The organism is Paraburkholderia sp. BR13444, assembly GCF_040948755.1.
Classification (GTDB): domain Bacteria; phylum Pseudomonadota; class Gammaproteobacteria; order Burkholderiales; family Burkholderiaceae; genus Paraburkholderia; species Paraburkholderia youngii.
The window spans coordinates 566,139-680,025 of sequence record NZ_JBFPKM010000003.1; the positions used below are offsets into that span (position 1 = coordinate 566,139).

The 113,887-nt window shown below is 60.7% G+C and carries 107 protein-coding genes and 4 pseudogenes (1 of these 111 running past the window's edge); 56 read left to right on the plus strand and 55 right to left on the minus strand.

Annotated elements, in window-relative coordinates; genetic code table 11:
- Window positions 1-343: 343 nt before the first annotated feature.
- Window positions 344-2,494 (plus strand): hypothetical protein, encoded by a 2,151-nt coding sequence (locus tag AB3X95_RS11605; protein WP_368621384.1) that lies wholly within the window; start codon window positions 344-346, stop codon window positions 2,492-2,494.
- A gap of 310 nt (window positions 2,495-2,804) precedes the next feature.
- On the opposite strand, the gene AB3X95_RS11610 is transcribed toward AB3X95_RS11605, so the two are convergent.
- Entirely contained in the window at window positions 2,805-2,966 is a 162-nt protein-coding gene (locus tag AB3X95_RS11610) for a hypothetical protein (protein WP_176365429.1), read from the minus strand.
- A 200-nt stretch (window positions 2,967-3,166) separates the two neighbouring features.
- Window positions 3,167-3,901: an SDR family oxidoreductase gene (locus AB3X95_RS11615; RefSeq protein WP_368621385.1), complete on the minus strand. Its 735-nt coding sequence runs from the start codon at window positions 3,899-3,901 to the stop codon at window positions 3,167-3,169.
- Between the two features lie 110 nt (window positions 3,902-4,011).
- Here AB3X95_RS11615 and AB3X95_RS11620 point away from each other — a divergent pair, with 110 nt between their 5' ends.
- Together AB3X95_RS11620 and AB3X95_RS11625 are read left to right on the plus strand one after the other, a co-directional pair.
- The gene (locus tag AB3X95_RS11620; protein WP_176121639.1) at window positions 4,012-4,761 is read left to right on the plus strand and encodes a LysR family transcriptional regulator; all 750 of its coding nucleotides are present in this window, start codon (window positions 4,012-4,014) and stop codon (window positions 4,759-4,761) included.
- A 417-nt stretch (window positions 4,762-5,178) separates the two neighbouring features.
- Window positions 5,179-5,871 (plus strand): alpha/beta family hydrolase, encoded by a 693-nt coding sequence (locus tag AB3X95_RS11625; RefSeq protein WP_176365426.1) that lies wholly within the window; start codon window positions 5,179-5,181, stop codon window positions 5,869-5,871.
- A gap of 530 nt (window positions 5,872-6,401) precedes the next feature.
- Here AB3X95_RS11625 and AB3X95_RS11630 read toward each other — a convergent pair.
- Window positions 6,402-7,172 carry an aminoglycoside phosphotransferase family protein gene (locus AB3X95_RS11630; protein WP_176121637.1) on the minus strand — a complete coding sequence of 257 codons (771 nt, stop codon included), beginning with the start codon at window positions 7,170-7,172 and terminating at the stop codon, window positions 6,402-6,404.
- A gap of 129 nt (window positions 7,173-7,301) precedes the next feature.
- Here AB3X95_RS11630 and AB3X95_RS11635 point away from each other — a divergent pair, with 129 nt between their 5' ends.
- The 3 genes from AB3X95_RS11635 (at window position 7,302) to AB3X95_RS11645 (ending at window position 8,564) form a co-directional block, all read left to right on the plus strand.
- Entirely contained in the window at window positions 7,302-7,811 is a 510-nt protein-coding gene (locus tag AB3X95_RS11635; RefSeq protein WP_368621386.1) for a hypothetical protein, read from the plus strand.
- A gap of 112 nt (window positions 7,812-7,923) precedes the next feature.
- Window positions 7,924-8,208 carry a reverse transcriptase domain-containing protein gene (locus AB3X95_RS11640; protein ID WP_368621387.1) on the plus strand — a complete coding sequence of 95 codons (285 nt, stop codon included), beginning with the start codon at window positions 7,924-7,926 and terminating at the stop codon, window positions 8,206-8,208.
- Window positions 8,202-8,564, plus strand: coding sequence for a group II intron maturase-specific domain-containing protein (locus AB3X95_RS11645; RefSeq protein ID WP_368621388.1), 363 nt, complete (start codon window positions 8,202-8,204; stop codon window positions 8,562-8,564). The genes AB3X95_RS11640 and AB3X95_RS11645 overlap by 7 nt, the downstream gene beginning before the upstream one ends.
- Window positions 8,565-9,253: 689 nt before the next feature.
- Here AB3X95_RS11645 and AB3X95_RS11650 read toward each other — a convergent pair.
- Entirely contained in the window at window positions 9,254-9,466 is a 213-nt protein-coding gene (locus tag AB3X95_RS11650) for a hypothetical protein (protein WP_176365424.1), read from the minus strand.
- Between the two features lie 525 nt (window positions 9,467-9,991).
- Between AB3X95_RS11650 and atzF the strand changes: the two genes are divergently transcribed.
- From atzF to AB3X95_RS11695, 9 genes are all read left to right on the plus strand, one after another.
- Entirely contained in the window at window positions 9,992-11,842 is a 1,851-nt protein-coding gene (atzF, locus tag AB3X95_RS11655) for an allophanate hydrolase (RefSeq protein WP_176121634.1), read from the plus strand.
- Window positions 11,843-11,874: 32 nt separating this feature from the next.
- Window positions 11,875-12,972: a BMP family ABC transporter substrate-binding protein gene (locus AB3X95_RS11660; RefSeq protein ID WP_368621389.1), complete on the plus strand. Its 1,098-nt coding sequence runs from the start codon at window positions 11,875-11,877 to the stop codon at window positions 12,970-12,972.
- A gap of 30 nt (window positions 12,973-13,002) precedes the next feature.
- The gene (locus AB3X95_RS11665; protein WP_184226945.1) at window positions 13,003-14,157 is read left to right on the plus strand and encodes an ABC transporter permease; all 1,155 of its coding nucleotides are present in this window, start codon (window positions 13,003-13,005) and stop codon (window positions 14,155-14,157) included.
- Window positions 14,150-15,076 carry an ABC transporter permease gene (locus AB3X95_RS11670; protein WP_176121631.1) on the plus strand — a complete coding sequence of 309 codons (927 nt, stop codon included), beginning with the start codon at window positions 14,150-14,152 and terminating at the stop codon, window positions 15,074-15,076. Before AB3X95_RS11665 ends, AB3X95_RS11670 begins: the two co-directional genes overlap by 8 nt.
- Window positions 15,077-15,146: 70 nt before the next feature.
- Window positions 15,147-15,839 carry a cysteine hydrolase family protein gene (locus AB3X95_RS11675; RefSeq protein ID WP_176121630.1) on the plus strand — a complete coding sequence of 231 codons (693 nt, stop codon included), beginning with the start codon at window positions 15,147-15,149 and terminating at the stop codon, window positions 15,837-15,839.
- 2 nt (window positions 15,840-15,841) lie between these two features.
- Window positions 15,842-17,455: an ABC transporter ATP-binding protein gene (locus tag AB3X95_RS11680; protein WP_368621390.1), complete on the plus strand. Its 1,614-nt coding sequence runs from the start codon at window positions 15,842-15,844 to the stop codon at window positions 17,453-17,455.
- Window positions 17,456-17,498: 43 nt separating this feature from the next.
- Window positions 17,499-18,161, plus strand: coding sequence for a cysteine hydrolase family protein (locus AB3X95_RS11685; RefSeq protein ID WP_184226948.1), 663 nt, complete (start codon window positions 17,499-17,501; stop codon window positions 18,159-18,161).
- A gap of 5 nt (window positions 18,162-18,166) precedes the next feature.
- On the plus strand, window positions 18,167-18,565 hold the full coding sequence (gene hpxZ, locus AB3X95_RS11690; RefSeq protein WP_368621490.1) for an oxalurate catabolism protein HpxZ: 399 nt from the start codon (window positions 18,167-18,169) through the stop codon (window positions 18,563-18,565).
- A gap of 83 nt (window positions 18,566-18,648) precedes the next feature.
- Window positions 18,649-19,374, plus strand: coding sequence for a GntR family transcriptional regulator (locus tag AB3X95_RS11695; RefSeq protein ID WP_176121627.1), 726 nt, complete (start codon window positions 18,649-18,651; stop codon window positions 19,372-19,374).
- A 209-nt stretch (window positions 19,375-19,583) separates the two neighbouring features.
- Here AB3X95_RS11695 and AB3X95_RS11700 read toward each other — a convergent pair whose 3' ends face one another.
- The 12 genes and pseudogenes from AB3X95_RS11700 to AB3X95_RS11755 all read right to left on the minus strand — a co-directional run bounded on the left by AB3X95_RS11700 (window position 19,584) and on the right by AB3X95_RS11755 (window position 31,889).
- The gene (locus AB3X95_RS11700) at window positions 19,584-20,099 is read right to left on the minus strand and encodes a DUF2867 domain-containing protein (protein ID WP_184226949.1); all 516 of its coding nucleotides are present in this window, start codon (window positions 20,097-20,099) and stop codon (window positions 19,584-19,586) included.
- Between the two features lie 217 nt (window positions 20,100-20,316).
- Window positions 20,317-20,587: pseudogene (locus tag AB3X95_RS11705) on the minus strand (SDR family NAD(P)-dependent oxidoreductase); the annotation flags it as partial.
- Window positions 20,588-20,648: 61 nt separating this feature from the next.
- Window positions 20,649-23,150 carry a response regulator gene (locus tag AB3X95_RS11710; protein ID WP_368621391.1) on the minus strand — a complete coding sequence of 834 codons (2,502 nt, stop codon included), beginning with the start codon at window positions 23,148-23,150 and terminating at the stop codon, window positions 20,649-20,651.
- 104 nt (window positions 23,151-23,254) lie between these two features.
- Window positions 23,255-23,911, minus strand: coding sequence for an iron-containing redox enzyme family protein (locus AB3X95_RS11715; protein WP_368621392.1), 657 nt, complete (start codon window positions 23,909-23,911; stop codon window positions 23,255-23,257).
- A gap of 35 nt (window positions 23,912-23,946) precedes the next feature.
- Window positions 23,947-24,372 carry an N-acetyltransferase gene (locus tag AB3X95_RS11720; RefSeq protein WP_255214944.1) on the minus strand — a complete coding sequence of 142 codons (426 nt, stop codon included), beginning with the start codon at window positions 24,370-24,372 and terminating at the stop codon, window positions 23,947-23,949.
- Between the two features lie 852 nt (window positions 24,373-25,224).
- On the minus strand, window positions 25,225-25,992 hold the full coding sequence (locus AB3X95_RS11725; protein WP_368621393.1) for an ABC transporter ATP-binding protein: 768 nt from the start codon (window positions 25,990-25,992) through the stop codon (window positions 25,225-25,227).
- Complete coding sequence (locus AB3X95_RS11730) at window positions 25,989-26,870, minus strand: ABC transporter ATP-binding protein (RefSeq protein WP_176365415.1); 882 nt, start codon at window positions 26,868-26,870, stop codon at window positions 25,989-25,991. Before AB3X95_RS11730 ends, AB3X95_RS11725 begins: the two co-directional genes overlap by 4 nt.
- 1 nt (window position 26,871) lies before the next feature.
- A complete protein-coding gene (gene nikC / locus AB3X95_RS11735) occupies window positions 26,872-27,786 on the minus strand; it encodes a nickel transporter permease (RefSeq protein ID WP_368621394.1) in 915 nt (304 codons plus the stop codon).
- A 58-nt stretch (window positions 27,787-27,844) separates the two neighbouring features.
- Complete coding sequence (locus AB3X95_RS11740; RefSeq protein ID WP_368621395.1) at window positions 27,845-28,915, minus strand: ABC transporter permease; 1,071 nt, start codon at window positions 28,913-28,915, stop codon at window positions 27,845-27,847.
- An 11-nt stretch (window positions 28,916-28,926) separates the two neighbouring features.
- Window positions 28,927-30,534: an ABC transporter substrate-binding protein gene (locus tag AB3X95_RS11745; protein ID WP_368621396.1), complete on the minus strand. Its 1,608-nt coding sequence runs from the start codon at window positions 30,532-30,534 to the stop codon at window positions 28,927-28,929.
- Between the two features lie 69 nt (window positions 30,535-30,603).
- A complete protein-coding gene (gene ddpX, locus AB3X95_RS11750) occupies window positions 30,604-31,170 on the minus strand; it encodes a D-alanyl-D-alanine dipeptidase (protein ID WP_176121618.1) in 567 nt (188 codons plus the stop codon).
- 5 nt (window positions 31,171-31,175) lie between these two features.
- Window positions 31,176-31,889 (minus strand): annotated as a pseudogene (locus AB3X95_RS11755) (MurR/RpiR family transcriptional regulator).
- A 316-nt stretch (window positions 31,890-32,205) separates the two neighbouring features.
- Between AB3X95_RS11755 and AB3X95_RS11760 the strand changes: the two are divergent.
- Window positions 32,206-33,228 (plus strand): oxidoreductase, encoded by a 1,023-nt coding sequence (locus AB3X95_RS11760; RefSeq protein ID WP_368621397.1) that lies wholly within the window; start codon window positions 32,206-32,208, stop codon window positions 33,226-33,228.
- A 213-nt stretch (window positions 33,229-33,441) separates the two neighbouring features.
- On the opposite strand, the gene hydA is transcribed toward AB3X95_RS11760, so the two are convergent.
- The 5 genes from hydA to AB3X95_RS11785 form a co-directional block, all read right to left on the minus strand.
- Window positions 33,442-34,899, minus strand: a complete 1,458-nt coding sequence (gene hydA / locus AB3X95_RS11765; protein WP_152852838.1) for a dihydropyrimidinase — start codon at window positions 34,897-34,899, stop codon at window positions 33,442-33,444.
- A 42-nt stretch (window positions 34,900-34,941) separates the two neighbouring features.
- Entirely contained in the window at window positions 34,942-36,444 is a 1,503-nt protein-coding gene (locus AB3X95_RS11770) for an NCS1 family nucleobase:cation symporter-1 (RefSeq protein WP_368621398.1), read from the minus strand.
- A 54-nt stretch (window positions 36,445-36,498) separates the two neighbouring features.
- Window positions 36,499-37,779 (minus strand): NAD-dependent dihydropyrimidine dehydrogenase subunit PreA, encoded by a 1,281-nt coding sequence (gene preA / locus AB3X95_RS11775; protein ID WP_368621399.1) that lies wholly within the window; start codon window positions 37,777-37,779, stop codon window positions 36,499-36,501.
- A gap of 48 nt (window positions 37,780-37,827) precedes the next feature.
- Entirely contained in the window at window positions 37,828-39,210 is a 1,383-nt protein-coding gene (locus AB3X95_RS11780) for an NAD(P)-dependent oxidoreductase (RefSeq protein WP_184226956.1), read from the minus strand.
- A 126-nt stretch (window positions 39,211-39,336) separates the two neighbouring features.
- Window positions 39,337-40,602: a Zn-dependent hydrolase gene (locus tag AB3X95_RS11785; protein ID WP_368621400.1), complete on the minus strand. Its 1,266-nt coding sequence runs from the start codon at window positions 40,600-40,602 to the stop codon at window positions 39,337-39,339.
- Between the two features lie 344 nt (window positions 40,603-40,946).
- Here AB3X95_RS11785 and AB3X95_RS11790 point away from each other — a divergent pair, with 344 nt between their 5' ends.
- The 5 genes from AB3X95_RS11790 to AB3X95_RS11810 all read left to right on the plus strand — a co-directional run bounded on the left by AB3X95_RS11790 (window position 40,947) and on the right by AB3X95_RS11810 (window position 46,338).
- A complete protein-coding gene (locus AB3X95_RS11790) occupies window positions 40,947-41,666 on the plus strand; it encodes a TetR/AcrR family transcriptional regulator (RefSeq protein ID WP_152852841.1) in 720 nt (239 codons plus the stop codon).
- A 193-nt stretch (window positions 41,667-41,859) separates the two neighbouring features.
- The gene (gene rbsK / locus AB3X95_RS11795) at window positions 41,860-42,774 is read left to right on the plus strand and encodes a ribokinase (RefSeq protein ID WP_368621401.1); all 915 of its coding nucleotides are present in this window, start codon (window positions 41,860-41,862) and stop codon (window positions 42,772-42,774) included.
- Between the two features lie 53 nt (window positions 42,775-42,827).
- Complete coding sequence (locus AB3X95_RS11800; RefSeq protein ID WP_368621402.1) at window positions 42,828-44,147, plus strand: MFS transporter; 1,320 nt, start codon at window positions 42,828-42,830, stop codon at window positions 44,145-44,147.
- Between the two features lie 38 nt (window positions 44,148-44,185).
- A complete protein-coding gene (locus tag AB3X95_RS11805; RefSeq protein ID WP_368621403.1) occupies window positions 44,186-45,145 on the plus strand; it encodes a dihydrodipicolinate synthase family protein in 960 nt (319 codons plus the stop codon).
- Between the two features lie 65 nt (window positions 45,146-45,210).
- A complete protein-coding gene (locus AB3X95_RS11810) occupies window positions 45,211-46,338 on the plus strand; it encodes a LacI family DNA-binding transcriptional regulator (protein ID WP_368621404.1) in 1,128 nt (375 codons plus the stop codon).
- A 356-nt stretch (window positions 46,339-46,694) separates the two neighbouring features.
- Here the strand turns inward: AB3X95_RS11810 and AB3X95_RS11815 are convergent, their stop codons facing one another.
- Window positions 46,695-47,273, minus strand: coding sequence for a cysteine hydrolase family protein (locus tag AB3X95_RS11815; protein WP_368621405.1), 579 nt, complete (start codon window positions 47,271-47,273; stop codon window positions 46,695-46,697).
- 116 nt (window positions 47,274-47,389) lie between these two features.
- Window positions 47,390-48,433: a sigma-70 family RNA polymerase sigma factor gene (locus AB3X95_RS11820; RefSeq protein ID WP_368621406.1), complete on the minus strand. Its 1,044-nt coding sequence runs from the start codon at window positions 48,431-48,433 to the stop codon at window positions 47,390-47,392.
- Here AB3X95_RS11820 and AB3X95_RS11825 point away from each other — a divergent pair.
- From AB3X95_RS11825 to AB3X95_RS11845, 5 genes are all read left to right on the plus strand, one after another.
- Complete coding sequence (locus tag AB3X95_RS11825; protein WP_368621407.1) at window positions 48,428-48,751, plus strand: hypothetical protein; 324 nt, start codon at window positions 48,428-48,430, stop codon at window positions 48,749-48,751. The genes AB3X95_RS11820 and AB3X95_RS11825 overlap by 6 nt on opposite strands.
- A gap of 608 nt (window positions 48,752-49,359) precedes the next feature.
- Window positions 49,360-49,695 carry a helix-turn-helix transcriptional regulator gene (locus AB3X95_RS11830; RefSeq protein WP_176111653.1) on the plus strand — a complete coding sequence of 112 codons (336 nt, stop codon included), beginning with the start codon at window positions 49,360-49,362 and terminating at the stop codon, window positions 49,693-49,695.
- The gene (locus AB3X95_RS11835; protein ID WP_184226961.1) at window positions 49,688-50,167 is read left to right on the plus strand and encodes an SRPBCC family protein; all 480 of its coding nucleotides are present in this window, start codon (window positions 49,688-49,690) and stop codon (window positions 50,165-50,167) included. The genes AB3X95_RS11830 and AB3X95_RS11835 overlap by 8 nt, the downstream gene beginning before the upstream one ends.
- A 118-nt stretch (window positions 50,168-50,285) precedes the next feature.
- Window positions 50,286-50,714 (plus strand): VOC family protein, encoded by a 429-nt coding sequence (locus AB3X95_RS11840; RefSeq protein WP_176121608.1) that lies wholly within the window; start codon window positions 50,286-50,288, stop codon window positions 50,712-50,714.
- Window positions 50,715-50,784: 70 nt separating this feature from the next.
- Window positions 50,785-51,033, plus strand: coding sequence for a hypothetical protein (locus tag AB3X95_RS11845; protein ID WP_184226962.1), 249 nt, complete (start codon window positions 50,785-50,787; stop codon window positions 51,031-51,033).
- Window positions 51,034-51,062: 29 nt separating this feature from the next.
- On the opposite strand, the gene AB3X95_RS11850 is transcribed toward AB3X95_RS11845, so the two are convergent.
- The 7 genes and pseudogenes from AB3X95_RS11850 to AB3X95_RS11880 all read right to left on the minus strand — a co-directional run bounded on the left by AB3X95_RS11850 (window position 51,063) and on the right by AB3X95_RS11880 (window position 54,758).
- Entirely contained in the window at window positions 51,063-51,347 is a 285-nt protein-coding gene (locus AB3X95_RS11850; RefSeq protein WP_184226963.1) for a hypothetical protein, read from the minus strand.
- A gap of 143 nt (window positions 51,348-51,490) precedes the next feature.
- Window positions 51,491-51,817, minus strand: a complete 327-nt coding sequence (locus tag AB3X95_RS11855; RefSeq protein ID WP_018433711.1) for a DUF190 domain-containing protein — start codon at window positions 51,815-51,817, stop codon at window positions 51,491-51,493.
- 90 nt (window positions 51,818-51,907) lie between these two features.
- Window positions 51,908-52,114: pseudogene (locus AB3X95_RS11860) on the minus strand (transporter substrate-binding domain-containing protein); the annotation flags it as partial.
- Between the two features lie 141 nt (window positions 52,115-52,255).
- Window positions 52,256-52,927, minus strand: coding sequence for a 4-carboxy-4-hydroxy-2-oxoadipate aldolase/oxaloacetate decarboxylase (locus AB3X95_RS11865; RefSeq protein WP_368621408.1), 672 nt, complete (start codon window positions 52,925-52,927; stop codon window positions 52,256-52,258).
- On the minus strand, window positions 52,924-53,601 hold the full coding sequence (locus tag AB3X95_RS11870) for an RraA family protein (protein ID WP_176121603.1): 678 nt from the start codon (window positions 53,599-53,601) through the stop codon (window positions 52,924-52,926). The genes AB3X95_RS11865 and AB3X95_RS11870 overlap by 4 nt, the downstream gene beginning before the upstream one ends.
- Before the next feature lie 2 nt (window positions 53,602-53,603).
- The gene (locus AB3X95_RS11875) at window positions 53,604-54,287 is read right to left on the minus strand and encodes an RraA family protein (RefSeq protein WP_176121602.1); all 684 of its coding nucleotides are present in this window, start codon (window positions 54,285-54,287) and stop codon (window positions 53,604-53,606) included.
- Between the two features lie 27 nt (window positions 54,288-54,314).
- Complete coding sequence (locus AB3X95_RS11880; protein WP_176111646.1) at window positions 54,315-54,758, minus strand: MarR family winged helix-turn-helix transcriptional regulator; 444 nt, start codon at window positions 54,756-54,758, stop codon at window positions 54,315-54,317.
- Between the two features lie 268 nt (window positions 54,759-55,026).
- Here AB3X95_RS11880 and AB3X95_RS11885 point away from each other — a divergent pair, with 268 nt between their 5' ends.
- Genes AB3X95_RS11885 through AB3X95_RS11895 form a run of 3 tightly spaced genes read left to right on the plus strand, consistent with a single transcriptional unit; the run spans window position 55,027 to window position 58,038 of the window.
- Window positions 55,027-55,923, plus strand: a complete 897-nt coding sequence (locus AB3X95_RS11885) for a VOC family protein (protein ID WP_184226965.1) — start codon at window positions 55,027-55,029, stop codon at window positions 55,921-55,923.
- A gap of 29 nt (window positions 55,924-55,952) precedes the next feature.
- Window positions 55,953-57,134, plus strand: coding sequence for an acyl-CoA dehydrogenase family protein (locus AB3X95_RS11890; RefSeq protein WP_176365398.1), 1,182 nt, complete (start codon window positions 55,953-55,955; stop codon window positions 57,132-57,134).
- Between the two features lie 46 nt (window positions 57,135-57,180).
- Window positions 57,181-58,038, plus strand: a complete 858-nt coding sequence (locus AB3X95_RS11895) for an alpha/beta fold hydrolase (protein WP_368621409.1) — start codon at window positions 57,181-57,183, stop codon at window positions 58,036-58,038.
- A gap of 156 nt (window positions 58,039-58,194) precedes the next feature.
- Here AB3X95_RS11895 and dmpG read toward each other — a convergent pair whose 3' ends face one another.
- Genes dmpG through AB3X95_RS11910 form a run of 3 tightly spaced genes read right to left on the minus strand, consistent with a single transcriptional unit; the run spans window position 58,195 to window position 61,079 of the window.
- Complete coding sequence (gene dmpG / locus AB3X95_RS11900) at window positions 58,195-59,259, minus strand: 4-hydroxy-2-oxovalerate aldolase (protein ID WP_368621410.1); 1,065 nt, start codon at window positions 59,257-59,259, stop codon at window positions 58,195-58,197.
- Between the two features lie 13 nt (window positions 59,260-59,272).
- Entirely contained in the window at window positions 59,273-60,214 is a 942-nt protein-coding gene (locus tag AB3X95_RS11905; RefSeq protein WP_176121597.1) for an acetaldehyde dehydrogenase (acetylating), read from the minus strand.
- 52 nt (window positions 60,215-60,266) lie between these two features.
- The gene (locus AB3X95_RS11910; protein WP_368621411.1) at window positions 60,267-61,079 is read right to left on the minus strand and encodes a 2-keto-4-pentenoate hydratase; all 813 of its coding nucleotides are present in this window, start codon (window positions 61,077-61,079) and stop codon (window positions 60,267-60,269) included.
- 99 nt (window positions 61,080-61,178) lie between these two features.
- Here AB3X95_RS11910 and AB3X95_RS11915 point away from each other — a divergent pair.
- Window positions 61,179-61,298 (plus strand): annotated as a pseudogene (locus AB3X95_RS11915) (IS6 family transposase); the annotation flags it as partial.
- 139 nt (window positions 61,299-61,437) lie between these two features.
- On the opposite strand, the gene AB3X95_RS11920 reads toward AB3X95_RS11915, so the two are convergent.
- The 8 genes from AB3X95_RS11920 to AB3X95_RS11955 form a co-directional block, all read right to left on the minus strand.
- Window positions 61,438-62,787, minus strand: a complete 1,350-nt coding sequence (locus tag AB3X95_RS11920) for an MFS transporter (RefSeq protein WP_176121595.1) — start codon at window positions 62,785-62,787, stop codon at window positions 61,438-61,440.
- A 70-nt stretch (window positions 62,788-62,857) separates the two neighbouring features.
- Complete coding sequence (locus AB3X95_RS11925) at window positions 62,858-63,850, minus strand: extradiol ring-cleavage dioxygenase (protein WP_176365392.1); 993 nt, start codon at window positions 63,848-63,850, stop codon at window positions 62,858-62,860.
- A gap of 77 nt (window positions 63,851-63,927) precedes the next feature.
- On the minus strand, window positions 63,928-64,929 hold the full coding sequence (locus tag AB3X95_RS11930; RefSeq protein ID WP_176121593.1) for an amidohydrolase family protein: 1,002 nt from the start codon (window positions 64,927-64,929) through the stop codon (window positions 63,928-63,930).
- Between the two features lie 33 nt (window positions 64,930-64,962).
- Entirely contained in the window at window positions 64,963-66,171 is a 1,209-nt protein-coding gene (locus tag AB3X95_RS11935; RefSeq protein WP_176365390.1) for an aromatic ring-hydroxylating dioxygenase subunit alpha, read from the minus strand.
- 32 nt (window positions 66,172-66,203) lie between these two features.
- Entirely contained in the window at window positions 66,204-66,599 is a 396-nt protein-coding gene (locus AB3X95_RS11940; RefSeq protein ID WP_176111635.1) for a RidA family protein, read from the minus strand.
- Between the two features lie 523 nt (window positions 66,600-67,122).
- Window positions 67,123-68,988, minus strand: a complete 1,866-nt coding sequence (locus AB3X95_RS11945) for an AMP-binding protein (protein WP_368621412.1) — start codon at window positions 68,986-68,988, stop codon at window positions 67,123-67,125.
- 90 nt (window positions 68,989-69,078) lie between these two features.
- Window positions 69,079-70,296, minus strand: coding sequence for a Rieske 2Fe-2S domain-containing protein (locus tag AB3X95_RS11950; RefSeq protein ID WP_176365387.1), 1,218 nt, complete (start codon window positions 70,294-70,296; stop codon window positions 69,079-69,081).
- A gap of 16 nt (window positions 70,297-70,312) precedes the next feature.
- Window positions 70,313-71,101, minus strand: coding sequence for a crotonase/enoyl-CoA hydratase family protein (locus tag AB3X95_RS11955; RefSeq protein ID WP_176111632.1), 789 nt, complete (start codon window positions 71,099-71,101; stop codon window positions 70,313-70,315).
- Window positions 71,102-71,268: 167 nt separating this feature from the next.
- Between AB3X95_RS11955 and AB3X95_RS11960 the strand changes: the two genes are divergently transcribed.
- The 4 genes from AB3X95_RS11960 to AB3X95_RS11975 all read left to right on the plus strand — a co-directional run bounded on the left by AB3X95_RS11960 (window position 71,269) and on the right by AB3X95_RS11975 (window position 76,986).
- A complete protein-coding gene (locus AB3X95_RS11960; protein WP_176121587.1) occupies window positions 71,269-72,438 on the plus strand; it encodes a thiolase domain-containing protein in 1,170 nt (389 codons plus the stop codon).
- Window positions 72,439-72,442: 4 nt separating this feature from the next.
- Window positions 72,443-74,116 carry a 3-hydroxyacyl-CoA dehydrogenase NAD-binding domain-containing protein gene (locus tag AB3X95_RS11965; protein WP_368621413.1) on the plus strand — a complete coding sequence of 558 codons (1,674 nt, stop codon included), beginning with the start codon at window positions 72,443-72,445 and terminating at the stop codon, window positions 74,114-74,116.
- A 3-nt stretch (window positions 74,117-74,119) separates the two neighbouring features.
- On the plus strand, window positions 74,120-75,940 hold the full coding sequence (locus AB3X95_RS11970) for an acyl-CoA dehydrogenase family protein (protein ID WP_368621414.1): 1,821 nt from the start codon (window positions 74,120-74,122) through the stop codon (window positions 75,938-75,940).
- Window positions 75,941-76,011: 71 nt separating this feature from the next.
- Window positions 76,012-76,986, plus strand: a complete 975-nt coding sequence (locus AB3X95_RS11975) for a 2Fe-2S iron-sulfur cluster-binding protein (protein ID WP_368621415.1) — start codon at window positions 76,012-76,014, stop codon at window positions 76,984-76,986.
- 193 nt (window positions 76,987-77,179) lie between these two features.
- On the opposite strand, the gene AB3X95_RS11980 is transcribed toward AB3X95_RS11975, so the two are convergent.
- The 6 genes from AB3X95_RS11980 to AB3X95_RS12005 form a co-directional block, all read right to left on the minus strand.
- Window positions 77,180-78,439: an aromatic ring-hydroxylating dioxygenase subunit alpha gene (locus AB3X95_RS11980; RefSeq protein WP_176121584.1), complete on the minus strand. Its 1,260-nt coding sequence runs from the start codon at window positions 78,437-78,439 to the stop codon at window positions 77,180-77,182.
- A 43-nt stretch (window positions 78,440-78,482) separates the two neighbouring features.
- A complete protein-coding gene (locus tag AB3X95_RS11985; protein WP_176121583.1) occupies window positions 78,483-78,998 on the minus strand; it encodes a flavin reductase family protein in 516 nt (171 codons plus the stop codon).
- A gap of 185 nt (window positions 78,999-79,183) precedes the next feature.
- Window positions 79,184-79,495 carry a hypothetical protein gene (locus AB3X95_RS11990; RefSeq protein ID WP_176121582.1) on the minus strand — a complete coding sequence of 104 codons (312 nt, stop codon included), beginning with the start codon at window positions 79,493-79,495 and terminating at the stop codon, window positions 79,184-79,186.
- 106 nt (window positions 79,496-79,601) lie between these two features.
- Window positions 79,602-80,759 (minus strand): porin, encoded by a 1,158-nt coding sequence (locus AB3X95_RS11995; protein ID WP_368621416.1) that lies wholly within the window; start codon window positions 80,757-80,759, stop codon window positions 79,602-79,604.
- A 501-nt stretch (window positions 80,760-81,260) separates the two neighbouring features.
- The gene (locus AB3X95_RS12000) at window positions 81,261-81,461 is read right to left on the minus strand and encodes a hypothetical protein (protein WP_260332247.1); all 201 of its coding nucleotides are present in this window, start codon (window positions 81,459-81,461) and stop codon (window positions 81,261-81,263) included.
- A 27-nt stretch (window positions 81,462-81,488) separates the two neighbouring features.
- Complete coding sequence (locus tag AB3X95_RS12005; RefSeq protein ID WP_368621491.1) at window positions 81,489-83,336, minus strand: AMP-binding protein; 1,848 nt, start codon at window positions 83,334-83,336, stop codon at window positions 81,489-81,491.
- Between the two features lie 654 nt (window positions 83,337-83,990).
- On the opposite strand from AB3X95_RS12005, the gene AB3X95_RS12010 reads away from it, so the two are divergent.
- Both AB3X95_RS12010 and AB3X95_RS12015 read left to right on the plus strand, forming a co-directional pair.
- The gene (locus AB3X95_RS12010) at window positions 83,991-86,492 is read left to right on the plus strand and encodes a filamentous hemagglutinin N-terminal domain-containing protein (protein WP_368621417.1); all 2,502 of its coding nucleotides are present in this window, start codon (window positions 83,991-83,993) and stop codon (window positions 86,490-86,492) included.
- Window positions 86,493-86,923: 431 nt separating this feature from the next.
- On the plus strand, window positions 86,924-87,187 hold the full coding sequence (locus AB3X95_RS12015; RefSeq protein WP_184226981.1) for a hypothetical protein: 264 nt from the start codon (window positions 86,924-86,926) through the stop codon (window positions 87,185-87,187).
- A 50-nt stretch (window positions 87,188-87,237) separates the two neighbouring features.
- Here AB3X95_RS12015 and AB3X95_RS12020 read toward each other — a convergent pair whose 3' ends face one another.
- The 4 genes from AB3X95_RS12020 to AB3X95_RS12035 form a co-directional block, all read right to left on the minus strand.
- Window positions 87,238-88,203 carry an alpha/beta fold hydrolase gene (locus AB3X95_RS12020; protein WP_184226982.1) on the minus strand — a complete coding sequence of 322 codons (966 nt, stop codon included), beginning with the start codon at window positions 88,201-88,203 and terminating at the stop codon, window positions 87,238-87,240.
- An 81-nt stretch (window positions 88,204-88,284) separates the two neighbouring features.
- A complete protein-coding gene (locus tag AB3X95_RS12025; RefSeq protein WP_254905837.1) occupies window positions 88,285-88,785 on the minus strand; it encodes a hypothetical protein in 501 nt (166 codons plus the stop codon).
- Window positions 88,782-89,045, minus strand: coding sequence for a hypothetical protein (locus AB3X95_RS12030; protein ID WP_368621418.1), 264 nt, complete (start codon window positions 89,043-89,045; stop codon window positions 88,782-88,784). The genes AB3X95_RS12025 and AB3X95_RS12030 overlap by 4 nt, the downstream gene beginning before the upstream one ends.
- A 225-nt stretch (window positions 89,046-89,270) precedes the next feature.
- Entirely contained in the window at window positions 89,271-89,420 is a 150-nt protein-coding gene (locus tag AB3X95_RS12035) for a hypothetical protein (RefSeq protein WP_368621419.1), read from the minus strand.
- Window positions 89,421-89,525: 105 nt separating this feature from the next.
- On the opposite strand from AB3X95_RS12035, the gene AB3X95_RS12040 reads away from it, so the two are divergent.
- Together AB3X95_RS12040 and AB3X95_RS12045 are read left to right on the plus strand one after the other, a co-directional pair.
- Complete coding sequence (locus AB3X95_RS12040; RefSeq protein WP_368621420.1) at window positions 89,526-90,560, plus strand: GlxA family transcriptional regulator; 1,035 nt, start codon at window positions 89,526-89,528, stop codon at window positions 90,558-90,560.
- A 264-nt stretch (window positions 90,561-90,824) separates the two neighbouring features.
- On the plus strand, window positions 90,825-92,183 hold the full coding sequence (locus tag AB3X95_RS12045) for an alpha/beta fold hydrolase (protein ID WP_368621421.1): 1,359 nt from the start codon (window positions 90,825-90,827) through the stop codon (window positions 92,181-92,183).
- A 145-nt stretch (window positions 92,184-92,328) separates the two neighbouring features.
- Here the strand turns inward: AB3X95_RS12045 and AB3X95_RS12050 are convergent, their stop codons facing one another.
- Window positions 92,329-94,194 (minus strand): alkaline phosphatase family protein, encoded by a 1,866-nt coding sequence (locus AB3X95_RS12050; protein ID WP_176365375.1) that lies wholly within the window; start codon window positions 94,192-94,194, stop codon window positions 92,329-92,331.
- Window positions 94,195-94,625: 431 nt separating this feature from the next.
- Here AB3X95_RS12050 and phnF point away from each other — a divergent pair, with 431 nt between their 5' ends.
- From phnF to AB3X95_RS12140, 18 genes are all read left to right on the plus strand, one after another.
- Window positions 94,626-95,357: a phosphonate metabolism transcriptional regulator PhnF gene (gene phnF, locus AB3X95_RS12055; RefSeq protein ID WP_368621422.1), complete on the plus strand. Its 732-nt coding sequence runs from the start codon at window positions 94,626-94,628 to the stop codon at window positions 95,355-95,357.
- Between the two features lie 118 nt (window positions 95,358-95,475).
- Complete coding sequence (gene phnG / locus AB3X95_RS12060) at window positions 95,476-95,952, plus strand: phosphonate C-P lyase system protein PhnG (protein ID WP_368621423.1); 477 nt, start codon at window positions 95,476-95,478, stop codon at window positions 95,950-95,952.
- A complete protein-coding gene (gene phnH / locus AB3X95_RS12065) occupies window positions 95,942-96,520 on the plus strand; it encodes a phosphonate C-P lyase system protein PhnH (RefSeq protein ID WP_368621424.1) in 579 nt (192 codons plus the stop codon). Before phnG ends, phnH begins: the two co-directional genes overlap by 11 nt.
- Window positions 96,520-97,650, plus strand: coding sequence for a carbon-phosphorus lyase complex subunit PhnI (locus AB3X95_RS12070; protein WP_176121571.1), 1,131 nt, complete (start codon window positions 96,520-96,522; stop codon window positions 97,648-97,650). The genes phnH and AB3X95_RS12070 overlap by 1 nt, the downstream gene beginning before the upstream one ends.
- A complete protein-coding gene (locus tag AB3X95_RS12075) occupies window positions 97,647-98,567 on the plus strand; it encodes an alpha-D-ribose 1-methylphosphonate 5-phosphate C-P-lyase PhnJ (protein WP_368621425.1) in 921 nt (306 codons plus the stop codon). The genes AB3X95_RS12070 and AB3X95_RS12075 overlap by 4 nt, the downstream gene beginning before the upstream one ends.
- Complete coding sequence (locus AB3X95_RS12080) at window positions 98,564-99,394, plus strand: ATP-binding cassette domain-containing protein (protein ID WP_176121569.1); 831 nt, start codon at window positions 98,564-98,566, stop codon at window positions 99,392-99,394. Before AB3X95_RS12075 ends, AB3X95_RS12080 begins: the two co-directional genes overlap by 4 nt.
- A gap of 9 nt (window positions 99,395-99,403) precedes the next feature.
- Window positions 99,404-100,126, plus strand: coding sequence for a phosphonate C-P lyase system protein PhnL (gene phnL, locus AB3X95_RS12085; RefSeq protein ID WP_368621426.1), 723 nt, complete (start codon window positions 99,404-99,406; stop codon window positions 100,124-100,126).
- Window positions 100,123-101,277, plus strand: coding sequence for an alpha-D-ribose 1-methylphosphonate 5-triphosphate diphosphatase (locus tag AB3X95_RS12090; protein WP_176121567.1), 1,155 nt, complete (start codon window positions 100,123-100,125; stop codon window positions 101,275-101,277). The genes phnL and AB3X95_RS12090 overlap by 4 nt, the downstream gene beginning before the upstream one ends.
- A gap of 10 nt (window positions 101,278-101,287) precedes the next feature.
- Window positions 101,288-101,845 (plus strand): phosphonate metabolism protein/1,5-bisphosphokinase (PRPP-forming) PhnN, encoded by a 558-nt coding sequence (gene phnN, locus AB3X95_RS12095; RefSeq protein WP_176121566.1) that lies wholly within the window; start codon window positions 101,288-101,290, stop codon window positions 101,843-101,845.
- On the plus strand, window positions 101,845-102,651 hold the full coding sequence (gene phnP, locus AB3X95_RS12100) for a phosphonate metabolism protein PhnP (RefSeq protein ID WP_254905850.1): 807 nt from the start codon (window positions 101,845-101,847) through the stop codon (window positions 102,649-102,651). The genes phnN and phnP overlap by 1 nt, the downstream gene beginning before the upstream one ends.
- Window positions 102,652-102,741: 90 nt before the next feature.
- The gene (locus AB3X95_RS12105) at window positions 102,742-104,187 is read left to right on the plus strand and encodes an MFS transporter (RefSeq protein WP_368621427.1); all 1,446 of its coding nucleotides are present in this window, start codon (window positions 102,742-102,744) and stop codon (window positions 104,185-104,187) included.
- Window positions 104,188-104,561: 374 nt separating this feature from the next.
- Window positions 104,562-105,089 (plus strand): Na+/H+ antiporter subunit E, encoded by a 528-nt coding sequence (locus tag AB3X95_RS12110; protein WP_368621428.1) that lies wholly within the window; start codon window positions 104,562-104,564, stop codon window positions 105,087-105,089.
- Complete coding sequence (locus AB3X95_RS12115; protein ID WP_368621429.1) at window positions 105,082-105,342, plus strand: monovalent cation/H+ antiporter complex subunit F; 261 nt, start codon at window positions 105,082-105,084, stop codon at window positions 105,340-105,342. Before AB3X95_RS12110 ends, AB3X95_RS12115 begins: the two co-directional genes overlap by 8 nt.
- 3 nt (window positions 105,343-105,345) lie before the next feature.
- Window positions 105,346-105,588 (plus strand): hydrogenase subunit MbhD domain-containing protein, encoded by a 243-nt coding sequence (locus tag AB3X95_RS12120; protein ID WP_018433708.1) that lies wholly within the window; start codon window positions 105,346-105,348, stop codon window positions 105,586-105,588.
- A 3-nt stretch (window positions 105,589-105,591) separates the two neighbouring features.
- A complete protein-coding gene (gene mnhG, locus AB3X95_RS12125; protein ID WP_368621430.1) occupies window positions 105,592-105,936 on the plus strand; it encodes a monovalent cation/H(+) antiporter subunit G in 345 nt (114 codons plus the stop codon).
- Window positions 105,933-106,634, plus strand: a complete 702-nt coding sequence (locus AB3X95_RS12130) for a Na(+)/H(+) antiporter subunit B (RefSeq protein ID WP_368621431.1) — start codon at window positions 105,933-105,935, stop codon at window positions 106,632-106,634. Before mnhG ends, AB3X95_RS12130 begins: the two co-directional genes overlap by 4 nt.
- A gap of 16 nt (window positions 106,635-106,650) precedes the next feature.
- Window positions 106,651-107,025, plus strand: coding sequence for a sodium:proton antiporter (locus AB3X95_RS12135; RefSeq protein ID WP_368621432.1), 375 nt, complete (start codon window positions 106,651-106,653; stop codon window positions 107,023-107,025).
- Window positions 107,019-110,114 (plus strand): complex I subunit 5 family protein, encoded by a 3,096-nt coding sequence (locus AB3X95_RS12140; protein WP_368621433.1) that lies wholly within the window; start codon window positions 107,019-107,021, stop codon window positions 110,112-110,114. The genes AB3X95_RS12135 and AB3X95_RS12140 overlap by 7 nt, the downstream gene beginning before the upstream one ends.
- A 94-nt stretch (window positions 110,115-110,208) precedes the next feature.
- Here AB3X95_RS12140 and AB3X95_RS12145 read toward each other — a convergent pair whose 3' ends face one another.
- The 3 genes from AB3X95_RS12145 to AB3X95_RS12155 all read right to left on the minus strand — a co-directional run.
- Window positions 110,209-110,778, minus strand: coding sequence for a hypothetical protein (locus tag AB3X95_RS12145; protein ID WP_368621434.1), 570 nt, complete (start codon window positions 110,776-110,778; stop codon window positions 110,209-110,211).
- A 140-nt stretch (window positions 110,779-110,918) separates the two neighbouring features.
- A complete protein-coding gene (locus tag AB3X95_RS12150) occupies window positions 110,919-112,349 on the minus strand; it encodes a cytochrome-c peroxidase (RefSeq protein ID WP_368621435.1) in 1,431 nt (476 codons plus the stop codon).
- A gap of 106 nt (window positions 112,350-112,455) precedes the next feature.
- Window positions 112,456-113,887: the 3' portion of an alkaline phosphatase family protein gene (locus AB3X95_RS12155; RefSeq protein WP_368621436.1), read on the minus strand. 962 nt of this gene lie beyond the right edge of the window; 1,432 of the gene's 2,394 nt are visible here — the last part of the coding sequence; its start codon lies off the right edge, out of view; its stop codon occupies window positions 112,456-112,458.

Below are 113,887 nucleotides of genomic sequence, written 5' to 3' on the forward strand. Positions count from 1 at the left end.
ACGCTTTTACTAGCCCCGTGGTTTACCTAGTCTTGCGCTTTGGGTGGCAACGGTGTGACCATCCTGTCCTGATGCTTAGTTAAACGTTTTCGTTGGCGTGCGCAGCAGCCTGAGTCAAGCCGAGATGGTGCGACGTCGATGGCGATCGAGGGGACGCGGCGGGCGGAATATGGGTCGTTCATGTGTCGGCGCGAACAGAGTGAAACGACGTGAGCGGATTTTCGAGGGTTTTCTGACTTCCGTCGAACTGGTGCTCAATTGCAAACCCAAGAGAATGAATAACCAGATACGTTGGTGAGATTGCTAATTTCGGCGTCGATCCACTTTCAATCAGGAGACAAAAATGCGTCCATCGCGAAAATCATCCGTTATCTTTGCGTTCAGTGCACTGACGCTTCTTCTCGTCAGTGCCTGCGGAGGCGGCGGGATTGACGCTGTGAAAGATCCGGTTTCTTCCGCACCTACAGTTTCTCTTCATGGAATTGTCTATGGAGCGACGGATACGAGCGTCCCTTCAGGCGCAGGGGTGCCCATCACCATGATGGGACAGATGAGAGCGCTTTTTGACCTCATCAGGAAGGCACCTGATTTCACGCAAGTGGTCATGGACTTGGGCGACGGCAGCCCGGTGCACGTGCTCGATACCAACACGGGCGATAAATTCCTGCCTGGCAAACTGGCGCTCGGTCTGTCGTACATATTGATCGATATGAAGGCGAAAGGGGATCCGAAATACGCGGATTACCTCGCGACGTATCAAAAGATAACGACCGCGATGATGGCGCAGACGAGCGGCGCCAGTTACACGTACGCAAATACGTCATGGGGCGAGTACTACTACCTCGTTGCGCTCAATAATTTCAAGGCGCACGGTATGCTCAACGAAGTCTTCAGCGACGCCATGCTCGCTACGCTGCAGAATCGCCTGACCTTCTGCGATATGTTCGGCGCGGATGCAAGCGGCACGAAAAATACGTGCCCCGCCGCAGGTGTGCCGATCGACGTTGCATCGCTTAATACCGCACAGAATTACTATGCGGTTTCTTACGGTATTGCGGGGCTGAGACAGAAACTTGGATGGACCAATCCGACTTTCTTTTCCGCCACCGACCCGGCTGTGGCATCGATGGGCGCGCGGGACGCGCTGCTGTACACACTCACGAATCACATTAGAAGAGACTCGTCCGGCGGTTTTTCCGACGAGGCCTCGAATACACATACGACCTATTTTGATCAGGCACGCTTCGATCGATACAGCACGCTGCTCATTGGAGAAGTCGTTGAGCGAACGTTCGAAATGGGCAATGAGGCCAATCTAACACCTGAATTGAAATCCTATCTGCGCAAGTCAGTCGATCTGATTCTTCCCCAGGTCAACGCAGACGGGCAGGGTTTCAATTATGGCCGCTCCATCGGCCCATACGGCGATACAGCCTTCATGGAAATCCTGACCGCGGCGGCCAATGCAGGCGTGTTGACCGCGCAGGAAATGCAGGTCGCCTATTCGTTCATCTATAAGGCGGCTTACCGCTTTGACACTTTCTGGTACGACCCGACCCTGCCGACGCCGTCGGTGAATATGTGGGTCAAAGGACGCGGAACTGATGCGTATCGCGGCAAACCTCGAGTTATGGGTGAGAATTTCAGTCTTTTACACCAGTACATGTATGTGAATGCCTGGTGGAACAAACTGGGTTTTGGCGGCAATGCACCCATGGCTGATTCCGACCTGCAAGCCTGGCTGGATGCGAGGCCGCATTACACGCTCACCTGGTACAACCTGCCCACGGATACGGCTCACCCATACAGCGCAGCGCTCATCACGGTGCGCGACGGCAAGCGCATCATCAATCTCAACCTGAACCAGGCACCCGACTACAATTCGTACACGCCCTATTACCCGACGCCGTTCTCCGACAACTTGATTTATGGCACAACGGATCAGGGTTATGCGTTGCTGATTCCGCAAGTTTCCTATAACGGGAAAACTTACATTCCGGTCACGTATTATAGGAACCTGAACGTTCAGGAAAACAACGGCCAGGTGGTCGTCTCTTTCGACACGACCAAGTTCCGGCAGGCCGTTAAGAATGCAACCTATGCCACGGATATCGACCTGCAGGTCCACACGGTCCTAACGTTTGGCCAAGGCACACTGACGCGAGCCGATACGCTGAATTCTGGAACGTTGACCGGCAACATCGCGGTCGAGACGGACTTCACGTCTTTTGCAGATGTCCAGCACGCCACAGCGGGTAGCGATGGTTACTCGGTTCGCTACTCCAATAGTAATGCGACCAGCTATGACACTACGGGTTTTGACAGTTGTGTCCTGTCTAACTTCGAGATGGCGGGCGGGGTCACCAATCCGCTGTCGACAACGCCGATTGGGCAACTGCATTCGAATTTCGCGTGTACGACGCGCCCCTTCGCACTCAACGCGGGCAGTAGTCGTACGTTCACCTGGACTCTGAAGTACTCCGGTTTGAATTGATCCTGCGAAGTGAGCCGGCCCTTATAAGGGCCGGCGTTGCCCTGCAAGGAAGTTTATTAGCTGAAAAGCCTGCTATGGTCGAATTTTCCTGATTTGTAATTTGATGTTCAACTTTCCTCTCACACAAAAAGGGAGTGCTGTGCCAGTTAGTGAGTCATTCGCGGACGACTCATCGGGATCTGCCTGAAATATTGATGTCGTCCAGCCCACTTCCAGATGCAGTTCGGGCAGCCCAAAGCCCGACGAAGGACTGTTCGTTACTCGAAAGCGGTCAATGGTCCGAGCGGTTCGACGGGCTGCAGTGGGTCGACTACGGAAACCCAGCGTCGGCGGTATCGGCGGTCACCGTGCGCATCCCGCGAATTTCCGCATACGGCCACTTTCCGCCGCTCGCCTGGGCCATGCAGAGTTCACTCGAACGGCTGGTCCACTCCGGAACCCGCCCGATGCGGGACGCGCGCTTGTCGGCCATACCCGACCTTCAGGTATCGCGTCCGTCAGGCGGCAGTGAGTCGTCGCTTTGCCGACACTCGCAGTTCGGCGGTGGCGAACGTCAGCGTTCATTGTTAGCGAATGCGCACTTGCGACCCACTGCCGACGATCGACGAAGCGTGACGTCGTTGGCAGCTTTCAGGGTGCAGCGGTCTTCGTTTTCTTCGAGCCCGTTGCTAATCAGACCAGCACGCCACCGCCGTCCACAACTATGTTCTGTCCCGTAGCATAGCGATTGGTCACCAGATAGACGTAAGCTTGCGCGAGGTCCTCCGCCTCGCCGACACGACCGACTGGCAGGGCCGCGGCACTCGCGGCGTAAAGCGCTTCGCGCTCGAATTCGGGTAAGTCATTCCACAGCGGCGTGCGCACCAAGCCGGGACTCACGAGGTTGACTCGAACGGGGGCCAACTCCACCGCGAGTGCCCGTGTAAGACCTTCCATCGCGCTGCAGACGCTGGCCAGCGCCGCCCAACCCTTTTGCGGCCGCAAGCTCGCAATGCCGCTTGTCAGTACCACGGAGCCGCCGGGACGAAGATACGGCGCCGCATGTTTGACGGCGGCAATGGCGCCGAAGACTCGCACTTCGAAAAGCTGACGAACCGTAGCGAGGTCCATGTCAGCGAGCGCCCCAGTTCGCAACGAATCCCCCGCGCTGTAAACCAGATGGTCGATAGCGCCGACTTGCCCGAACAGCGCGCGTACGGCGGACGCATTACTCAGATCGACCGTGTATCCGTTGACCCGGTCGCCAAGTCTCGCGACGGCTCCGGCGACTCGCTCACTGCGCGATGAGACAACGCTCACTGAGGCGCCGGCTGCCAGCGCGGCTTCGGCCGTGGCAAGGCCGATTCCCGACGTGCCGCCCAGCAGGACGACGTGCTGATGCTGAAGGTTCGTGCTTCCAATAGTCATGGTTGAGTCCCCGCTGTGGATTGTGAGTGAAGGCGTGACCCGCGTATTATTCTTTAGCCTGACTTGATAAACCCACAATCGTTTCGAACACTCCTAAATAGAACTTGCGAATGGATCGATTCAGCAGCATGGCTATATTCGCCCGCGTGGTCGAATACGGCAGCTTTACCGCCGCGGCCGAGGGTAGCGGTATGACGCCCACAATGGTCGGCAACCATATTCGTGAGTTGGAGCGGCGGGTGAGTTGCCCGGTTATTTATGGCACGCGTGTGCTCGTACCGGCGCTTGCCGCGTACCTCGACCGCTATCCCGACGTTCAGGTCGAGCTGTCCCTTAGCGATCGCTATGTAGATCTGGCGGAAGAAGGTTTCGACGCCGCCATCCGCGCCGGTGTACTGCGGGACTCCGGCTTGATTGCGCGGCCGTTGACCCGTTCGCCGCGTATCGCCTGCGCGTCACCGGCCTATCTGGCGCGCTGCGGGCACCCGAAGGTGCCAGCCGATCTGGTGCAGCATAACTGCTTGGCTTTTATGGTCTCAAATGGACCCGAACGTGAATGGCGTTTCCTACGTCCCGACAGTAATGTCGTGGAGCGCATCGCGGTGCGTGGTCGTCTCGATGTAAATGGCGGCCTCGCGCTTCGCGAAGCCGCGCTCGCCGGACTGGGGGTGATTTTTCAACCCCAGGTAATGTTGCAGGAAGATCTGGATGCGGGTCGGCTCATTCGTCTTTTTCCCGACTGGCCGGCGCAGACCTGGCCCGTCCATGTGGTGCATCTGCCCGATGCGCACATGCCACCGAAGCTGGCGAGTTTTATCGCCTTCCTTCAGGAAACGTTGGGGCACGACAGCCAACCGTAGACCCGCGGAGCAGCCGCTCGGATGACCGTGTTGCGGCGACGGCGAACGGCGGCTCATGGCCGAACCCAGACCCTTTTGCAGCCGAACATGCTCCCCTAGAGAGCCAGATAAACCAACTGCCACTCGAGAACTTCCTTTGACGCTTATTGCAGTGTCGTAACAGCTCGCTGACAATGATGCAGGCGTGCTATTACGCAGTCGTCTCAAAGCGCGGATCACGTGCGGCGCACAGGTCGGGCTTGCGGTCGTCAACCGACACATCGCGACTGCGGCGCCGTTCACGATGGGCACGCGCGCCATGGATCGGCCCGCAAACTCCGCTTTTGCAATGTCTTGCCGGAGGCCGCCACAAACCCTTCCCGATGCCTCATTGATGCAGAATCGGCGCAAAGGCCACAACGACACGACCTGAATACGATGGACGACCCAGAATCGCTTTCCCTCGCACTGCCCGACGGCACCAAGGTCTCTGCGCTCCTCCGAGCGCCGGAGGACGCGCGGGCCCTGTATGTCTTCGCGCACGGTGCCGGGGCGGGCATGCAGCACGCCGGCATGTCGTCATTGGCCGACGCGCTTGCGGCGGCAAACGTCGCCACGTTGCGCTACCAGTTTCCGTACATGGAGCGGGGCTCCAGGCGGGTGGACTCGCCGGCCGTGGCACATGCTGCCGTGCGGGCAGCCGTCGCAGAGGCCCGCCGGCGGCTGCCAGCCCTGCCGCTCTTCGCCGGCGGCAGGTCGTACGGCGGCCGCATGACGTCCCAGGCCCAAGCCATCTCCCCGCTCGACGGTGTGCGTGGCCTCGCTTTCGTCGCGTTCCCGCTGCACCCGGCGGGCGCGCCCGGCGTGGAGCGGGCACAGCACCTGGCGGACGTCACGGTGCCGATGCTCTTCCTGCAGGGTACGCGCGACAAGCTGGCCGAGTTTCACCTGCTGAAGTCGGTCGTCGAGACGCTGGGGTCACGCGCCGCGCTGCATGTGGTGGACGACGCAGATCATTCGTTCCACGTGCGCGCGTCCTCCGGTCGCACCGACGCGGAGGTCGTGCTCGAACTGGCACGGACGATGGCGGCGTGGTTCTTCGCCGATGGAGAGTTCGTGCCCGTTACCTGAGCAAGCGCAGGAATGCTTGTAGCAGAGTCGGGACGGCGAACGGCGAACTCGTCGCGCTAACTCGCCCGCTCAATTCCTTCGCTATCCGCAGATAGCCTGTCGCATACTACGATAAGCGACGCCTGTCGCGTCAGCGATTTGTTCCCAGTGCCGAGTGAGTGAATTTGTCAGATCCACTTGCGGTGATCCACCCCGGAAATCGCGGAGGGCGGCGACGCCGAACAGGTCCGGGTAGGAATAGAGCGTCGGCATGGGGCTCTCGCGTGTTGGAGACATGATGCGGCCGGCGTCGAGGGTGTCCGGGGCCGGGCGCAGTGCGTGGTGGTGACACATGGATGGCCGATTCGACTGTGACCCAGCGAACGCAGCCAATCTGAATGAATGCGATGAGCGCCGACAGCGGCCGACCTCTTCGCGATGCGATCGACTCAGAACGACCCGTAAGTACGCGTTCGCGGATGTGAGAGTCGACGCTCCGGCTCTACAGGTAGACCCGAAAGCGAAACGATTCGGGGTACAGCTGCGCGCCATCACGAACCCGCGATGAACCGTTCTATAATCGGTGTAAATTTTTCAGGCACTTGTCCCAACAGCGTTCCAGCATACACCCTGAGCCACTGCCGAACGCTTTTCTCGGAAATCCCTGATTCACCGCAATACCTGTTCAAATAGTATTCGGCGATTTCCGTACCGGTAAAACTCCACGCTACATACGAGCAAGCGGCATCCGCCGCCGGATCGCCCCTGCTGACCTGGAGCAGATCGATAACCGTGTACTTCGCGCCGTCAAAAAAAACGTTGCCCGCATGAAAATCGCAGTGACATAACGCCTGACCGTCCGGCAGACCGCCGAGAATCCCCAAGAGGTTTTTCTTGAGATCAGCGGAAAGCCTGTCGTTAATCACCAAGTCGTCGTGAAAACGCTGTTTGAGATCCGGCATCCACCCAGTCTTGTCATACTTTTGCAAGCGGCACTGGAGAGCCACAAGAACATCCAGCGTGTCTTTACATCGCACCGGATCGCGGCGCGCCGGATCGCGGAACTCCTCCGACATCACTTCGCCTTTTACCCGGTCCATGCGTAAACCATATCGCCCGTTTACGAGGAGTATTTCGTAAATCATCGGCCCGGGGAAATTCACGAGCTCCAGGTTCGCCATGATGTACGCTTCGCTGAAGACGTTCCTCTTTGGATAACCTTCGCGATACAGTTTTACCGCGTGCTCTCCCTTCGCATACACCGTGGCTTGCGCTCCCCTCCCCACTATCTCGCCAAACAATGCTTCAAAGTCGCAACTCATGTTCAGCATTCCTCTGCCGCGAATTTGGGAGCAGTATACTCCCGACCGCTAGCATGGAAAACGGCCTGGACCAGGCAGCTCGATTCGGCTCAGCTCAGCGCCAAGGACGGCTTTAACCTGCGTGGAAAGATGATGCAGCCTGTCCAATCCTATATCCGCGCACAAGGCGCGGCCTGCGCCGTCATTAATGCCGTGCTCAACCCGGCTATTACGTGGCTCGGCAATCGGCGGATGGCATTCGTGCCGCTCTTCGGAGACAGTGGCATCATCATCGATATCGCAGTGACGTCCATCGTGCTGTCGCTGCTGGTATCCCTGTTTGTCACACCGCCGGCGCGCGGGGAGTTTCGCGCCGGTCGGCTCACAGGGAGCGACACAGTCTTCGCGGAGAGCGGCGTGCTCGCGCATTTGCCAAGCAAAGCCTGGTCTTTCGGGCTGGTGATCGGTGTTGTTGCCGCCGCCGTGATCACCGCACTCATGTCCGCGACGTTCCTTTTGCTAGGGTCCGCCGGGCTTTCTTTTGCCGGATTCGTTATTCTGAAAGCCGTGTACACCGCGGCGCTCGGGTTCGTCGTCACGCGCTGGGTCATCCTCCGGCAACTGCTTTACTGTCGCGCAAATTCGGCGCATAACGGCTGAGTGGGGCGATAGCTGCTGCGAAACGAACATTTCGGCGCGATCAGTTTCGCAGTCTTTCCGGATAATAGAGAACGTCCGTAATGGGTATTGTTCAGTGCAAAGACCCGCGTCATTGATCTTGATTTTGCGCGCCTACTTCGACACAGTTCGGCATCATCTACTGCTTGAAAAAGTGGCGCGTCGGATCAAGGACGACGACGTCATGCATCTGCTGAAGCTGATGCTGACGGCATCGGGCAAACAGGGCGTTCCGCAAGGCGGGGTAATTTCGCCCCTGCTCAGTAACATCTACCTCACGGAGGTAGTCCGGATGCTGGAGCGGATGAAAGGCTCAACGCGCAGCGGGAAGTACACCTACGTTGAGTATGGCCGATTCGCTGACGATTTGTCGTGCTGATCGATGCTCACCCGCGCAATGCGTGGTTGTTGCGGATGGTGAGACGGCGCCTTCGGGAAGAATTTCCCAAACTACAGGTCGAGGTTAATGAAGAGAAGAGTCGCACCGTGGATCTGGACCGCGCGGAAAGCTTCGGCCTCCTGGGGGTTGACTTCCGACGCCTGCGCAGTATCGGGCGACAGGTGTGGCGAGCGCACTATACGCCCAAGTTGAAGAAACGTACGGGGTTATTGCGCAAGCTCAAGGAGGTGTTCCGGCGATACCAGTGGCAGCCGGTGGATGGGGTAATGCAACTGATCAACCGGGTGCTGCGCGGCTGGGCGAATTACTTCGCTGTTGGACACTCCAGCGAGTGATTAAGCTTCATCAAGGACTGGGTCGAGAAGAAGATTCGACGGCACATTGGTCGATCCCGGAATCGTCGGGGCTTCGGCTGGAAGACGTGGAGTAGACACTGGCTATATGACGAACAGAAGCTGTTCAACGGCTATCAGGTTCGCCGTACCACCACCCTGAAGGCGTCCCCGGCATGATAGGTCCCATAAATCTTGACGTGAATCGGACAGGAAAGCGTAGTGCGGGGAAACCGCATGCTGCGTTTGACGTGGCGGGAGCTGGAAACGTGGCCATGGCAACCGGATTAAGGCCCACCGAGAAAGCGAGGGAGAAGCCACCGGGGGCCTACTGTGCGCGCGCCAGTTCTCGACCCTACCGATGAGCCGGTCTCGGCTCCACCGCAAGTGCGCATTCGCTAACAACGCAATACTGATGTTCTCCGCCGCCGAGCTGCGAATGTCGGCAAAGTGACTCATTGCGGCCTTACGGAATGCGATACCTGAAGGTCAGGTATGGCCGAATTGTGTGCATAGATCGACCGTCAGGTTTCTGATCTGTACGCGACGCGAGCCAGCAGGCACACGTCAAAGCACTCCTCCGGAGCACGACTCTTAGAACCTGTGCCGCATTCCCAACCGGAGCAACAGCTGCTGATGGTTGGAGAATCGCCTAGGTTATCGATATTGGCTACCGCCGGCGTTCCGAGCGACTACGCAATCGCCGTGGTAAAGGCAGGGGTGACCTGATATTGGAAGCCAACGTCGACGTTGTTGAATATTGCCTTATCGTTGTGAAATGCTGCCCCCAGGTTTGCATACTGCACATTCGAGAACGATGCTGCGAAAGTCGCGGCCCCCACTGCATAGATTGCAGCGACGATCACCACCTGGTGAGCCTGCGCTTGCACATAGGCGTTATTCAACGAATATGCGAGTGGCGATGCGCCGTTGGCATATGCCGTGGAGAATCCATTACCCGGCGTCGCTGTTGGATTCTTGAGATATTCAAATGCCGCCCGATCTTCAGCGTCCCGCCAGAATAGCCGGCTCCAATCGAATAACCGCTGGCCAAATCCGGAAGCTCGCAGTCAGCGGCAACTGACCCGGAACTGCATCTCTACTGCACGCTAATCCAGATGTCCCGGCATCGGTGTGATGTTGCCGGATTAACCGTCCTCCGGCCCAGCGCCACAATCCGGTGGGTGCCCACCATGGCGCGATAGCCGGGCCGGACCACTGCGCGCGCCCTTCTCCTTGGGTAGTGCACGATGAGCGGGACACATGCACCAACCCGAACCAATCGCGACCCACGCTGGATCACAGGTAGGCAAGTACCAGCGTTCACGCCAATGTGAAAATCGTTGCCCGGCAAGGACTTTCTGGCAAGTTACCCTGCCTGGCACATTTGCTGCGAGCATGAGCCCAAACTTGTATTCAAGATTGAACGCATGCTTCCCGACGCCTTCTTCAAGGTTCGAGCACTGCTCGAATCCTACGCCACCAAACGCACGACGCCTCGCGACATCGTCGACACGCTGATCGCCCGGATCGAAGCCTTCTGTCGCCCTGAAATCTGGATATCGCGCGTGAGTGCCGCCGATCTCGCCAGCCGGGCTGCCGCGCTCGAAGATGCGCGCGGTCGCCTGGGCGCCGCGATCTTTGAGCGGATGCCGCTGTTCGGCGTACCGTTCGCGGTGAAGGACAACATCGACGTCGCCGGCATGCCAACCACCGCGGCCTGCGACGCCTTTGCTTACACGCCCGCAGCCTCGGCATTCGCCGTCGATCGTCTGCTCGACGCCGGCGCCATCCTCATCGGCAAGACGAATCTCGACCAGTTCGCCACAGGCCTTGTCGGCACACGCTCGCCCTATGGCGCCGTGCGACAGTTCGAATCCGATGCGCACATCTCCGGCGGATCGAGCTCTGGCTCGGCGATCGTTGTTGCGGCTGGACTCGCTGCATTCTCGCTCGGCACGGATACCGCTGGCTCGGGGCGTGTTCCGGCAGGCTTCAACGAGCTCGTGGGCCTCAAGCCAACGCCTGGTCTCGTAAGCAAGCGCGGCGTGGTACCGGCGTGCCGGAGCCTGGACTGCGTGTCGATCTTCGCGCATGACGTGGGCGACGCCTGGGAGGTCCTGCTGCAGATGGCGAAGTACGATGGAGACGATGGATATGCGCGCCGAGTGCCGCCACTCGGACTGCCCCATGCACCGCTGCGCCTCGCCGTACCGGAGCAGTTGACCTTCCACGGCGACGGGCAGGCTCGTCAGGCCTTTGCCGCCACGCTCGACACGATCGCCTCGCGGCTTGCGCTTTCGCCAACAAGCGTGCCGTTCGAACCGATGCAGCGAACTGCCGCGCTGCTTTACGACGGCCCATGGGTAGCGGAGCGTCGTGCCGCGCTCGGTTCCTTCTTCGAGACGAATCGCGCCGACATCGATCCGGTTGTCGCCGAGGTGATTGCGAAAGCGGACGGCTACAGCGCCGTCGACGCGTTCAACGGGCAGTACGCACTCGCCGCCCTGCGGCGCGAAGTGGAAACGCTGTTCGAGGCGATCGACGTCCTCATCGTGCCGACCACGCCCACGCATCCAACCTTCGACGAAGTGCGTGCGGACCCGATCGGGGCGAACAGCCAGCTCGGCGTCTATACCAACTTCGTGAATCTGCTTGATCTGTGCGCTCTGGCGGTGCCGGGCATTCGCCGTGCGGACGGCCTGCCGGCGGGCGTGACGCTGATCGCCCCAGCGGGCGCCGACCAGCGCCTCGCAGTGCTGGGCGCACGCATCCAGGCGCTCTTCATGGCGAACGTTACACCCGACGACGCTGCCAGCATTGCCGCGCGACCGCTGCCCTTCGAAGAGCCGACGGTGAAGCTCGCCGTGGTCGGCGCTCATCTGCGCGGGCAGCCCCTCTGCTGGCAACTGCTCGAGGCTGGCGCGCGTTTCGTCGAGACCACCACCACGTCTTCGCACTACCGCCTTTACGCGCTCGCCGGCACGAAACCGGCCAAGCCCGCTCTGGTGCATACGCCGCACGAGGCCGGCCAGCCCATCGAAATCGAGCTCTGGGAAGTGCCGCTGCGCAGCTTCGGCGCATTCGTTGCCCACGTGCCAGCGCCGCTCGGCATCGGCAGCGTAGAGACAGCCGATGGACTCATCGTTAAGGGCTTTATCAGCGAGCCCTTAGCGGTCGCACCAGGCAGCGGCGCACACGACATCACCGCATTCGGCGGCTGGCGTGCATGGCTTGCAACGGCGGCTGGAACGCAAGCCCGATCCGATCTGCAATCCTGACTTTATGCATTGAACTCACGAGGAGTCCAACCATGACAGACCGTCGCGATTTTCTCAAGGGCGCTGGCGCCCTCGTCCTAAGCAGCACATTCCCGTTCGACCTCGCTTTCAGTGCCGAGCCGCTTACGCTCGGCGTCCTCTACGTCGGTTCGCGCGGCGACTACGGTTACAACCAGGCACAAGCGCAGGCTGCGGCCGTCATCAAGAAGCTGCCGAACGTAAAGGTCGTCGAGGAGGAGAACGTGCCCGAGACCGTCGCCGCCCAAAAGACCATGGAGGCGATGATCGAGCAGGACGGTGCGACGCTCATTTTCGCGACCTCGTTCGGCTACTTCGATCCCCATGTGCTGAAGATGGCCGCCAAATATCCGAAGGTTCGCTTCGCCCACTGCGGCGGTCTCTGGAAGAGCGGCAATCCGGCCAATATCTCCAGCTACTTCGGCTATATCGACGAATGCCAGTATCTGAACGGCGTCGCGGCAGGCCATGCGAGCAAGACGAAGAAGCTGGGCTTCGTCGCGGCCAAGCCTATTCCGCAGGTGCTGCGCAACATCAATTCGTTCACGCTGGGCGCGCAGTCGGTGGATCCGTCGATCACCACGCACGTGATCTTCACGGGCGACTGGTCGATGCCGGTGAAGGAGGCGGAGGCCGCGAACAGCCTCGTCGATCAAGGCTGCGACGTGCTCACGTGTCACGTGGACGGACCCAAGGTCGTGATCGAGACAGCCGAGAAACGCGGCGCGATGAGTTGCGGTTACCACGCAAGCCAGGCCGCACTGGCGCCGAAGGGCTATCTGACGGGCGCCGAATGGGACTGGGCGACGCCCTACAAGCTGCTCGTCACAAACGCGCAGACGGGCAAGCCGCAGCCAAACATTCTTCGCGGCGGCCTGCGCGAAGGCTTCGTGAAGATGTCGCCGTATGGCGCAATGGTGACACCCGATGCCCGCACGCAAGCCGAAGCCGTGAAGGCGAAGATGGTCGCCGGCGACTACATCATCTTCAAGGGGCCGATGAAGGACAACAAGGGCGGCAGCGCCATTGCGACCGGCACGAGCTACGCACAGACCGATATTGCGCTTGAAAGCATGAATTATCTGGTTGCCGGTGTGGTTGGCCAGATCTGAGGACCGCAAACGCCTTCGCCAGGAGTCGTGATGTCCGCTTCCCTTTCTCCCGCTCACGGGCCGTCACGAAGACTGCCCGCAAGTCTCGCGCGCCTGCTGCTTGCACTGTTGCCCGCGTTGCCGACCGTATGTGCAATCGTGGCAACTCTGGCGATCTTCGGCATCTTCCTGCTCGTGCAGGGGCAGCCGGCCATCGAGGCGCTTGGTCTCATTGGCAAAGGTGCGTTCGGCTCGTCGTTCGCATGGCAGAACACCTTGCTGCGTGCCGCACCGCTCATGCTCACGGCTCTGTGCGTCGCGCTGCCTGCCCAGGTCGGCCTGATCGTGATTGGCGGCGAAGGCGCGCTCGCGCTGGGCGGGCTCGCGGCCGCCGTCGTGCCGCAGTGCCTGCCGCAGGTTACGCCGTGGATCGTCGCGACGCCGCTGATGGCGATTGCAGGCATGCTCGCGGGCGGCCTGTGGATCAGCGCGGTGGGCGCGATGCGTCAATGGCGTGGCGTCAACGAGACCATCAGCAGCCTGCTGATGTCGTATATCGCCATCGCCGTTTTCAAGTTTTTCGTCGAAGGACCGTTGCGCGATCCCGCCAGTCTCAACAAACCTTCGACGCTGCCCCTCCCCGACGCCATGAGCATCGGCTCGCTGCCGGGACTCGACGTGCACTGGGGCCTCTTCTGGGGCGTGCTCGCGTGTCTCGCTGCCTGGGTGCTCGTGCGTCACAGCACGCTCGGCTTCGCCATGCGCGTAACGGGTGGCAATGTGCGCACGGCGCGCCTTGTCGGCTTGCCTGTGGGCGGGCTCGCGCTCACCGCCTGCGCGATAGGCGGTGCATCAGCGGGCCTTGCCGGAATGTTCGAAGTCGCGGCCGTGCAAGGCAGCGCGAACGCATCGCTGCTCTCGGGCTACGGCTATGCGGGCATCCTTGTCGCGTTCGCGGCACGCCAGAATCCGTTCGCCGTGATCGTGTGCGCACTGATGGTCGGCGGCATCGAGGCGAGCGGCAGTCTGCTGCAACGCCGCCTCGGCCTGCCCGACGCCGCCACGCTCGTGCTGCAAGGCCTGCTTTTCGCAAACCTGCTGGCCTGGGAGGCACTGGCTCCCCGGCTTGCCGGCTTGCGCATGAAACTTCAGGCCGCCGCGCTCGACGCCTCGTCTGCTTCACTGGAGCGTACCCGCCATGTCTGACCTTCATTCGCCCGCTGCGGTGCTGCTGATTTCGCTCTTCGCGGGAGCCATTCGCGTGAGTACGCCGTATCTGTTCGTGAGCCTCGGCGAGTGCCTGACCGAGAAAGGAGGCCGCGTGAATCTCGGTCTCGAAGGCATTCTCGTCTCCGGCGCCATGTGCGGCTATGCGGGCTCGTATCTCTCGGGTTCGCCGTGGATCGGCGTGCTCGCGGCGGCTGCGGCCGGTCTGATGCTCGGCTGCCTGCATGGGCTGGTGTGCTCGCTGCCGCGTGTTTCCGATATCGCGTTCGGTATCGCGCTCATGCTGTTCGGCACCGGCTTGGCGTTCTATCTCGGCAAGCCGTTCATCGAGCCGCAGGCAGCGATGCTCCCGTCGATCGATCTCGGCGCGTGGGCCGCCTCGCAGCAAGTGCACAACGCGCTGCATATCAATCTGCTCTTCGTGATTGGGGTCGTGCTTGCCGTCGCCTTGCAGTGGGGACTGCGCTCGATGCGCTGGGGCATGACGCTGCGGCTCGTCGGCGAGAACGCCGAGAGCGCGCGTGCAATGGGCTACCCCGTCACGCGGGTACGTGTCATCGCGACGGCGGCGGGCGGGTTCTTCGCGGGTGTGGGGGGCGCCTATCTCTCGCTCGTCTATCCCGGTAGCTGGAACGAGGGGCTTTCGAGCGGCCAAGGCCTGATGGCCGTCGCGCTCGTGATCTTCGCCCGCTGGCAGCCGTTGCGCTGTCTTTGGGCTGCGCTGCTGTTCGGCGCAGCCGGAGCGCTTGGCCCCGCCCTGCAAGCAATCGGTGTGACCAGCGGCTATTACCTCTTCAACGCCGCCCCTTACGTGCTGACGCTCGCGCTCATGATCATCAACTGCAGGCCGGACCGCACGCTGGCGGGCGCACCCGGCGAGCTGAGCCTGACGCGCTGAGCGCGGAAAGCTTCCGACCGACTGAATCCAGAATCGCGTGATCGCGAAAGCGCGCGCCCGGAGAATCAACATGACCCGAACCATCGAAGCCCGTCCCTATTCCTGGCCCTACGACGGGAACCTGCGCCCCGACAACACGGCGCTCGTCATCATCGACATGCAGACCGACTTCTGCGGTTACGGAGGCTACGTCGACAAGATGGGCTACGACCTCTCGCTCACGCGCGCGCCGATCGAGCCGATCAAGCGCGTTTTGGGGCTGATGCGCGAACTCGGCTTCACGATCATCCACACCCGTGAAGGGCATCGTCCGGATCTGTCCGATCTGCCCGCGAACAAGCGCTGGCGCAGCCGCCAGGCGGGCACGAACGGTGTCGGCATCGGTGACATGGGACCGTGCGGCCGCATACTCGTGCGCGGCGAGCCGGGCTGGGAAATCATCGACGAACTCGCGCCACTGCCAGGCGAAATCATCATCGACAAGCCTGGTAAAGGTTCATTTTGCGCGACGGACCTCGAACTGATCCTGCGCACGCGCGGCATTGCGAATCTCGTGCTCACGGGCATCACGACGGATGTGTGCGTCCACACGACGATGCGCGAAGCAAACGACCGCGGCTTCGAATGCACGTTGCTCGCGGACTGCTGCGGCGCGACCGACAAGGGCAACCACGACGCCGCGCTGAACATGGTCGTGATGCAGGGCGGCGTGTTCGGCACGGTGTCCAGTTCGGCGGCGCTCGTCGCTGCCCTGGAGCAGTGACCATGAGCACCGCGACACGCGCGCTCGGCGTCGAGGTGATAGGCGCGAGCAAGTCGTTCGGATCGTTCCGCGCACTCGATGACGTTTCGATCAGGGTCGCTCCCGGAACGGTTCACGCGCTGCTCGGCGAGAACGGAGCAGGCAAGAGCACGCTCGTAAAGGGGCTCGTGGGCTACGGCCTGCTCGATCACGGCACGATTGTGGCCGATGGACGCGAGGTGCACATCGCTTCCCCGCGCGATGCGCAAGCGCTCGGCATCGGCATGGTCTATCAGCATTTCACGCTCGCGGCGGGGCTCAGCGTCGCGGAGAACCTGCTTCTCGCGCGCGGCAACCTGTCATGGAAGATCGACTGGGCGGCAGAGCGCGAAGCGCTCGACGCCTTCATGCGCCGAATGCCGTTTCACCTCGAACTCGATGCGCCGGTTTCGTCACTCGCGGCGGGAGAAAAGCAGAAGCTGGAAATTCTCAAGCAGCTGTATCTGGAGCAGCGCTTCCTGATTCTCGACGAGCCCACCTCCGTGCTCACCCCGCAGGAAGCCGACGAAGTGCTGGGCCTCATGCGCACGCTTGCCTCGCGCGGCGACCTCACGGTGCTGATGATCACGCACAAGTTCCGCGAGGTAATGGCCTATTCGGACAACGTCACGGTATTGCGCAAGGGCCGCTTCGTCGGCACCTGCGCGGTGGCCGACACCGACCGCGACCGGTTGGCCGCCTGGATGATGGGCAGCGACGCAAGCGCGCAAACGCGTGAGGGCGCCGCTGAAGTCACCGACGAGTTCAGGCTTGCGCGCCGGCCGCACTCGCCCGACGCTCCGGTGCGGCTCTCGCTATCGAGCCTTTCGGTCGTCGACGAGCGTGGGCACGCTGCCGTGCGCGAGGCGTCGCTGAGCGTGCGCGCGGGCGAGATCCTTGGGCTTGCGGGCGTGTCCGGCAACGGTCAGAAGGAACTGATCGAAGCGCTCGTTGGGCAGCGCAAGGTCCAGTCGGGCGCGATGGCCGTGGAAGGTTCGCCCTATGCCGCGACGCGCGCAGAGATGACCCACATGAGCGTGTTCGCCCTTCCCGAGGAGCCGCTGCGCAATGCTTGCGTGGCAGGCATGAGCGTTGCCGAGAACATGGCGCTGCGGGATTTCGACCGCGCGCCGCTGCGACGCGGCGGATGGTGGCTCGATCGTCGCGCGATGCGCTCGCGCGCCGAGCGGCTGATTGCAGAATTCAACGTGCGGCCTGCGCTGCCCGAGCGCGCCATCGGCACGCTGTCGGGCGGCAACGTACAGCGCGCCGTGCTGGCGCGCGAGCTTGGGCACGCAGTGAACGTGCTGATCGTCGCGAATCCTGTGTTCGGACTCGACTTTGCCTCCGTCGCGGACATCCACGCCCGCATTCTCGCGGCGCGCGATGCCGGTGCGGCAGTGCTGCTCGTCAGCGAAGATCTCGACGAGCTGCTGGAGCTTGCCGACCGGATCGTGGTGATGGCCGAGGGACGCCTCGTCTACGAGACCGCAGCGAGTGAGGCGGATCGCGTGGTGCTTGGGCATCACATGGCGGGCCATGGCGACGAAGGCAGGCCGCAGACGGCTGAGCCGGCCGAGCTGCACGCAAGCGCCTGAGCGGCGCGCGAACGAAGCACAACACAAACGGAGCAATGTCGCGATGACAACCATCGCCAGCGCAAGACCCGCGCCGTTCACGTTCGACGCGCGTCATACGGCGCTCATCGTGATCGACATGCAGCGCGACTTCATCGAGCCGGGTGGCTTTGGCGAGGCGCTCGGCAACGACGTATCGCTGCTTTCAGGCATCGTGCCGACCGTCGCGCGGCTGCTCGCGCATGCACGCTCGGCGGGATGGCAGGTCGTGCACACTCGCGAGTCGCACGCACCCGACCTCTCCGACTGCCCGCCGGCCAAACGCATGCGCGGTATGCCAAATGCGCGCATTGGCGACGCAGGACCGATGGGCCGCATCCTCGTGCGCGGCGAGCCCGGTAACGCGATCATCGACCCGCTCGCGCCGATCGATGGTGAACTCGTCATCGACAAGCCCGGCAAAGGCGCTTTCTACGCCACGCAGCTCGGCGAGGAACTGTCGATACGGGGCATCACGCATCTCGTGTTCGCGGGCGTGACGACCGAGGTCTGCGTGCAGACTTCGATGCGCGAGGCCAACGATCGGGGCTACGAATGTCTGCTGGTCGAGGACGCGACGGCGAGCTACCTACCGGCGTTTCGCGAAGCGACGATTGCGATGATTCATTCGCAGGGCGGCATCGTCGGCTGGACGGCTCCGCTCGACGCACTGCTGGGGGCAGACTGATGATCATGGAAGTGAACCGGCCCCAGATCGTCGCACAGGTGGCGGCAGCTTTCGAGGCTTACGAGCGCGCGCTCGTCGACAACGACGTCGAGACGATGAACGCCCTGTTCTGGGACGCGCCCGCGACGGTGCGCTATGGCATCGCCGAAATCCAGCATGGTGGCGACGCGATCCGGCGCTGGCGGGAAACCTGCGTGCCGGTGCCTCGCTCGCGGCGGTTGCACCGCACCGTGGTGACGACGTTTGGCGGCGACTACGCGACGGTGAGCACCGAGTTTACGAGCGACACGACGCCTTTGACGGGCCGCCAGATGCAGACCTGGGCGCGGCTGCGTGAGGTGAACGATAGGTTCGGCGGCTGGATGATCGTGGCGGCGCACGTAAGCCTCATCGAGCCCGTTTAAGGGCGGATAATAGGGAGCTGGCCCCGTCACCCACCATTGCACCGACGCGCCGCATCACTCTCGACGTTAGCGATACCTGACTCATGCACGACTTGACCGAAGCCGCCGCAGCATCTGGCACGAAGGCGGCCTATAGCGCGAACCCCCTTGCCGAGCAGGTGTATCAGCTGATCAAGCAGGACATCTTCAGCTTTCGGCTGTTTCCCGGCGACCGCTTTTCCGAAAACGACATTGCCCAGCACTACGGCGTGTCGCGCACGCCTATGCGTGATGCGCTGTTCCGACTCGCGCGCGAAGGCTATCTCGAGGTGGGGTTCCGGCGCGGCTGGAAAGTCTGCAATATCGACTTCAATCAACTGGACCAGCTGTATGACCTGCGCATCGTTCTCGAACTGGCGGCGCTCGAGCGGCTCTCGGGTGCCCCACACGTTGCGATGGATGCGTTGCGAGCCATATGGTGCGTTGACGAAGGGGAACGCGAAAGCTGCCCGGCCACGATGTTCGTGCTCGACGAGGGCTTTCACCGCGGCCTCGTGAGCGCTGCCGGCAACAATGAGATGCTGCGCGTGCACAACGAGGTGACCGAGCGCATCCGCATCGTGCGGCGGCTCGACTTTCTCAAGGCGCATCGCACGAGCGCGACGTATGACGAGCATTCGGCGATGCTCCATCTCATCGATCGCGGCAAGTTTGGCGAGGCTGCCATCCTGCTGCGCGCTCACATCACGCAAAGCAAGCTTGAGGTGCGGAAGATCACGCTGTCGATGCTCGCGACTGCGCGCGACGAGAAGCTCCCCTTCGTCAGCTAGGGGTGTTCCCTATCGGGTGCTGGCGCTGGTGCAAATATCGGGTGGGGGAAAATCAGGTTGTTGGGCGGTGTCACGTTGACTCGTCGACGACACAATACCTGCAGAAGGTTGCCGGCCATGCTGGCTGTCAGCCGTCTTGCAGCCCCGGTGGCTTAACAGCATGTCAAAGATCGGGATGCTTGAATGCCGGAACAAGATATTCGACGGCGTTATGCATTGGGCCATCCTAGCCGCTGCGCCCGATCAAGCGAGGCTCGTACGACAACCCGATGAAAAGGTGCGATGAGCGCAATATAGGCCCGCCCTAGCGGACGATTGTAGAAGACGAGCGTCGTCAGTACGAGGCGGTGTCGACCGCGAGATGACGGCTGCACGAGGACCGACACGCGGAAATCCAGATGCGTGTCATCCTCGCCGATGACGATCTCGTCGTCATATCGTTCGAATACGTGAAACAGGCTGATCCTGTCGCCTCCTTTCTGCTTGAGGTCAACGGCGGTCTTCAAGCCGAACGGCCGCACGAGAATGTCCCGGAATCTCAGCAGCATCCCAATCCATGCGGGCTGCCTGGCAAAGACGTGTCGTGCGAGAGTCTCCGCGTCGTGGCAGGCACTTTCTGGCAGGTCCACCGAGAACGCGTCCCCGAAATCAGCGAGGCGGTACGACGATCTCAGCTGCGAGGACGGCGGTAAATCGGACTGTTCGATCTTCGGATAGCAGTACATGTGCGATCTCCAGTGCGAGGCGGCTGGGCCGAAACATTAGAGCAGCGAGATGCCGCCGTCGACCACCGACTCCGCGCCTAGCATATACGCGAAACGTCAGTCGCCAGAAATAGCCGCCGCTGTGGCGATATCGCTCGCTTCGCCCATCCGGGCACCTCGAAGGTCCGGAGGCATCACGCTGACTTTTTTCTACTGCGATGCCGGCAAAAGACCAGTGCCCGAGTCGGGCGGACGCCGACGAGATATTGATCACGGCGCCGCCACGCCCCTTGTGACGCAGGGACATCCGCTTTGCCGCCTGCTGGGCGCACAGGATAGGACCGATCGCATTGACCCGCGAAGATGCGCTGGATCCGCTCGAATGCGAGATCTTCCAGCCGGGACTGGCGCGCGATGACGGCGGCGTTGTTGACTAGCACATCAATGCGCCCGAAGTCCCTATCGATCGAAGCGAATAGCCGGGACACCTGCTCCGGGTCGCCGGTGTCGCGGCCTGATATCCGCTCGGCATCACCGACAATCCGGAGCCGCGCCCCCCCGCCGGCGGCTTCAGGATTGCAGAGCAGGGCATTCCTGGCGCAGCATCTGGACGGTTTCCACCGTCACGTTCCGGAGTTGGTTTAGCCAGTTCTCTTCCGTCGGCCAGCGGCGTTCGTTCGCAACGGGCACGTAGAGTCGCCTGACCAGGCGGTGCAGCGCCGCTCCCCCGATATTCCCGCTCACGCCCAGAAGCGAATGCAATGCTTCATGGGCGTCATCCAGATCGTTCGATGCAACGCTTGCATCAATGCGAGCAATCAGTGGATCAAGCGTCAAAAGGTAGTCGCCCAGCAGTTCCACCACCTGGCCATCCCTTTTCAACTCCTGAAGGCGACCGAGATCGAGCAGATCGTCGCTTTGTTCTGCTCGCGCATGCTCGTGTACCGCGGCGTCGGCCACAGCAACGGCCGTCGCCGCAGCCAACTGCAGCTCCGCCCCGTCAGAACAAAGGTGCTGACCGAGCTTCTCGAACAGGACCGCGCCGCGCACGGGCTTCGTCATCACATCGTTCATTCCGGCGTTCCGCGCGGATTCCACGGTGACCGCGTCCGAGTATCCCGTCAGTGCGATGACCGGTACCCGGGACATATCCGCTGAACAGGACCGGATCGCCCGGGTCGTTTCCAAACCACCGAGTCCCGGCATGTTCAGGTCCAGCAGGATGACGTCGCAGCGCAGTCCGGCGGCGATCATGTCGAGCACTTGCTGGCCGTGGTTCGCCTCGATCACTTCAATGCCGTACTTCTCCAGCCAGCCTCGGGCGATGCGCCGACCGGATTCGTCGTCATCCGCGAGAATGGCCGTCTTGCCTGCCAATACGTCGGAAGCAGCACTCGAACGCTCGAGACACGAGCGCAACGCCCGAACGAGCTCGGCATGCCGGTACGGTTTGGAGATCATGCCCGACATGCCCGCTCTCTCGACCTTCATGCGCACGAGGTGCGGCGGTTCGCTGGTACAGGCGAGCACTGGTACCGATTGCTGCCCGGGAATTGCCCCGCTGCGAATCAAGCGCGTTGTGGCGTACCCGTCAAGCACGGGCATCGTCAAATCCATCACGACGAGGTCGTAGCGGGCCGCCCGCATGCAGTCAATCGCGCCTTGACCGTCGTGAGCCTCGTCGATCTCCATGCCGAGACCAGTCAGTTGCCTGCGCATCGCAATGCGCTGCATCGAGTCGTCGTCGACGATCAGAACCCGCTTACCCGCCAAAATCGCGACGGAGTCTCGCGCCGATACTCGAGCACGTTCGTCTTCCTCGGCCGAGGCAGATCCCGGAAACCGCAGCGTAAACTGGCTACCCTCGCCTTCAACCGAATCGCAGGAAATATCGCCATTGAATGCCGTGATTACCCGTTTGCAGTAGGCGAGACCCAAGCCCGTACCACCCGCCTTGCCCGAGGTCTGGAATGAGTCGAAGAGACGCGGCAATACTGATTGCGGTATGCCCGGCCCAGTATCGCTGACACACACCTTACGTCCCTGCACGGTAACGGTGACCTTCATTCCCGGGTAAAGACGGTGATAATAAAGGGCGTTCTTCAACAAGTTGAATAGAACGAAAATAAAAAGCGTCTCGTCCCCGCGGAAGACGAAATCCTCGACGACCGAAGCCGACACGATCCCTCGCTCTTCTTCCGTCTCGTACGCATACTCCGCCAGCGCTTTATGAACGACATCCGCGGCGTGAATGAGCACGAACCGGCTCGTATCGATCGACTTCGCGTTCACCTCGTCCAGCGTCATTGCAATGACCTGCAAGCCGCGATTCACGGCGAGTTGGCCTTGGGACAGATATCCGTAGAGATCATTGATCTGCTTTCGCGTCATGGCCTGAGCGTGGACATCCGTTGTAGGCTCGGGTAGCGACCGGCTTGCCCCATCGAGACTGTACTGAATCCGGCTCAGTGGGGTACGCATCTCATGCGCGATCGACCCTGCGAGGGCGGTCGCGACACGCAACTTGGTGTCCTGCAGCTGACGTTCCGAAAACTTGAACAGACTTCCGCCGACTACCACTAGAATGAATGTCGGCAGTCTTGCGACATAATCCATCGGCAGATCGATCTGATCGGTTGTTGCCATGTAGAGCGCCACTCCCAAGCCGGCGCCCACACACAGCATGGTGACCGTATTGCGCCAGTCAGTCAGCAGTACAAGAAAGAAAACGGCCATGAAACTGTCGGCGATGAAAACCAGATTGCCGTGATTCTTCAATGACATGAACACATGGAAGAATGGCAGACAGTAAAGTACCGTCGCGTACGCCCAGCCGAAGTAGTATTTCTTCAGTCGGTCAGGCCAGTGCTCGGGAATCGCCGTTGCCGCACACGCAGCCGATGCAATCAATCGCATGCTCAGGCTGTTGTACGGTTGCGGAAGAAGCCATTTATAGATCAGATAGAAAACCGGATAGCCAACTGTGCCCACCAATCCGGCATATTTCAGAATTCCCTTTCTGTAATTGCAGTAGTCCTCGTAGCTGACAAAGAGCTTGCGTAGATAGTTCATGGGGCGTGCACCCGGAAGGTGGCCGGGAAGCAGTCTGGAGGGCCTGAGATGAAAGTGAGTCGAGGAGGCGCTTCGCACGGCCGGCGCTTCCCCGGTCTGTCGACTTATACGTGCCGCTGCGCGACCTGTTCGAGGATCTGCCCGGTCAAGAATAGCGTCGTCTCCGCAGTCGATCGAACCAGCGCCTGATCCGCGGGTGTCTTTGCGTAGCGATCGATACAGTCCTCCACTTGAACAATGTGCTTCTTGTCTATCGCAGAGTGCGCAATAAAAAAGGACATATTTTTGTCGCTGAGCGAGAGATCGCTACGAAACTTCATGAGAGCGTCACCGATGTGCTCATATACGCTTTCCGCCCAGAAACTGTAACCTAGCCGGGCAATCGGGCCATACCTGAGCGCCACGAAGTACAGATATCCAATAAGCGCCTCAGTTGCCGGAAGGGGCGCGCGGGCCAGGTCATTCCTGTCGAGCAGCCCAATGCTTTCGAGATCGTGAGCGGCCATGCGCTCGTGGCCGAGTTCCTCCGCTGCGTGCTGATATGCGAATTTCAGCAGGCCTTCAGGTGCATTGACGAAAGCCGTGACGGCCTGGTTCATCGAATTATGCTTCGTGTAATGGTGAATCTCTATCATCAAATCACGATACATCTCCCTGGTTACTGGTTTTTCCATTACGCGATTCCAGAACCGGCCGCCCTTGATCTGCTCCCAGTTTTGGTTGACCACTTGCCGCAGTGAGCCAATAAATTCATTTTGCATCGCTTTCTTTCCTTCATTTGGTCGTTCAGGCTTTTTCAAACAGATTCAACGTTAGCGGGATTGCTGCCCATCAAGGCCCTCGAGATGTCCACGAGCGCGCCGTGAATGAGCGTGTATATCTTGTCCGATCCGGGCAAAGGTACGTTCGTGGCGATTGGAGAAAACCCAAATCTGCGATAAAGCCGACTCAGTACATATGAACAGGAGGCATGGAAATTCTTGCCGGAAGAGTTTTCACAGACAAAGCAAAGCGCAAGCACAAAGCATTTTTTTAGCAAATCCTGGCCGTGTCTGAATGCAGGATCAAGTACGAGGCGTCCTACTTCCCAACTGTCTTCCAGCAATGATGGATCGATGTTTGCGCCTTTCTGCAGCTTTTCCGTTAGCGTCAGGTCATGCGTCATTGGCACAAAGCGCATCGTGCCGATTAGTTGACCGTTCTGCTCGAATGCGACTGACATGCCAATGTCATCTCTTTTTTTTCGTCACTATAAAACGAGGGGTTCAATTGCGCGTGAACCGACAGATCGATCTCTTCACGCAAACGGTGCACCGCGCCGATATCAGAGTGGCTTTCGAGGCGCCGCAAAACGATTTCCTGGTCCCCGGATGTCCGTGGTATGAGCGGCAATTGATTGCGTAGCTGCAACGTGTCAAGATGCATATTATTTCCCCTGTTTTACCGCGAGAGCGCCGATAACACCTCGGTCAACTCGCGCTCGACGTGCCCCGTGGCGGCGTTCTTTGAAGAAAAGCGCTCTGTGCGTGGCCCCGCACGACTGCGCTAATTCCCCGCCATATCAACGTCAAGCATGCCTGATTTGCAGTCTCATGTGGCATCTACCTCTTTTCTCAATGCAGGCGGCATGACGACATTTATAACAATAACGCGCGCGCCCGCAAATAGCATCCATTTTGAGATAAATAATGCTCGTTGCATATATTTTGTGTTAGACAGCCAACGTATCTGATCCACGGGCGCGGCTTTAACCGCGCGGCGGAAAAGACTTTATGGATGCCGTTGGGCACTGTCTGATTGGCGAGCCATGGCTTTTTATATCCTTAGTAGCTTGAGATCGTAGCCCCGGCGAAGAGCACTCCCGAATCAGGATGCGCTCGGATCGCTTGCGAGTCGTTCAGGAACCTCTAGCAATTGCAAATCACGGAACTGGAACATATGACGACGTCGCGCAGTGTGGCGATATCAATGGCCTAGATCGATGTCGGCGCTGTTCCGGTTTCTGTGGTGTGTTGTTCTATCTGCTGCGGCCCCGCGTATGTGTTTGCCTGGACCGTCGAAGACACGAACTCCTTTAAAGAGCCGTGTCGATACTCAACGCGTGAACAGCCTTGCGCTGATAGCCATTCGTCGCGAGCAACAGGCTGCGTGAATACTCGTTATCGACCTGCTGCGCTCTGATGTTCTCCACATCGAGTTCTTCGACGATCTCGCCATTGCGCATGATCGCAACACGCGAGCACAGAAAGCTCACGACAGCGAGATTGTGGGTGACAAGAATCATCGTCAGATTACGCTCGCGATGCAGGCGCTTAAGCAAGTTCAATATCTCAGCTTGCACGGATACATCGAGCGCCGATGTAGGCTCGTCGAGCAGCAACACACGCGGCTCGACGATCAGCGCGCGCGCAATCGCCACGCGTTGCCGCTGCCCACCCGATAGCTGATGCGGATAGCGAAATCGAAACGACGCATTGAGCCCGACTTCTCGCAGCGCATTGACGATACGTTCTTCATGCTGGCCGATGCCGTTGATTCGCAACGGTTCGCGCAACGTCTGATCAACAGTGAAGCGTGGATGCAGCGAGCCGTATGGGTCCTGAAACACCATTTGCACAGCGCACTTTTGCGCGGCACCGCCCTGCTGCGCAATGCGCACCGTGCCTTTCGCGATCGGCGTCAATCCGCTCAACGCACGAAGAATGGTCGACTTGCCGGAACCCGACTCACCGACGAACCCGAATACTTCGCCTTCCGCTACATGAAAGCTCGCATCGCGAACGGCATCGACTGCGCCCGTGAGCGTCTTGAAGCGCACTGTCAACGCATCGACGTCGATCATGCGGACGCTCCTGGTGTGTCGTTGAGCCATGCAGGATCGCGCGACAGAACGGGCAATTCGGCAGGTGGATTGGCAAGCGGCGGATTCGCGGCAAGCAACCCGCGCGTATAGGGATGTTGCGCATGCACGAGATCGCGCGCCGCGCATGTTTCGACGACACGCCCCGCATACATCACCACCACCCGATCGCAGAACGACATCACGAGCGGCAAGTCATGGCTGATAAAAATGAGGCCGGTATCATGTTTGGCGATCATCTCGTCGAGTACGGCGAGCACCTGCATCGATACGAGCACGTCGAGCGCACTGGTCGGCTCATCGGCGATCAGCAGGCGTGGTCCCGTCGATACCATCATCGCGATCATCACGCGCTGTCCCATGCCGCCGGAAAGCTCGTGCGGATATGAATCCGCGACGCGCACGGCGTTGCGGATATGCACCGCTTCGAGGGCCGCGATGATCTTCTCGCGCATCGCACGCCGGTTGAGCTGCGGATCATGCAATGCGAACGCCTCGCGCATTTGCTGCGCGACAGTCATCACCGGGTTCAGTGAGTACTTCGGATCTTGCAGGATCATGCCCATTTGTTGACCGCATAGACGGCGGCGCCTGTCGACGCGCATATTCAGCAAATCATTTCCGTCGAAGCGCAACCTTTTTGCGGTGCAGTGCGCGGCAGGCGGCAGAAGTCCGAGCAGCGCGCGGCCCGTCAGCGACTTGCCCGAACCCGATTCACCAACGATGCCAAGCCGCTCGCCTTTATTGAGCGTCAGCGAGAGACCGCGCACGGCTTCATTCAGCGTACCGTCGTGCGTGCGAAATGCGATGCGCAGATCGTCGATCTCGCAGAGAGGCGAGCGCGTTTCGTTCGTGCCCATATTAGTCTCCATGGCGGGGATCGAACACGTCGCGCACGCCGTCGCCGAGCAGATTGAACGCGAGGCTCACGAGCAGAATCGCGAAGCCCGGTACAGTCGCCACCCACCACGCGTCGAGCAGCACATTGCGGCCCGACGCGACCATGAAGCCCCATTCGGGACTGGGCGGTTGTGCGCCAAGCCCCAGAAAACCAAGGCCTGCGACGGTCAGAATGATACCGGCCATATCAAGCGTCGCACGAACGATCACCGACGACGAACACAGCGGCACGATATACCGCAGCAGAATACGGAGGTTCGATGCGCCTAGCAGCCGCGCGGAGTGTATGAAATCGGCTTGGACTAGCCTCAAGGTTTCGGCGCGTGCAAGACGCGCATACGCAGGCCACGCGGTAATCGAAATAGCGATCACCGCATTGAACACACCCGGCCCCAATGCCGCAGCGAATGCGAGTGCGAGCACGATCTTCGGGAACGCTAGCGCGATATCCGTCACGCGCATCAGCACGTTATCGACCCAGCCTCCAAAGAAGCCCGCCGTCGTGCCGATCATCAAACCGATCGGCACGACGACCACGACAACCAGGATCGCAATCGACAGCGTCAGGTGCGAGCCGTAAATGATGCGGGAAAGAATATCGCGTCCGAGCTGATCGGTGCCAAGCCAATGAGAGGCCGAACCGGGCGGCAGCAGACGGTCGGACAATACCTGCCTGAGGGGATCATGCGGCGCGATCCAAGGGCCGATGACCGCCACGATCATGAGCAGCACGAGGATCGACAGACCGAACACCGATAGCGGATTACCCGAGAAGCGCCGCCAGCGCCGATATGCAAGACCGAGCGCCGCCTGCCTGCGCGAAGCTGGCGTATCGGTCAGCAACCAGGCTCTCCACGTTGAGCGAGGCACTTTCATCGGCAAGTCCCGCGTTGAAGTTTCAACAGGTGGACGCACGTTGCAGATCTCCGTTGCATCAGCGGGCGCGCGGATCGAACACGCGATAGAGCGCATCCGTCAGCAGGTTCAACGCAATGAAAGTAATGCCGATCACAAGCGTGCTGCCGAGCACGGCATTCATATCGGCGTTGAGCAGCGCGCCCGTCAGATACGAACCGATGCCCGGCCACGCAAATACGATTTCGGTAAGCACTGAGCCCTCGAGCAAAAAGCTATACGACAGTGCGATCACCGTCAGCAGCGGCACAGCGATATTGCCGAATGCGTGCACCCACACGACTCGCCGCTCGGACAAACCTTTTGCGCGTGCCGTCGTGATGTACTCCTGGTTCAACTGGTCAAGCATGAACGAGCGCGTCATCCGGCTCAGATAAGCGACCGAGTAGTAGCCCAATATCGCAGCGGGCAACGCGATATGCGACAGTGCATTGAAAAACACATCCCATTCCCACGCGATCAGCGAATCGATCAACAGGCTGCCCGTGTGCGTATCGACCATGCCATCGAACACGGGGTCGATTCTTCCTGGTCCCGACACCCAATGCAGCTTCGCATAGAACAACAGCAGTCCCATCAGACCGAGCCAAAATACGGGCACTGAACTGCCGATCAGGCCGATGAAACGCGCGACGTGATCGATCCAGCGGTTGGGCCGTGTCGCAGCAATCACGCCGAGCGGCACACCGGCCAATACGCCAATGATCGTCGACAGTGTCGCGAGTTCCAATGTGGCTGGAAAGACGCGCTTGATGTCGTCGAGCACGGGATTCGCCGTCAGCAGCGATACGCCCAGATCGCCGTGCAGCACCGAGCGCACATAGATGAAAAACTGCTCCGCAAGGGGTTTGTCGAGTCCAAGCTGAATGCGCGCGGCCGCATAAGCGCTCGCCGACGCGCGATCGCCGAGTATTGCGAGCACGGGATCGATCGGCACCTTGCGGCCGATCACGAAGGTCACGGCCAGCAAGCCCGTGAAGGTGACGGCGAGCGTGAGCGCCCAGCGCAGCACGCGCAACGTCCAGCGCACCGTCGCGCTACGCGCGGACGCAGCGCGTATCTGGTCTACAGGAGTGGTCGTCGTCGACATGTTCCGCGCGCTTACTGCTTCTTCACATGCAGATACGACACGAGATCGTTGATTGGACCGACTTCGAGGCCCGACACGTCCGGACGCGTCGCCACTTGCGACACCTGCTGGAACATGATGACGAACGGCGACTTTGCGAGCATTTCCTTCTGCATCGTCTGATAGAGTTGCGCGCGGTTTGTCGTCGACGATTCGGCGAGCGCCGCATTGGTCTGCTTCGTCAGTTCGGGAATATCCCACGAATTACGCCATGCGAGCATTTTGTACGCAGACTTGTCGGAGTTGTCCGGATTCCATGCGTAGCCCTGCGCATTGCTGTGCGGGTCGATGTAATCCGCTGACCATTCGCCGATATAGATATCGTGCTGACGCGCACGATACTTCGCGAGCGTCTGCTTGTTGTCGCCCGGAATGATCTCGACCTTGATGCCGCCTTGCGCGAGATTCGCTTGTACGGCTTGCGCAATTTCGTTGTACGGATAGGCGCTGCGCACATCCATCGTCACGTTGAAGCCATTGGGCAAGCCCGCTTTGGCGAGCAGCGCCTTGGCCTTGGCAACGTCCTGGTGATACGGATTGGTATTCGACGCGCCGAGGAAACCTTCGGGCAGGAACGCTTGATGAATCTTGAACGTGCTCTTCGTCACGTTCTTCTGAATGCCGTCATAGTCGATCAGCCATTTCATGGCTTCCTGCACTTCCGGCTTCGCGAGGTTCGGGTTCTTCACGTTCAGGCCGAGGTAGAGCAACGTCGCTTGCGGCACCGACATCACCTGCACCTTGTTGGCCTTGGTCAATGCAGCGAGATCGTCCGGGCTCAGATTGCGTGCGACGTCCGCGTCGCCGTTTTCGAGCAGCAGGCGCTGGCTCGCGGCTTCCGGCACATGGCGCATCACGATGCGCTTCATCGCGAGCGGCAGTCGGTAGCCGTCGTATTTCTGCAAGATGATGCTGTCGTTCGCCGTCCATTTGACGAGCTTGTACGCGCCAGAGCCTGCTTCGTTCGTACGCAGCCATTCGTTGCCGAAATCGTTCCCCTTCTGATGCGACATCAGGAGCTGCTTATCGACCACTGACGCGGGCCACGCACCCAGCACGTTCAGCACGAACGTGGGCGCGTATTTCTGGTCGGTCGTAATGCTGACGGTCGAGTCGTCGATCTTCTTGACGTTTTGCAGCGCGTTGTCTTTGGTCAGGCCAATGCCTTGCAATACGGCCGCCGCGCCTTTATCGAGCAGCACGCAGCGCTGGATCGACCACGCGACATCATCGGCTGTCAGAGGATTGCCCGAGTGGAACTTGAGACCGGGGCGAATCTTGAACGTGAACGTGAGTCCATCAGGGCTGACCGTCCACGATTGCGCGACATCGCCATTGAATTTCGCCGGGTCTTTCAGATCGACGCGCACCAGTCGGTCATAGGTATTCGCGACATATTCTTCTGGCACAAGCTCATAGACTTCGCCGGGATCGAGCGTCGAGAATTCGTCGAGGGCGGTGGCGATCACCAGCATGTCTTTCGGCGTCGCCGCAAATGCAGTACTTGTTGTCGTCATCGTAAGCGTCAGCGCGGTCACGACCACGACTGCCGCCAGCGCATTGCGCAAAACCAGATTCATACTCGCTCCGTATCGAGAGGGAAAAGCGGTGAGAAACCCACAAACGGACAGCAAAGAACCAGAAGGCGATTACATCAATTTCAGAGGGCCGCTTTCGCTATTGTCAATAATGGGCAGCGAGCGTGAACCCGGAATTTCGTAATGCCACCATTCGCTTGGAATATGCGTGAAGCCTGCCGCATGCATGATGCCGAGCAGCAGCAGGCGATTGCGCTGCACGTGCTGCGGCAATCCGTGATGGAAGTGCTCGGACTCCTTGATCATTGCATCGAAGCCCGTGCCCATGTCGAGCGCTTCACCGTTGCTGTCGATCAAGGTGAGATCGAGCGCCGTACCCCGGCTATGGTTCGAGCCTCGGCCAAGTTCTGCGATATACGTGGGGTCGGGCAGAAAATCCCACAGTACTTTTTGTGCTTGCGGCGGACGGTACGCATCGAAAATGCGCAGCTTCATGCCAGCGCTTTCAGCAAGTTCGACGGCTTTGCGCAATCTGGCTTCAGCGGGTGCAAGCAGCAGGGCGTGCGCGTCCTTGTAGATCGCCTTGCCGGTGAAATTGCGATCAGTCGCATACACGAGGTCGAGTTCGACACCGTGCGTTTCTGGTGTGATGTGAATGAGATGCGGTGTATCGGTCATGATTGTCAAAGATCGAATTGATCGAGTTCGCATTGCAACTCGCAGTTGCGCGCGACACGTCTGTCGATAGTGCAGCAGAGCCGCTCGACAATCGACGCAATCAGCAGATTGAACAGGCAAGTGAGCGGCGCAAGCGAATCCCGGAACCGACCCACATCGGTTTTCACTTGGGGCAGATCGCAGGCGCAGTCTCGCGCCCACTGGCAATAGAGATCGGTGAACGCACGTGGCCACAGATGATTTAAGGTAGCTGTAGAACGCATTCGAAATGGCGCGCGTCGATTGAATGCCGAGAAAGACGCCATCCGCGGCTGCAATGCGCTGCGCGACGCGGGCGAATGTGTCGCCTCGTGCAAGCTGGTACACATAACGAATCGCATCGACCTCGAGAGCGAGCGCGCCGTGCCACACGTGTTTTCCACGCCGTGCGCGTAGCCGTCAAGGCACTCATTGCGCCGGGCGTCGAGGCGATCAGTGATGAACCATGGCCATTGTGCACCGCGCAAATCGCGCTTCGGCTCGTCGAGATTGCGATGGCCGACGCTGCGCAGAAAGCGCCCGACCGAAATGCCGCTCGTGCCCGTCTGTGGCGCGCTCTGATCCGCCGTCTCGAGGCCGAGGCGTTCCAGATTCGCAAGCATATAACTGGCAATGCGCTTGGCCGTGGGCGTGAGCGCCGCAAAACTCGCTTCGACTGTATGAGCGATTGCGGTGGGCATCGAGTCGTGGTTCCGGTCTTCTCGTTAGCTTATCCGTCATTGCCCGGGGAACTGGTATGTAATATGACAAGGCCAATAAAGCGAGCGCTAACTTGTTTTTTTTATCGGATCGCGAAAGCCAATAGCGTACGCGACTCCGGCGTCACGATCACTGCGGCGTCACAGGCCTTGGCGTGCCGGCCTGTCCGCTGGCTCCTTGAGCCGATGCCGTGCCAGGTAGGTGCGCGGTGCGTCATTCATGCGCGTCTGCCAGCCATCACCGGTCCCCGGCTCAGGAAGCCGCCGGACCCGTGCGAAACCCCGAAATGTCCAGCACATGCAGCGCCGGTGCAACGGGTATGCTAATCGGCATTCTCCCCGGCTAACGGCCTTCCCTCGACAATCGCCAATGAACCAGAACAAACAATGGAGCGTCGCCGAAATCACGCCTCAGCACGGCAAGCGCGTCATCATCACCGGGGCCAACAGCGGCATTGGCTATCACACCGCTGCAATACTGGCTCGCAAAGGCGCGGAGGTCGTGTTCGCCTGCCGTGACGAACAGCGCGGCGCCGATGCCCTCGCCCGTCTGCAGAGAGAACTGCCCGCCGCCCGATTGCGGCTTCAACGACTGGATCTCGCAAGCCTTGCTTCGGTGCGCGCCTTTTGCGATCGCGAACTCGCGCAATGCCGGCCGCTCGACATCCTCATCAACAATGCGGGCGTCATGGCGCCCCGCCGGCGCCTCGAAACGGTCGACGGCTTCGAATTGCAGTTCGGCACCAATGTGCTCGGGCATTTCGCCCTGACGCGCCTGCTGTTGCCTGCACTAGAGATGGCGGCAGGAGCGTCTGCCGAGCGGCCGCGCGTGGTCACGGTTGCATCTATCGCACACAAGACCGGGCGGCTCGACCTCGACGACCTTCAGGCAACGCGTCACTACAGGCCGATGGCCGCCTATCGACAGTCGAAGCTCGCCAACCTCATGTTCGCGTTCGAACTCGACCGCCGATTGCGCGCCGTGCGGTCGCGCGTGATGTCAGTTGCCGCACATCCCGGCGTTGCCAATACGAATCTGTTTCGTGCCGACCATTTTGCCGCAAGCCCGATGGTCCGCTCCGCGCTAGGCGGACTGATCGATACCTTGTTCAACAGTGATCAGACCGGCGCGCTTTCAACGCTCTATGCGGCCACCGCGGCCGATGTCGTCGACGGCGGCTACTATGGTCCGCTCGGCTTGTTCGAAACACGTGGCGAAGTCGTGGGACCAGCGAACGTCGCCAGTCAGGCAAGAAACGGAACCGATGCAATGCGTCTCTGGCAGGTCTGTGAATCGCTGACTGGAACAGCGACCGGATAGCGCATGGATCGCGGAATGCGGGAGACACATTCAAACATGACCGCACGCGCGCCTCGCGCTTTTCCTGCATCTCATCGCGCAATGGACTCAATGGCGAACTCCCGCACGGACAAAGAGCGCCGACCGGTTTGCACTCGAACTCCCGGCGCCTGACGTCGATCCTGCAGCGTCGAGCGCCGGGGTCTCCCGCAGTGCCTCCAGGCATTGCCGTGTCTATCGTGGCGCGTCACCTTCGCGATGCACCGGCTGCGTCTGCTTCAGGCTCCTCGCGAGGCGCGACGCCTGCAGATAGCCGGGATTCGCGGGCCGCTTCAGGTAACGCCCGGCGCCGCGCCGCGCGCGCAGGTCACCATCCGCCCACACGAGTTCGCCTTGTGAGACGGTGTGTGTTGGCACGCCACGAACCGTCATCCCTTCGAACACGTTGAAGTCTACGTTCTGATGATGCGTCTTGACCGAGATGGTGCGCGTGGCCTCGGGATCCCAGACGACGAGATCGGCGTCGGCACCGACGGCCACCGTGCCCTTGCGCGGGTAGAGGTTGAAGATTTGCGCCGCATTGGTGGAGGTGACGCGCACGAACTCGTTCGGCGTGAGCCGGCCGGTGTTCACACCTTGATCCCACAGCACCGCCATGCGATCTTCCACGCCGCCGCAGCCATTCGGAATTCTCGTGAAATCATGGCGGCCCATGGCTTTCTGCGAAGCGCAGAACACGCAGTGATCGGTTGCGGTGGTGTGCAGCAGGCCGCCCTGAAGCCCGCGCCAGAGCGCGTCGCGATGCGCCTGGCTACGGAACGGCGGACTCATCACGTGGGCGGCGGCGCGCGTCCAGTCCGGGTCGCGATAAACCGACTCATCGATCACGAGATGCCCCGCCAGCACTTCGCCGAATACGCGCTGCCCTTCGCTGCGCGCGCGCGCGATCGCCTCGAGAGCGTCTTTCGCCGAGACATGCACGATGTACACCGGCACATCGAGCACCTGCGCGATGCGGATCGCGCGATTCGCTGCCTCGCCTTCGACTTCGGGCGGCCGTGAAAGCGGGTGCGCCTCGGGACCCGTGAAACCGCGTGCCAGCAACTGGCGTTGCAACTGGAACACGAGTTCGCCGTTTTCCGCATGCACGGTGGGCAGCGCGCCCAGTTCGAGTGAGCGCGCAAAGCTGTTCACGAGAATCTCGTCGTCTGCCATGATCGCGTTCTTGTAGGCCATGAAGTGCTTGAAGCTCGATACGCCATGCTCGTTCACGAGCAGCCCCATGTCCCGATGCACGCTTTCATCCCACCACGTCACCGCCACGTGAAAGCCGTAGTCGGAGGCAGCTTTTTCGGCCCAGCCGCGCCACTCGCGAAAGGCGTCCATCAGCGCCTGCTTCGGGTTGGGAATCACGAAGTCGATGATCGATGTCGTGCCGCCCGCAAGCCCCGCCGCGGTGCCCGTGTAGAAGTCGTCGCTGGCGGTCGTGCCCATGAAGGGCAGTTCCATATGCGTGTGCGGATCGATGCCGCCAGGCATCACGTATTGGCCACCGGCGTCGACCACGGTTGCGCCCGCAGGCGCGTCGAGGTTCTCCCCAACGCTCTGAATTACGCCGTTTTCGCAGAGCACGTCCGCACGCCAGCTCTGGTCTGCATTAACGACGGTACCGCCTCGAATCAGGATCGCCATGGTGCCAGGTCTCCTTCAGTTGAACATTCACGCTCGAAACGCTCACGCGCTCGCCACGGTCGCACGCCGGCTCTTGCCGAGTTTCATCAGTGCGCCGTAGACGACCGCCGCGATAGCGAGCCCAACGAACCACGCATAGGTGTATATGCTTTTGAACGCATCGGGCACGCCGGGAAACGCGTTCGGGAAAGCGATGTTGAGAAAGCCAGGCAGATTCGGCAGCACGCCCGCGAGCAGCGCGATGACCGCCGCCGGATTCCAGCCGTTCGAGTACGCGTATTCGCCGTCTTCTTCGAAGAGTTGGGCCGTGTCGAGGCGTGTGCGGCGAACCAGGAAGTAGTCGACTATCAGGATGCCGGCCACCGGCCCAAGCAGTGCCGAATAGCCGACGAGCCAGGTGAAGATGTAGCCCTGCGTGGTGGCAAGAATCTTCCACGGCATCATCCCGATGGCGATGGCCGCGGTGATCAGGCCACCCGCCTTGTACGAGATGCCCTTGGGCCACAGGCTCGAAAAATCGTAGGCCGGCCCGACCAGATTCGCGGCCAGATTGCAGCACATCGTGTCGAGCGTGAGGATGACGAGCGCGATGCCCACGCCGACGCCCTCCATGCGACTCGTGAGGTCGATCGGGTCCCAGATCGCTTTTCCGTAGATCACGACCGTTGCCGAAGTCACCACCACGGAGACCACCGAGAGCAACGCCATCGGAATGGGCAGGCCAATCGCCTGACCCACGAGCTGGTCCTTTTGCGTTTTTGCGAAGCGCGTGAAGTCGGGAATGTTGAGCGCGAGCGTGGCCCAGAAACCCACCATGGCCGTGAGGCTCGGCCAGAACGTCGCCCAGAAGAGGCCCGCCTTTTTGCCGCCAGCAACGAACTGTGACGATTGCGAAAGCATCGAGCCTACGCCGCCGGCCCTCGAACAGGCCCACCACACGAGCACCGCGCACATCACGACCTTGATGGGCGCGGACCAGCTTTCCAGCCAGCGGATCGAATCGGTGCCGTGCAGGATGAAGTACAGCTGCAACACCCAGAAGATGAGAAAGCAGCTGGCCTGCCCGATCGAGATGCCGAGAAAGGGCAGCGCATCGCCCACCAGCGCGTTGTGCGTGAGGATGTTGACGAGCGTATAGATGGCGCTGCCGCCAAGCCATGATTGAATGCCGTACCAGCCGCACGCCACGACGGCACGCAGCATGGCGGGCAGCTTCGCGCCCTGAGTGCCGAAGGACGCTCGCACCAGCACCGCATAAGGAATCCCGTACCTGGTACCCGCATGACCGATCAGCAGCATCGGCACGAGCACGATCAGATTGCCGAGCAGCACCGTGATGACGGATTGCCACGGCGACATGCCCTGCTCGGTGAGACCGGCGGCGAGCATGTAGGAGGCGATGTTCATCACCATGCCCACCCAGAGTGCCGCGAAGTGATACCAGTGCCATGTACGCTGCGCGGCGCCGGTGGGCGCGAGGTCATCGTTGTATAGCTCGCTTTCGGCTCGGTGCGCGTTGGCGTCGACTGCAAAGGGCTGGCTCATGTTTTGGGTTCTCCGTCGCTTGTCGTGGGTCTGGCTCAATTCGGCTTGAAAGTGTCAGGCGGCTTTCGGATCGGCGACACGCGCCGGGTTGTTCGGGTGCGAGCTCCAGTTCTCGTAGCGCTCGCCCGAATCGACACGCTCCATCGTGATGCATTGGTCGACCGGGCAGACATGCACGCACAGATTGCACCCGACGCAGTTCGCATCGACCACCTCGAAGTGGCGCTTGCCGTCGCGCGTGGCGGTGATCGCCTGATGCGAGGTGTCTTCGCAGGCGATATGGCAGAGCCCGCACTGGATGCAGCGGTCCTGATCGATACGTGCCTTGATGTCGTAGTTGAGGTTCAGGTATTGCCAGTCGGTGACGTTCGGCACGGCGCGGCCGCGAATCGCGTCGAGGCTCGCGTAGCCTTTGTCGTCCATCCAGTTGGAAAGGCCGTCGATCATGTCGCTGACGATCCGGAAACCGTAGTGCATCGCCGCGGTGCATACCTGCACGCTGCCCGCTCCCAGCACGATGAATTCCGCGGCGTCGCGCCAGTCTGAAATGCCCCCGATGCCGGAGATGGGCAAGCCGTGCGTTTGCGGGTCGCGCGCGATCTCCGCGACCATGTGCAGCGCAATGGGCTTCGCGGCAGGACCGCAATAGCCGCCATGCGTGCCCTTGCCATCCACGGTGGGCAGCGGCGCCATCACGTCGAGATCGACACCGACGATCGAATTGATGGTGTTGATGAGCGAGACGCCGTCCGCACCACCCTTCATCGCCGCGCGTGCGCCGTGACGAATGTCGGTGACGTTCGGTGTCAGCTTCACGAGGCAAGGCAGCCGCGTGCCTTCTTTCACCCAGCGCGTGACCATTTCGATGTATTCAGGCACCTGCCCCACCGCTGCGCCCATGCCGCGCTCGCTCATGCCGTGCGGACAGCCGAAGTTGAGCTCCACGGCATCCGCGCCGGTATCTTCCACCTGGGGCAGAATCCACTTCCAGTCGCGCTCGTTGCAGGGGACCATCAGCGAGACGATGAGCGCCCGGTCGGGCCAGTCCCGCTTCACCTGCGCGATTTCCTGGAGGTTCACGTCGAGCGGCCGGTCGGTGATGAGCTCGATGTTGTTCAGACCTGCGATGCGCTGGCCACGCCAGGTGGTGGCGCCATAGCGCGAACTCACGTTCACCACGTGCGGGTCGAGCCCGAGCGTTTTCCAGACCACCCCGCCCCACCCCGCCTCGAAGGCGCGGTTGACGTTATAGGCCTTGTCGGTGGGCGGTGCCGAGGCGAGCCAGAACGGGTTGGGTGATTGAATGCCGGCAATCGTGCAGCGCAAGTCGGCCATGATGCGACTCCTTGGTTTTATCTGGATTCGGTGTGGCGATCGGGCGGCTCAGGCGGCCCTGGCAGACTGATTCGCCAGAAAGCGGTCGATCGCGTGCGCGGCGAGCTTGCCGTCCTGCACGGCCTGGACGGTCAGATCGGTGGCGCCGTGGCCGGCACAGTCGCCGCCAGCGAAAACGCCCGCAAGGGAGGTGGCGCCGTTCGCATCCACCGCGACGCGTCCGCCTTCGGTGAGCTGCAACCCGTCGAGGCCTTCGGGTAAGAGCGTTTGGCCGATTGCCTTCAGCACCATATCGGCCTCCACGCGCACGAGCTCGCCCGTGCCGCGCAGTGCGCCGCTCATATCGAGCTGGGTACGCTCGAACTCCACGGCCCGCAATTGCGTGTCGCCAACGATACGCAGCGGTTTCATCCACTCGGCCAACACCACGCCCTGGCTGCGCGCAAATTCCTGTTCGGCCCCGGTGGCACTCATCTGCGCCGCGCCGCGACGGTAAGCGAGCGTCACCTGCTGCGCGCCCAGCTTGCGGCTTTGCACGGCCGCGTCGATTGCCGTATTGCCGCCTCCGAGAACCACCACCTGGCGACCCACGGGCACGCTGGAAAGATCGTCGGCCTCGCGCACGCGCGCGATGAAATCCACCGCATCGAGCACGCCGTCGAGCAGTTCGCCTTCAATGCAGAGCTTATGCGTGCCGCCAAGGCCCACGCCGATGAACACCGCGTCATACGCCGCGCGTAGTTCCGTTAGCGTCACGTCGTGCCCCAGTCGCTGGCCCAGGCGCAGCTCTATCCCGCCAACGGAAAGAAGCCACCGCACTTCGCGCTGTGCATAGCCGTCGACCGTCTTGTACGCCGCGATGCCGTACTCGTTCAGGCCACCCGCCTGTTTGCGCGCGTCGAATACGCTCACGCGATGCCCGGCGAGCGCGAGCGTGTGCGCGCAGGCAAGACCGGCGGGACCCGCGCCGACCACGGCAACACGACGGCCCGTTTCGCTGGCACGCTTGAATAGCGCGGGGGCACCGGCGGCTTCGCGCGCCATCTGGAAGTCGGTGGCATGACGTTGCAGCGCGCCGATCTGAACGGGCTCGCCATCCTGATGATTTCTCACGCAGGCGCCTTCGCAGAGAATCTCGGTCGGGCACACGCGCGCGCACATGCCGCCCAGCGGGTTCGCGCCGAGGATATCGCGCGCCGCGCCCTTGAGATTGCCGTTGCCGATCTTGCGGATGAAACCGGGAATGTCGATGCCCGTGGGGCATGCGTTCACGCAAGGCGCGTCGTAACAGTAATGACAGCGGTCGGCGGCGATCACGGCCGCATTCGCGGAAAGCGGCGGCGCGACGTCGGCGAAATTGCAGCCCAGTTGCTCGGCACTGAGACGGCCTGGCACGATGCCGTTGGCGGCATTCGAGGTGGTCGGGGACATCCGGATGCTCCTTGCGAGGCAAAACACGAGTCCGCCGGCCGTATGCGTGAGGCGCACGGCCGGTACGTGGGGAATCGTTGGAAAGACAGCGCGGCGCTGAGACCGCTTGCGTTCGATCGTTGTGCGTCAACCGGGCTCGCTCGCGCGTTCGAGCATGGCGTGCAGCAACACGTTCGCGCCGGCTTCGATCCATTCGATCGTCGCGTCCTCGACTTCGTTATGGCTGATGCCGTCGATGCACGGTACGAACACCATCGAGGTCGGCGCGACCGTCGCGAGATAGCACGCGTCGTGACCTGCACCCGAAACGATGTCGCGATTCGAATAGCCGAAGCGCTCGGCCGCCGCGCGCACGGACTTCACGCATGCCTCGTCGAACGGCACGGGCGCGTAATAGAAAATCTGCTCGACTTCGGCTTGCAGCTTGCCCTGTTCCGCGATCTTCGCGATGCCTTCGCGCAGCTCGGCGTTCATTTGCGCCAGCACCTCGTCCTGCGGATGTCGAAAGTCGATGGTGAAGAACACGCGGCCGGGAATCACGTTGCGCGAGTTCGGATGCACCTGCATCATGCCAACTGTCGCGCATGCGAGCGGCGCGTGACGCAGGCCGATTTCATTGACGAGCTGCACCACACGCGAGGCGCCCAGCAACGCGTCGCGGCGGCGCGGCATGGGCGTAGGCCCCGCGTGCGCCTCCTGCCCCGTGAGCACGACTTCGTACCAGCGCTGGCCTTGCGCGTCGGTGACCACGCCTATCGTTTTGCTTTCGGCCTCGAGTATTGGCCCTTGTTCGATGTGCAGCTCGAACGCAGCGTGAATCTTGCGGCCGCCGCACGGCACTGCGCCCGCATAGCCGATCCGCTGCAATTCCTCGCCGATGGTCTTGCCGTCGACGTCCTTGCGCGAAAGCCCGTACTCGAGCGTGAACACGCCGGCAAATACGCCGGAGGCGACCATCGCCGGCGCGAAGCGCGAGCCCTCTTCGTTGGTCCAGATCACGGTTTCAACAGGCCGCTCGGTTTCGATGCCGTAGTCGTTGAGCGAGCGAATCACTTCGAGGCCGCCAAGCACCCCATAGATACCGTCGAAGCGCCCACCCGTCGGCTGCGAGTCGGCGTGCGAGCCGGTCATCACAGGTGGCAGGTCGTTGTTGCGCCCCGCGCGGCGCATGAACACGTTGCCCATCTGATCGACACTGACCGTGCAGCGCGCCTCTTTCGCCCATTGCACGATGAGATCGCGGCCCTGCTTGTCGAGATCGGTCAGCGCGAGACGGCATACGCCGCCTTTGGGCGTGGCGCCAATCCTGGCCATCTCCATCAGGCTGTCCCACAAGCGCTGGCCGTTCACGTGGATCGCGGTCGTCAGCGCGGCTTCGCTTACTGCGTTCATGCGTGTTCTCCTGTCCGTGCTTCTCAAACGTGCATGCATGCCATCGTGTGGGGCGCGAAGAGACACGACGGTGCACGTCTCGATGGCACTGCGCGGCCCCTGAAACCCAACCCTTCGAATCCTGTCCGATTGGACAGGTTTTAGACGAGAAACTTCGTGAATTCAATGCGGAGTTACGAGCGAGAAGCGTGCCATTGATGCTGCAGTGCGCGAAAAACCAGGCGCCCGTACTGTGCTTTTCTCCGCTGCCAGTGAATACGCGACGCGCTTGCATCATGGCTACAATGAAGCCGGCATGCGCGCGGCGGCCGCGCTCCCCTTCTCTTCCAAATGGACCGAATAACATGCGCGACGACGAACCCACCACGCGGCCCGCGCCCCTCGCGACGCGCGGCACCGCGCAGGCGCAACGCGCCGCCGACACATCGCACAAGCCACATCGGCGCAAAGCCTCCATTCGTGCGTCGAACGAATCCCATCTACTCGCCTGCGCCGAAGCCGTGTTCGCCGAACGCGGCTTCGAAGGCGCGAGCACGGCGCTGATCGCAGAGCGCGCGGGCTTACCGAAGGCGAATCTGCACTATTACTTCCCGACCAAACTGGCGCTGTACTGGCGGGTACTCGACGATGTGTTCGAGGAATGGAACGCCGCCGCCAACCTGTTCGATGCAAGCGACGATCCGGTCGAGGCGATCGGCGGCTACGTGCGCGCGAAGATGGCCCTGTCAAGGCGCCGCCCACTTGGCTCGAAGGTGTGGGCCAACGAAATCATCGGCGGGGCGCTGCATATGCAGGAGATCCTGCTCGAACGCGTGAAGCCGTGGATGGACACACGGGTGACGCTGATCGAGCGATGGATAGCCAAAGGGTTGCTCGCGCCCGTCGACCCTCGGACGCTCCTCTTCATGATCTGGGCGACCACGCAGCACTACGCCGATTTCGAGGCTCAGATATGCGCGCTCTCGGGCAAGCGCGCACTCTCGACGAAGCGCTTCGAAGCTACGACGGAAGAAGTGGTCAGCATGATCCTGCGGGCGAGCGGAGCGCGATCGCCGGTCCGCTGACTCGTTTAGGGAGTTTCCCTGATGACGTCATTTTTCCGTTGCCCCGGGCGCTGTTTTGCGCGTTAATGTAAGCGCTAACACGCCCATCAATCAGCAATATCCCCATAATTCAGACATGTCACCGTCAAAAGTACGAGAAAATGTAAGCGCTAACATTCGAACTCCGGACGAGCATTCCTCGGGCCGGATCGTCGTGGTCGGCAGTGCGAACATGGATCTCGTCGTCCATGCGGAGCGACTTCCGGCGCGCGGCGAAACCCTGCTCGGTGGCGCGTTCGCGACATTCGCTGGCGGCAAGGGCGCCAATCAGGCGGTCGCGGCGGCGCGTCTCGGCGCCTCGGTGGCCATGCTCGGCTGTGTCGGCCGCGACGAATTCGGCGCGCAGCTTCGCGACGGCCTTCAGCACGAACACATCGACACGGCGCATTTGCACACGGTCGATGACACGTCGAGCGGCATCGCCGTCATCACCGTGGCCGCGGACGGTGCGAATACGATCGTCGTTTCGCCCGGCGCCAACGCGGCGCTCATGCCCGATCACATCGACGCCGCGGCTGCCGGCATCGCTGCGGCCGGCATGCTGATTTGCCAGCTCGAAGTGCCGCTCGATGCCGTGGCGCACGCAATTTCGCTCGCGGCAAGGTTCGGCACCCCGGTGCTGCTCAATCCCGCCCCGGCGCAGGCCCTTCCAGACGCACTTTACGAACAGACGAGCTTTCTCATCCTCAATGAATCGGAAGCGGCGTTGCTGACAGACGTTGCCGTCGATAGTCCCGCTTCCGCGCGCGAGGCTGCGACCCGTCTGCGCGCGAAAGGCGTGGAGACGGTGATCGTCACGCTCGGCGCCGAGGGCGTCTGGTATGCGACGACTGGAGAGGAAGGCCACCTGCCCGCGCCGCGCGTCGATGCGATCGACAGCACGGCGGCCGGCGATACCTTCGTCGGCGGCTTCGCGGCTGAGCGCGTGCGCGGCGCCAGCATTCGCGACGCGATCGAGTTCGGACAGCGGGCCGCGGCGCTCAGCGTCACACGTCAAGGCGCGCAGGCATCCATTCCGACCCAGGCCGAAGTGCGGGCGCAACCCGCGTTCCCGGCAACGGTTCGATAGACCCGGCTGCGCGGGATCGCAGCCTATCCACAACACAACATGGAGACGACAGCATGAACCCGACCCCCGTGTCCGAGCAGGCACCTCCGCGCGTGCGCCGCGCCCAGATCGTGGCGCTGACGCTGCTGATGGTGAGTGGCATCGTGAACTATCTCGATCGCGGCACACTCGCGGTCGCGAATCCGCTGATCCGCAAGGATCTCGGTCTGTCGCTCGGGGAAATGGGGCTGCTGCTGTCGGCATTCTCCTGGAGCTACGCGCTCTTCCAACTGCCGGTCGGCGGCCTCGTCGATCGCATCGGACCGCGCAGGCTGCTCGGAGTCGGCCTGATCATCTGGTCGCTCGCGCAGGCGGCGGGCGGCATCGTGTCCACCTTCGGCTGGTTCGTCGTCGCGCGCATCGTGCTCGGCATCGGCGAGTCGCCGCAGTTTCCGTCGGCGGCGCGCGTCGTGAGCAACTGGTTTCCGCTGCGCGCGCGAGGCAAGCCGACCGGCATCTTCAATTCAGCGTCGCCGCTCGGCACGGCGCTCGCACCGCTGTGCCTGTCGGTGCTCGTCGTGGAATTTCACTGGCGCTGGGCCTTCGTCGTTACCGGCGCGCTCGGTCTCGTGGTTGCGGTGATCTGGCTCGCTATCTATCGTGATCCAAACCCCTCTGCGCTCACTGCAGAGGAACTGCGCTACCTCAAAGGCGACGCCGTGGAGACGAAGCCTGCCGAGCAGCTCAGCTTCGCCGACTGGCGCGCGCTGTTCTCGAACGTCACGACCTGGGGGATGCTGATCGGCTTCTTCGGCTCGGTCTATCTGAACTGGGTTTATCTGACCTGGCTGCCTGGCTACCTGACGACAGAGCGCCACATGACTCTGATGCACACGGGCATCGCGGCCTCGGTGCCCTTCTTCTGCGGCTTTCTCGGCGCGCTCTGCGCAGGCTGGTTCTCCGACCTCATCACGAAGAGGAGCGCGTCGCCGGTGGCGAGCAGGCGCAACGCGGTCGTCATCGCGATGCTCGGCATGGTGGCGTTCACCGTGCCGGCCGCACTCGTCGAAAGCAATACGATCGCCATCGTCTGCATCTCCGTGGTGATTTTTCTCGCCAACGCGGCGTCCGCCTGCTCATGGGCGCTCGCGACGGCTGCTGCGCCCGCCAACCGGGTCGGCTCGCTCGGCGCGATCCAGAACTTCGGCGGCTTTCTCGGCGGCGCACTCGCGCCCATTCTCACGGGCTACATCGCGCAGGCGTGGTCCTTCGTGCTGGCTTTGCTGACGGCCGCGGGAATCGCCTTCGTCGGCGCAATGAGCTATCTCTTCCTCGTGCGCAAGCCGATCGAGTTCGAGACCGAACCGGGTACGCCGGCTCGCGCTCACGCCTGAGAAGCGTCATTTTCAATTCTCAAGAGGACAACACCGACATGACCCTCCCCACTTCCCTGCCGCGCTCGACGCGCTCGATCGAAGGCATCGTTCCCGTCATGCTGACGCCTTTCGACGACGTCGGGACCATCGACTATGCCGGGCTCGAACGACTGATCGAGTGGTATCTCGCGCATGGCTCGGACGCGCTCTTCGCGGTCGCCCAGTCGAGCGAAATGCAATTCCTGAGCCTCGACGAACGCGCCGCGCTTGGCCGCTTCGTGGTCGAGCGCGTGGCCGGCCGCGCGCCGGTGGTGGTCTCGGGCCATATCAGCGACGATCCGGACGCCCAGGCCCAGGAGCTGAACGCGGCCGCGGCGACGGGCGCGGACGGCATCGTGCTGGTGACGAACCGGCTCGATCCGCGCCGCGAAGGCACCGAAGCGTTCACGGCGAACCTGCGTCGCCTGATGAGCCGCCTTCCTTCCGACATTCCATTGGGGCTGTACGAGTGCCCCGCTCCTTACCGGCGCCTGCTGTCCGACGACGAGCTCAAGATGTGCATCGATACCGGCCGCTTCGTGATGCTGAAGGACGTGAGCTGCGATCTCGACACCGTGAAGCGCCGCGTCGCGCTGGCGAAGGGCTCGCCCATGAAGATCCTGAACGCGAATGCCGCGATCGCGTGGGACGCGATGAAAGCCGGCTCGGCAGGTTTCAACGGTGTGTTCACGAACTTTCATCCGGACCTGTACAACTGGTTGCGCAACCGCGCCGACGAGAATCCGGCGCTCGCACACGAGCTTTCGACTTTTCTCGTACTCGCGGCGGTGTCGGAGGCGCTCGGCTATCCGGCGCTCGCGAAGATCTACCACCAGCGCATCGGCACGTTCCAGTCCATTCGCTGCCGCGCGATCGACTACGACGTGCGCGAGCGCTTCTGGGCGCTCGACGCGGTGCTCGACAAGATCGTCGATGGTACCGAGCATTTCCGCTCGCGCATCGCAGCCGGGGCGTGACCGATGCGCCGTTGTATCGCGCCGCGAGTAAGATGACGGGCTCCCTGTACGAAACTTGAACGTCGATGCCTCGCTCTTCCGCCTCCGCCCCTGCCTCTACCTCTGCTCTCGAAGAAGAACGGCCGCCGGCCGCTCGGTCGGCCGGTGCGCGCTCCCGCCGCGGCACGGGGCGCACGGTCCTGTCCGATGTGGCAAAGCGCGCGGGCGTGTCCACGGCGACGGTATCGCGCGTGTACAACGAGCCCGGCAAAGTATCGGACAGCGTGCGCGAGCGCGTCGAGCAGGCCGCGCTGGAGCTGAACTGGTTTCCGAACGCGGCCGGGCGGGCGCTCGCATCGACGCGCAGCCACATCGCGGGCATCGTCATTCCGACGCTCGATGATCAGGTGTTCGCCTCGCAGGTGAGCGGCATGCAGGCCGCGTTCGCCGCGCGCGGCATCACGCTTTTTCTCGGCTGCTCGAACTACGATCCCAAGGAGGCGCTCTCCCAGGTTCAAGCGATGCTCGCGCGTGGCGTGGAGGCGATCGCGGTAGTCGGCGAAGCGCATCCGCCGGAGCTGTTTGAGGCGCTTCGCGTCTGGCGTGTGCCCTACGTCGTGCTTTATGCATGGCGCAAAGGCAGTCCGCACGATTGCATCGGCGTTGACCACCGCGCCGCGTATGAGGAGATCACCGAACATCTCGTCGCGCTCGGGCACCGGTCGTTCGCGGTCTGCATCCAGCCGACGCGCGACAACGACCGGGTGCAGGCGCGGCTCGCGGGCATTCGCATCGCGCTCGAGCGTCATGGCCTCGCGGTGCGGCCGGAGCATCTCGTTGAAGGTGAATCCACGCTCGATTTTGGCCGCCGCGCGTTGCGCTCGCTCTGGCAACAGCCCGGGCCGCGTCCGACAGCGATCATCTGCGGCAACGATCATATTGCGCTGGGCGTGTTGCGGGAGGCGGAAGAGTTGGGTATCGCCATTCCCGGGCAGCTTTCGGTCACCGGCTTCGACGATCTCGCGATCGCACGCGAAGCGCGCCCGCCCCTTACGACGATGTACGTGGACACACGCGAGATCGGCACGGTGGCCGCGAGGCATCTGCTCGATGCGCTAGACGGCCACGCGACGCGGCAAGGATATACGGTGCCAGCGGTGCTGAAAGTACGCGGGTCAACAGGGCCGTGTCACGATTCGGCTGGCAAAGGATGATGATTTTCGTGTGCGCTTGCGGGTGGCAAGAATGCAGTTCAGTGCTTGACCGAACGGCATTACCGGCGAAGCAGGGTTTTTATTGCTTTACGCCGAGGTCGCGCCAAAGCTGAAACCGATACCTTCATTCGCAGGTGGCTCCGCAAAGATGCTGATTTGGGCCTGGGTCGAACGGATCGGTGGTGAACTCGAGGGAACCGCCAATCGGAGCGACCAAACTAATATAAAAGCCTTGGGGGAAGGTTGCCATGGCACGCTCCAGACCGGTTTGAATCAGTCCAAGGCATATTCGTCATTTGTCCAGGTGCCCACAACGCCTGAGGGTTCGGACGATTCGGAGACTGGTCACGCTCTCATCAACATGAGTCAGCGCGTAAGTCAGAGCGCGCGAAATCAACCTCCTTACTCTCGATGACCCCGCCCAAGCGACCCGGCGCCCTTTGATTGCTCCAGTACATATTGGTATGGCTGATCACCGCATCTGGTGACGGCGCGCCTCTTTGCGTCATGTCCTCTGTCGTATGGGCATCGCCGACCAGCGTCGCGTCATAGCCGCGCGCGAGTGCACCATGGAGCGTTGATCGGACGCACATGTCCGTCTGCGCACCGGTCACAATGAGCTGACCAACGCCGAGCCTCGACAGCACCTGCTCCAGATCGGTGTCTTCGAACGCGTCGCGATAACTCTTTTCGACAATCGCCTCCCCTGGCGCCGGAACGAGTTCGGCAACAAGTTGCCACGCTTCGCTGCCCTCCGTGAGGTCGTCGTCGGTGTGCTGAATCCAAACTACTGGAACGCGCGCAGTGCGTGCCCGCTCGATGAGCACGTTGACCGTTTCGAGCACTTCATTGCGTCGATATGCGTTCGCAACGACTGCGTTCTGAAGGTCGATCACGAGCAGGGCGGTGTTAGGGCGACCAGCTAACGTAGTCATGAGCAGAGATCTCTTGAAGAAAGAATGTATCTTAGCGGGATCTCCTGCCCAGAATGCGGCACTCACCGGACAGTCGTACCTATCGCAACAGTGTTAGCGCCGCCTCGCCTTGCCGATCACAGTCGCTGCACCGTGAGACTTTCCATCACGTAAGGCGCGAACCGGAAGTCGCGGATCGCGATGATACGGTCGTCGTCGGTCCAATCCAGCAGGATGACATAGGCCACGCCCGCGTCGGCCACTACCGGATCGGTAGCCAGCAGCACCGGGCGATGCTCGGCCCAGCCCAACGACAGCGAACAGCCGGTCGACTCCGCATACCGCGTGAAGTAGACCGAGACGTCTTTGCGGCCCGCCAGACGCGCTCGACTCACGAGGTCGAGACGGACTTCTTCGGCGAGCAGATCGCGTAACGCGTCGAAGTCGCGAGCGTTGAAACGCTCGGCGTAAGCGCGCAGCCGCTCGAGGTCGGCTTCGGCGAGGCGCGGTAGCGCGGCGTCCGATACGCCGACCAGTTCCCTGAGCCGAACGCGCCCCCGGTGCAGCGCGGCCTTGACTGATGGAACGCTGACACTCAGGATCGCTGCCGTTTCCGTCAGCGAATAGCCAAGTACATCCGCAAGCACCACGCAAGAGCGCTGAACGACGGACAGATGCAGAAACATCGCGAGACTCGCGGTCGCCGCCACTCTCGCATCGGCCTGGGCGCCGTGGTCCGTCAGATTCGCCAGCACCTCGTCGGACTCCTGGTGGCCTTGTCGCTTGCGGCGGCGCAGTGCATCCAGCGCCGCGTGATGAGCAATGGCCAGCAACCAGCTTTCCGGGTGCAAAATCTCGCCGGCTGCCGAACAGGCCGCGACCGCATTGGACAGCGTCTCCTGAACGACGTCTTCTCCATCGAAAGCCGAGCCCATCATGCGCGTGCAATACCGATGCAGACGCGGGCGCATCGCCGCCACCAGTTGAGTGAGTTCATTCGCATCCAAAGCAGAATCCTCCGGTTGATCCCGCACCCCGATATCGAATAGACGTTCCCGCTCACCCAAAGGATGCGGTCCGGAAAAATTTTTTTCGCGCGCATCCTTTAGCTTGTCGCCGTCGTCTTTACGGTTATCGGACCACACCGGCACCGATAACCGTGAAAGGAAGAAATCATGCAACGACTGACACTGGTGCGCTACACCATCAAACCCGAACACACCGCGGAAAACGAAGCGCTGTCGCGGGCTGTGTTCGATAGCCTCCGGAATACGGCGCCCGAACACATCGCCTATGCGCTGTTCAGAAACGGCCGTGAATTCATTCACCTCTTCGTGAATCTCGCCGCTGACGATTCGGCAGCCGTCACCGAGCTTCCTGCCTTCAAGGCATACCAGAAAGGTCTCACGGAACGCCTGGAGGCGCCCGTCGAAGTCTTGCGATTGGGCGTCGACTCACTGGACTCGTACGGTTTGCCAGACGATTCGGCGGCACGTTGAATCGGAGGATGCGCTTCGGATACCTTTGGGCGCCGCGACTCTACAAGCCGTTGCTTGCGGTTCTGAAATCTCTATTCATTGAAGCCGCCAGCCGATATGAAAGCTTCGGAGATGTTCGTGCGAACCATGCGTCGATGCGACCCTGCTAGCTCTCGAAGCGGCAGTTTCTCAGTCGCACGGAGCTGCAGAAAGCGGTCAGCTCGCTGCCCGTCTATGGTCTAGTCGACAGCGCACGACAAGTACAGCGCTCACTCGACGGGGCCGCTGAGCAACGCAATGAATACTGGTCGCTGCGTGCACTCCCTTGTTTCACAAACATCTGGCCGAAAAAGACGTCTACGAGCGAGAGCTTGACGGAGATCCTTGCGCGAATCGCCATTGCTGCCGACGTGGCATCAGCTTCAAGCCGAAAACCCTTAGAAATTGTGCGGCGCATCGGAAATTTCGCGCTTGCCGCAGACTTTTGTGTCTCTGAACGGGGTTTTCGGCGCTCCCGCAGACTATGTTGTGCACCGATATGTGACCTACGAGGCTTCCTCACTCCCCTTGACATGCAAGCAACCTCTTGCCTATAGTAAATGCAACAGATCACTTGCCTATAGCCGTTCATGGCCGAGCTCCCCGACGACACAGACCTGCTATTCAAAGCCCTCGCCGATCCGAGCCGGCGCAAGCTGCTGGACGTGCTGCATGCGCACGACGGCCAGACCCTGAACGACCTGTGCGAGCACCTCGACATGACGCGGCAAGGCGTGACGCAGCATCTGGGCTTGCTGGAAGCGGCGAACCTCGTCGTGACGGTGCGCAGCGGGCGCGAGAAATTGCACTTCCTCAATCCGGTGCCGCTGCAGCAGATCTACGAGCGCTGGATTGCCAAGTTCGAAAAACCGCGCCTGAAGGCGCTCTCTTCCCTGAAACGACGCCTGGAGAAAGGCAATGACTAGATCGACATTCGTCTACGTGACCTATATCCGCACCACGCCCGAACAGTTGTGGTCGGCGCTCACCGACGCGGAGTTCATCAAGCAGTACTGGTTCGGCATGCACTGCGATAGCGAATGGACGGCGGGCTCGTCGTGGAAACTCGTGTCGAGCGCGGGGGAGACTTTCGACGCGGGCGAGATCATCGAGGCTGTGCCGCCGCGGCGCCTCGTGATTCGCTGGCGGCATCAAAAACGGCCCGAGCTGCAGGCCGAAGGCGATTCGCTCTGCACGATGGAGCTCGAACCGAGCGGAACGGCGGTCAAGCTGACGCTCACGCATACGATCGAGCGCGATCAGTCGAAGTTCATCGAGGCGGTGTCGGGCGGCTGGCCGAAGATCATGTCCAACCTCAAATCGCTGCTGGAAACCGGCTCGATTGCGTTGCAGGAGGCTTATCCAGCCAATGGCGGCAGTCATGCCGGGAAGGCATGAAGCGGGGGCACACTGAAGCGCGGCAGGCATCGCTTGATCGCAGGCTCGATAGCCGTCCGTCCGCGAAATCGCGCTGATAGAATCATCTGCCTACCCTCGCCCGTCTCAGGAAACCAGCATGGAAATCCAACCCTATCTGTACTTCAATGGCCGTTGTGAGGAAGCCATTGCGTTCTATCGTTCGGCGCTCGGCGCGCAGGAGTTGCTGAAGCTGCGCGCGAAAGACGCGCCGCCCGATCCCGCTCGCCCGGTCGCGCCCGAACACGCCGACAAGATCATGCACGCGACGCTCGTCATCGGTAACACGCACGTGCTGATGTCGGATGGCGATTGTCGCGGGGGCGATACCGTGCATGCAGGCTTCAGCCTGTCGGTCACCGCCGACGACCAGACGTCCGGCGAGAAATATTTCAATGCGCTGGCGGATGGCGGACAGGTCACGATGCCGTTTCAGCAGACCTTCTGGACCAGCGGCTTCGGTACGTTGATCGACCGCTTCGGCGTGCCGTGGATGGTCAACGTGCGGCACGAGGAGCCCGCGGCGTAGGCTCACGAGCCCCTGCGCACGTGGAACGGCGCATGCTATCCCGAAAGCGAACCAGCCAGGAGAACCGTCGATGCAGGAAGTTCATCTCCACCGCGGCTTCACCATCACCGTGCTCGTCGAGGACGACCCGGCCGGCGGTTCGTCGATCACCACGCGAATCGATCGCACTGGTATCGACGCTCGCGACCTCGAAGACTGGACCGCTCCGCGGCATGCGCGCTCCGCGCTGCGCGGCAAGCCCGCGATCGGCGAGGCCGTCGACAATGCTCAGCGCGCAATCGACTCCGCATTGGGCGACCCCGATCCGTTGGACGAATAGTTCTGCGATGCGCCGGGCATGAGCGACGCCTACTGCGTCGCGGACGCCCCGCTCGCCGGCGTGCTGTGGACCGCCGCGGCGTCGCTCACGGCGGGCGATGCGCTCGCTGCCGCGCCCGCCTCGCTGTTCGCACGCTTCGCCGCGTCGCTATCGCCGGGTGTGCCACGCGGGCTCGCCGAATTGCTCATCACGCCGCTGCTCATCTGGCCCGTCGAGATGCGGCCGTTCTCGGCCGACCGCTTGCAGCCGGATGTGCCCGCCATCAACGCAATGGCCGATAGCGCGATCAGCATGTTTGTCGCAACTTGTCGCATGATTCGCTCTCCTTGGGATGACTCGGCTCCAGTAGCGAAGCATTCGACATGCCCATCGCAGCCCTTGCGGCTGGATGCCCGCGCGCGTGCACGGACCAGGTCGAGAAAACGGGGTTCGGGACTTGCCATCGAGAGCGGAGCCTTCAAGCCCCGTCGTCCTCTCCGACGACGCCGAACTCGGCCGTCGTTTTCACGTAGAACAGATGCAAACCCTCAGCGCGAAGACGATCGAACAGCCGATCGGCTTCGTCGCTCGTCACCGCCATCACGACGGACAACGGTTGATCGGCAAGCTCGAAGAAGTGCGCGGAGTGAATGCGGTGATGATGGCCGATGCCTTCGCAAGCTGGAATCACGGTCGCGCCGCGCAGGCCGAGTTCGCTCGCGAGACGCACGAGCCAGTCGGCAAGCGGCTTGCCATGATGGCTGCGCCCCTGCTGGGTGAAGAACGTGATCTGAAAGCCTTGCATGTCAGTGCCTCCCCAATGCGGGTCGGGCCGGGGAAGCGCCGGTTGCAACCGATTCGCCATACCGGCTCGCCACATCACGGCTCAGGAAAGTCACGAGAACAGTTTAGATGTCGGGCCGCGCGAGTGCCAGGTCGAAGCAATGCGGTCGTAAGTGCAGCCGGCGCGGATATCGGCAATGGCTTTGTCGATCTTTTCCTGCAGATCGGTATCTTCTTTACGCAAACCAATCGCCGTGCCGCTGCCGAGCGTTTTCGCGTCGTAAAGCGGATTGCCGGCAAATCCGAAGTCCTTGCCGCGCGAGATGCGCGCAACCTCGAGACCACGTCTAGAAACGTCGCGACGTCCCATTGACGCGCCCATCAAAAACAAATTGCCGTTCATTCGCTTAACTGAACGGCATTACCGCTTCGGCGGGGTTTTCTTTTTCCAGTTACGGGATCACTGATCCCAGCCGAAAATGGCGAGCGTGGATTCCCCTTCCCGGATGCGACGCATCTGATCCGCTTCCTTGGCCTCACGAGCTTGCGCAGCGGCAATCACTTCAGCAACACGGGCTACCGGAATCGCGACCACACCGTCTTCATCAGCGACGATAAGATCACCGGCTTCAACCGTGACATCGTCGAAGCGGGTCGGCGCATTGATCCAGCCACGGGCCCCGAAGTCCTTGCCCGTACCCCGGATGCACAGGCCACGCGCATAGACCGGGAATCCCATTTCTGCGAGCAACCGCTGGTCGCGTACACAGCCATTGATCACGAGGCCGCCGAGACCGCGCGCAAGAGCCGCAGTGGACATGACCTCGCCCCAGTAGCCATACTCATAGGCGTCCCCCACGGACACAACCAGAACGTCTCCCGGGTCGGCTGCATAGATCGCACGATGCAGCCACAGGTTGTCGCCGCCCGGTGCGTGAACGGTGACCGCAGGTCCGCAGATCCTGAATCCGGGAGCCACGGGTTTGATTGCGGGGGGCATGACCCCGATCTTGCCGGCTGCTTCGTGGAGCGTCGCGGCAGGAAGAGCAGAGGCCTGCGCCAGAAGATCCGGGCTCGGACGCCTGATATCGAGCCTGGTGGTCGTCTTCGGATTGAAACGGGGCTCGCTCAAACCTGGTCCCCGGTGCGACGCGTCTGTAACTGGTGATACTTGAACTGGGCGCGAGCGTCATCGAGGCGCATGCCGGTCGCGACCGCTTCGCGAATCGATTTTTCGGCGGCTTCGATTTCTTCGGCTGCGGCAAGCACGCGTTCTTCGTGTTCCTTCGGAATCGAGATCACGCCGTCTGCGTCACCGCGCAGCAGATCGCCGGGCGCGACACGCACATTTCCTATCGTGACCGGTACGTTTGTGCCCTCTACCTGCACGCGATCCTTGCCCGTGCGCATCCAGTTGTCTTTGGAGAACACCGGATAGCCGAGCGACAGGCATAGATGAACGTCGCGGTTGATGCCGTCGATCACTGTGCCCGCGATGCCGCGACGATGCGCGATTTCGGTCAGGATATCGCCCCATACCGTCGCATCTTCACGACCGCCGTTGTCGAGCACGATGACCGATCCCGAAGGCACATCGTCGATGAAATCACCGACCGTACCAGCGGGCGAACCAGCCGGACCGTAGAGTATGGTGAACGCACGGCCGGCCATACGAAACGACGGGTCACGCGGTTTGATCTTGTAACACTGGCCGACGAGGCCCAGACGATCGAGTGCATCGCTCAGCGTCGCGGTTTCGAGTTTTGCCGCGCGCTCGACATTCTTGTCGACTTCGATTTCAGACATGATCAACCCTTGAGCATGAATTCGTAGTTGCTGGCCATCACTTCGTGAACGGGAGTGCCGGCCAACACTGCCTTGGCCATCAGCGCTTCCTTGCCGACGATCATTTCGGCCGTTTCGACCACCTTGGCAATATTGGCGGCGCTGATGAAGATCACGGCGCTGCTGTCCGCAATCACATAGTCGCCGGCATTCGTCGTGATACCAAAAACCGTGACCGGTTCGTTGACCGCTTTTTCGACGATGCGCGAGCGTGCAGTTCGCGACGTCAGTTGCTGCGTGAAGACCGGGAATCCCATTTCGCGCGATTCGTCGATATCGCGAACCGGACCATCGGCGACGACGCCGGCGATTCCCTTGACCTTGGCTGCGAGCGATAGTATGCCGCCCCAGCACCCGGCGTCCACGCCGCTCGTTTGCTCGATGACGATCACGGAATCGGGATCCCCGAATTCGACGGCTGTCGTGCCCAGATGGCGCGGCGGTCCCGGAGGCGGCTCACCCGGCGCGAGCTTCATCGTGATCACGCGGCCTGCGATGCGTTTCGATCCCGATGCCTGGGGGACGCCGGTCACGACGCCCGAAAGCCCGAGCTTGTCGAGCGCGTCTGACACTGCACAGCAGTCGAGCCGCCGAAGGCGATGGACAATTTCATCTTTCGTTGTCGTCGATTTTCCTTTGTGGACCATACAGCTTTTACGACGAACAGTGGTCGTTCAATTTTCCGCGCTCTTGAGGGCGTCAATCGCGATTTCGCGCACTAACGCGAGACTCCCGCGCAGACGCGCCACTTCGGACGACGCCAGGCACGAAAAGAATTCTTCTTCAGCTTTGTTCACGGCTTCGCTGCAACGCATGAACGTCTCCCATCCGAGTGGTGTGCGTTGAATGCGGAGTGCTCGCGCGTCGTTCTCGCTTGCCATTTTTTCCAGAAGCCCACGCTGTTCCAGCGCTTTCACCGACTCGCCCATAGCCTGGGCTGTCATGTGAGCACGGCGCGCCAGTTCTGCACTGGAGCATGGTTCATGGTTGGACAGCAGATCGAGAAGAAGGAATTGGCGGGCCGTGATGTTCTCGGCGTTCAATGTCTCGTCGATGCGACTGACGACCAGCCGGTTTAATTGTTGAATCAGGAAGAAAATTCGAATGGATGTGCTCATTTTTCGGGCCTTGGAAAAGATTGCGCCTCGATCGTAATAGTAGAACGTTCGTGGACTGTCATTGTAGCCGCAGTCGCGTCCCCGTGTAACGCTAATGCCCCCTTATGATATGCGTCTCAATGAGCGGCTAAATCCACATATTTAAGGGAAAGTACTTGGTCGTTATACTACATGAAGTTGATATTATCTGTTGAGACTCTGGTCGAGACCCTGGTCGGAAACCTGGTCGAGGACCGGCCATGAAATTTGGAACACTTGAGGACACAACATGAGCGACGCGGGTGCCGAAATATCGAATCTGGGCTACGTGGTAGTCGGTGCACAGGACCTTGAAGCGTGGTCCAGGTTTGCGAGCGACATCCTCGGGCTCCAGGTGAAGGCCGCGCCGGACGGTAATTCGTTGACGCTGCGTATGGACGAGTACGTGCAGCGGATTCTCGTTCAGAAAAGCGACGACGAAGACATCTTCGAAGCGGGCTGGGAGTTCGAGACTCCGGAGAAACTCGAAGCCTACGTCGAACGTCTTCGGAGTATCGGTCAGGCCGTCGAGCGAGGAGGTCCGGCACTGTGCGGGGAACGCCGGGTCGAAATGCTCTACCACTGCGACGATCCTTCGGGCTTCCGTCACGCGTTCTACACCGGGCCTCATATCGCTCCGATGACCGACGCCTGGCATTCGAAGGTCATGCGCGGGCGTTTCGAGACCGGCAGGCTCGGAATCGGCCACATCGTGATCCGGTCAAAAGACCTCGATCAATCTGTCGATTTCTATCGCAAGGTCCTGGGCCTCAAGCTCAGCGACTATATCCGCGCAGAACTTGCGCCCGGCGTCAAAGTCGATGTGACATTCATGCACACGACAGGTGGGCGTCATCATTCGCTCGCCACGGGCACGATGCCGGGCAACAAACGTCTCGGTCACCTGATGCTCCAGGTTCAGGACATGAACGACGTTGGGCTCGCATACGATCGCTGCATCGCTGCCGGTCTGCCGATGCTCATGCATCTGGGCCGTCATCCTAACGATCTCACGTTCTCGTTCTATGTCAAATCGCCTTCAGGATTCGCCGTCGAATACGGCCATGGCGGGATCGTCGTGGACGACGCAACCTGGAAGGTGTCCACGCACCCGCGGTTGAGCGACTGGGGCCATAAATTCGGCTGATCGAATGACTGCATAAAAAAGGAAATATTATGAACAGTAGAGAAGTCGCGACGCAGATTCCAACAGAAGATGAACTGGTGGCGCGTGCTCGCGTCATGATTCCATGGCTGCGCGAGCGTGCTGCCGAAGTCGAGGCAGCACGTTCGGTCCCCGCCGACATCATCGAAAAATTCGTTGAAGCAGGTTTTTTCCGTATCCTCCAGCCGCGTCGCTGGGGTGGCTACGAAATGAATCCGGCTGTGTTCTTCAAGGTGCTGATGGAACTCGGCCGCGGCTGCTGCTCCAGCGCCTGGAACATGATGATTCTGGGCGTCCATCCGTGGGAATTCGGGCTCTTTCCGCAGCAGGCCGGTGACGACGTATGGTCGGCCAAGGATGACGTGATTGTCGCGTCATCCTATGCGCCCGTCGGTTCGGTCAAAAAGGTCGAGGGCGGCTACATCATCGACGGTAAGTGGCCGACTTCGAGCGGTACCGATCACGGTGAATGGGTGATTCTCGGCGCGTTCGAGCGCGACGATGAAGGCAAGCCCATCGACAAACTCAGCTTACTGCTTCCACGATCCGCCTACCAGGTCATCGATGACTGGCATGTCATGGGTCTTTGCGGCACCGGCAGCAAGAGTCTGCTTGTCGAGAAGGTCTTCGTTCCCGAACATCGGACACACAGTATTTCCGATTACTCGATGGACCCTCGTGGCTCCGTGTTCCTGTTCCCGTTCGTGCAGATTTTTGCGGGTTCGGTATCGGCGGTCACAGTCGGTATGGCTCAGGGCGCAATCGATCACTACATCGAGCAGATGAAGTCGCGGCGGAATGGCACGACCGGCAAGCCCGTCAGCTCGAGCCCCTACGTCAAGGACAGGCTGGCCAACGCAGTGCTGCTCGTGCGCTCGGCGCGCGCCCGTCTGCTCCAAATGATGATCGAAACGACAAAGATTGTGCAACGTCGTGAACTGATCCCGATTGAAGACCAGGTGCTGTACAGGCTCGATGTCGCATCCGTCGGTCGTGACTGTCAGGAAGCGGTGCAATTGCTGTTCACGGCAACTGCGGCGAAAGGGCTTTTTAACGACCAGCCGATCCAGCGCATCATGCGCGACGTGATGGCGGCCGCAAATCACATCACGCAGAACGCGGACGATAACGCAGGGACGCTCGGCGGTTTCCTGCTCGGTGAGCCACTGCCGCCGTTGCAATATTCCCGCTAATCGTCCGGCATAAATTTCTAAATCGGATATCTCTGGAGCACACCAAATGTCCTTCACCGAAGCAGGTACCAGCCAGTTCGTGACGATCAACGAACCGCGCCTCGAGAATTTCAAGCTCCACTACAACGACATGGGCGCTGGCCCAGCGGTCATCATGCTCCACGGCGGCGGTCCGGGTGCGAGCGGCTGGAGCAATTACTACCGCAATATCGAAGCACTGGCGGCAGCGGGTTTCCGCGTCATCCTGCTCGATCAGCCTGGCTTCAACAAATCCGATGAACTGAAAATGACGGACACGCCGCGCAATGTGCTGAACGCGCGTGCAATCAAGGGCGTGATGGATGCCCTCGGTCTCGACAAGGCGAATCTGGTCGGCAACTCGATGGGCGGTGCGACGGCCATCGCATTCGCTCTCGACTTCGCTGATCGCCTGGACAAGATGATTCTGATGGGGCCGGGTGCGCAAGGTCCGAGCCTTTTCCAGCCGCAGCCAGCAGAAGGCATCAAGCGTATGTCGCGTCTTTACGCGCAGCCTTCGTACGAGAACTTCGAGGCCATGCTCGAAGTCTTCGTCTACAACCCGGCTGGTATTACTGAGGAACTGCGTCAAGGCCGCTGGAACAATATCCAGTCGAACCTGAACCACCTGAAAAACTGGGCAGAAGGCGGCAAGATCATGCCCCCGACATCGATGGACCTGTCAGCACGCTTCCCCGAGATCAAGCACAAGACGCTCATCACGTGGGGCCGTGACGATCGTTTCGTCCCTATCGATCACGGTCTGCGCATGATCAACACGATGCAGGATGCACGCCTGCACGTATTCCCGAAATGCGGCCACTGGGCACAATGGGAACACGCGGAAGAGTTCAACCGTCTGATCATCGACTTCCTGCGCGACTGATTCGCACCGCCTGCTGTGCCCGATGAGCCCTGACAGATCGAAATCTGTCAGGGTTTTTTGTTTTTTTGTTTTGTATCGACACAACGTCGACAGCGTTCGGGCAACTAAACCTGTTTGTTGGTCTCACGACACGGCTGATGTCGGCTTCGGTGTACTTCAGTTTGTTTCGGGTCGTGAACGTGTCCTATGCGTGCCTGATGGTTTTGCTGCGCTCTGCTGCTTGAGCAGATCGAGCGCGACGTCGACGATCATGTCTTCCTGCCCGCCGACCATGCGGCGTTTGCCCAGTTCGACCAGGATGTCGACAGTGCGCAGGTCGTATTTCTTCGCGGCGACTTCCGAGTGACGCAGGAAGCTCGAATACACTCCGGCATAGCCGAGCGCGAGCGTCTCGCGGTCCACGCGCACCGGGCGGTCCTGCAGCGGCCGCACGATATCGTCGGCCGCATCCATCAGCGTGTACAGATCGGTGCCATGGTTCCAGCTCATGCGCTCTGCCGCGGCGATGAACACTTCCAGCGGCGCATTGCCGGCGCCGGCGCCCATCCCTGCCAGCGATGCATCGATACGGTCGCAGCCCTCTTCGACCGCGACGATCGAGTTCGCCACGCCCAGGCTAAGGTTGTGGTGCGCATGAATACCGGTGCTGGTTTCCGGCTTCAGCACCGCCTTCAGCGCGCGGAAACGGCTGCGCACATCGTTCATGCTCAGCGCGCCGCCCGAATCCACCACGTAGATCGTGGTCGCGCCGTAGCTTTCCATCTTCTTCGCTTCCTGCGCCAGATTCTCCGGCGAGGTCATATGGCTCATCATCAGGAAGCCCACGGTATCCATGCCGAGTTCGCGCGCATACTCGATATGCTGCTTCGAGATGTCGGCCTCGGTACAGTGCGTGGCCACGCGCACGATGCGCGCACCGGCGTTGTATGCCGCCTTCAGGTCATGGATGGTGCCGATACCCGGCAGAAGCAGTGTGGCGATCTGCGAGTGCGTCACGACGTCGGACACCGCCTCGATCCATTCGAGGTCGCTGTGCGCGCCGAAGCCGTAGTTGAAGCTCGAGCCCTGCAGGCCGTCGCCGTGCGCGACTTCGATCGAATCGACCCTGGCTTTGTCCAGCGCGCGGGCGATGTCCTGCACGTTCTGGATCGAGTACTGGTGGCGGATCGCATGGCTGCCGTCGCGCAGCGTCACGTCGGAGATATAGAGTTTCTTGCTCATGGTAAATAGTTTTTTATGCCGCCGCTGCCGAAGCCGCAATGCGCTCCGCCGTTGCCAGCGCCGCCGAGGTCATGATGTCGAGGTTGCCGGCATAGGCTGGCAGGTAGTGCGCCGCGCCTTCCACTTCGAGAAAGATCGAGGTCTTGAGACCGCTGAACTTGCCGAGGCCCGGGATAGCGAGCGGCGCGCTCTCGGGGATCACGTCGAACTGCACCTTCTGCTTGAGGCGGTAGCCAGGCACATAGGCATTGACGGCTTTGGCCATCTGCTCGACCGAGGCTTCGACTTCGGCCTGACTGGTCGCTTCGGACAGCACATACACCGTGTCGCGCATCATCACCGGCGGCTCGGCCGGGTTCAGGATGATGATGGCCTTGCCCTTGGTGGCACCGCCGACCACTTCGATCGCCTTCGAGGTCGTTTCGGTAAATTCGTCGATATTGGCGCGCGTACCCGGGCCGGCCGACTTGCTGCTGATCGAGGCGACGATCTCGGCGTAGTGCACCTTGGCCACGCGCGATACGGCCGCCACCATCGGGATCGTGGCCTGGCCGCCGCAGGTCACCATGTTGACGTTCGGCGCTGCCAGGTGCGCTTCGAGGTTCACCACCGGCACGCAATACGGGCCGACGGCCGCCGGCGTCAAGTCGATCACGCGGATGCCGGGCTTGTGCTGGCGCAGGAAGGCGTCGTTTTTCACGTGCGCTCCTGCCGAGGTGGCGTCGAACACCACGTCGATGTCCTTGAACATCGGCAGGTTCACCAGAGCCCGCACGCCCTCGTACGTGGTCGCCACATTCAGACGCGCGGCGCGTGCGAGGCCGTCCGAGTTCTGGTCGATGCCGACCATCGCGCCCATTTCCAGATGCTTGCCGTGCCGCATGATCTTGATCATGAGATCGGTGCCGATATTGCCGGACCCGATGATCGCGGCCTTGAGTTTTGCCGAAGCCATGTGTTTTCCAGAATCCTGAAGAATTGGTTGACGAGACCTGAGCAATGACCTGTTATGCGAAGGTCGCGCGCACGCTGCCGAGGCCTTCGATCTGCGCCGTATAGGTACCGGGCTGCGTGACCGCGACCATCGGTCCCAGCGCGCCCGTCAGCACCACATCGCCGGCGCGCAGCGGCGTACCGAGCTGCACCATGCGGTCGGCCAGCCAGATCGCGGCATTGAGCGGATTGCCAAGGCAGGCCGCGCCGCTGCCCTGCGACAGCACTTCGCCGTCGCGTTCGAGCGTCATGGCGGCCTTGAACAGATCGAGGTCCGCGAGCGGTACCGGGCGGCTGCCGACCACGAAGGCCGCGCTCGATGCGTTATCGGCCACGGTATCGACGAAACGGATATCCCAGCCACGGATGCGGCTGTCCACCACTTCGATCCCGGCCAGCGCGTAATCGGTGGCGTTGATCAGATCTGCATAGGTGTGCCTGTCGCACGTCAGGTCCCGCCTGAGCACGAGTGCGATCTCGGCTTCGACCTTCGGCAGGATCAGACCGGCCAGTTGAATCGGCTGGTGGTCGCCGTAGGCCATGCTGGCAAACAGCGCGCCGAAATCGGGCCGGTCCACGCCGAGCTGTTTCTGCACCGGCAGCGAGGTCAGGCCGATCTTGCGGCCGACGATGCGCTCGCCTGCCTCCACGCGTGCATCGACGTTGGCCTGCTGCACCGCGTAGGCGGTCGCCATGTCGTCCAGCGGTATGCCGCCCAGCGGATTCCCGCCCAGTGCGCCCTCGCGGCGCACCGGATCGATCGCTTCGCGGGTACGTTCCGCTTCGCGCAGACGCGCGGCGATGGCCTGAATGTTCTCCTTCGTCATCCTTTGTTCTCCTCTCGCTCCGGCTGCGGTTCGGGCTCTGATGCAAATAGCTCCGGCTAATCGGTTAGCGTGTCGGACTGAACAAATAGAGAGCCGACCATGAGCAAGCCGAAAAGCCCGGAGGAATTGTTCGCAGGTCGTCACTTCGACCGCGAGGTGATCATCGTGTGTGTCCGCTGGTACTTGCGTTACAAGCTCGGTCTGCGGGATCTTGTGGAAAACACGAAAAACGACCCGGGCGCGCATGCGACCGGGTCATCAAATCCCGCCCTTCGCGTTAGTCCGTACGGTACAGTAGAGAAGACATTAACTGAACGGCATTGCCGCCGAAGCGGGGTTCTTGTTACCCGGATCCAAATCACTTCGAGCGCCCGATACTCCTCGCCGCAGCAAAGAACGACCACGTTGCGATCGCGACCATGATGATCGGGGCAATCATTGCATAGCGCAGACCTTGTGTACCCGCCACGTGGCACGATGCGGCCACTGCGTCAGCGATCGGAGCCTTGCAGGCCGCCGCATAATCGCCGCTACCGGTAAAGATGTTCGCTGCGAACCTGTCGCTCATCCAGCCCACCCATGCCGGGCCCAGACCTTGGCCGACAAGGTTCATCAGCAGGAACACAAGTGCCGAAGCCGTGGCGCGCATACGCGGTTCGAGTCGGCTGTGAATGACCGAAAACGAAGGACCGTTCCACACGTTCAGCGAAGTCGCCATCAAGAACATTGCGACGGTGGAGACCGCGAAGTTCATCGACGTAAATGAAATGATCGTGAACGGAATACCCAAAAGCGATCCGACCGCCGGAATCCAGCCGTACCAACGACGGTCACGTTTCGCCATCCAGTCCGAACCATAGCCACCGATCAAGCCGCCGACGAATGCCCCAACGCCATTGACGATCGCAAGCGTCAATCCCGCCTGTTGCATATTCAGGCCAAACGTGCGACCCATATAGATCGATTGGAACATGAACGTGCCGTAAATCGAAATTGAGGTCGTCACGATACCGAGAGACATTTGCCAGAACGGCTTTTCACGCACGAACGCGGCAAGGACTTCCTTGAGCGCCGGAACATGCTTGGACTCGATGGAGTCGAAGTTGCCACGCTTCGGTTCACGCAGCGTGAAATAAGCAATCAGGCCCAGGATGATACCCGGGAAACCGAACGCGTAGAACGCCATGCGCCAACCATAAAGGTGGGCAATCGTACCACCGCCGAATGCGCCAATGAAAACGCCAACTGCCGGTCCCAGTGCGTAGATACCGTAAACGGTTGCACGCTTGGACGGTGGAAACTGATCCGACAGCAGCGAGTGCGAAGTCGGGGTCGAGCCCGCTTCACCGATACCGACGCCAAGACGGTAGACCATCATCGAAGCGAAGCTACCTGCGGTACCGCAAAGCATCGTCATCAGAGACCAGGCAACAATCGAAACCGAGATCATCAACTTGCGGTTATAACGTTCAGCCAGTCGCCCAATTGGAATACCGAGCGTCGCGTAGAAAATCGAGAACGCGAGACCGCTGAGCAAACCCAGCTGGAAATCTGAAAGCCCCATTTCACGTTTGAGCACCGGACCGACGATTGCGACCAGAATGCGATCCGTCATACTGGATGCATAGATTAGAACGAGCAAAAACAACAACCATCGCTCGTAACTTCGACTCCGGGTCGAAATCCGGGTTGCCTCTGCGGTGGACATCTTCAGTCTCCTGTTACGCTCAGAATCTGAGCATTTATATCGATTAGTTCATTCTTTTATTTGCTGCCCTTTACGCCCAGGTAACAAACCCTGCGCCGACGCCGGTACCTGCGGGAGTTCGCCTAAGCGGGAAATACTCGGCACTCTGCACATTCAGGTGCTCGAGCGCGCCCGCCGCCGTTACCCAGTTCAGAATTTCCGAGGAACCGGAATTGAGTGCGCCTCGCGGGATGCTCTGGAGAAAATCGGCGTCCTTGTTCTCGAAGGCCGCAATGATCTGACGGTCGAGCGGTTCATCGACCACGAAGTGGCTCAGACCGCCGCTCGCGATGACCATTACGCGCTGGTCGCCCGGGATCGCTTCGACCACACGACGAATTGCACGGCCCACGTTGTAGCAACGACGCGAGGATGGGACGTTCGGACTGAAATAGGTATTCAACAGCACCGGTACGATCGGAATCGGGAGACCGGCAAACAGACGTTTGACCACGAAGCCGTAGGCATGACCAAAACCCTTGTCCAGTGGGTCCTCCACGTGGTCCGAAGCCGCGACATCCACCTCTTCATCGATCAGTCCTTTGATCAACGTGAGCGCCATCTGGGGATCACAAGGCAATCCATGGACCTGATCGAGCATATAGCCTTTGCGCACCGTACGTAGCCAATCAGGCGTGGTCGGCTCCTGGAGCTTGTCGATCGTGTATGCGGTCTGTCCGTGGTAGATCGCGAACGCCGGTTGATTGGCGCTGTTGAAAAGTTCTGCCTGATCGTCACCGATGATGATCGCGACATCGGGCTTGACCTGAGCAACGAATGCCGCGAGCTTGTCTAGCGCGTCATTGCATTGCTGCTCCTTTTTGGCCAGCGTCGGCACATCCACTTCGTTCTCGTAGCGCGGCCCTACTTCAGTCAGCAACTGCGAATACGTCATCAACCGTCCATCGGACGTGTTGAGCTCCGGGTTTTCATAATCGACATTTGCCCGATGAATCCATTGTGCAGCACCGAGCGTCAGAAGGGGCGTATGAGAAGTCGCGACGCCAGCAACGATTTTGGCCATGATGTTTAATCAATTCCGAATTTGCTTACGACAAAGCGCGGGACCGATGTCCCGCGCTGCGTTTCTCTGCCGATCGATTACTCTTCGCCGGTACGAAAACGCGAATACAGCTTCATGCAGTTGCAGCGGAAGATGTTGTTCTTGTCCTCTTGCGAGAGCATGGCCATCGATTCGATAACCGGCTTCAGATCGTCGAGGTCCAGACCCGTTTCCGGATCGACGGCGCTGCCGGTGCCTGGCTTTTCGGTGGCGAACAGCACCCGATCCGCACCCACCTTTTTGATCAGGAGTTCGAGCGAATCCTTGTCGTAATTGGTGGTGTCGTAGTGGAGTTGACGCAGCTTTTGTTCGAAAGGCATCACACCGCGACGGATGTTCCATGCACGGAAACGGCCCATCTGGTACGGAATTGCGCCACCGGCGTGCGGGACGATCAGCTTCAGGTTCGGGAAACGATCGAACACGTCCGATTCCATCAGCGACAGAATGGCGATACTTTCTTCGTTGATAAATTTCAGTGTGTACGACTCGCGCGGCTGGCAACTGCCGGCTGAGTGGATCAGCGCAGGAATATCGAGTTCGCACAGCTTTTCATACAGCGGGAACCAAAACGGATCCCCCAGTCCCGGGGGCGGCGTGTCATCGCCTTCAGTCGGATCCGGATTCAGCAGACAACCGATAAAACCTTGCTCCTTTACGCGGAATTCGAGTTCTGCGAGGCAGTTGACCGGGCTCTCATTACGGTATTGCGGCAAACCTGCTACCTTGCGAAAACGCGTGGGCCACATTTCGGCGGTCTGGTGAACCAGATCGTTCATGTGCTTCGTCCATAGCGCCGTTACCTTCGCGGGCTTGATCGAATGCATCTGCATGTACGGACGCGGCGACAGGAACTGAATGTCCGTACCGACACGATCCATGATCTCGATGATCGTCTGACCGGCTTTGCGCACCGCGTCATCGCTCAACCTGGGCACACCGACGTGCGGATTTGCGCGGTGAGACGCGAGTTCGGCCATGAATTTATAGCTTTCGCCTGGAATCACGACGTGAGCATGCGAATCGATGATAAGTGACATTTTGGATATGACTCGTAGGGAAAAGATTTCAAATTACAACGTTGTTTGCCATTGCTGGTCGTTCTCGTAGACGCCGCCCAGTGGCATGACCGACCTATAGTCGATCTTTTCGTGCTGTGCCAGTTTCGGCACTGAACCTGCCGAAAATTCGGTTAACGAATTCATCAGGCAGCGACGGACCTGCATCACCGCACCGTCACCGGCGCCGAGATATTCTTTGGTGCGATCCTGGAGCGTACCCATACTGAGAAGGATTGCGAAATCTTCGGTACCAAGCGTTTGCGGGAAGCCAGAAAAGTGACCGTTCTTCATCGCTTCGCGATCCTGGCCCCAGAGATCGTCGGCCGAACGCGACGAAACCGGAGGCCAGTTGTCGCGATCGGCGGGAAAGATGTAATCTTCGTGCGGAACCGGCTTGTCCAGGATGAACGTCATGTGCCAATACCACGTGTTCTCGTCATCAATAGGTACAGAGAAGAACATCTGCGAGCGCGTGGTGTCACCGGCCTTACGCGGTGAAATCATGCCGTACCATGGCATGACGAACGAATTGGTGCGCACATATGACCTTCCATCTCCGAGTGCGCGTACAGCCGCGTAACGGAAGCCGTATTCCTTCTGTCTGATTTTGTAGACTGGAGCCTGGTTGACCGAGGCATTGGTCATTTCGTGTTCGAGCCACGACTGGTGAAGAACACCGACGTGCGCCGAGTCCATCGTAGTCTCGACCGCTTGCAGCCAGTTGCATTCGAGGCGCTGACGATGCACCACCACCTGATCGGCGGGCAAGCCCACGAACGGCAAATCAGCGAATTTCGGGGCTTCGCCCTGTCCGAGATATACCCACGCGATGCCACCCGCTTCCTGAGTCGGATAGTGCCTGAGCGGCACGTGTTTGCAATACTCAGCTTCGTTATTTGGCTGCGTCGGCACCGCGACAGTCACGCCTTCGGAATTGAATTTCCAGCCGTGGAAGATGCAACGCAGCGCGTTGTCTTCGTTGCGGGCGAGTGCCAGCGAAGCACCACGGTGCGGGCAAGCTTCGTCAAAGAAGCCGACCTTGCCATTATCACCACGGAAAGCTACGAAATTCTGACCGAAGAGTCGCACACGCTCAGGTCTTCCGCTAGCGACGAGCGACGCCGAACGCAGCGCCGGAATCCACCAGTTCTGGCGAATCATTTGACCCATCGGAGCGTCGCCCGAGACCCTGGTCAACAATTCGTTCTCGTCTTTCGTCATAGCACACCTCCTTGGAACTTAATTCTGAATACCTAATCACCGAGCACTGCGATCACTTCAAGCTGGATCTGCATGCCGCCCGGCAGATCCACGATCTGGGCGTGACGCGCCGGACGATCTTCAGGATCGGGAAACATTTCAAGCCAAGGTGGATTGACGATCGGACGAAGCGATCCGTCTTTGAGAAATACCGTGACACGCACAATATCGTTGACGGTACCGCCACCTGCTTCGACGAGCGTCCGCATATTCTGGAACGCGAATTTAGCCTGCGATTGCGCATCTTCAGGCAGCGTATCCGTCTGCGGATCTTTACCCGCGATGCCTGACGAAAAGATGAAGTTACCCTTTCTGGCACCCATCGGAATGGGCGTCTGCCCATGAGTCACGCCCGGAACTTCAATCGATCGTTTGCCTTCGTATTTCATCACTGTGCCTGATAATAATGTTTCGCCCGAGTCTCGGTTACAGAGACGACTCCACTATCGTGATGCGAGGTTACGGAAGCGTCGGGTAAGCCGATACAAACAAGTAACCTTATGAATACTATCAGTCGAAATTCAATCGATGAGTAGGGGTGTTCACCTATGCTGCGCATCGAGTAATAAGAAAGCCAGACTTATCGTCAGATAAGCCTGGCTTCGTTACTGCTTCAACCAATATCAGTTACGACGCGCGATCAGAACAGCGTGCGAATGCCGGTGTTCACGCCGACCGTCGTGACAGACGGAGCAAACAGCGTGGCCGCACTGTCGCTTATGTTCAGGCCGAGATTGTTGTTGCCCTTTGTTGTTGACGAATGCAACCTGGGCGTATTGAGCGAGGCTACGCGGATCGAGTTCGAACAGCACGTCGAGTAGTGTGCGAAAGGCAAACACCAGGGAGAAAACGCTGGCGAGGCCTATTGATAAAGGACTCTTGTATGATCAACCAAGAGGCCTTTATCGATGTTTAAGCCTCTATCACTATCAGATTCGGGGCCTCGACGACATCGTAAAGCGCCTGGACTTCGGTTGCCCTCGATTCCAGGACCTTCCGCTGATTGATGTAACCCTTATCGTTAGTCTCACCCCGATCCATGGACGCCGGCTGCTCCAGCAGCCATAGGCGTTTCATCTTCATGCTGGACCCGGGGTTGCGCTCATTATGCGCCTGGAGTGCGGAACTGAGCGCGCGCCTGATATCCGGATTCTTTACCAGATCGGAAAACCCGAGGCCACTCTGTTTCAGATACATATTGCAGGCTTCGATGTTCAGCCACGCGAGTGCCCCTACATAGGGACGATCGGCGCCCGTGATCACCATGTCGCGCACGAGAGGGGCACACGCGCTGACACAATCAGCTTTGAGACACGAAACGCGAACGAAAATACCGGACATAAGTTTGAATTCTTCTGCCACCCGACCCGCAAATACCATCCCTTCTTCGGGATGCTCCGGATCGACAAATGTCGCCGCGTCGCCCATGATAAAAAAGCCTTCATCATCGAATGCCTGCGCCGTCAGCTCCGGGTTTTTCAAATAGCCGGGGGTCACGGCTTCACTACGGACCCGGATTTCATAGCGGGTCCCATCCTCGAGCGGTACGAGCTTGAGTTCGACGCCCGGATGGGGAAGTCCGATCATACCCGTGCGATCGGTTGCCCAATGCACGTACGTCACAGCGGCTGAGGTCTCGGTCGAACCGTAAGCCGAAACGAACGGAATCTTGCGGCCCGAGTACTTGATGGCTTCGCGTTGCATAGCCTCATACGTCGCGTCCGGCAGACGGGAGCCCGAATACGTCATACGCTGCATATTGCTGAACATTGCGGATCCAAGTTCCGGGTCCTTTTGCAATGCATCGACAAGCATCGCATATGCGACAGGAACGCCACTGAAACGTGACGGCGAGACCTCGCGCAGATTGCGCAACGTCTTCGCGAATTCGGCCGGTGTCGGCCGGCCATCATCGAGGTACATCGTGCCGCATTCCTCAAGCACGCAGTTGAAGATCGAGTGACCGCCGGCAACGTGCGACCATGGAAGCCATTCGAGCAGCACCGTTTCCGGCATTGCGCCCGGCTCCCACGCGAACATCTGTTCCGTCATCATCAGCGAGACCGTGAGCATACGCTGCGTCACAATCACGGCCTTCGGAATCCCGGTCGATCCTGACGTGAATTGATACTTGGCAATCGTATCCGGCTTGATCGAATCAATCGAAATGCGTACCTGATCCGTTGCTTCGGTCGCGATCACCTGATCCCAGGTCACGACATTAGGTGCATCGATCGGATCTTCGACGCAAATTACGAGTGCTTGATCATCGATTGCCTTGACGGCCCGCTCATAACGCTTGCCGCTCTGGACGAAAATCACAGCCGGTTCGAGAAGTGCGGCCATCGCCTTCAGCTTCTCGTGATCTCCACTCAGCAAGGAATATGCAGTCGTGATCGGCGAATATGGCATATGCGCTTGCATCGCCGCGATTTCGATAACGCCATGCTCCGGCGAATTCTCGCTCAGTACCATCACGGTCTGACCGTGCTTCTTCAGATCGAGCAAAAACTGAGTCGCGGCCTGAATCTGCGATTGCCCTTGACCGTAGGTCAGTGCTTGCCATTCATTATCAGGTCCGCGTCGTTGAACCAGCCACGGATGATCAGGCCGACGATCGGCGCTCCGATGCAACAGGAACGGGACATGCGGCACCGCTGATTTGAGTTCGATACTGCTCCTGAGAATCAGTGTCCCGTCTTTGCGCTGCTCGAGGTCAATGTCACGTGGCAAAAACGGGACGTGGCGAAACTGGGCGTCTTTCAGATCAGTCGTCATAGCCAAAAAGGTGAGTCTTGAACAGCACATGACAAAAATACCCGGCAATTTTCATCACCGAGCTATATGTGCATAAATTTCGAATCTATTTCAGAGCAGCGCACGCCACCCGGCTTCGTCTTCGAACGTACCCGACGCCGGGGCTGCGCTCTTGTAGTCGATCTCTGCGTGACGTGCGAGCTTCGGGGTATCGCCGTTCATGAACTCCTTGACGGAATTCATGAGGCAACGACGAACCGCCAGGACAGCACCGTCACCGGCACCCAGATATTCCTTCGTCCGGTCCGAAATCGGTCCCATGCTCATGATGACCGCGAAATCCTCGGTTCCCAGCATCTGCGTGAAGCCCGTAAAGTGACCGTTCTTCATGGCCTCACGATCTTGACCCCAGTTGTCCTCAGCCGGTCCCGGAGGCAGCGGTGGCCACGAATCGGCGTCGTCGAATACGAGCGTCGGATTCAAGACCAGCTTACCGTCCGTGCGATACGTGAGCTGGTAGTACCAGATATTTTCGTCATCGATCGGCACGGAGAAAAACATCGAACCGCCCCTGATCCCCGAATTATTCCCAGAGATAACGCCATACCACGGCATGACGAAAGAGTTGACGCGCACATACGAACGGTTTTCTTTCAGCGCGCGGACCGCCGCGTAGCGAAAGCCAAACGGTTTCTGCACGATGTGATAAACCGGAGCCATATTCGCGGATGAAAGCTCAATATCACCGAACCCCTTGAGCCACTCCTGGTGCAGGACACCCAGGTGCGCGGAATCCATGGTCGTCTCGACGCCCTGTAGCCAGTTGGCATTCACTTTTTGACGGAAGACCACGAAGTTTTCGCGCGGGAGCCCGACACACGGCAATTCGGGGAACGCCGGGGCCTGGTCTCCCTGACCGAGCCATGCCCAGACCATGCCGCCTTCTTCGCGCACCGGGTAGTGCCTGAGCGGCACGTGCTTGCAATACTCGGCTTCGTTGTTGGGTTGAGTCGGCACCGCAACGGTCACGCCTTCGGCGTTGAATTTCCAACCGTGGAAAATGCAGCGCAAGCCATTTTCCTCATTGCGGCCAAGTGCCAGCGACGCGCCCCGATGCGGGCACGCCTCGTCAAAAAAACCGATCTTGCCGTCAGTGTCGCGAAACGCGACATAGTTTTCACCAAACAGGCGAATACGTACGGGCTTGCCGTCCGCTTCGAGTTTGTCGGATAGCGCCACCGGCATCCACCAATGCTGGCGCAACATTTTTCCCATCGGAGCGTCGCCGCATATGCGGGTCAACAAATCATTGTCCGCTTTAGAAGGCATGATGTCTCCTTGTGAATCAATCTTGGGTTTGATTGCGACGTTCGTTGAAGAAATCGGTGATGCGCTTGTCGGCACCGGTGTTGGCGGCTCGTGTCATCGTCGTGACCATCGTTTCGGCAAACAGGCCCTCGCCAAGCGGCATTTCCGAAATGCGGGTGATACCGTTGATAATCGCGTAATTCGTGGCCGCTGCATTGGCCACGATTCTGGACGCGAGTTCGCGCGCCTTGCCAAGACCTGCGCCATCTTCCGTCACATAGTGCGCGACACCCATGCGCTCGGCCGCCAAAGCGTCGAACGTGCTACCCGTGAGCATCATTTCGGTGACGCGGGATGCGCCGATCAGACGAGGAATGCGAACCGATCCGCCGCCACCGAGGAAAATGCCGCGTTGCCCTTCGGGCAACTGGAAGAATGTCGATTTTTCTGCGACGCGCACATGCGTGGCAGCCGCGAGTTCGAAGCCTCCGCCGATCACGCCGCCCTTGAGCACACTGATAACCGGAATTTCACCGAACTGCATCAGGTCGAACGTTCGATACCATCGACGCGAACGGCGCTGGCTCACAATCACGTCGGAACTTCGATTCGCCATCAGTTCGAAGAGGTCGAGGCCGGCACAGAAATGCTCACCTTCGCCGTGAAGGATCACAGCGCGTGCGCCTTCGAGACCGGATACGAAGATCATATTCAGTTCATCGAGCAATGCATCGTTGATCGCATTGCGCTTCGTCGCGCGGTTGAGCTTCACGAGCGCGACATCGCCTTCGCGTTCGACCTGTATCAGGGTTTCAGTGTTTGACATAGAGTGAGACCGCGTTAGTCGTGGATGGATCAATCATAAGCCTATATTACCTATAGATAGCCGTGAATTCGGTACAAACCCTTGCTATCATGGAGTCCGGCTTTGATGGAGAATCGTACTATATAAAGTAACCTTACTAATAATGACCGGATCCAAGGAGCCTCCCCATGGGTAGTAAAGGTGGTGCGTACATTGCTGGTATCTATGAGCATCCCGTGCGTCGTGCTGACGGGATCTCGACGGCACAGCTTCATGCGCAGGTTGCGCTAGGCGCGCTGAAGGATGCGGGCCTGACTCTCGATGATGTCGATGGTTATTTCTGTGGTGCGGACGCTCCGGGTCTTGGAGGTCTCACCATGGCTGAATACATCGGCCTGCGTAATCTGCGGCACATCGATACCACCGAGAGCGGGGGTTCAGCGTATCTTTTGCACGTGGCGCACGCGGTTGAAGCGATCCGCGCCGGTCACTGCAATGTCGCCCTTGTGACAATGGCAGATCGCCCGCTCTCGTCGGGCACGGGTACCGCGCTTGCGGGCGTCGATCGCTCGACGATGCCAAATCTGGCTTTCCAGTCGGCGGTGCCCCCTCCCCCGATGTACGGCTATGCGATGGTTGCGCGTCGCCATATGCACGAATTCGGTACCACGAGCAAGCAACTGGCGTGGGTCAGGGTCGCGGCTTCCCATCACGCGCAGCACAATCCAAACGCGGTGCACCGTGAAGTTGTGACCGTGGATGATGTACTCAGCTCACCGATGGTTGCCGATCCGCTGCACCGTCTCGATTGTTGCGTTGTCACCGACGGGGGCGGCGCGCTCGTGATAGTGAATCCCGCAATTGCGGCCCAACTGCAGCGTCCGAAAGTTGCGGTTGTTGGAACTGGCGCCGCCGTCAAGCATCCTGACGCGGGGAGAATCGATCTACTGACTTCGGCGGGCGCTCGATCGGGGGCCAACGCATTTGCCGAGGCCGGGATCACACCCCGGGATATCGGATATGCATCGCTCTACGACAGCTTCACGATCACGGTGCTGATCCAGCTCGAAGACCTCGGTTTCTGCGCCAAGGGAGACGGTGGCAAGTTCGTAATGGACGGCAATCTCATTTCGGGCGTCGGCAAGCTCCCGTTCAATACCGATGGCGGGGGCCTGTGCAACAACCATCCGGGCAATAAAGGTGGCATGACCAAGATTCTCGAGGCGGTGCGCCAGTCTCGGGGTCAAGCGCATCCTGCGGTCCAGGTCAAAAACCGCGATTTCGTACTCGCACATGGCACGGGCGGCAATCTGGCGAGCGCGCACGCAGCGGGCACCCTCATTCTGAAAGCGGAGTAATCATATGGCGCAAAAGCGGAATTTGCCTCCGGCACCTGTTCTGTTTCCGGACGACGAGCCCTTTTGGGAGGCAATGCGTTTGGGTCAGCTGCTGGCGAAACACTGTCAAGACTGCGATACGTTGCATTATTATCCGCGTTCGCACTGCCCATTCTGCGGCAGTGAAAAAACCAAATGGCACTCATTGTCTGGGCGCGGCACCATCTATTCCTATTCAATCGTTGAACGCAGCCCCAAGCCTTTGGCACCGGCAATCATCGAACTGGAAGAAGGATTGCTCATCAATTCGGTGGTCACCGACGCGGATGTTCGAAGCCTCAATATTGGCGATGACGTCATTCTGCATTCGATGCCGACTCAGGATGGACCACCCGCCCCGGCTTTCACGACCGTACGTGCGAACGCCGCACGCGAATATACGAAAGCCGCGTATACCGCGCTCGAGTGCCGGATTTCGGATCAGCCGCGGCTGTTCGAGCGGGGCGCGGTCATCGGTAGCGGCAATATGGGGATCGGCATCGCGACTGCCCTTCTCAATGCCGGACTATCGGTCCGACTGATTGATCAGTCGGACGACTCGCTTGAGAACGCGGTCACCCGTATCACGGAATCACTGAACCGTGACGTGGAGCGGGGAAGGCTGACCGAAAACGAGCGCGACGCGCGACTCTCGGTGTTGACGGCGGATCGAGATCTATCGGCAATTGCGAGCGCTGATGTCGTAATCGAAGCCGTGTTCGAAGACATGGAGGTCAAGCAGAAACTATTCGCCGAAATCGATCAATATGCATCGCCTTCGGCGCTTCTGGCGACCAATACCTCGACGCTCGACATCGACCGGATTGCCGTGGCGACGACGCGTCCGCAATCGGTAATTGGCCTGCATTTCTTCAATCCGGCCAACGTGATGAAGCTCGTCGAGGTCGTCCACACAGACACGACATCGGCTGACACGCTCGATGCCGCGCTCCAGTTTTCGGCTCAAATCAAAAAGACGGCCGTCCCGGTCGGCGTATGTGACGGCTTTGTTGGCAACCGTCTGATGATCGCGCGCGAGCGTCAGGCATCGCGTCTGCTGCTCGAGGGTGCGCTCCCCGAACAGGTAGATCGTGTGCTGCGCGAGGTCGGCCTTCCGATGGGTACGTTTGAACTCCAGGACATGACGGGCGGCATTGAACTCATGTACCGATCGCGCCAGCGTCGCGGTCAGAAAGACTGGCTACTCGATGAACTGTATAACCGGGGGCGCACGGGCTTGCGCGCCGGCCGTGGTTTCTATCGCTACGAAGCGGGCAAGAAGCGGCCGCTAATCGATCCGGAGGTCACGACTTTGATCGAAGAAGCATCGTGCGTCGAAGGCATCGAACGACGCGCGATTTCCGATCAGGAAGTGCACGATCGCCTGATTCTCCCAATGATCAATGAGGGCGCGAAACTTCTCGAAGAGGGCATCGTTGATCGCGCGTCCGACATCGATCTGATCTGGCAACTGGGTTACGGTTGGCCCGACTGGAAGGGCGGACCGATGTACTACGCGGACCAGATCGGCCTGCCCGAACTGGTGCGCCGACTCACCGCACTCGAAAAGCACGGTGACGTATTCAAACCTGCTGATCTGTTGGTTGAACTCGCGGGAGCCGATGCGGCTCGTATTTCCGATATTAAAATTTCTGATTAAACGATGGCGAACTATCGAGCCCCGGCCCAGGACTGGCTTTTCATTCTTCATGATTTCCTAAAGATCGAAGACCGGACCGATCTTCCTGGTTTTACGGATCTGACACCCGATTTCACGTCCGCCGTTATCGAGGCAGCCGCCACTTTTCACGAAGAAGTGCTGCACCCGCTTGATCAGAAGGCGGATGAGGCAGGCGCGCATTTTCACGACGGCCAGGTTTCGACTCCGGCCGGATTCAAGGCCGCATGGGATGCGTACCGCGAAGCGGGTTGGCATTCATTGAGCCTGGCATCCGAACTCGGTGGAGGTGGCCTGCCGCCCGTTATGTCGGTGCCGATTTCGGAAATGCGTGCCGCAACCGGTCATTCATTTTCGATGTACGGAAGTTTCTGCTCACCTGCGGCGTATATGCTGGGCACACTTGCTCCAGACTGGGTCAAGACGCACGTGGTGCCCAGACTCGCGAGCGGCGAATGGACGGCGACCATGAGCATGACGGAGCCACAAGCCGGTACGGATCTGCGTCAGATCACGACACGCGCTGTGCCTCAGGAAGACGGAACGTGGCGCATTACCGGCAACAAGATTTTCATCTCTGGCGGCGATCATGATCTGACGGACAACATTGTCCACATTGTGCTCGCGAAAGCCGTGGACGAAGAGGGGCGTGTTCCTCAGAGCCTGAGCGCGGTGAACGTGTTTCTCGTATCGAAGCAGAATATCGATCCGCAGACGGGCGTACTAGGTGATCGCAATGGGGTGCACGTGCGTTCAATCGAGCACAAGATGGGTATCGAAGCGAGTGCCACCTGTGCGCTGGATTTCGAAAACGCCGTTGGCTACCGCATTGAGAGCGCCGAAGGTCAGGGAACGACGGCCAACATGGCGCCAATGTTCCACCTGATGAATTACGCTCGTGTCGGTACCGCCGTATCGGGTATCGGCCATGCGGAGATCGCGCGCCAGAATGCGGTGGAATATGCGCGCGAACGTCGTTCAGGACGCGCGGCCAGCAGCTCTCGTGACACGAAAACGGTTGCCGATCCGCTTATCGCACATCCGGATGTTCGACGCTTACTGCTCGAATCATCGGCATTTGCCGAGGGCGCACGTGCGGGTGCAATGAAGGCCGCCGTTCTGCAATCCGAAGCCCGATATTTGAGCGACAGGGCAGCACGTCAGAAAGCGGCTGATATTCTTGATCTGCTTACTCCGGTGATGAAAGCGTTTTTCACCGACCGAGGTTTCGAGACCACTGTCGCATGCCAGCAGGTTTTCGGCGGTCACGGTTACGTCAAAGACTATGGAATCGAGCGATTGGTCCGTAATTCGCGAATCACGCAGATTTACGAAGGCGCGAATGGTATTCACGCGTCCGATCTGGCGAGCCGAAAAATCATGGCCCACGACAGACGTATGTGGAACCATTTTGCGACCGCGATTTCCGAATTTATTGCCCGACATTCCCAAGATAAAAGGCTCGATGATTATGTGCAGCCACTCGAGTCCGCGTTGCAACGCCTGGAAATATCGTTGGAACGCCTGACACACATGAGCACCCGTAATATGGGGGCGCTCGAGGCAGGGGCATACGATCTGATGACCGCTGTCGGGGTGCTTTATCTCGGATGGATGTGGGCGGAAATTGCGGCCATCGTAACAGACGGTCGAACGACGCGCTTCGTTGACGACCAGACGCGGATTCGCAAACTCGCACTGGCCGAAGTTTGGATGCAGCGTCAAATGCCGCTCATCGATAGTCTGTGTCGGCGAATCGAGAGCGGAAATGCTGGGCTGCTAAACCTTCCAGACAATCTGATTTAAGTAGCGGACGGTGCAACGCCGCCTCCCCCTACCGCAGATCTTCTGAAAACTATCGCTTTTACAGGTGTAACTTGAGTGACGATTCTTTTATCGACGTGCGAATCAAGTCCATGACTTGGGAGTCGAAAAATACTATCAGTCTGGTGCTCGAGCGCGTGGATGGCTCCGATTTGCCGAAAGCCGAGGCCGGGTCACACATTGATATCAGGCTGGGCTCACGGCTGTCCCGCTCTTATTCCATTGTCAGCGCACAAGGAGCGCCCCGGGTCTACGAAATCGCGGTCGCAAGGGACGCGAACAGCAGGGGCGCGTCGCAATACGTCCACGATGCGATGCGTGTCGGCGACCTAACGAAGATCAGCACGCCTCGCAATCTATTTCCGGTCGATCCGGGTGCCCGTGTCAGCATTCTCTTCGCTGGAGGCATCGGCATCACCCCGATCTGGTCGATGGTTCGCCAGCTAGAGGCGCTGGGCCGCGAATGGCATCTCCATTACTCGGCGCGCGACCGAGAACACGCGGCTTACCTCAAGGAGATCGAGCGGTTTGTGCAGGGCTCAACTGGGGGACGGCTCTACACCTATTTCGATGAGATCCCCGGCGGCACGCGCGTGAACATGGCGACGGTGATCGCCGAATCACCGGCTGACGCCCACGTGTACTGCTGCGGTCCCACCGGCATGCTCAACGCGTTCGAGGCCGCGGCGTCATCAAAGCCTGGATCGCAAGTTCATCTTGAACGGTTCTCGGCTGCGGAGCCTCCATCCACTGGCGGGGTTTCGGAATTCGATGTCGTTCTCGCGAAATCGGGGGCAACTTATCGCATACCTGAGGATCGGTCTATTCTCGACGTGCTGCTCGACCATAACGTGGACGTTCAATACGGCTGCATGCAAGGTACCTGCGGAATGTGTGAGGTCAAGGTCATTGACGGCACACCGAGCCACGCGGACAAACTCCTGTCGGCAGAAGAGAAGGCCGAGCGTCAATGTATGCTCGTCTGTTGCTCGCGCAGTGCGAGCCCGACGCTCACACTCGATCTCTGATCATCACGGAGCCTGAGCAATGTTGTGTCTGCCGAAGTAAAGCCCAGCAAGTGACTCTGGCATGCGCTCTGATCTTATGCACTTGGGGCGTATCAGCCGGAAGGGTCTGCTGGCAGGTTGGTCGTCCGGCTTTTGAAGCATGACGACGTCCGTTTGGCGGGGCTCACGGCCCTAACCTCCCCTTTAATGTGTTTTACTCGACTCCAATCGCGTCCTTCAACTGGCGCAATACCTCAGGCGGCTGACCGATCGAGAAAACAAAATTCGTGAGGTGGCGTATAAAATTCTCATTCTGCATCCACTGCTCGCGAGGTACGGCCTTAAGTTGTTCATCGGGGAACGCGACAGGCAGGCTCACATTTTTGGCTTGTTCCGGATCGCGGATCAGTCCCTTCGGATCGCGACCTTCCGCAATCGCCTGAAGGTCGGCCTCGAACCGGCGACGCAGCATTACCACGCCCTTGTCGCTTGAACCCAAAACCTCTTTCGTGCGATCGGCAATCGTACCTTGCCCGACCCAAGCCATGAAATCCTGGTTCAGAATATGCGAATCATGGTATTTGCCATTCGCATCCATGACAGGCGATTCCCACGTCGGGATCTGGTCCTGTACATAGGGCCGTGCTTCAGCGGGAACTGGAAGATAAAACCAGGAAATACTCAGGGTATGCCCGTCATCGACCGGCACGCGCCATTCGAAGTGCTCACCGAGGAAGAACCCATTTGGGTACAGACAGACCCGGCCCGTGGTCCATAGCGGATGCTCAGCATTGGTGTCCGTGCGCTGCCGCTTATACTGATAACCGAATTCGAACTCTGTGAAATCGAGTGCTGTGTGCCTGGGAACGTATTTCTCTTTCGTGCCCCCCATGCGACGCACCGAATAGTTCGAGTGCTGCCATTCGAAATGAATAGGGTCGATCGAATTCTCCTGGCACTGGAGCCAGTTGCAATTGATGACCGAGGTCACGATCTGGCAAAACCCGTTTTGCCAATTGAAGGGCTCCCAGACAGGCAGTTCGGGCATCGTCTCAATCGGACCCATATAGGTCCAAAGCATGCCGCCTGCGACCCTTACCGGGTAGCTCGTGATCTTGAGGCCGGCTCTGGTCGTCGCGTCGGGAACCGCTGTATCTTCGTAGGGACGCTCGGAGCACTTGCCATCCGCCTCGAATTTCCAGCCGTGATAGGCACAGCGGATGCCTTTGTCCTCAACGTAACCAAATTGGAGACTCGCACGACGATGCACACAATGACGATCGAGAAGGCCGTAATTGCCGCTCAAATCCCGGTATAGAACCAGATCTTCACCAAAGAGACGCATTGGCTTGATCAAGCTGGTATCGAATTCCGAAACCCCGGCAATCGGATGCCAATAGCGACGCAGGAACTCACCCATCGGTGTGCCTTTCGACGTCGCGATCAGTAGCTCGTTCTTCTCTTTGCTCAGCAATTGCGTCTCCTGTTGGGCAATGTGGGCCTGATCTTGAGGTGTATCAGTTGGCGCCCGCGATCGCAGCGTATTTGCCCGCGTGGAAAACTAGTGGCGGTGCCGGACCTTGGTCTTGAACAAGCGCCGTGACCTCGCCCACGAACAGTGTGTGATCGCCACACTCATAGGCGTGACGGAGAACGGTCGCAACCTGAACGTTTGCGCCTTCCACGATTGGGATATGTTCAAGTTGTACGAAATTGGGCACCAGCACAGAATGGGTTTTGCCCGCGAAATGGTTTGAGCACCATTCCTGATCCTGAGCCAGGATGCTGATGCCAAAGCTCTGCGCTTTGGTTATCCGTTCGTGCATTTTCGCTGATTTCGCGATCGAAACCAGAACAAGCGGAGGTTCGAGCGAGGCGGACATAAACGAGTTGGCCGTCATTGCGTGGACTTCGCCCTCCGTGTTAGCGGTGACAACGACAACACCAGTCGCAAACTGACCCATGGCATTGCGAAATTCACGGCTCGTAAACGGCAACGTGACTCCGGACTCTGGTGCAACAGTCAAACTCATGGTTAATCCAATCTATGTAAACGACACAAATGCAAAGCCGATTAATGGTCGATCAAGTAGTTGATTGGAAGGTTGCCTTAGTTTTTAATGGTCAGGAATTCGGGTATGTACCGACCGGAAGTTCAAAAGCGCCGCGGATGCAAAAAGGCGAACGGGTCCGCCTTTTTGCGCAAGCAGTGAACCACTTAGTGGCTCGCTCCGGCAGGCACTTTAGCCGGGGGGTTCTGAGCCTTGTCCGGATAGTCCGTATACGAATCGCTCTGACCGCCCTGTGCCCCGACTCTCTTCAGTTCAGCATTCTTCGCTGCCCGCTGTTCCTTGCGCGCTGCTTTGCGCTGTGCCTTGATCTCGGCTTTCGTCATCGAGGCGGCCGGAGCCGATGAGGACGCTGCGGCCGGCGCGCTGGCAGGCTTGGCCTGAGTCTGGGCCGCGAAGCTGATGCTCAAGGCGGCAATCGATGCGGACAATACCAGCTTGCGATAGAGTGAAAAGGTCATGTTTTCTCCTTCTGGTGCGGGTTCAAGTGCCGGAGTCCCAGGAGGCCCGGCACGTAACATAGCTACGCGTATGGGATAAAACGCGCCGGCCCGAAGGCTGCGGTGCTTAGAACATCTGCCTGATGCCGATCTGCACTGCGGCCTGGTTGCTGCCGCTCGAAAACCCGGCAGCCGCCCCCGTCGGCCCGATACCGGTGCCGGCCACGGGACCGAAGACCGGTGCGCCGGTCACGAGGAAGTTGCCAGCCGGCTGGTTGCCGGCGAAGGCGTGCTGGAACGTGCCGAACGCGTAGATACTGGTCCGCTTCGACAGCAGGTAGTCAATCCCTGCGCTGGCAATGCCGAATTTCTGCGTCGGCGTCAGGCCCTGGACGTTCACACCGCGCTGCATGAAGTACGAATAGCCAACGCCAGCATGCAGATCCGGTGCGAACTCATACTTTCCGCCAATTTCGAAATCCTGAGTAATCATCGACGAACCGAGCGGAAGCGTCAGGTTCGTATACGAATACACAGCGTTCAAGTACGCATTGTTGGCAACCTGGAGACGCGCGCCCGCGGCGACCGTATAAACCTTATCGCCATGGAACACGATTTGGGCAATCGTTGCGTCGGTCGTCGGTGACGAGCTCCCATTGGTGCGCGTGTATGCCAGCGATCCAGAGAAAGGACCCATCAACCCCTGCGGCGCATAGGAGAGCCCGGTGCTCAACACATGGTTGGAATTGCCGTTGCTAAACCCGTACATGACGCCTGCCCGGAGGCCGCGATAGTTCGGCGTCTCGTAGTCGACGGCGTTCGCAACCGCTTCGCCAGCGGTGCGGTCGATGTCATAGGAGAGGTGGAACGAATAGGCAGGTGCAAATTGCACGCCATTCGTATAGAACGTCACGTTGCGGTACAGGTAGTCGAACATCTGCCCCATCTTGACCGTCCCCCATTGATTGCTGGTCAGGCCGACGTACGCGTCGCGATTGAAAATCTTGCCGGCCGCAGTCATGTTGCCGTTCGTCAGGTTAAAACCGCTTTCGAGCTTGAAAAGCGCCGCCAGTCCACTGCCCAGATCTTCCCGGCCGGTTAAACCCCATACGTTTGGCCGGTCGATCCCGCTGTCGAGTTTCCAGACCGAGTGGCCGCCACTATTGCTAATGTAAGTGACGCCTGAATTCACAACCCCGTATAGCGTCACGCTGCTTTGTGCATATGCGTGTCCGATGCCCAGCAATGACAGCGCTGCTGCGCAGCTGATTTCCTTCAGTTTCATGCGATCTCCTCCTTGGTTATAAACGCCATTAACTTATTGAATCCATACAATTCAATGCAACGCTTACTAACGCGCATTCACATGAGTCCAGTGGCCGATAAAATCATTGGGGAGCGTCATCAAAGAAGCTCGCGTGGCGCGCTTGCCTGGTGCCGCGTTAAACGACCATAGCTACCGGCGGTCATGTCAGGCGGATGGGAATCATCAGCTCTGGCTGACCTGCAGGCTGAATCCTTGAGCCGTGCGTATTTGCAACCCGCCATCCAGTAGTAAACCGCGCCCCAGAGCAGGATCGGAACGGCGCTCAGCAAGGCATACTTGATGCCCGTGGCACTCGCGGCCCGGGCGCATGGACATCAGCTGATGCGCCGTAACAGTGATTGGCAGAGCCCGAACCCGAGGCCGATACCGGTACCTGCAGGAGTGCGATAGACCGGGATGTATTGGTCGTAGACGCAAGATCGTCTTTAGCACGTCGCTGCCAATTGTCTCCAGGCAGATTCAGGATCGGACTGTGCGAAGAGCCAATGCCAAGTGTGATGCGGGCCATATTAGATTCCCCACGTAGAGCGTGAGTTCAGCCAGTAATGCGTCGTTGATGGCGTTGCGCTTGTCAGCACGATTCAGTTTGACGAGCGCGATCTCATCTTCGCGTCGGATCTCGATCAACGGTCCGGCTGTGGTGGACGTATCGGTGGTCATGATCTTTGTCGGAAAACTCTCGGAATACTATTCTTCGATCGTCACGACATTAGCGCCGGGTTTGTCCGCGTATAGCGCCGCTATCGCGCTCGCGCGACGCGCGAGAACGGCCCGCTGATTGATATAGCCCTTGTCGGTTATCTCACCGCCATCGATCGATGGCGGTTCGTTCAACAGCATCACACGGCGTATGCGCATGCTGCTACCGGTGTAACGTCCGTTGTGGCGCAGCAGTGATTCGCGCAACGCGTCGTGGAATGGCGCGTGGCAGGAAAGCGCCTGCGCGTCGCGCAGGCCGAAACGTTCCTGACATGCTTCCTGGTTGGGCCATGCGAGAAGCGCCACATAAGGCAGATCGGCGCCCGCGACGACCGCGTCGCGCAGCAGGGGGGCGGCGCTGCTGATTACCTCGACGCGCAGCGTACCGACGCGCACGAAGATGCCCGACTGCAATTTGAATTCTTCTGCGACGCGACCGGCAAATGCGAGTCCTTCCTCCGGTTTTGTCCGATCCACGAAGGTCACGGCATCGCCCAGACGGTAATAGCCTTCGTCGTCGAAGGCGAGACGCGTCAGCCCCGGCTGTTGCAGATAGCCAGTCATGACAGAAGCCGCACGCGCGCGGATTTCATAGCGTTCTTCGTCGAGCGGCACCAGCTTCAGTTCGACGCCAGGCTGCGGAAGACCAATCAGACCGGCCTGCCCGGTGGGCCAATGTACCACCGTGGTGGCAGCGCACGTCTCGGTCGAGCCATAGCTGGCCACAAACGGAACGCGGTGCCCGAGGTGGCGAACGGCCAGCGTTTGCAGACGTTCATAGAGACTGTCGGGAAGCTTGGCGCCGGATGAGGTCAGGCGCCGCAGGCGCCGGAAAAACTGCTGACCGAACGTCTCGTCCGCCTCCAGCGCATCGGCAAGCATGGCGTAGCCTGCAGGCACGCTGTTGAAATTTGTCGGCGAAACCTCCTTGAGGTTGCGCAGTGTCTTCACGAACTCGCCGGGCACAGGGCGTCCATCGTCGATGTACATCGTCCCGCCATCGTGCAGGACGCCGTTGAAGATCGCCGTGCCGCCTGCCACGTGGCTCCATGGCAGCCATTCGAGCAGCACGGATTCCGGAGCGGCGGGATTATGGCGCACAGTCTGCGCGTGCATGGCCATCGACACGCACAGCATGCGCTGCGTGACCGGCACGGCCTTGGGCTCGCCAGTCGAGCCTGATGTGAAGAGGTACTTGGCCACCGTATCGTGCGTAATGGTGCCGATCGACGCCTGCACCTCCGGGCCCACTGGCGTGGCGAGAACCGCGTCCCACGCCGTCGCGTCGATGTCATCCGCCGGTTCATCGACGTAAATGACGCGCGCGTCACATAAATCGACGGCGTGCAGCGCCGCGCGGAACTGGCTCGCGCTTTGCACGAAGATTACTGCTGGGTTGATCAAGGCGACCATCGCCTTGAGCTTGGCGTAATCGGTGCTTAGCAGCGAATAGGCCGGGGTCACCGGTACATAGGGCATGCGCGCCTGCATGGCCGCGAGCTCGAAGACCGCATGTTCGAGGGTGTTGCCGCTCAGCACCATCACGCTGCGTCCGTCGAGACGTTGGGACAGCAACCACTGAGTCACGGCGTCGACCTGGAAAGAGGCCTCGCCGTACCTGAGCATGCGCCAGTCGCCAGTGCGCGGGCAGCGCTGTTTCAGCCATGGCTGCTCGGCGCGCTCGACCGCACGACGCCTCAGGACGCCCGGCAGATGCGCCTCGACCGGACCAAGTGGCACCTTGCTGCGCATATAGACCGCGCCGTCGGCTCGCTCGACGACCTCGATATTGCGCTCGAGGAAGGGGAGATTGATGAAAGGAAACTGGGCAATCATGTTCACGAAAGACTCTGAAAAGGAGCAACGGCACGATCGGACCACGTAATAAGGCAACCTTATATGCGTTTCCGCGCCGAATCTACATGGTAGAAACACTTAATGGGCTAGTCGCTGACTATTTTTGAATTTCGCAGTGGCACATGATATAAGGTCACCTTATACGTGCGACACGACGTCTCCTCACTGGCTCGACCTTGCACACGGACCGCGGAGGAATCCTTACCATGAGCACACGTCTCGCTTGCCGCCGCGATCGGGCGGATTGGCGAGTCGCTCGGGCGCGATGTGGAGCGCCAGAGTCTTACCCCAGCCGAGCGCGAAGCGCGGCTCGCACGCTTGACCTCCGGTCTTGACATGGCAGAGATCGGTCTGTCGCCATTGGCCTCCAGAGCATGAGCGCCTATCTGCGACCGACATCTTTGCTCTTGACGCCTTGACGCAATTTGCCGTCGGATCTTGTCGACGCGCAACATGAGTCCCGCCGCGTACCAAATGTCGCAAAAGTCCTGCCAGGAAGGCGCAATGCGCTGAGAAATCGGCGTGCACCCGCGACGCCAACTGCTATTCTTTATATGCTGCGACTCACGCCTTTCCGGCCGGCTATGCGGGGTCGTCGGTAACCATTCCGCACGCACGCGGAAAGGGGGATGTATGTCACATCCGGAACAGCCTCGACCCACGCGACGCACACCGAGTCGACGGCAGTCGAGCGGACCCGTCTGGCTCTCCGTCGGTATTTCGCTGGCTGGACTGTCCCTCACACCTGTGGCGTTCGCGGCGGGTAGCCTGCCGCAAGGCGGCCGTTACGTCGCCGGCACCGGCACGATAGCGGGCGCAGGCAACAGCCTCGTGATCACGCAATCCGGTTCGACACGTGGTGTGATCGACTGGAACAGCTTCTCGATCGGCAGAAGCAATAGCGTGACGTTCAATAACGGCGGTGGTGCGACGTTGAACCGCGTGACGGGAGGCTCGCTCTCCGCGATCTTCGGCAAGCTCAGTGCCACGGGCAGCGTATATCTGGTCAATCCGCAAGGTGTCGTCGTGGGTCCATCCGGCGTGGTGACGACGGGCGGACGCTTCGTCGCATCGACGCTGGACACGGACAACTGTGCGTTCATGAATGGCGGCGCGCTCACCCTGTCGGGCAACTCGGACGCGGTAGTCGTGAATCTCGGGAAAATCAGCTCCAGTGGCGGCGACGTGTTCCTGATCGCGCGGACCGTAATCAACGGCGGCACCGTCAATGCGCCTGACGGTACGGCGGAATTCGCGGCCGGGTCGAAGGTGCTGCTGCGGGACTTGTCGAGCGGCCAACAGGTATTCGTCCAGGCGGGCAGCGCGGGCAACGTGGTCGATTCGGGTACCACGCGCGCCGCGCAGATCAGCCTGCAAGCCGCGGACGGCAACGTTTATGCACTCGCGGGCGGCGGCGCGCGCATCCGTGCGACGGGCAGTGCGACTCGCGACGGGCATGTGTGGCTCGTGGCGGACGACGGCACGGTGTCGCAACGAGGCGCAATCGTAGCGAAGAACCCGGACGGCAGTGGAGGCACGGTCGATACCGAGGCAGCGCAACTGTCGTTCCAGCGCGGCGCCGCCGTGTACGCCGGTCGATGGAACATCGCAACGCCATCGATTACCGTGGACGCTTCAGTGGCGCGTGCGCTCCAACGCAGCCTGAATGCGGGGAGCACGGTCGAACTCTCTACCACCGGCGCCAACGGTGCGGCCGGTGACCTGCTGATCGCATCCGATATCGACTGGCGCGGTGCGTCGGCGCTGACGCTCGCGGCTTACCACAACGTCGCGCTTTCTCCGGGCGCGACGATCCGCGACACAGGTTCTGGCAACCTTACGCTGCGCGCGGACGCGCGGAGCATCGATAACGGCGGCAGCGTGACGAACGGCGGCACGATCGACTGGTCAAAGAGCACCGGGACGGTCAGCGCGCTATACGACATGAACGGCACCTACACGCCGGGGACACTGCTCGCCAACACGACCTGGACGGCGCCGTCCGACAGCGGACTGATCACTCAGATTACCGGCTACCAGCTCGTCAATTCACTTGCGGATCTGGAAAACATTTCGCTCGATCTCGCCAGCAACTATGCGCTCGGCAAGGACATCGACATCAGCACGCCACGTTGCTGCGGCACAGGCGTTTATGTGCCGATCGGAACTGGCGCCGCGCCGTTCGCCGGACAGTTCGACGGCTTGGGCCACACGATCTCGAATCTGAATGCGTGGCAGAGTGTTCCCGCCACGGGCGATCCGGCGAATCCCGAGGCAGCCAGTGGTCTATTCGGTGTGGTCGGCGCGACGGGCGTCGTTCGCAACGTCAGCGTGAGCGGCTTCGTGAGCATCAGCGGCTATGGCTCCTTCGGCATCCTGGCCGGCGTCAACGACGGCCAGATCGTGCGCGCCCAGACGAGTGGCAGCCTTTCCTTATCTGAACCTTTCGTTTCGATCGATGCGATGAGCGGTGGTCTCGTGGGCTCGAATTACGGCACGATTACACGCTCGTCCAGCGACGCGGCGATGGTGAGCGAGGGCGTGTTGGGCGGCCTCGTCGGATACAACTTCAGCACCGGCGTAATCCGGCAGTCGTATGAATCGCAAAGCCCGGACATCCCGCCGTCGTTTGGGCCGGGCACCGTGAATTCCGCGGCTCACGGTCTGGGCGCCGGCGGTCTGGTCGGCACAAACGACGGTCTGATCACGCAGTCATATGCGACCGGCTCCGTTACGTATGCGCCCGACTATTGCGGTGGTGGTGGCGGCGGCTTCCCCTGCTTTGGGACGGGGAGCGCGGCGCTCGTTCAAAGCAACACCGGCACGATCGAGCAATCTTTCGCGACCGGCACAGTCACCCAAATGGTCCTGGCCGGTCGTGGCCCCCCGCCGTTCGGCCTGGCGCTAAGCAACACCGGCACGATCGCCAACGACGTCTACTGGGACACGCAGACAACCGGGGCCACGGTCGGCGTGGGCATGGGTACTCCGGTGCCGGTCGCGAATGGACTCACCACCGCGCAGATGAGCGTGCCATCTAGTTTCGGCCCGACGTTCGACTTCAGCTCAACCGGCGTCTGGGCACTCCCGGCCGGCGCGCCCCATCCGGTACTGCGTTGGCAACTCGGTCCTTGAGGGGAACGATCATCGCAGCGGGACAAACAACCGAAGGGCGTGGCTTCACGGAGTGACCCGAGATACGCAGAGGTAGCCTTGGCTGAGGCGCTTAAGTCCAAGGGCTTATGCGACCGTTGTATCGCTTCTGGACTGGAGCCACGCGCAGGCCAGCGCGGCTCTCGGTTAGCGGGTTCTCGCTAGTGCGCAGAACCGGTAGTCGGCCAACTACGGATGGTGGCCCGCATTTCCATGTGGACGCTCGAACGTGGTCGGCCGGTCGCTATCGCGGGCGATGCCGCGCACATCCATTCGCCCGTGGCCGCGCGGGGTGATGAACCTTGGCATCGAGGACGCCTGGGTCTTCGCGCACTGCGCAGCCGACTTTCTGGCGAACCAGCCTGGGCGCCTCGAGGACCACGGGCGGCTTCACCACGCCGTACATGTAGGTCGTGAGCCACACCAGGCTCCTGACGGAACTCGTGCGCGGCCGGCCGAAGCTCGCCGGCCTTCTGCGCGACAACCTGATACCGGGGCTCACGAAGTTTGGTTTGTCGGCGCACGCCGTGGTGGCGTTGCTGACCGGGCTCGATTCCGACGTGCGCCTGCACCGAGCGGCTTGGAAATGGGAGAACTGGATGGCGAACCATAAGCGGACGCCTCTGTTCTCTCGAACAAGTCGCAGCCATGGTCGAACGAGCCTTGCAGGTGGCTGAGTTTGAATCACGGCAAACGAGGTATGGCGGTGTCGGAAACCTCGCCCTGTTCACACAGGATTGCTGCCCGCACTGAACGCAGCCCGAACTTCGTTCGCCGTCTGTTCAGGCGCTTGCAGATGCGGAAAGTGGCCGAGTCCAGGGAGGACCAAAAGCTTCACACCGCTACGGTCGGCGTACTCGACGCCCATTTCCTTCTTGATATAGATATCCTGCTCGCCCCATACCACCTTCACAGGGACCTTCAGCTTTGCCATATTGGCTTCGAAGTAGTCCTGGTCGCGGGTAAAGGATGAGTAGTAGTGGAAGAAGGCGTCTGCCGACGTGACATCACCGCCCCAGCCTTTCGCCATATCGTCCCTGAACTCCTGAGGCAACGCGTAGCGCTCCTCTGCCGACATGCCGCGGAAGAATGTGTTTGCCAGGATTTCGTCACGGTTCCTGTTCATCGCGGCACGCACGGCGTCGGACGAAGCCTTTGACTTCAGGCCCTGCAGGCTATCGTACATATACTGTGGGCGGTTGAATGGGGCAAAGTCGCCCACAATGATCTCCCTGGCGATATCGGGTTGCTCCAATGCCGCCAGCAGCGCGGGCAGGGCCCCGATATCGGTTGCATAGATCACCAGCTTCGAACTGTCGATGCCAGACGCCCGGATATAGTCTGCCAGCACCTCGGCATAATCCTTCGGCGCGTAAGCAAAGCGATCGGCGCCTGGACGCGAAGACTGTCCGTAGCCCGGCCAGTCGAACGCATGCACCTCGTAGTCGCTGGACAGGGATTCGGCAATCGGTTTCCAGGCATACATCGTCTCCGGGAAGCCGTGCAGGAACAGCACCGTACCCTTGGGATGCGCGGGCCGATAGACCATATGACGCAGCCTGATGTCAGGATTGACGTGCACCTCGCCGACTTCAAGCTTCGGCGCCGGGGATGACGTCGGCACAATCTTCGGTGCGGAAACGCTCACAGCTACTGCGGAGAAGACTGTCGCCTTCGTTACAAGTTTGAACATGATCGTAGCTCTCGTTCAGTGCGAAATTCCATGGTGCGCCGAAAAGCGGCGGCGCAGCAACCCGGTACGCCCCAGCGCTTTCTACTGGGGGCAAGGCGGATTCAAAAGCTTGCTCAACGGCTTTAGGGGACCTATTGGAAGGAGTGAGAATGTCATCAAGTGCGCTTTCCCCAATGGAAGTGCCTCGAGCATTTCATGTGCTTGACTCATGTCGGTAACGTTAAGGATGAAGGCCACCCCAGCCCGGTCTTGCAGTGAATACCACTGATCAATGTTGCCCTCAAGGTAAAGCTGCGCCGTCTGTTGAATTTCGGACGGAAGAATGTGTTGGACAAGTTGCATGTCCGTGCCCGGCGGAAAGGTACCAATCGCCAGGATCTTCGTGGTTGGCGTGGATGGCATCGGAGGGGTGTGCGCCATGGAAACTCCAGCAGAAGCGACCAGCACAGAGGCTGTTGTCAAATTTAAAAAAAGCCGTTTCGTCATGCGGCCTCGAATACCGGCTGTGAGTGCAGGCTTCAGACGGTCAGTCAGGCCGGTCACGCGACAGCGATCGCGTGCGCCATCGGGAACATCAGTCATCGAACTATCGCTTCGGCGCCCCCTGCCTCGCGTGAGACCACGCCCGATACCGTATTCAGCGCCGCTGCTTCCGACCCCGTCAGATAGCGATCGCGGAAGCGCTCGTCGACCCGCTCCCACATCAGTTTCGAAAACAGCAGCATCGCATTGAGCGGACGATGGTTGATGACGACGGACTCCGTCTCGCCCTGTTCGTTTATGTGCGCGACGACAAGCGTCTCAATCGGCACACCCTGGATCTGCGAGCGATAAGACTCCATATACAAACCGTCACCAATCGCGCCCTTATAGCTGTGATGCTGGAAATCGTAGAGCGAAACCGCGTGTTGGTCACGGAAAGAATGTCGGCTCGTCCTTCGATCGGACGCTTCAGGACGGTGGCTTCGAGCGTTGCGTTTTCAGCGAGGTTCGTCAGCCAGAGCGGCGGACCGCCAGCGGGTGCAATCACGGGGGCTGTGTCGTTGAATTTCATGCCGGAACTCCCGTTACGATTTGCGCGCGATGTCTGCGCTGGTGGCCTCGAGCGCTGCTTCCAGCGTGAAGTGGGTCTTTTCGAGGCGGCGTCGCGCGAGCCGTCCAACGCCTGCGCCGCACTCCGACTCGCCCGCCAGCAACGCATGAATAATCATCGGCATGGTGCTGCTCCTGTTTCAGTTGATCGGATGTGGCCATGATCAGGGTTTACTGGCGTGGCCAGAAGTGGCAGGATCGCCATTATTCGAGGAATTTCAGACACGCGTATGGCTATCGTCCGCATCTGGGTCTATGACGGAATCCTCGCGTCCGGCGTCGCGGGGCCTGTTGACGTCTTCAGCGCCGCTAATCAGTTCCATGCGCGCAAGACTGCAGCGGGCACGACATCCGCGCCCCTGTTCGTGTGGCGCGTGGAATCGCTCGACGGGCGTCCCGTTACGGCTGCATCGGGTCAAACCATTCAGGTCGACGGAAAGATCGACCCACGCAAACGCGCGGACGCCGTTCTGCTGACAGCACCGTTTTTCTCGAACATCGACGAGTTCATCGGGCGCCGCGAACGGTTGAACGAGCTGTCTTCCGCGCTGCGGCGCCAACGCAAGTCTGGCGCCGTGCTGGCGGCTTATTGCACGGCCAATTACCTGCTCGCCGAAGCCGGCCTGCTGGATGGCCGCGCCGCGACGACGCACTGGGCGAGAGCTGCAGACTTCGGGCGCCGCTATCCGCGTATCGAAGTTCGCGCACACGAACTGCTGATTGCGCAAGACGGCATCATTTCGGGCGGGTCAGTGACCTCGTATCTGAATCTCGCGGTGCGGCTCGTCGAAACATTCGCCGGCGATGAACTCGCTACGATGACCGCGAAGGCACTGTTGATCGACATGAACCGGACGTCGCAGGCTTCCTTTGCAACGCTTCTCGACGAACATGGGCATACCGATACGCTCGTCGCGCGCGCCCAGCAGCAGATGGAAGCTACGTTGCAGCAGGGATTCCGGTTGAGCGAACTGGCGGCATCGCTTGCCGTCAGCGAACGCACACTCAATCGCCGGTTTAAGGATGCCGTGGGGCTGGCTCCGTTAGCGTATCTGCAAAATCTGCGCATCGAGGTCGCGAAACGCTTGCTGGAAACGCGGCCAATCGGGCTCGAGGCGGTGAGTCAACGTGTCGGTTATGGCGATATCAGCACATTTCGACAATTGTTCAAGCGCAAGACTGGATTGTCCCCGAGTGAATATCGAATGCGGTCTTCGCGTGGCGTGAAGACCATCGAAGCCGATCCGGACAGCAAAAGCGGCTGAGGCTCCGCTACATCGCCCCCCGTCGTCACGCCCCACCCTCTCGCCCGGGTCTTCCTTTGTATCCCAACGTATCTGCAAACAGACTGGATACGCGCGCTTACACACATGCAACTCCCGGACACAAACGCGATACGTTCATCCGGTCAAATACGCCCTTCGCGAGCCGAACGCCGGGCCGCGAACCGCACGTATGACTTCGTGAAGCTGTACGTCGCAGACTTCACTCGCAACGCAACACGCTGATCCAGGCAGGAGATCGATTCCATGTCAAAAGACACCCCGCAATCCGCATCGCGTCGACACTTCGTCGGCATGGCCGCCGCGGCGCTCGCCGCGGGCTCGCTGAGCCGCCTCGCATTCGCAGATACGAACCCGGAAGTCGGCAAAATCGTGGAACCCGCGAACGGCGACAGGTCCGCAATTCGTCCGTTCCACGTTCATGTTCCGGACTCTCAGCTCGCCGACATGCGGCGTCGCATCAAGGCCACGCGCTGGCCGGACCGTGAGACGGTATCCGACGAATCGCAGGGCATTCAGCTCGCCACCATTCAGGGGCTCGCGCAATACTGGGCGACCGGCTATGACTGGCGCAAATGCGAGGCGCGGCTGAATTCGTATCCGCAGTTTGTCACCGAGATCGATGGACTCGATATCCATTTCATCCATGTGCGATCGAAGCACGACAACGCGATGCCATTGATCGTGACGCACGGCTGGCCCGGCTCGGTGATCGAACAGTTCAAGATCATCGATCCGCTCGTCAATCCGACTGCGTATGGTGCGCCGGCTTCGGACGCCTTTCATCTCGTGATTCCATCCTTGCCCGGTTATGGTTTTTCAGCGAGACCTACCACAACAGGCTGGGGTCCGGAGCGCACCGCCCGTGCGTGGGTCACGTTGATGAAGCGGCTCGGATATCAGCGTTTTGCATCGCAGGGCGGCGATCTCGGCGGCATCGTGACGAACATCATGGCTAAACAGGCGCCGCCCGAACTGATGGGGATTCACGTGAACTTCCCTGCTTCCGTTCCCGCAGAGGTTCTGAAGTCGCTGGCCGCGGGCGACGCGATGCCTGCCGGCTTATCGGACGAGGAGCAGCACGCGTATGAACAGTTGAGCGCCAACTTCAAGAAGAAGCGCGGTTACGCGGTCGAAATGGGCACACGCCCGCAGACGCTGTACGGACTCGCCGACTCGCCGATCGCGCTGGCGTCCTGGCTGCTCGATCATGGGGATGGTTACGGCCAGCCCGCTGCGGCGTTGAGCGCGGCAGTGCTCGGTCATCCCGTCAACGGTCATGCCGCAGGCGCGCTCACGCGTGATGACGTGCTCGACGACATCACACTCTATTGGCTCACCAATACGGGGGTTTCGGCAGCTCGCTTCTATTGGGAATCGCACGCGAACTTCTTCCTCGCGGCCGACGTCAATGTGCCCGCCGCTGTGAGCGCGTTTCCGGGAGAGAACTACCAGGCGCCGAAGAGTTGGACCGAAAAGGCATATCACAACCTGATTTACTTCAACAAGCCCGAAACTGGCGGGCACTTTGCCGCGTGGGAAGAACCGATGATTTTCGCGAACGAAGTGCGCACGGGGTTACGGTCCTTGCGCGCCCAAGTTTGAAGCGCTCTGACGAATGCGCCGGCGGCTCGGCGGTCGCTAGCAGCATCGCCTCAACAGTCCGCTGGCCCTGCGGATGAAACCGCCGCGCCGGGAATGCGCGGCGGTTTCAGGTTGTGGTGCCCAGCGTACCTCGTGCAGAACACGATCAGAAAGGCCACCATCCCTTACCGCCGCTGCGATCGTCATCGCTGTCCGGCCTGCCGTGGTCATGATCGTGATCGTCGGATTCCCGCTTGAAATCGAACAGATCGAACAGGTCACCGATCGCAGGCGCATTCACCGGCACGTATGGGTTATGGCCGCGTTGGATCGGATTTGGCAGGTTGTCACGACTACGACCGGTGATCGGCGGCAACCCCCAGTTGCGCTCAATGAATTTGACCAGTGAAGCGTGATCGGAGTAGCTGTGGGAAATGCGTCCTCCGGTCGAGTATTTCGACACTGCGATCATCGGGATGCGCGAACCATCGCCAAAATAGTCAATGGGTTGAACATAGCCTGAATCGTAGTAGCCGCCGCCCTCGTCCGTGGTGATCAGGATCGCCGTCGTGGCCCATAGCTTCGGGTCGCTCTTTACCGCATCGACCAGTTTCCTCACGAACGCCTCGTAAAGTCCAAACTTCGACGATGTCGGATGTCCATCAAGCAAGCCGCCCGGCTTTACAAACGATACAGCTGGCAGATTGCCCGCGCCGATGTCCGCATACAGGTCCGGCAAATCTGCAAGATGCGTGTCCCGCACCTGCTGGTTCGTCATGATCGACGTCTCGTACAGGAACGGATTGCAGATGTTGCAATAGACGCTTTTCGTCGGATCCTTGATGAAGCTCTGCCAGCCTTCCCCGTAATACTTCCAGGGGATGTGGCGATCAAGCAGCGTGTCCCCGATGGTGCGCACCGGCGACGGCGGGATCGTGAAAGGCGACTTCGACCTGTCGAGTACCGTGCCGTCGCCGTTATATCCAGGGTTGTAGTTGTTCAGCAGGTAATAGTGCTTTGGCGCGCAGTTTGCCTTGGGGTCATAGGGCAACGATTCGAGGTATTGAAGGATCGGGCCGACGCCCGGCTGGCCCGGGTCCGAACAGTTGCTATAGCTGCCGCCCGAGTAGCCATCCTGGGTGTACCAGTTGTTGGTACCGGCCAACGGATCGGGATTTTCAATCTGATCGGAAGGTGGCGTTGCCGCGTTGCCGTTGCCGTCGGTGTAGTAGTACGCATCAGCGGCGCCGATCATGATGCTGTTGGCTCCCGTACCGCCCATCACCGGTTGGTGATAGTTGTCGCTCATCGCGTACTGCCGCGCCAGTTGTGTGAAGTACGGCATGTCGCCATTGTTCACGTTGTAAAAGCCGAGCGCATTCGAGCCTTCACCGGTGGTCTGATCGCTAAAAGGCGTCGGTCGCGGCTTACCGTTGCTGCCCGCGCCGATGGTAGTCTCGACCCACGCAAACAGGTCGCCGAGACAGCCACTCGGATTCTCGCGGCTCGCATGCGCGACGGCACAGTCCGCTTGCTGCCAGGCTTGATAGAAGCGGTGCACCGGACCACCCATGTACGCATCATAGAGCGGAGGCTGCAACAGGTACGGACCGTTCAGCAACGCGTTGTAGTTGGCCACCCGCGAATCCTCTGCATGCGCCGGCAGCCCTGTCGCGCCGGTCAACAGTTGATCGATGTCGGACGCTTCGAGCGCCGTCCCCTCGGCCTGCGCGGCCGCATCGTGAGTCGCGAATGGTGGCGGGCTCGCATCGCTCGCCGCAGTCGCCGCCCCGCCGGTGTTGGGCGCCGGCAGCGTCCCGTACGGCGTTTTATTCGACGGGGCCAGCGCGAATTTGGCCGGTCCAATCAGTTGCGCCTGATATTGCTGCGCCTTCGCGAAGTGTGGCCCAGGGGAGCCATCCGCATTGACGATGCCGCGCGACAGCAGGTTCCACACTGATTGGCCTTGCGGGGGTTGATAGGTGCCGAAAACGTGATCAAACGTCCGGTTTTCGCCGACAACGATGATCACATGCTTGATCGGCGTCAGTGTTGGGGACGTTCTATCGTTGCCTGCCGCAGATACGCCGGCGGGCAACGTAGCGAACGCTAACGCGGCCACTCCCGCGAATGCTGCGATCGAAAGTCGGACGCATGCCTTATTGCATCGTTGTGACAGTTGGGGCCTCACCATTTGCCGTCTCCTTACCGTTGATTACAACGGTAAGACCTTAGGGCCGTTCCATGAAGCTGGAGAGTCGTTGGCATTACAGACGGCTGTCGTCGTGTGCGCGAACCCGTTGGACAAAGGTCCAGACGCCGGCTCGGTATTGCAATCGTTCCGTGGCTTTTCGACACGGACGCCGCTATCAGTCGACTTCCGAGAACCTGCCATCCCCGCATCACATCTCTGTCACACACTCTTTGTACGATTCGGTTATCCACTTATCTAGATAACCGCATATGAGCTTGTACGCTGTCAGTCGAGAACAGGGCGAATCCTTGTATGCCCAGATCGCACGACAACTGGAACAGGAAATCGCCAACGTCTACGCACCTGGCGACTACCTGCCATCCGAGGGCGAACTCGCGTCACGTTTTGGGGTGAACCGGCACACGCTCCGTCGTGCCATCGACGAGTTGGTCGAGGCCGGCCTGGTGGAGCGCCGTCATGGCCGCGGCATCCTTGTGCTCGATAACCAGATCGACTACCAGATCGGCAAAACCACCCGCTTTACCGAAACCCTGAACGCTCAGGGTTTGCTGGCCGGAAACCGCATCCTGCGCAAGCAGACCCTGCCTGCCAGTGTGCGCATTGCCGAACGTCTTGCCATCCTGGAAGGCGAGCCCGTGCATTGGCTGGAAACGTTACGAAGCGTGGACGGCAAGCCGATGTGCCTCATTTCGCATTTTTTGCCAGCACAACCCTTCCCCGATCTGCTGGTCCGTTATCAAGGCGACTCCCTTCACGCTTTTCTGAACGCAGAGTATGGCTGCCAGCTCCGTCGCGTCGATAGCGCCGTCACGGCAGTGCTACCCCAAGGTGACGACGCGCGAATCCTTGGCATGCCGCAAAACCGGCCAGTGTTGCGGGTCAAGAGCGTGAACGTGGATGAGCGCGACAATAAGCCGGTCGAATATGTGATTACCCGGTTCCGCGCAGACCGCGTCCAGTTGCGCATTCCGTTGCTGTAAGGGGTCTCGGGTCATCCCTGCGGCAAAGGTTGCGGCCTTCGGGCCGCATAAATCGGCTAAGAAATCTAACTGCTTCACCAAGTTTCTAGTGCTATATGTATATTCAGAAGGACAACTCATGAACGCGACCGCGTCGCAGCCCGCTCGCGGGGACTGGATGCGCTACTGGACGAACGTGCCGGCACAGCGCATTCGCGCACTCGCGCGTCAATTCGGTGAGCAATTTCAGGTGGAAGACCTGGAAATCCCGCAATCGGGCCTCGCCTTGGTGCCACTCACCGACGCTGCCATGGGCGAGACTTACTACCTCGGCGAGATTCCGGTCGCAAAGGCGCATGTGCGCCTGACCGCCCCACAAGGCGGCACCGCCGAAGGCGCGGCGATCGTCATGGATGACCGCACGAGCCTGATTCGCGCACTCGCGATCCTGGACGCGGTAACGGCTGCCGCCTGGCCTGGGCATGATGCGGCCGTGGAACTTCTTCGTGAAGGCAAACAGATCATCGAAGCAACCGCGGCCGATCGCAAGAAGCTGCTGGCGGCAACGCGCGTGGACTTCGCGTTGCTCGCCGCGCAGGAGGACGATGATGAATGAACTGCAGACGCGTATCGTCTCGCATCCGGCCGACTGGACACCACTGGTTCAGCAGCGCGCGTTTCGCCGCATCCTGGATGCGTTTTCCTATCCCGGCCGAATCAGCGAACTCGAGACGCAGGCCACGCATGTGCTGCCACTCGTGCTTGCGACGCTGGCCGATCCCGCAACTACGCTGGCCGATCCCTGCGAGATGGTCGGCGCGGCAGACCGTCAGCGCCTCGGCGCGAAGTCCACTAGTGCGGATCAGGCCCAATTCGTCGTGATGCCGGGCAGTCAACTACCCGCTGTCGAGCCTGCTTTCGGCACGCTCGACAGCCCGGAAAGCGGCGCAACACTCGTACTGGTGGTCGATGAGATCAAGCAAGGTGGCGAGCTCGTCGTCAGCGGTCCAGGCATTCAAAGCAGCGCTTCGCTACACGTGTCGGGAGTCGACCCGCAGTGGTGGAAGTTGCGCAAGCAATGGAACAGCGGCTTCCCACTTGGCGTCGATCTGGTACTGCTCGACGAGCGCAGCGTAGTCGCACTGCCCCGCACGATCAAAGTTGCCATCGAAGGAGGCCGGTAATGGGTTATGTGGCTATCAAGGGCGGCGGCCGGGCAATCGAAGGCGCAGAGCGTGTCGTCGACGCGTTGCGTACGGCCGAGGGCGAGCACGGCACGCCGCTGACCCTGCAGACGATCGAACATCAGCTTCGTTCGCTGACCTCGCGAGTGGTTTCGGAAGGCGGGTTGTATCACCCGCGCCTCGCCGCGCTCGCTATCAAGCAGATGCAGGGCGATACGCTCGAAGCAGCGTTCGCACTGCGAGCCTATCGTTCGACCAAGCCTCGGCTGCTCGAGGCGCCCGTACAGCACACGGGCGAAATGCGCGTGATCCGCCGTATCTCCAGCGCGTTCAAGGACATTCCTGGCGGTCAGATGCTCGGTCCGACCAACGACTACGCGCTGCGCCTGATGCGCCTCGACCTCGCCAACGAATCACCCGAAGCGTTCCGTTCGGTTGCACGCACGTTTCTCGACTCGATCGACGAAAGCGATCTGCCCGACACCTTCCCGAAGGTCGTGGATGCACTGCGCGCCGAAGGACTGCTCCCGGCGCTGCAGCCGTCACGCACCGAGCCTTTCGATGTCACGCGCGATCCGCTGATCTTTCCGGTTCCGCGTTCCGCCGCCCTCGCGACGATGGCGCGCGCCGAAACCGGCTCGCTGCTCGCGATCGCTTACTCGAACATGCGCGGCTATGGCGATGTCCACCCGACTGTGGCCGAACTGCGTGTCGGCTATGTGCCGGTGCGGCTTCCTCATCCGGTCACGGGCGAACTCGTCGAGGCCGGCGAGGTGCTGATGACCGAGTGCGAGATGGTCGCGATGTACGAAGACGACGACAGCGGCGGCCCACCCGTCTTCACCCTCGGCTATGGCGCGTGTTTCGGCCACAACGAAGTCAAGGCGATCTCGATGGCCGTGCTTGACCGTTCGCTGCAGAACGGCATGCGAAACGGTCCGACCAATCCGTCGGAGGACCCCGAGTTCGTGTTGCTGCATATCGACGGCGTCGATTCGATGGGTTTCGCGAGCCACTACAAGATGCCGCATTACGTCACATTCCAGTCGGACATGGACCGTCTGCGCACGACCCAGCAAAAGGCTGCGGACAAGCAGACCGAACAGGATGCACAAGGAGTCGAGCTATGAACGATCTCTACGAACTGCCGCTCGACGAAGCAGGTTACAACTTTGGCTTCCTCGATGAATACGCGAAGCGTGAGATCCGCCGCGCGGTGATTAAAGCGATTTGCGTTCCCGGCTACCAGACGCCGTACGCCTCTCGTGAAATGCCGATGGGCCGTGGTTTCGGCACGGGCGGTCTGCAGCTCACGCTGTCCCTCGTCGGTCCGGACGACACGCTCAAGGTGATCGACCAAGGCTCCGACGACTCGGTCAATGCGGTCAATCTGCGTCACTTCGTCGAACTCACCTGCGAGGGTGTTCAGACTACCGAGCACACCCGTGAAGCCACGCTGATCCAGTCGCGCCACCGGATTCCCGAAGTCGCGTTGACCGAAGAGCAGATTCTCGTCCTGCAGGTGCCGTATCCCGATCCGCTGGTCGTCGTGGAACCGTCCGAGGCGCGCCGCAAGACGATGCACGGCGAAGGTGACTACTCGCGTCTGCTGACCAAGCTGTACGAAGACATCGTGCAGTTCGATGAAATCACCATCTCGCATCGCTATCCGACGCGTATCAACGGTCATTACGTGATCGACCCGAGTCCGATTCCGCGCTACGACGTGCCGCAGCTGCATATGTCGGCCGCGCTCGTGCTGCTCGGTGCGGGACGCGAAAAGAAGATTTATGCGGTGCCGCCCTATACCCGCGCGGACCCGCTCGCGTTCGACGACGTGCCGTTCCGCACCGAGGACTTCCACGACGAGCATGGCAATCGCCGAGCCTGCGTGCGCTGCGGCTCGATCGACAGTTTTCTCGACGAGATCATCGGCGAGGACGGCGACAAGTCGTACCAATGTTCGGATTCGGACTACTGCAACGACTATCGCAACGGCCGCACTCATCAGCAGGCCAGCGCAACGAACGAAGGAGCAGTCCAGTGAGCCCCATTCTTCAAGTGCGCGGCTTGACCAAGATTCACGGCACAGGCTGCGAGCGCTGCATCGAAAGCACCGGCCCGGAACAGGACACCAACATCTGCCCGCATTGCGGTTCGGTGGTGGCTGCCCACGACGTCAGCTTCGACCTGCGGCCCGGCGAAATTCTTGGGATCATGGGTGAGTCGGGGTCGGGCAAGTCGACCGTCGTCAAAACGCTGTACTTCGATGAAAAGCCGACCGCGGGCACCGCGCGCTTCTTCGATGAAGACAATGACTGCGACCTGTTCGCAGCGAATGCCGCCGCACAGCGCTGGCTGCGCAATCATCGCTTCGGCATGGTGTACCAGAACCCGCACCTCGGCTTGAACTTCAACGTGTCGGCCGGCGGCAACATCGCCGAGCGCCTGTTGATGAACGACGTGACGCTGTTCGGCGAGATCCGGGAGCGCGCACGCGATCTGCTCTCGCGCACCGAGGTACTGCCCGAGCGTATGGACGAATCGCCGAAGAAGTTTTCGGGCGGCATGCAACAGCGAGTGCAAATCGCAAAGGCGCTCGCGACCCGTCCGCCTCTGCTGTTTCTCGATGAAGTGACCACCGGCCTCGATCTCTCGGTGCAGGCGCGCATCCTCGATCTGATCCTCGAGATCCAGCAGGAACTCGGCACGGCGATGATCGCAGTCACGCACGATCTCGGCGTGATCCGCTTGCTGGCGGGCCGCACGATCGTGATGAAGTACGGCCGCATCATCGAGTCGGGCCTGACCGACCAGATTCTCGAAGACCCGCAGCATGCGTACACGCAGCGGCTTGTGGCCTCCGCTCTCTGAGGTAAACCAATGTCCGCGATCCTGACCGTTAAAAATCTGAGCAAGCACTTTGCGCTGCACGATCAGCGCAAGACCATCCCGTCCTGCGCGAACGTCTCGTTTGCCGTCGAGCCGGGCCGCCTGTCCGCGCTGATCGGCCCGACCGGTGCCGGCAAATCGTCGGTGCTCAAATGCATCTACCGTACTTACCTCGCGAGCGCCGGAAGCCTGCTGTTCCGCACCGCAGCCGGTGAGACGGTCGATCTCGCGCAGGCGTCCGAGCACGAAGTGCTCGCGCTGCGCAAAGGCGAGATTGGCTTCGTCACGCAATTCCTGCACTGCCTGCCGCGCAAGGCCGCCGTAGATGTCGTGGCCGAGCCGCTGCTCGTGCGCGGCACCGCGCGTGCCGAAGCGCGCGACAACGCGCGTGGAATGCTCGATGCGCTGAACGTGCCCGAGCGTCTTTGGGAAGTGCCCCCTGCGACCTTCTCGGGTGGTGAAAAGCAGCGCGTCAACCTGGCGCGGGGCCTCGTCGCTCGCCCGCGCCTGTTACTCCTCGACGAACCGACCGCAAGCCTCGATCCGCGCACCACCGACAAGGTTGTGGAGATCCTGCAAGGGATCAAGGCCGAAGGCGTGGCGATGCTCGCCATCTTCCACCATCCGGACCTGGTAGAGCGCCTTGCCGACCAGGTGATCGAACTGGCACCGCCGGTTGTCCACTCCCCTCTTTCGGAAGCGATCACGCAATGAGCCGCCAACTCCTGACGAACGCAACCGTCGTTCTCGCTGACGAAGTGCGTGAAAGACTCGCCGTACTCATCGAGGACGGCAAAATCGCGGCACTCGACCCAGAGCACACCGCCGGAGCGACCGTGGTCGACCTGCGAGAACATACGCTGATCCCAGGTATGCTCGACCTGCATTGCGACTCGCTTGAAAAAGAGGTGGAGCCTCGTCCCGGCGTGTATTTCCCGATCGACTTCGCTTGCGCGCAGGCAGACAAGCGCAATGCGTCTGCGGGCATCACCACGGTATTTCATGCGCTGTCTTTCGCGAACCGCGAGTTCGGCGTACGCAACAACGAAACGGCAGCCGAGCTCGGCCGCTCGATCCACGCCTGGCAAGCGCATGCGCTAATCGATAACAGATTCCATGCACGCTTCGAGGTGACCGACGTCACCGCCCCTCCGGTTCTGTCGTCGCTGATGGACGAAGGCGTGATCGACCTGATCTCGTTCATGGATCACAGCCCGGGCCAAGGTCAGTTTCGCGACGTCGAGTCGTTCCGCAAATACCTTGCGAACGCCTACAAAGCCGACGATGCCACGCTCGACGAGATCATGAAGCAGAAGGCAGAGGCAGCCAGAGGCGCGATCGAACGCATGCAGCAGCTGGCTGCGCTGGCGCGCGCCAAGGGTGTCGCAATTGCAAGCCACGACGACGATTCGGCCGCCAAGATCAACGTGGTACGCGATCTCGGTGCGACGATCTCGGAGTTCCCGATCAATCTCGAAACGGCCCAGGCCGCGCGCAGCAATGGCATTGCCACGCTGTTCGGCGCGCCGAACATCCTGCGCGGCAAGTCGCAGTCGGGCAACATGCGTGCGCTCGATGCGGTGCTGGCAGGCGTCGCAGACTGCCTGTGCGGCGACTACTCGCCTGCCTCGTTGCTGCCAGCCACGTTCAAGCTGCCCGAGGTCGCGGACGTTTCGCTCGCGCACGCCGTCGCGCTCGTGACGCGCAATCCCGCACGGGCAGCCGGGCTAAACGACCGCGGCGAGATCGCGGTCGGACAGCGCGCCGATCTGGTCGCAGTCCAGCGGATAGGTGGGTTGCCGCATGCCGACCAGGTGTGGTCACGCGGCAAGCTCGTGCTCGGCGCGAGCCGCGTGCATCACTGAGGCCGCTTCCATGTCAGGCAATCTGATCTACGTAAGCGGTCCTTCCGGCAGTGGCAAGGACAGCCTGCTGCGCTATGCGCGCGAGCAGTTGTCCGGCCACGCCGGGATCTGCTTTGCTCATCGCTACATCACGCGCGCAGCGGACGCCGGTAGCGAGAATCACGTCGCGCTGAGTCCCGAAGAGTTCGCGGCGCGCAGCAGCTCGGAGCTGTTCGCGCTGAACTGGGCGAGCAATGGGCTGCAATACGGTATCGGGGCCGAGATCGACCATTGGCTGGATAAAGGGTTGACCGTCGTGATGAACGGGTCGCGCGAATATCTGCCGCATGCACGCACGCGCTACCCCCACCTCGTGCCGGTGGAAATTGCAGTGCCGCAAGCGGTACTGCGTGAACGCCTTCTGGCGCGCGGTCGCGAAACGGTCGAGCAGGTGGAGCAGCGCCTGCAGCGCAACCATTTGCTCGAACAGCGTGCCGGCAAAGTGGAGATCATCCGCAACGACGGCGATCTCGGACAGGCGGGAGAGGCACTGGTTTCGCTGATTCTCCGCTGCGCGGAGCCATCATGATGCGGGTTACCTTCCTCGGCACCGGCGCGGCAGGCGGCGTACCGCTCTACGGCTGCAACTGCCCCGCATGTACACGAGCGCGAGCCTTACCCGCTTGCGTTCGTCGCCCCTGCAGCGCGTTGATCGAAACGGACACGACCCGCGTTCTGCTCGATGCCGGACTGGTGGACCTATCCGAGCGTTTTCCCGCTGGAAGTTTCGACGCGATCGTACTCACACACTTCCATCCAGACCACGTGCAAGGGTTGTTCCATCTGCGCTGGGGCGTCGGGAAATCCATCCCGACCTGGGCCCCGCCAGACAGCAACGGTTGCGCCGATCTGTATCGCAACCCGGGCCTGCTCGCATTTAATCAGGCAGAGAAATTCGGCACGTTCGATGTCGGTGACCTGCGTTTTACGGCGCTGCCGCTGATCCATTCCAAACCAACGTTCGGCTATGCAATCGAAGGCCCAGAGGGCGAACGCTTCGCCTATCTGACTGACACGATCGGGTTGCCGCCTTCCACGCTGGAGTGGCTGCGGAGATGGGAAGTACTTTCGCTGGCTCTCGACTGTTCTTTCCCGCCAACGGATCAGCCGACCAACCACAACGACTGGAATACCGCATGTGCGCTGGTCAAGCAGCTGCGGCCAGTACGTACATGGATGACGCATGCATCCCATACGTTCGATACGTGGCTACTTGAGCAATCAGAAAACGTCATGCCAGAAGGTGTTTTGATCGCGCGGGACGGCATGGCTCACGTGCTGCCCGCTGATTTTCGGACTGCACAGACGTCCGAGGGGGCCGCCATGGCCAGGTAATCCGCGCGGCATGAATCGCATGTGTCTTCAAGATGTCACTTTACTTAGTACGACGAATATCGAAACGAATCAGGAAAGGAACATATCGACATGACTTCCCGAACCACCATCAAGACCGACGCCTTAACCCGGCTCGATCACATGCCGTGGACCCGCTTCCACACCTTGCTGACGGTCGCGCTGGGAGTGGGCTGGACGCTCGACTCTTTTGAAACCAATATCATCGGTAGCGTGTTCGGCACGATCAAGGCGCTTTGGCACCTCGACGCGGCCCAAAGCTCACTGGCCGTAAGCGTGTGGGTGCTCGGCATTCTGGTCGGCGCGGTCGCGTTCGGCTACCTGGCGGACCGCTTCGGCCGCAAACGCCTGTTCCTGGCTACGCTCCTCTGGTATGCCGCGTTCAGCGTGGCAACCATCTTCGCGTGGGATTACCACTCCTTCCTCGTGTTCCGCGCGCTGACCGCGCTCGCCGTGGGCGGCGAATACTCAGCCGTGACGGCCACCATGGGTGAATTCATTCCGCGCCGCAATCGCGGACGTACCGACGCGCTGATCCTGTCGGGTTTTCCCCTCGGTGCCGTGCTGTCCGCCGTTGTTTCGTACTACGCGATGAATCTCCTGCCGCCCGACATCGCGTGGCGCGTAGGTTTCGGCCTGGGTACCACGATGGCCCTGATTTTCTTCTGGATTCGCCGCGTCATTCCCGAATCGCCGCGCTGGCTTCTGCAGCAAGGGCGCGTGTCCGAAGCTGAAGCAATCGTCGATGAAATTGCCGCGTATGCAAAGCGCGCCGGGATCAGCGCGGCTACCGAAGCGCAGAAGCGCTATCAGCCCACCGCAATCGTCCCCGCACACCCGACGTTCTGGCGCAATGTGGCTGAGCTGGTTGGCCGCTATCGCGGACCGTGCGGCCTTGCCAGTGCGCTGAACTTCTCGCAGGCAGTCGTGGTGTACGGCGTACTGTCGTTGATGGCGCTCGTCATTCTGCCGTACATGAAAGTGCCTGCTGCTGCGATGCCGATCTACTACATTTACGGCAACGTAGCGGCTTTGCTCGGCGGCTTTCTCGCATCGCGTGTGCTCGAGTCGTGGGGGCGTCGCTCGTCGCTGTTCACGAGCTACACGTTCACCGTGCTCGCTATTCTGGTGGTGTACTTTTCGCAAACGCTGCCTTCCATGGTGGTCGGCTACTGCCTGATCCAGTTTGGCGTCACGTGGGGTTACATCTCGGCTTACGTGGTTTCGTCTGAAATCCTGCCGACGCGGTTGCGCGCCTCGGGATTGGGCGTGTCCGTTGCTTTCGGTCGAGTGGGCGCAATGATCACGCCGCTACTGCTGACCAGCGCCTTCAGCACGACGGGCACAACTTCCGCACCGTTGCTCGTGCTGCTGGCGCTTGCGCTGCCCGGTCCCGTTGCTGCCGCGATCTGGTGGGTCAAGGGACGCGAAACCCGGAATATTTCGCTGGAGGAAGGCAGCGATGACGCGTTGACGGAAGCCACACCGCAGCATAATTTCCGAACGCGCGAAGCATAGACGCCTGGAAAGTCAAAGGGCTGCGGAGAAATTTCTGCAGTCTTTTTTTCATTCTGGTTTCGGAATGGCCACCGTCGAGTCGCGGATTCAACTGGTCGACTGCTTCACCTACCCACACAAATGACTCGCGAGGCGATCCGTTTTGCAGCGCGCCCCGCGCCAGACCATATCTGTTTGCAAACATAGAATTGCGGGGAAAGACGAATATTCATACAAAACAGTCACTTAGCGAGCTGCGTCGGGACGGGTTTTTGTTTGCACACATCCATCTATCGCGGTCTTTTTCAACCAACGAGCGCTGATCGGCGTCGGGTTTGATTTGCCACAAATTGTCACTTAGAATTTTCCGCAAGGCCTCCCTAGGAACCGATGACATGCCTTCGAACAACGGAAAACCGGTGTCGTCGTTCGTTCCTCGGGGAATGCCCGGCCTCTGGGTCGTCCTGTTCGTCATCTGGATGGTCGCGAATGCATCGCTCGCGGTCGAACCCGCTCTTGTCGGTCTCGTCATTACCTTCGTCGTCGCGCGTGTCTTCGTATCGTCGAGCGAAGCATGGCAGCGCCTACGTCTAACGCCAGCCGCGCCGTATCACTTCGCCGCGTATAGCGTGACTTTCATCGTCGAGCTCGTACGCGCCAATCTGAATGTGATGGCGCTGGTGTACTCGCCGCGTATCAACATCAAGCCCGGCATCGTCAAGGTTCGCACGCGCCTCCAAACACCGCTCGGCCGTCTCGCGCTCGCCAATTCGATTGCGCTCACGCCGGGCTCGCTCGTGATGGACATTCGGGACGACATACTTTTCATTCACTGGCTCGACGTGAAGACGACCGATATCGACGAAGCGACCAACGCACTCGTCACACCGTTCGAAAAGCATCTGGAGAAAGTCTTTGGCTGAGATCATGCTCCGGATCGCCGGCGTGCTGATCTTGTTCGCGATCCTGTTCGGCGTGATCCGTCTCGTGATCGGTAGAACCGTCGTCGACCGCATCGTCGCGATCGACGTGCTGACGGTCATCTCGCTGTCGCTGATCGCGATGTATGCGCAGTTCTCCGGTCGTTTCGTCTATATCGACGTCGCGCTCGTGTACGCACTGCTCAGCTTTCTCGCGGTGCTCGCGATTGCGCGCTTTCTTGAAAGGGGGCTGTGAGCGATGCTCGAACTGCTCCTGCTGCTGATGTGCGCGAGCATCCTCGTGAGCGGGGTGCTGGCCGTCTGCCTGAAGAATCTGCTGGCCGCGATGGTGAGCTCCGGACTCGCGAGCCTGTTCGCGGCGGTCGCCTTCCTGCTGCTCGCCGCGCCGGACGTCGCGATGGCCGAAGCCGCGATCGGCTCGGGACTCACGACTTTCGTCTTTCTGTACGCGATCCGCAAAACCGGCTATCAGAAGGGCTAGCGCATGTTCGAACTGACCGGCAGCGTGTTCATCCTGTTGGGCGCCGTCTTTCTGTTCTCCGCCGGCCTCGGGCTGCTGCGCATGCCGGATGCCTATACGCGCATTCAGGCCGGCACCAAGGCGTCGACGCTCGGCAACATGCTCGTGCTGATCGGCCTCGCGTTCTACCATCCGAACTGGACCTTCCGTCTGATCCTGCTGATCTACTTCGTGCTCGTGACCAACCCGCTGTCCTCGCATGCGTTATCGCGCGCCGCCTGGCTGATCCGCACGCCGATGACCCCGTCCACGATCACCGACGCGCTCGCCGACGAAGACGCGCGCACCGCCGGGAAGGCCGAATCATGATGCGTCGCGTGTTCGCGCTGCTGACGGTGCTGCTGTTCGCGGTCGTGTTCTGGCGAATTGTCGGCGGCTATTCGGAGTTGCAGGGGCTGCGCCCGCTCGCCTGGTACTACGTCGTCAGAGGGCCGCTCGAACTCGGCGCTCCGAACATCGTGACCGGCATCCTGATCGCGTTTCGCGGCTTCGACACGCTCGGCGAAGTCGCGGTGCTGTTCATGGTCGCGGCGAGCGTCGGCGTGCTGCTGAAAGAGGAAAGCGCAACGCCCACCGCTGTGGCGGACGAAGCCGCGCTAGTGCGCCGGCCCGCCGGCGAGATCGTACATACCGGCAAACAGGTGCTGCTGCCGATGATCTTCACCTTCGGCGGCTACGTAATCGTCAACGGCCATCTGTCGGCGGGCGGCGGCTTCCAGGGCGGCGCGATCGTCGCATCCGCGGTGATGCTGATGCTGCTCGCGCGGCCCCGCTCGACGCTGAACCTCGCGCTGCTGAGCGTCGTCGAATCGCTCGCGGGCGTGCTCTACGTTTGCATCGGCATTCTGGGCCTCGTGCTCGCGGGCGGTTTTCTCGACGCGCGCTTTCTGCCGCGCGGCCAGTTCGGCACGTTCTTCAGCGCCGGCGCGATCCCGCTGATTTCCACACTGCTCGGCGTCAAGGTCGGCGCGGAGCTTAGCGTCATCATCGACCGGTTCAGAAGCTGAACGAAAAGGGGAGCGCATGAGCACGGGCATTCCGGTTTCGAAGATCCTGCTGATCACGGGCTTTTGCCTTTCCTTGATCGGCCTGTGGGGCATGCTGACCCACCGCAACATCCTGCGCATCATCATCGGCTTCGCGGTGATCGACACGGGCCTGCACATCGTGATGGTCGCGACCGGCTACATCACGGGCGGCACTGCGCCGATCATCGATGCGGCGCTCAGCAAATCCGCGGCCGCGCACCGTGCGATCGATCCGATTCCATCGGCGCTCGTCGTCACCGCGATCGTGATAGGGCTATCGGTCACCGCCATCATGCTGTCGTTCGCAATCCGTCTTTACGCCGCCAAAAAGACGCTCTCCATGGACGCCTTCACCGAGTCGAAATGGTAGCCGCGCTGTTTCATCCGTTGCAGATCTTCATTCTCGGGCTCGGCGGCGGCTTCGTCATTCCGCTGCTGTATCGGCTCGGCAAGCCGTGGCTCACGCTCGGTTTCTTCATCGCGCTGTGCGGGATCGTGCTGGTCTCGGGCGTGTCGTTTTACGGCCTGCTCGATGGCGGCGACACGATCGAGGTGCTGACCGCGGGCGCGCTGCCGCCGGTGTCGATCAATCTGCGCTTCGGCCTGTGGGAAGGCCTTTTCACGTTCAGCGTCAACGTGGTCGCGCTGCTCGGCGCATTGCATCTGTGGGACCGTCTGCGCGGCAACTACGCGGCCTTGCTGCTGTACCTGATTCTGGTGATGGGCATCGACGGCATGGTGATGACCCGCGACTTGTTCAACCTGTTCGTGTTTCTCGAGATCGTGTCGATCGCGACATACGGCCTGTTCGGGCTCGAGCGCACACCCGCCGCGCTCGCCGCCGCGTTCAAGTACATCCTCGCGACCGTGATCGCGTCGACCCTGTTCCTGCTCGGCGCGGTGCTGCTCTACTACGTGAGCGGCACGCTGAACATCGACGAATTGCTGTCGCTGCGCGAGCAGATCGGCGGCCCGATCGGCACGGCCGCGATTCTGCTCGTGTTCGCGAGTCTAGTGATCGAACTGAAGCCGTTTCCGGCCAACGGCTGGGGGCTCGACGTCTACGAGACCGCGCCGAGCGGCGTCGCCGCGATGGTATCGGTCGGCGTGTCGGCGGGCGTGTTCTTCGCGCTGCTGAAGTTGCTGCCGCTATTCGACGGCCAACTGACGCTGCTCGCCGTGTCGGGCGGCGTGACGTTTCTGTTCTCGAACCTGCTCGCGATCAAGCAGACGAAACCGCAGCGCGTGCTCGGCTATTCGTCGATCGGGCAAATGGCGCTACTGATGCTGTCGCTCGCGTTGCTGCGCCAGGTCGGCGCGGACGCATCGATCCCGCTCGTCGTCGGCGGCCTGTTCATCAACCATCTGTTCGCGAAGGCGGGGCTGTTCTGGCTGACCGGCGTGCTGCGGCGGCATGGCGACGACGCACGCGCGATCCTGTCGCGCAGCCCATTGCTGATCGGCCTGCTCGGCCTCTTCCTGGTCGCGATCGCGGGACTGCCGCCGTTCCCCGGCTTCTGGGCGAAGTGGGAACTCGTGATGCGCCTGACCGCCGCCGGCAAGCCGTACTGGATCGTGTTGATCCTGACCGGCTCGCTGCTCGAAGCGGGTTATATGTTCCACTGGTTCGTGCGCGCGCTGGCTCCGTCCGACGTCGAGGCCAAAGCCCGGCCGAACCTCGCCGCGCTGCTGCCGCTGTTCGGCGTCGCCGTGCTGCTGATCGCGGCGGCCTACATGGCGGCCGTGTTCTCGGGCGTCGCGTCGGCGTGGATCTTCTCGCCGCTCACGGCAGGCGCGCTGTTCTATGCGGCCGATCGTCTGCCGGGGCGCGTGAAAGGCGTGCTCGCGGTGATCGCGATTGGACTGATCGGCAGTCTGCTTTGCGAGGGCGCGGGCCGTATCGCCGGGCTGTTCGCCTGGCTGCTGCTTGCGGGCAGCCTCGTGATCGCCGCGGCGAGTCTCTATCGCGACGATGTGCGCCCCGGCTTCTATCCGATGCTCGTCGTGCTGTCGCTGTCGATTCCGGCGCTGCTGCGCTCATCGACGTCGCTCGAATTCTTCTATAGCTGGGAAATCATCACGCTGTCGTCGTGCTTCCTGATCGCGAAGTGCCGGCGCGCGGGCCCGCATGTGCTGACCTTCCTGCTGTTTTCGCTGCTGGCCGCGTTCTTCCTGCTGGCGGGTTTCGCCAACGTCGCGGCGATCGACGACACCATCGCACTATCGGCGCTGATCCATTCGGGACCGGAAGCGAACTATGCGTTCGTGCTGCTCGCGGCCGGCTTCCTGATCAAGGCGGGCGCGATCGGCGTGCACGTATGGCTGCCGGGCGCCTACACCGAAGCGGAAGACGACGTGACCGCGATGCTGTCGGCGGTGGTCAGCAAGGTCGCGATGTTCGGCCTGCTGATCGGCACCTACCTGACGATACGCTCGGAGGTCGGCCTCGAACTCGCGCACGTGATGACATGGATCGGCATGCTGACGGCGCTGTTCGGCGCGCTGATGGCATTGCGGCAGAACGACTTCAAACGCATGCTCGCGCTGTCGAGCATGAGCCAGACCGGCTATATCGTCACCGCGATCGGCCTGATGAGCCATCTCGGCTGGGTCACCGCGCTGTACCTGGTCGCCAATCACATGTTCGTGAAGGGCGTCCTGTTCCTCGCGCTCGCGGGTGTGATCTTGCGCACCGGCACGCGCAACTTCGCCGCTGTGGGCGGCCTCGCGCGCGAGATGCCGCTGACGTTCGCGATGGTCGTGATCGCGCTCGTGTCGATGTCGGGCCTGCCGCCGCTGATGGGCTTCGGCGGCAAGTGGCTATTGCTGAGCGCGATGACCGACAAGGGCTGGTACGGGCTCGCCGTGTGCGGACTGCTCGCGACCTGCGCCGGTTTTCTGTACATGCTGCGCCTCTTGAACGGCGTCTTCCTCAAGCCGCGCCCGCCGCAGCGGCCGCAGGTGCGCGAAGCGCCGGTGATGCTGCTGGTGCCGCAGTTCCTGTTCGTGGTCGGTATCGCGATCCTGTCGTTCTTTCCGAAGGTGTTGCTCGAACCGGTATCCGCCGCGATCGACCCACAGTTCGCGGCGACCCTGGTATGGGGCGGCATGTCGCTCGAAAGCATCTACGGGTTCTGGAATCCGACACCGGTCGTGATCGTCGTGCTGATCGTCACGGCGATCGTATTCGGACTCGGTGCGCTGTACTACCGCAGCCGTCGCGGCAACGCGCGCAACGCCCCGGACTTTTACCACTTCTACCGGCCGATGCTGAGCCGCACGGTGCCGCCGGTCGCGCAGATTTTCTGGCGCGGCCTATCGCACTTCGCGCTCGCGGCGGCGGCACGGATACGACGCGTCTATACCGGCGACGGGCAGACCTACGCGCTCTACGTGCTGCTGTATTTTCTCGTGATCTATTTCGCGAGCACGGGATTGAGTTCAGCGGGGACACCATAACGGTGCGGGTGGTCCTGGCGCGGCGGCACGGAGCCGCCGCCGCGCATCAGGTGCCGCGCGATCTAGTCGTGCACCGCGTCGTCAGACTCGGCGATCAGCGAACGAAATATTCTTCCGCCACCCAGCCGTCCTTGGTCAAGCGCACACCCTCGCGCAGTTGCATCGTGCCGGCGCCTTCGATCACGCGCTCCACCATCGGGAATACTCGCTGGAACTCGGAAGTCCTGGCAAACGGCACCGGGTCGATCTTATAGGTGTAGAGCACCGAGGTCCTGGTCTCGCCGTCGCGGGTCAGCGGCGGCTCCCAGCCCACCACCTTGTCCAGGCTCAGCGTGGCCACGCACAAGTCGGCGTCGTGCGTGACGCGCTTGGTAGCCGTCGCAACCACGACGGGCTTGTGCAGGAAGAACTTCTTCCCTTCATCGGTCAGTTCGTACTTGCGCCCCGGCGCCGACACCTTGGCGCCATCATTGTCCGTGCGCTCGACGGTCATGTCGGTGCCTTTGACCACACCGAGTTTTTCCAGCACAGGCAATTGGACTGCGTCGCGAGAGTTCGAAGTCTTGTCCTGGTCGGCCACGTAAATCGGCCAGTCGTATTTCGCGAGGCACAGGTTGCCGCGCTCACTCAGGTAGCTGCTGATGGTCTTGGTGAAGTTCTCCATGCTGGGTTCGCTGAGGTTCTGTCTGCTTTGGCAAGCGCCGAGCAGCATCAACGTGACCAGGGAAACCGCAATACCCGCGCTACGCGCTGTAGTTGAAATTCGCTTCATCGTCAAAAAACAATTGGTCCAAGGTTGAGGAATCAGTTTACGCAAGTGCCGCTGGTCGGCTGCGTTGCGGGCGGTTTGTAGCCGTCGCTCAGGATGTTCAGGAAGCAGATGAGGTCCTGCATATCGTGCTCGGTCATGATGGGCGTGCTGCCCTGCGCCCGCGGCTGGGTGCCACTGCCCAAGGTATTGCTGCCGCCGTCGCCGGTGCCCATCGGGAGTTCCTCGTCGACATTGCCCTGGAAGGCCGCCGGCAGGTCGTTGAACTTTTGCACCGTGGCGCCCGGCGCGTACTGCGGGAACAGCGCATAGCTCGGGTTTGCGATGGGCGCGCCGGTGCCCCCGGTGGCTGGGTACCAGTATTCCGGGTTGGTGTCTCGCGTGTTGTAGAAATGCACGACCTGGACCAGCGAATGCAGGACACCGTTATGGAAGAACGCGCCGCGGGTCGCCACGTTGCGCAGTGTGGGTACCTTGAACATGCCGCAGTAGGGATCGGGCGTCGCAATACCTGCCGTGCCCGGCTGATGGTCGGTCCGTAGCGGCCCGCACAGGCCCATGTCGTAGTAGGTCGGATCCTGGTTTGCCGCGATCGGCGACGGATTGTTCGGGATCGAAGTATCGTTGCGCGGCAGACCAATCGCCTGATAGGTAAAGTCCGTCATCAGGCCCTGGTTGCCGTCGAAGTTGGCTCCGGCATAGTGGCAGGCCGAGCAGTTGCCGATGGTGCCGCTGTTGAAGATCAACAGGCCGCGGGTTTCGGCCGCCGTCAACGTTCCACCGATCTTGTTGTGCACGTAGAGATCGTACTTGCTCGTGTACGGGTGGAAGCTGGTGTCTTCATGTTCATAGGCCTCGATCGCTTTGCCGACATCGGCGAAGGCGGCGTCGGGGTTGCTGAACACATCCGCGCCGAAGGCCTGCTTGAACAGGTCCACGTAAGACGCGTTCTGCACCGCCTGTACCACGGCCGCTTTCGAGGAGTTCATCTCGACCGGATTGAGGAGCGGCATTGCGACCTGGTCGGCCAGCGTTGCGGCACGGCCATCCCACATGAAGCCGCCTCCGGGCGCGTTGGAGGTGACGTTATCCGGATTCGCCGCTACATCGTTGTAAGGCGGTGTCGCGTCCTTGTAGCGCAACGATGGCACGGCGCGTGCGCCAGATTGCGTCGGATCGGAGCCCAGTTGCACGGACAGGCTGTTCGGCGGCCCATAGGCATAGGCGGGGTCATGGCAAGTCGCGCACGCCATGTTCTTGTTGCCGGACAGGTTCGAGTCGAAGAACAGTTTCTGACCGGCCTGAGCGGCAAGGCTCAATGTGCTCGCATCGGAAGAACTCGTGCTCCCCGTAGTCGCCCCTGACGTAGTATTCGGTGCTGAAGCGTCGCCGCTGCCGTTTCCACAGGCGGCCACGCTCAGCATGATGGCCACGCACGCGACCGCGCGAAAAACTGTCTTACGCATCGTATTGTTCTCTTGATCTTATAACGGACAGGGGAGCGGTCGAAACCGCTCCCCTGTGCCGCCTTATCTACCGCCTGATGGGGTAGTTTTAAGCATCACCACACGCTTACTTCAGCGACCAGATGTTTTTCTGCGTTGCGTCCGGTCCCGTCTGCGTCGTCAGCGCGGTCGTGCTGATCAGGTTGCCGCTGTTGTCCTTGACGCCCGTAATGTCCGCCGGATTCAGCTTCTGCACGTGGCCAGCCGGGATCACGTAGGCGTGGTTGATCGGACGAACGGAGTCGAAGTGCGTATCGGCGCTGCCCGTGAACTCGGGAAGGTTCGCGATGTTCTGCAGAATGAACGCTTCCGTGTACTTCGCGCGGTTCACGTACGAGGCATCGACAGCCGGATCGGCGATCTGGAACATGTCCTGCAGCGTGCGCACCAGCGAGAAGTGGCTGTAGGCGTCGCTGTCGACGATGCCCTTGGCCGCCGTACCGACGTCTTGCTGGTTGGTGATAACGCCGAAGATCGAGTTGCCGTGGCCGATGTTGCCGCTTGCGTAGCCGCTCGGCGCCGTCGACTTGGTCACAGCGCCGTTGCTGATCACCAGCGGTGCTGCACCGGAGGTCTTTCCACCTGCGTTCCAGCCACAGCAGGACGTGGACGAACCTTCACCTTCATCGAACATCACGACGATCGCAACGCGCTTCTGCGGGTTCTTCCAGAGCGCCGAGTTCCGGATCGCGGTGACGACATTGTTCAGATAGATGTCGGCCCGCGTGATGCTGGCGTTCTGACCGTTGTTGCTGTTCGCGCCGCCGTTACAGGTCTCCGTGTCCGTACCGACACCGTGCATGTCGTCGCACTGGTCGGGCACGATGAAGTTGATGTTGCCGACGTCACCCGTGGCCAGGTCGAGGCTGAACTGATCGTAGATCCACTTCGACGTGTCGTAGGTGCCTCCGTTGGCGCTCGCGTACGGAGACGTGCTCTTCCAGTCGGCTTCGTTGTACTGCGTGCCGAAGATCGTGCGGTTGTCGGCGTAGAACTCCGGCAGGCTGCGCGCGTCCTGGAAAGCGATCGACGGACCGTGCTTGACCTTGTACAGACCGCCCGGCATCGGGTAGGCCTGGCTGTCCTGGATAACCGTGCCGTCGATGGCGGTGCCGCTGTACGCCTTCGAGACGCTTTGCGCAACGCTGTCGGCGCGCGCGTCCTGACCAGGGTTCATGGATTCGCTGTAGGTACGCGCGGTCAAACCGGCCTTCGACAGCAACGTGAACAGGTTGTCGCCGGGCACGTTGTGAACCGTACCGGAGGTCGGGTTGACGCTGCACGCAGCGCCGCTGGTCGTGCTGAAACCAGCGAGGTGGGCGCTGTCCTGCGGCGGGAGCACGCCCGCAACAGGAAGCAGCTGACCGTCGGAAGCAGTGCCGCCGTTAAAGGCAACGTCCTTGATCGCATAGGCGCCAGTGGCACCGCAGCCCCACCAGTTGTCGTCGGTAATGCCGTAGTCGTCGGCGCCGCCCATCGCCGTGTAGTTCGGCTCCGAC

Excerpts from the sequence above, each read along its gene's own strand:
- AB3X95_RS11605 (WP_368621384.1), top strand. The coding sequence starts at position 344 with ATGCGTCCATCGCGAAAATCATCCGTTATCTTTGCGTTCAGTGCACTG.
- AB3X95_RS11610 (WP_176365429.1), bottom strand. The coding sequence starts at position 2,966 with ATGGCCGACAAGCGCGCGTCCCGCATCGGGCGGGTTCCGGAGTGGACC.
- AB3X95_RS11615 (WP_368621385.1), bottom strand. The coding sequence starts at position 3,901 with ATGACTATTGGAAGCACGAACCTTCAGCATCAGCACGTCGTCCTGCTG.
- AB3X95_RS11620 (WP_176121639.1), top strand. The coding sequence starts at position 4,012 with ATGGATCGATTCAGCAGCATGGCTATATTCGCCCGCGTGGTCGAATAC.
- AB3X95_RS11625 (WP_176365426.1), top strand. The coding sequence starts at position 5,179 with ATGGACGACCCAGAATCGCTTTCCCTCGCACTGCCCGACGGCACCAAG.
- AB3X95_RS11630 (WP_176121637.1), bottom strand. The coding sequence starts at position 7,172 with ATGAGTTGCGACTTTGAAGCATTGTTTGGCGAGATAGTGGGGAGGGGA.
- AB3X95_RS11635 (WP_368621386.1), top strand. The coding sequence starts at position 7,302 with ATGATGCAGCCTGTCCAATCCTATATCCGCGCACAAGGCGCGGCCTGC.
- atzF (WP_176121634.1), top strand. The coding sequence starts at position 9,992 with ATGCTTCCCGACGCCTTCTTCAAGGTTCGAGCACTGCTCGAATCCTAC.
- AB3X95_RS11660 (WP_368621389.1), top strand. The coding sequence starts at position 11,875 with ATGACAGACCGTCGCGATTTTCTCAAGGGCGCTGGCGCCCTCGTCCTA.
- AB3X95_RS11665 (WP_184226945.1), top strand. The coding sequence starts at position 13,003 with ATGTCCGCTTCCCTTTCTCCCGCTCACGGGCCGTCACGAAGACTGCCC.
- AB3X95_RS11670 (WP_176121631.1), top strand. The coding sequence starts at position 14,150 with ATGTCTGACCTTCATTCGCCCGCTGCGGTGCTGCTGATTTCGCTCTTC.
- AB3X95_RS11675 (WP_176121630.1), top strand. The coding sequence starts at position 15,147 with ATGACCCGAACCATCGAAGCCCGTCCCTATTCCTGGCCCTACGACGGG.
- AB3X95_RS11680 (WP_368621390.1), top strand. The coding sequence starts at position 15,842 with ATGAGCACCGCGACACGCGCGCTCGGCGTCGAGGTGATAGGCGCGAGC.
- AB3X95_RS11685 (WP_184226948.1), top strand. The coding sequence starts at position 17,499 with ATGACAACCATCGCCAGCGCAAGACCCGCGCCGTTCACGTTCGACGCG.
- hpxZ (WP_368621490.1), top strand. The coding sequence starts at position 18,167 with ATGGAAGTGAACCGGCCCCAGATCGTCGCACAGGTGGCGGCAGCTTTC.
- AB3X95_RS11695 (WP_176121627.1), top strand. The coding sequence starts at position 18,649 with ATGCACGACTTGACCGAAGCCGCCGCAGCATCTGGCACGAAGGCGGCC.
- AB3X95_RS11700 (WP_184226949.1), bottom strand. The coding sequence starts at position 20,099 with ATGTACTGCTATCCGAAGATCGAACAGTCCGATTTACCGCCGTCCTCG.
- AB3X95_RS11710 (WP_368621391.1), bottom strand. The coding sequence starts at position 23,150 with ATGAACTATCTACGCAAGCTCTTTGTCAGCTACGAGGACTACTGCAAT.
- AB3X95_RS11715 (WP_368621392.1), bottom strand. The coding sequence starts at position 23,911 with ATGCAAAATGAATTTATTGGCTCACTGCGGCAAGTGGTCAACCAAAAC.
- AB3X95_RS11720 (WP_255214944.1), bottom strand. The coding sequence starts at position 24,372 with ATGTCAGTCGCATTCGAGCAGAACGGTCAACTAATCGGCACGATGCGC.
- AB3X95_RS11725 (WP_368621393.1), bottom strand. The coding sequence starts at position 25,992 with ATGATCGACGTCGATGCGTTGACAGTGCGCTTCAAGACGCTCACGGGC.
- AB3X95_RS11730 (WP_176365415.1), bottom strand. The coding sequence starts at position 26,870 with ATGGGCACGAACGAAACGCGCTCGCCTCTCTGCGAGATCGACGATCTG.
- nikC (WP_368621394.1), bottom strand. The coding sequence starts at position 27,786 with ATGAAAGTGCCTCGCTCAACGTGGAGAGCCTGGTTGCTGACCGATACG.
- AB3X95_RS11740 (WP_368621395.1), bottom strand. The coding sequence starts at position 28,915 with ATGTCGACGACGACCACTCCTGTAGACCAGATACGCGCTGCGTCCGCG.
- AB3X95_RS11745 (WP_368621396.1), bottom strand. The coding sequence starts at position 30,534 with ATGAATCTGGTTTTGCGCAATGCGCTGGCGGCAGTCGTGGTCGTGACC.
- ddpX (WP_176121618.1), bottom strand. The coding sequence starts at position 31,170 with ATGACCGATACACCGCATCTCATTCACATCACACCAGAAACGCACGGT.
- AB3X95_RS11760 (WP_368621397.1), top strand. The coding sequence starts at position 32,206 with ATGCAGCGCCGGTGCAACGGGTATGCTAATCGGCATTCTCCCCGGCTA.
- hydA (WP_152852838.1), bottom strand. The coding sequence starts at position 34,899 with ATGGCGATCCTGATTCGAGGCGGTACCGTCGTTAATGCAGACCAGAGC.
- AB3X95_RS11770 (WP_368621398.1), bottom strand. The coding sequence starts at position 36,444 with ATGAGCCAGCCCTTTGCAGTCGACGCCAACGCGCACCGAGCCGAAAGC.
- preA (WP_368621399.1), bottom strand. The coding sequence starts at position 37,779 with ATGGCCGACTTGCGCTGCACGATTGCCGGCATTCAATCACCCAACCCG.
- AB3X95_RS11780 (WP_184226956.1), bottom strand. The coding sequence starts at position 39,210 with ATGTCCCCGACCACCTCGAATGCCGCCAACGGCATCGTGCCAGGCCGT.
- AB3X95_RS11785 (WP_368621400.1), bottom strand. The coding sequence starts at position 40,602 with ATGAACGCAGTAAGCGAAGCCGCGCTGACGACCGCGATCCACGTGAAC.
- AB3X95_RS11790 (WP_152852841.1), top strand. The coding sequence starts at position 40,947 with ATGCGCGACGACGAACCCACCACGCGGCCCGCGCCCCTCGCGACGCGC.
- AB3X95_RS11800 (WP_368621402.1), top strand. The coding sequence starts at position 42,828 with ATGAACCCGACCCCCGTGTCCGAGCAGGCACCTCCGCGCGTGCGCCGC.
- AB3X95_RS11805 (WP_368621403.1), top strand. The coding sequence starts at position 44,186 with ATGACCCTCCCCACTTCCCTGCCGCGCTCGACGCGCTCGATCGAAGGC.
- AB3X95_RS11810 (WP_368621404.1), top strand. The coding sequence starts at position 45,211 with ATGCCTCGCTCTTCCGCCTCCGCCCCTGCCTCTACCTCTGCTCTCGAA.
- AB3X95_RS11815 (WP_368621405.1), bottom strand. The coding sequence starts at position 47,273 with ATGACTACGTTAGCTGGTCGCCCTAACACCGCCCTGCTCGTGATCGAC.
- AB3X95_RS11825 (WP_368621407.1), top strand. The coding sequence starts at position 48,428 with ATGCAACGACTGACACTGGTGCGCTACACCATCAAACCCGAACACACC.
- AB3X95_RS11830 (WP_176111653.1), top strand. The coding sequence starts at position 49,360 with ATGGCCGAGCTCCCCGACGACACAGACCTGCTATTCAAAGCCCTCGCC.
- AB3X95_RS11835 (WP_184226961.1), top strand. The coding sequence starts at position 49,688 with ATGACTAGATCGACATTCGTCTACGTGACCTATATCCGCACCACGCCC.
- AB3X95_RS11840 (WP_176121608.1), top strand. The coding sequence starts at position 50,286 with ATGGAAATCCAACCCTATCTGTACTTCAATGGCCGTTGTGAGGAAGCC.
- AB3X95_RS11845 (WP_184226962.1), top strand. The coding sequence starts at position 50,785 with ATGCAGGAAGTTCATCTCCACCGCGGCTTCACCATCACCGTGCTCGTC.
- AB3X95_RS11850 (WP_184226963.1), bottom strand. The coding sequence starts at position 51,347 with ATGCGACAAGTTGCGACAAACATGCTGATCGCGCTATCGGCCATTGCG.
- AB3X95_RS11855 (WP_018433711.1), bottom strand. The coding sequence starts at position 51,817 with ATGCAAGGCTTTCAGATCACGTTCTTCACCCAGCAGGGGCGCAGCCAT.
- AB3X95_RS11870 (WP_176121603.1), bottom strand. The coding sequence starts at position 53,601 with ATGTCTGAAATCGAAGTCGACAAGAATGTCGAGCGCGCGGCAAAACTC.
- AB3X95_RS11875 (WP_176121602.1), bottom strand. The coding sequence starts at position 54,287 with ATGGTCCACAAAGGAAAATCGACGACAACGAAAGATGAAATTGTCCAT.
- AB3X95_RS11880 (WP_176111646.1), bottom strand. The coding sequence starts at position 54,758 with ATGAGCACATCCATTCGAATTTTCTTCCTGATTCAACAATTAAACCGG.
- AB3X95_RS11885 (WP_184226965.1), top strand. The coding sequence starts at position 55,027 with ATGAGCGACGCGGGTGCCGAAATATCGAATCTGGGCTACGTGGTAGTC.
- AB3X95_RS11890 (WP_176365398.1), top strand. The coding sequence starts at position 55,953 with ATGAACAGTAGAGAAGTCGCGACGCAGATTCCAACAGAAGATGAACTG.
- AB3X95_RS11895 (WP_368621409.1), top strand. The coding sequence starts at position 57,181 with ATGTCCTTCACCGAAGCAGGTACCAGCCAGTTCGTGACGATCAACGAA.
- dmpG (WP_368621410.1), bottom strand. The coding sequence starts at position 59,259 with ATGAGCAAGAAACTCTATATCTCCGACGTGACGCTGCGCGACGGCAGC.
- AB3X95_RS11905 (WP_176121597.1), bottom strand. The coding sequence starts at position 60,214 with ATGGCTTCGGCAAAACTCAAGGCCGCGATCATCGGGTCCGGCAATATC.
- AB3X95_RS11910 (WP_368621411.1), bottom strand. The coding sequence starts at position 61,079 with ATGACGAAGGAGAACATTCAGGCCATCGCCGCGCGTCTGCGCGAAGCG.
- AB3X95_RS11920 (WP_176121595.1), bottom strand. The coding sequence starts at position 62,787 with ATGTCCACCGCAGAGGCAACCCGGATTTCGACCCGGAGTCGAAGTTAC.
- AB3X95_RS11925 (WP_176365392.1), bottom strand. The coding sequence starts at position 63,850 with ATGGCCAAAATCGTTGCTGGCGTCGCGACTTCTCATACGCCCCTTCTG.
- AB3X95_RS11930 (WP_176121593.1), bottom strand. The coding sequence starts at position 64,929 with ATGTCACTTATCATCGATTCGCATGCTCACGTCGTGATTCCAGGCGAA.
- AB3X95_RS11935 (WP_176365390.1), bottom strand. The coding sequence starts at position 66,171 with ATGACGAAAGACGAGAACGAATTGTTGACCAGGGTCTCGGGCGACGCT.
- AB3X95_RS11940 (WP_176111635.1), bottom strand. The coding sequence starts at position 66,599 with ATGAAATACGAAGGCAAACGATCGATTGAAGTTCCGGGCGTGACTCAT.
- AB3X95_RS11945 (WP_368621412.1), bottom strand. The coding sequence starts at position 68,988 with ATGACGACTGATCTGAAAGACGCCCAGTTTCGCCACGTCCCGTTTTTG.
- AB3X95_RS11950 (WP_176365387.1), bottom strand. The coding sequence starts at position 70,296 with ATGCCTTCTAAAGCGGACAATGATTTGTTGACCCGCATATGCGGCGAC.
- AB3X95_RS11955 (WP_176111632.1), bottom strand. The coding sequence starts at position 71,101 with ATGTCAAACACTGAAACCCTGATACAGGTCGAACGCGAAGGCGATGTC.
- AB3X95_RS11960 (WP_176121587.1), top strand. The coding sequence starts at position 71,269 with ATGGGTAGTAAAGGTGGTGCGTACATTGCTGGTATCTATGAGCATCCC.
- AB3X95_RS11965 (WP_368621413.1), top strand. The coding sequence starts at position 72,443 with ATGGCGCAAAAGCGGAATTTGCCTCCGGCACCTGTTCTGTTTCCGGAC.
- AB3X95_RS11970 (WP_368621414.1), top strand. The coding sequence starts at position 74,120 with ATGGCGAACTATCGAGCCCCGGCCCAGGACTGGCTTTTCATTCTTCAT.
- AB3X95_RS11985 (WP_176121583.1), bottom strand. The coding sequence starts at position 78,998 with ATGAGTTTGACTGTTGCACCAGAGTCCGGAGTCACGTTGCCGTTTACG.
- AB3X95_RS11990 (WP_176121582.1), bottom strand. The coding sequence starts at position 79,495 with ATGACCTTTTCACTCTATCGCAAGCTGGTATTGTCCGCATCGATTGCC.
- AB3X95_RS11995 (WP_368621416.1), bottom strand. The coding sequence starts at position 80,759 with ATGAAACTGAAGGAAATCAGCTGCGCAGCAGCGCTGTCATTGCTGGGC.
- AB3X95_RS12000 (WP_260332247.1), bottom strand. The coding sequence starts at position 81,461 with ATGACCACCGATACGTCCACCACAGCCGGACCGTTGATCGAGATCCGA.
- AB3X95_RS12005 (WP_368621491.1), bottom strand. The coding sequence starts at position 83,336 with ATGATTGCCCAGTTTCCTTTCATCAATCTCCCCTTCCTCGAGCGCAAT.
- AB3X95_RS12010 (WP_368621417.1), top strand. The coding sequence starts at position 83,991 with ATGTCACATCCGGAACAGCCTCGACCCACGCGACGCACACCGAGTCGA.
- AB3X95_RS12020 (WP_184226982.1), bottom strand. The coding sequence starts at position 88,203 with ATGTTCAAACTTGTAACGAAGGCGACAGTCTTCTCCGCAGTAGCTGTG.
- AB3X95_RS12025 (WP_254905837.1), bottom strand. The coding sequence starts at position 88,785 with ATGACTGATGTTCCCGATGGCGCACGCGATCGCTGTCGCGTGACCGGC.
- AB3X95_RS12030 (WP_368621418.1), bottom strand. The coding sequence starts at position 89,045 with ATGGAGTCTTATCGCTCGCAGATCCAGGGTGTGCCGATTGAGACGCTT.
- AB3X95_RS12035 (WP_368621419.1), bottom strand. The coding sequence starts at position 89,420 with ATGCCGATGATTATTCATGCGTTGCTGGCGGGCGAGTCGGAGTGCGGC.
- AB3X95_RS12040 (WP_368621420.1), top strand. The coding sequence starts at position 89,526 with ATGGCTATCGTCCGCATCTGGGTCTATGACGGAATCCTCGCGTCCGGC.
- AB3X95_RS12045 (WP_368621421.1), top strand. The coding sequence starts at position 90,825 with ATGTCAAAAGACACCCCGCAATCCGCATCGCGTCGACACTTCGTCGGC.
- phnF (WP_368621422.1), top strand. The coding sequence starts at position 94,626 with ATGAGCTTGTACGCTGTCAGTCGAGAACAGGGCGAATCCTTGTATGCC.
- phnG (WP_368621423.1), top strand. The coding sequence starts at position 95,476 with ATGAACGCGACCGCGTCGCAGCCCGCTCGCGGGGACTGGATGCGCTAC.
- phnH (WP_368621424.1), top strand. The coding sequence starts at position 95,942 with ATGATGAATGAACTGCAGACGCGTATCGTCTCGCATCCGGCCGACTGG.
- AB3X95_RS12070 (WP_176121571.1), top strand. The coding sequence starts at position 96,520 with ATGGGTTATGTGGCTATCAAGGGCGGCGGCCGGGCAATCGAAGGCGCA.
- AB3X95_RS12075 (WP_368621425.1), top strand. The coding sequence starts at position 97,647 with ATGAACGATCTCTACGAACTGCCGCTCGACGAAGCAGGTTACAACTTT.
- phnL (WP_368621426.1), top strand. The coding sequence starts at position 99,404 with ATGTCCGCGATCCTGACCGTTAAAAATCTGAGCAAGCACTTTGCGCTG.
- AB3X95_RS12090 (WP_176121567.1), top strand. The coding sequence starts at position 100,123 with ATGAGCCGCCAACTCCTGACGAACGCAACCGTCGTTCTCGCTGACGAA.
- phnN (WP_176121566.1), top strand. The coding sequence starts at position 101,288 with ATGTCAGGCAATCTGATCTACGTAAGCGGTCCTTCCGGCAGTGGCAAG.
- phnP (WP_254905850.1), top strand. The coding sequence starts at position 101,845 with ATGCGGGTTACCTTCCTCGGCACCGGCGCGGCAGGCGGCGTACCGCTC.
- AB3X95_RS12105 (WP_368621427.1), top strand. The coding sequence starts at position 102,742 with ATGACTTCCCGAACCACCATCAAGACCGACGCCTTAACCCGGCTCGAT.
- AB3X95_RS12110 (WP_368621428.1), top strand. The coding sequence starts at position 104,562 with ATGCCTTCGAACAACGGAAAACCGGTGTCGTCGTTCGTTCCTCGGGGA.
- AB3X95_RS12120 (WP_018433708.1), top strand. The coding sequence starts at position 105,346 with ATGCTCGAACTGCTCCTGCTGCTGATGTGCGCGAGCATCCTCGTGAGC.
- mnhG (WP_368621430.1), top strand. The coding sequence starts at position 105,592 with ATGTTCGAACTGACCGGCAGCGTGTTCATCCTGTTGGGCGCCGTCTTT.
- AB3X95_RS12130 (WP_368621431.1), top strand. The coding sequence starts at position 105,933 with ATGATGCGTCGCGTGTTCGCGCTGCTGACGGTGCTGCTGTTCGCGGTC.
- AB3X95_RS12135 (WP_368621432.1), top strand. The coding sequence starts at position 106,651 with ATGAGCACGGGCATTCCGGTTTCGAAGATCCTGCTGATCACGGGCTTT.
- AB3X95_RS12140 (WP_368621433.1), top strand. The coding sequence starts at position 107,019 with ATGGTAGCCGCGCTGTTTCATCCGTTGCAGATCTTCATTCTCGGGCTC.
- AB3X95_RS12145 (WP_368621434.1), bottom strand. The coding sequence starts at position 110,778 with ATGGAGAACTTCACCAAGACCATCAGCAGCTACCTGAGTGAGCGCGGC.
- AB3X95_RS12150 (WP_368621435.1), bottom strand. The coding sequence starts at position 112,349 with ATGCGTAAGACAGTTTTTCGCGCGGTCGCGTGCGTGGCCATCATGCTG.